Source organism: Mycobacterium ostraviense (assembly GCF_002705925.1).
Lineage (GTDB): Bacteria > Actinomycetota > Actinomycetes > Mycobacteriales > Mycobacteriaceae > Mycobacterium > Mycobacterium ostraviense.
On the sequence record NZ_NKRE01000001.1, the window covers coordinates 2,559,282 to 2,674,624 of the forward strand.

A 115,343-nucleotide genomic window follows, 5' to 3' on the forward strand; every position below is an offset into this window, starting at 1 on the left:
CGGCGGCACCGGCGGGGCCGGCGCAACCGGCAGCGTCCTCGCTGGCACCGGCGGGGCTGGCGGGGCCGGCGGAGCCGGTGGGTTGTTCGGTGCCGGTGGTACCGGTGGCCCCGGCGGGGCGGCCAGCGCAGGTGGCGCCGGCGGGAACGGCGGCAACGCCGGCATGCTCGCGATCGGAGCCGCCGGCGGAGCCGGTGGCTCCGGCGGACAAGGCTTCGTGACCGGCGGCGGGGACGGCGGGACCGGCGGCAACGCCGGCACGTTCTTTGGCTCCGGCGGCGCCGGTGGCGCCGCCGGGGCGGGCTTCACCAAGGGCGGAGCCGGGGGGGCCGGCGGTAACGCCGGCATGCTCAATGGCTCCGGCGGGGCCGGCGGCACCGGCGGCGCTGGCAACACCGGCCCCGGTGGGGCCGGTGGGGGCGGCGGCAAGCCCGGGGTGATCGGCAATGGTGGTAACGGCGGTGATGGCGGCGCCAGCGCGGCCGCCGCCGGCGGCAACGGCGGCACCGGCGGCAACGGCGTGCTGATCGGCAACGGCGGTAACGGCGGCAGCGGAGGCACCGGCGCAACCCCGGGCAAGGCCGGTCTCGGCGGCCTCGGCGGGGTGCTGTTGGGTGCGGACGGAATACCCGCTCCCCCCAGCCCCAACCCGCTGCACACCCTGCAGCAGGACGTGCTCAATGTGGTTAACCAGCCCGTCCAGGCACTGACCGGGCGGCCGCTGATCGGCAACGGCGCCAACGGAACTCCGGGGACGGGCGCTGCCGGCGGCGACGGCGGCTGGTTGTTCGGTAACGGCGGCAACGGCGGGCACGGTAATACCAACACCGCCCTCAACGGTACGGGCGGGTCCGGCGGGACCGGCGGGGCCGGCGGGATCCTGTTCGGCAGCGGCGGCACCGGCGGAAGCGGCGGGATAGCCACCGGCGTCGGCGGGAAAGGTGGCGCTGGCGGCGCTGGCGGTTCCGCCTTGCTGATCGGCTCCGGCGGGAACGGCGGCAGCGGCGGGTTCGGCAACTCCACCGGTGGCGGCACCGGCGGGGCCGGCGGGCGCGGCGGCAACGCCGGCTTCTTCTTCGGCGCCGCCGGAACCGGTGGCGCCGGCGCCGCCCCCGGTAACCCGACCGGCGTCGGCGGCACCGGCGGCACCGGCGGGCTGTTCGCCGACGGCGGGGCCGGGGGAGCCGGCGGGTTCGGCGCGGCCGGCGGGAAAGGCGGGGACGGCTTGCTCTTCGGCGCCGGTGGCACCGGAGGGGCCGGCATGTTTAGCGGGAACGGCGGGGCCGGCGGCAACGGCGGGCTGTTCGGTGCCGGCGGTACCGGCGGCTCGGGCGGCGGGTCCACCGGCAACGACGGCGGGGCCGGTGGGGCCGGCGGCAACGCCGGCATGTTCGCCCTCGGTCCTTCCGGCGGTGCCGGCGGCAGCGGTGGCGTCTCCAATGATCTCGGCGGGAAAGGTGGGGCCGGCGGGTCCGGCGGCTTGCTCTTCGGCTCCGGCGGCGCCGGCGGTAACGGCGGCTGGGGCGGGGCCGGCGGCAACGCCGGCACCGGCGGTGCCGGTGGCGCCGGCGGCAAAGCCGGCTTCCTCATCGGCTCCGGCGGCGCCGGCGGCGCCGGTGGAGCCGCCGGCGGCGGTGCTACCCCCGCCGGCACCGGCGGTAACGGCGGGGTAGGCGGCGCGGCCGGGTTGTTCGGCAGCGGCGGTAATGGCGGCGCCGGCGGTGACGCCGGACCGACCACCGGCACCGGCGGCAATGGCGGTAACGGCGGCAACGCCATCCTGGTCGGCGATGGCGGCAACGGCGGTAACGGCGGGAAGGCTGCGGCCAATGGCAAGGCCGGTACCGGCGGCACCGGCGGGCTGCTCGGCGCGGACGGGTTGAACGGGTTGCCGTAGTCGGAAACCCCGCGCCGAGTTGCTGTCAGGCGTGATGCGCCAACACGTCAACGCATATCCGCGGTGACGGGCGGCATCTCCGGGGCAGCTTGGCGCCCGCTACACCAACGGGCGCCCCGTCTTGATCCGCCGGTCCAAGTCCCAGAGCATCAGGTTGAACGGGAACTGCCGGACGGCCCGCGGCATCATGGCGTTCACCGTCCCTATCACCGCCATCAACCGATCGAAAAGCTGTTGTTTGCCGGCGTCCCAGGGCAACCGCATCTCGTCGCGAAACCGTTGCGGCAGAAAGCCAGTGGTGATCAGCAGCGCGATACTTTCCGGAACCTTGCGCAGCACGGCTGGCAAGGGCACACCCGGTATCCGGGCCGCGGCAATCGGATACAGGTAGTCGCGAACGGCGTCGTCGATATGCACCTTCTTCAGCGACTCCTGCCAATACCGGTCGAAGGCAGCCCGATCGGGCGGCCACATCTCCGCGGGTACCTGCAGCGTGGTGGCCAGCGCCATGGTCTCGCGGTAATGACGCTCGGCCTCGGCGTCGTCCAATTCGCCGACGAAGATGCGGCGCACATCAGCCGCGCCCTTGCACATACATGCCGCCACCCACAGCTGCAACTCGGGGTCAAATGCGTTGTACTGCAGCGGACTCTCGGATGTCGAGTACACCTGAGCGTGCGCCCGGTTCACCGCGCGGCGGTAAGCGGCCTGCTGCTCGTCGCTGCCGGCCATCGCCACCGCAAGATAGGTAAAGGTGGTGCGCGTCCGCTTGATCGGGTGCAGGTCCAACCGGCCGCTCTCGACCCGGCTCTCCACCACGCCATGTCCGACTTCGGGTCGCGCCAGCTGCATGATCACGTTGGCCGGACCGGCGAGCAGCGCGATCCCCATCAAGGTGTCGTCGGTAGCGGCCGGCCGCCCGCGCCGGGCCCGTACCGCCCGGGGCGGGTCGGCCACCGGACGCTCGACATGGGGAACGGGCTGGCGAACCGCACCGGGAATTGCCACCGTACGTCCTCCTGCCGAGCCGAGCCGACCCGCTAATTGTGATAACGCCTGTTTCCCGATATTGCTCGGGTCCCTGCCCTGGTGTCAAGATGACGTTCGTGACCGAAGACTCCGGGTCAGGCGAACCCTCCGCACGCCCGTACCGCGGCGTCGATGCGGCCCAGCGGCTGGCCGCGCGGCGTCGGCAATTGCTGGACGCCGGCTTGGACCTGCTCGGCTGCGACGACAGCGACATCACCGAACTCACGGTCCGCGGCGTCTGCCGCCAGGCGGGCCTGTCGGCGCGGTATTTCTACGAAAGCTTCGCCGACAAGGACGAATTCGTCAGCGGCGTGTTCGACTGGGTGGTCGCCCAGCTGGCCGCCACCACCCAGGCCGCGGTAGCGGCGGTACCCCCACCCGAGCAGGCGCGCGCCGGGATGGCCAATGTGGTGCGGACCATCGCCGACGACGCGCGTATCGGACGCCTGCTGTTCAGCACCCAACTGGCCAACCCGGTGGTGGTGCGCAAACGCGCCGAATCCAGCGCGCTGTTCGCCATGTTGTCCGGTCAACATGCCGGCAACGCGCTGCGCATGCCGGCAAACGAGCACATCAAAGCGGGCGCGCACTTCGTCGTCGGCGGAGTCGGCCAGACCATCAGCGCCTGGCTGGCCGGGGACGTCGCGCTCGAGCCGGACCAGCTCGTCGAACAGCTCGCGTCGTTGCTCGACGAACTCGCCGACCCGAAGCTATACCACCTCACGGGAACAGCGGCAGGTGCCACAACCGCGTCCCCGGTCGGATCAGCCACAGCCGCGCCAGGTTAAGCCGCATGATGCGCTGCGCGCTGGTGATCATCACGACGGCAACCGGCAGCTCCAGGAACAGCGCGGTCAGCACCGACCACCAGCGCTCGTCGGGTCCCGCTGTCATCAGGTCGAACCACGCGTCACAGATCAGCAGCACCCCAGTGGTGAACGCGGTGAGCAACAACAGCTGACGGCGCAGGTAGCCCAGCACAGCCGTGGCTGCCATGAACCCGACCAGCAAAAGGTCGAAGCCGACCCAGGTGGCCGGCCAATTGTGCGCGACGTAGTTGGCCGGCAGTGTCAGCCCGAGAAATGCCGTCCACGGGATCAGCACCAGCGCGCAGCCGATGACCAGGCGCAGCCGGACCCGCCGAGTCCGCGCGAGGGTCGTCGGGTCCACCACCTCGCCCAGCGGACGCTCCAGCCGGGAAATCAGCTCACGGCGTTGTTCTGGACTCAGTGCCGCGATCTGCTCGTCGGTCAGAATACCGTCCGTCACGTCTGGCCGGCCACCGCCGCGGGTCGCCGGTCGGCCGCCGTCCTGGGGACGGCAGACGTGTCGTTCCCAGTGAATTCCTTTATCCAGCAGGCGAATTCAAGGGTGATACCATCGGGGTCCTGGAAATAGAACGAGCGCACGTACACCCCGGGATGCACCGTCGCTGACACCTGCATCTGGCTCTCGTCATGATTGAGGACCGGGCCGACCCGCACCCCTTTGTCCTTGAGCCGCTGCCGGTATGCATCGAACTTTTCGGCCGGGACATGGAACGCCAGGTGGTTCATCGAGCTCACCGCGCTGGTGATATCGCCGATTCCCGGAATGGCGCCGGGTGAGGAGATGCCCGGCACCCGATCCGGTGCCCCGGCGAACCAGAAGAACGCGACGCAGTCGCCGTTGCCGGCGTCGAAGAAGAAGTGCTGCCCCTGGCCCCCGGGCAGGTCGAGCGACTTGATCAACGGCATGCCCAGGATGTTGCTGTAGAAATCGACGGTGCGCGCCATATCCGAACACACCAGCGCGACGTGATTGATTCCGCCGAGCTCGAACTCGGTGTTGGTGTTGTGCGGCTTGATCATCGTGCGGCTCCGATCGGCCCCTGCCCTGGCTTGCCCCTGCCCTGGCTAAGCCTTGAATCTGAATCTAACATCAGGTTCAGTTTTGCTCCAGAGGAGGTGCGCCAGATGTCTGCGTTTCCGACACACCGCGGTCGGCGGACCCAGGCCGCGATCGACACCGCCGCCCGAACAGTCATCGCGCGCAAAGGGATTCTGGCCACCACCATCGCCGACATCACCGCCGAGGCCGGCCGTTCGGCGGCGTCCTTCTACAACTACTACGACTCCAAGGAAGCGATGGTGCGTCAGTGGGCGCTGCGCTTCCGCGACGAAGCCAACGAGCGGGCCCAGTCGGTGACCCGGCACGGCCTGTCCAACCGCGAACGCGCCCACGAGGCCGCCGCCGCGCACTGGCACACCTACCGCAACCGACTCGCGGAGATGATCAGCGTGTCGCAGCTGGCCATGGTCAACGACGACTTCGCCCAGTATTGGGCCGAGATATGTGCGATTCCAATCTCTTTCATCACCGACACGGTCAAACACGCCCAGTCGCAGGGGTATTGCCCAAGCGACGACCCCCAGCTGGTCGCCGAGGCGATCGTGGCCATGTTCAACCAGTTCTGCTACATCCAGCTCAGCGGAGCCCGTTCGAGAGAACCCAACGACCGGGCCTGCATCCAGACCCTGGCCAACATCTACTACCGAGCGATCTACGGTGAGGAGGTTCACTGAATTGCCCGATGTCGTCCGCGAGTTCGTCGGCCTGCCGTCCCCGACCGCGGGACGCGCCGGTGCCGGCGGGCACCCATGCCAGGGGCTCTACCACCAGGTCGCCGGAAGCAAACCCACGGTGGCGATGATCGCCACGCACTACCAAATCGACTTCTCCGAACACTATCTCGCCGAATACCTGGCCACCCGCGGGATCGGCTTCCTGGGCTGGAACACCAGGTTCCGCGGCTTCGAAAGCAACTTCTTGCTCGACCACGCACTGGTCGACATTGGTGTCGGAATGCGCTGGCTGCGCGACGTCAAGGGCGTGGAAACGGTGATATTACTGGGTAATTCGGGGGGCGGTTCGTTGATGGCCGCATACCAGTCACAGGCGGTCGACCCGAACGTCACCCCGCTGGAAGGGATGCGCCCCGCGGCCGGGCTGACCGAGTTGCCCGTCGCCGACGGCTACGTCGCCACCGCCGCCCACCCCGGCCGCCCGGATGTGCTGACCGCCTGGATGGACGCCGCCGTCGTCGACGAAAATGACCCGGTGGCGACGGATTCCGATCTGGACCTGTTCAACGACGACAACGGGCCGCCCTACTCCCCCGAGTTTCTCGCCCGATATCGCACCGCTCAGGTAGCGCGCAACAACCGCATTACCGAGTGGGCCGAGGCCGAGCTGAAACGGGTACGCGCCGCGGGTTTTTCGGATCGGCCGTTTGCCGTGATGCGAACCTGGGCCGATCCGCGCATGGTCGACGCCACCATCGAACCGACCAAACGTCAGCCCAATCTGTGCTACGCGGGGGCGCCGCTGAAAGCCAACCGCTCTGCGCACGGCATCGCCGCGGCCTGCACGCTGCGCAACTGGCTGGGCATGTGGAGCCTGCGGGTGGCCCAGACCCGCGCCGAGCCGCACTTGGCCCGGATCACCTGTCCGGCGCTGGTGATCAACGCCGACGCCGACACCGGAGTGTTTCCCTCTGATGCCCAACGCATCTACGATGCGCTCGCGAGCACCGACAAAACCCGAACCTCGATCGACACCGACCACTACTTCACCACACCGGGTGCCCGCGACGAGCAGGCCGACACCATCGCCAACTGGATCGCCGAGCGGTGGCGCTAAGAGTTCTCGCCCACTTCGCACCCGGCGACAAGGTACCTGATCTCGTTGCGGCCGAACGCGATTGACTCGACGTCCGTTGGTGTTCCGAAGATGACGACGCGTGCTTCTACCGGGAATTGCCCGAAGCGGAAGTGATTTGGCATGTGCTTCGTCCGCTGTCGGGCACCGACTTGGAACAAGGCGCCCGGCTGCGGCTGGTCCACAAATTCGGCGCCGGGGTGAACACCATCGACATGGCGACAGCGACAAACCGCGGTATCGCGGTGGCCAACATGCCGGGCGCCACCGCGCCCTCGGTTGCCGAGGGCACGGTGCTGTTGATGCTGGCCGCGCTGCGCCGGCTACCGACGCTGGATACCGCGATCCGTCAGGGCCGGGGCTGGCCGGCGGACCCGCGACTGGGCGAGACGGTGCGCGACATCGGCGGTTGCACGGTCGGTCTGATCGGCTATGGCAACATCGCCAACCGGGTCGCGGCCATCGTCGCCGCGATGGGGGCCAGCGTGCTGCACACCAGTACCCGCGACGACGGACGCCCCGGCTGGCGGCCGCTGCCGCAACTGTTGGCCGCCAGCGACATCGTCTCGCTGCACGTACCGCTGACCAGCGACACCCACCAGCTGATCGACGCCGCCGCGCTGGCCCGGATGAAGCCGTTCGGTGCTGGTCAACACGTCTCGGGGAGCCGTGATCGACGAAGACGCCCTGGTGAGGCGCTGCGCGGCGGGCGGCTGGCGGCAGCGGGTCTGGACGTTTTCGCCGTCGAGCCGGTAACGCCCGACAACCCGCTGCTGACCCTGGACAACGTGGTGCTGACGCCGCATGTCACCTGGTACACCGCCGACACCATGCGGCGTTATCTGGGCGAGGCCGTCGAGAATTGCCGGCGGCTGCGCGACGGACGGCCGCTGGCCAACCTGGTCAACCAACCCACCGGTTGTTAGCTTGGAAGGAACTCGCTCAAGGGAAGGCGAACAATGCCGATCGCAATAACCCCTGAACATCAAGACCTCGCCGATTCGGTGCGATCCCTGGTGGCGCGGGTGGCGCCATCGGAGGTCCTGCATGGGGCTCTGGAGACCCCGATCCAGAACCCGCCGCCGTACTGGCAGGCAGCCGCCGAACAAGGGCTGCAGGGGGTGCACCTGGCCGAGGCCGTGGGCGGGCAGGGGTTCGGCATCCTCGAGCTGGCCGTGGTGCTGGCCGAGTTCGGCTACGGGGCGGTGCCCGGGCCGTTCGTCCCGTCGGCCATTGCCAGCGCGCTGATTGCGGCGCACGACCCCGAGGCCAAGGTGCTTTCCGAGCTGGCCACCGGGGCGGCCATTGCCGCGTACGCGCTGGATTCCGGGCTGACCGCCACCCGCCAAGGTGACATCCTGGTGATCCGCGGTGAAGTCCGCGCGGTCGCCGCGGCGGCTCAGGCCGCCGTTCTGGTGCTGCCGGTGGCCATCGATAGCGGCGAGGAGTGGGTGGTGCTGCGGGCCGAGCAGCTCGATATCGAGCCGGTCCGCAGCCTGGACCCGCTGCGGCCTATCGCACACATCAGGGCCAACGCCGTCGAGGTCACTGACGACGTCGTGCTGAGCAATCTGAGCATGAGCACCGCCCACGCACTGATGTCCACGCTGCTGTCGGCGGAGGCCGTGGGTGTGGCCCGGTGGGCCACCGACACCGCGGCAAGCTACGCCAAGATTCGCGAACAGTTCGGCAGGCCGATCGGCCAGTTCCAGGCGATCAAGCACAAGTGCGCCGAGATGATCGCCGACACCGAACGAGCCACCGCCGCGGTGTGGGACGCGGCCCGCGCCTTAGACGAGGCGAGCCCGCACATCGAGTTCGCCGCGGCGGTAGCGGCAACCTTGGCGCCGACGGCGGCCCAACGCTGCACCCAGGACTGCATCCAAGTCCACGGCGGCATCGGCTTCACCTGGGAGCACGACACGAACGTGTACTACCGCCGCGCGCTGATGCTGGCCGCCTGCTTCGGCCGCCACACCACCTACCCGCAACGGGTGGTGGACACCGCGACCACCACGGGGATACGGTCGGTGGACATCGACTTGGACCCCGACACCGAGAAACTGCGCTCCGAGATCCGGGCCGAGGTTGCCGCCTTGAAGGCGATGCCGCGCGAGCAACGCAAGGTCGCCATCGCCGAAGGCGGCTGGGTGTTGCCCTATCTGCCCAAGCCGTGGGGGCGGGCGTCCAGCCCGGTCGAGCAGGTCATCATCGCCCAGGAGTTCACCGGCGGACGGGTCAAACGGCCGCAGGTCGGCATCGCGGCCTGGATCATCCCGTCGATCGTCGCGTTCGGCACCGAAGAGCAGAAGCAGCGCTTTCTGCCGCCGACCTTCCGCGCCGACATGATCTGGTGCCAGCTGTTTTCCGAGCCCGGCGCCGGCTCGGATCTGGCGGGGCTGACGACGAAAGCGACCCGGGTCGACGGCGGCTGGCGGATCACCGGCCAGAAGATCTGGACGACGGCCGCCCAGTTCGCGCACTACGGCGCACTACTGGCCAGGACGGACCCGAACGCGCCGAAACACAACGGCATCACCTATTTCCTGCTGGACATGAAAAGCCAAGGCGTGCAAGTAAAGCCGCTGCGTGAACTGACGGGTCACGCGATGTTCAACACCGTCTACCTCGACGGCGTGTTCGTTCCCGACGAGTTCGTGCTCGGCGAGGTGAATCGGGGCTGGGAGGTCAGCCGCAACACGTTGACGGCCGAACGCGTGTCGATCGGCAGCAGCGACGCCAACTTCCTGGCCACCCTGCCGCAGTTCGTCGAGTTCGTCCGCGACGGACATTTCGACCAGGTCGCCCACCACCGCGCCGGTCAACTGATCGCCGAGGGTCATGCGGTCAAGGTGCTCAACCTGCGCTCCACGCTGTTGACCATCGCCGGGGGTGACCCCATGCCGTCGGCGGCGATTTCCAAGCTGTTGTCGATGCGCACCGGGCAGGGCTACGCCGAATTCGCGGTGTCAACGTTCGGCACCGACGCCGCGATCGGCGACCCGGACCAATTGCCGGGCAAGTGGGGCGAGTACCTGCTGGCCAGCCGGGCCACCACCATCTACGGCGGCACGTCGGAAGTGCAGCTGAATATCATCGCCGAGCGGCTACTGGGTCTTCCCCGCGACCCGTAAACCCGGCAACCGCGGTGCCAACGGGTGAATCGGCTGGGCAAGCCGTTGAGCCCGCCCGTGCCCAGCAGGAGTCCGCCCTGTCCGCCAGTCCCCGAGCCGCCCGTGATGATGCCGGTCCCGCCGTTGCCGCCGTTGCCGATCAACACGGCGTTGCCGCCGGCCCACCGGAACCGCCGCCACCGTCTCCGAATCCCGGTGGCGGTACCGAGACTTCGCAGGGGTCCCCGTTGCGGGGATAGCTGCTACTCGACCTCCATCTCGCGCAGTTCACGCTTGAGGATCTTGCCGGTGGGATTGCGCGGCAGCTCGTCGAGGAAGATCACCTCGCGCGGCACCTTGTAACGCGCAAGGTGGTCGCGAACGTAGTGTTTGACGGTGTCCTCATCGAGGTCGGCGTCGGGCTTCTTCACCACGAATGCGCGCAGCCGCGCGCCCCACTCCTTGTCCTCGACACCGATCGCGGTGGCCTCCACCACGTCGGGATGCCCGCTGATCAGATCCTCCACCTCGGCGGGGAACACGTTTTCACCACCGGAGACGATCATCTCGTCGTCGCGGCCGCTGACGTAGAGCAGTCCGTGCTCGTCGAAATAGCCGACGTCACCCGAGGACATCAGCCCGTCGATGATCTGCTTGTGGCCGCCGCCGGTGTAGCCCTCGAACGGGAAGGCGTTGCCGACGAAGATCCGCCCGACCTCGCCTTGTGGCAGCTCGTTGCCGTTCTCGTCGAGGATCTTGACCTTCACGCCCTTGACGACCGGTCCCACCGTCGCGGGGTTGCGCTCCAAGTCCTTGGGTCCGGCGATGGTGGCGAACGCGATCTCGGTCGAGCCGTACATGTTGTAGATGACCGGCCCGAGGTCCTTGAGCGCGCGCGAGGCCAACTCGGCGCCCAGCTGCGACCCGGAAACGAAGACGATCTTCAGGCTGGACAGATCGGGCTTCTTGTGCATCTTCTCGATCGCGTCGAGGATGCGCGACAGCATCACCGGCACCACCACCATGGCGGTCACCTTGTGCTTCTCGATGTCTTGCAGCACCAGCGGCGGCTTGAACTTCCGTCGCAGCACCAGCGTCGAACCGAGGAACATCGCGATGGTGGCGTGCAGGTAGCCCAGCGCGTGGAACATCGGCGCCGGCAGCGATGTCACCTCGTTGGCCTTGAAAGGAACATGCGACAGGATGCCGCCGACCGGCGCCAGCGTCGGTGGGGTGCTGCGGTTTGCCCCCTTCGGGGTGCCGGTTGTTCCGCTGGTCAGGATGATGATCGACGCGTGCTTGCCAGCCTTGGGGGCGGGCGCCGTGCTGCTGCGCGCGATCAGGTCGGCCAGGGTCTCGTCAGTGCTGCCCGACGGCTCGTGAGCTGGGTCTTTATCGGGATTCGTGCCCAGGGCCCGGAGCTTGCCCAGCGGCGGCTCGGCCTTGCTGACTGCCTTGGTGTACTCGTCGTCGTAGATGATCAGCTTGGCGCCTTCGCGCTCGGACACCTCTTTGATCTGAGGCCCGGAGAACTCGCTGTTGAGCAAGATGATGCGGGCGCCCACCCGGGCGGCGCCGTAGTTGGCGATGAGGAACCAGCGGTGGTTGCGCGCGAGCAGGGCCACCCCGTCACCGGCCCGAACCCCCTTGGCGAGTAGGGCGTTGGCCACGGCGTGGGCGGCTTCATCGAGTTGCTTGTAGGTGAACTCGCCGTCTTCGTCGATGCAGGCTGCCCGGTCCGGGTGGCGTCGGGCGTTCAGCGACGGCAGCATGCCGAACTCGCCCCACTTCACGATTTCGTTTGCCATCGCGGCATAGTTCAGCGGCGACTCCAACCGGAACGCGCCCGATTCGACGATCTTGCGCACGTAATGCAGTTCGGAGGTACCGCGGTCGAGGTATTGCTGGATCTTTCCGAGCCCGGGCAAGTCACTGAGGTTAGGCATAACCTCACAATATGTGACGGGGGTCGCAAAGCGACCAGAAGGTATTCCGGAATTAGCATGGACTCCCATGACCGGTCCGGCATCCCTGGACGTCGCCGGACACCGCGTCACCATCAGCCATCCGGACCGGGTGGTGTTTCCCGGCCGGGACGGCCGATCCGGACACACCAAACTCGACCTGGTGCGTTACTACCTCTCGGTGGCCGATGGTGCGCTGCGCGGCGTGGCCGGCCGGCCGATGATCCTGAAGCGCTTCGTCAAGGGCATCTGCGAAGAAGCGGTGTTCCAGAAGCGCGCACCTGCCAACCGCCCGGACTGGGTCGACGTCGCCGAACTCCGCTACGCGTCGGGCACGTCCGCCAAGGAAGCCGTCATCCACGACGCGGCGGGACTGGCGTGGGTGGTCAACCTGGGCTGCATCGACCTCAATCCGCATCCGGTGCTGACCGGTGACCTCGACCATCCCGACGAGCTGCGGATCGACCTGGACCCGATGCCGGGCGTCGAGTGGCGGCACATCATCGACGTCGCCCTGGTGGTGCGTGCGGTGCTCGAGGACTACGGCCTGACCGGCTGGCCCAAGACGTCCGGGTCGCGCGGCTTCCATGTGTATGCCCGGATCGCGCCGCACTGGCCGTTCTCGAAGGTCCGGCTGGCTGCCCAGACCGTTGCGCGCGAAGTCGAACGGCGCGTACCCGATGCCGCAACCAGCCGCTGGTGGAAGGAGGAACGCGAGGGCGTGTTCGTCGACTTCAATCAGAACGCCAAGGACCGTACGGTCGCGTCGGCTTATTCGGTGCGGGCCACTCCCGACGCCCGGGTATCGACCCCGCTGTGCTGGGACGAGGTGCCCGACTGCTATCCGGAGGACTTCACCCTGGGTACCGTTCCGGACCGGTTCGCCGAGCTGGGTGACCCGTGGGCCGGGATGGACGATGCCGTGGGCGATCTGGACCGGCTGCTCATGCTGGCCGAGGAATTGGGGCCGCCGGAAAAGGCGCCTCAAGGCGCCGGCCCACGGGCCGGCGGCCGGCGCCGGTCCTCCAAGCCGCTCATCGAGGTCGCCCGCACCAAGACCAGGGACGAGGCGATGGCCGCGCTGGACACCTGGCGCCACCGCCACCGCGCCGCGGCCGACCGGCTGCAGCCCGCCGACGTGCTGGTCGACGGGATGCGCGGGCCCAGTTCCATCTGGTACCGGATCCGGATCAACCTGCAGCACGTGCCGCCCGAGCAACGTCCGCCGCAGGAGGAGCTGATCGCCGACTACAGCCCGTGGCCGGGCTATCCGCCCAAGCCGAAACCCGCGGACACCTGATCACACCGGACTCGTCGCGGCTCCCCTACGCAGGTAGCGATACCACGTCACGATCAGCAAGCCCAGGAAGAAGACCACGTAGCAGCGCAGCGCCGGTTCGATGCTGCCGAACTGCGCCTTGGACCACGCATACGCCAGCGGCACCAGAAACCCGCCGACGGCACCGACCGCGGAGATGACGCCCAACGCGCCCGCGGCCTGGCGGCGCATCTGGACCATGGTGTCCGGGTCACCGCCCGCCAGCTCACCTGTGACGGTGAAAATCCGGGAGATCATCCGGTAGGTCGATCCGTTGCCGATACCGGTGGCCACGAACAAGAACCACGGCCAACGGGACCAGCAGCAATCCGGCACGTGCCAGCGCCACCCCGCCACCGGCGACCACGACGGAATGACCTTCTGCACCACCGCAACTCCGATGTTGCCCCCGGCCGCGTTGAGACCCAGCGCCCAGCCCTTGTCGCGCTCCGGGAAGAAGAACGAGATGTTGGCCATCGAGGAGCCACCCCTACCCCGGCGGTCGTGGCGATCGCGACCAAGAGCACGAACGGTATGCCGGGATGGCTTACCGCCCAGGACAGCAGCAGACAGGGGATGACCAACAACGTTGCCGAGATGATCGTCCTGTTGCGGCCACCGAAGATCGGGACGGCAAACGTGTAAGGCAACCGCAGCAACGCACCGACCCCGCTGGGCACCGCGACCAGACATAGCGCCTGGCTGGGCGACAGCGCCCAGCCAGAGGGCGCAGGGTGGCCATCGACGGCCGTCATGTGCACCACCACGATGCTCCACAGCATCCACACGCTGAACCCGATGTGCTCGGCGAAGATGGAGAAAACGAGGTTACGATGGGCGATCGGTCTGCCGGTGCGCTCCCAGAACTCGGGGTCTTCCGGGCGCCAGTCGTCAATCCAGGGACCTTCGACATAGGGCGCGCGCGGTGGCGCCTGCTGGATTTCCGGGGCAATCGTCATGGCTCGACGCTAAAGGCGCGCTGTTCCCGGCTCCGGCGCCCGCAGTTACGCGGCCGAAAAGCAAACATCACAACGGTCTTGCGAGGCCTGTCAGAAAAATGCGGCGGCGGTGGGGGCGCACCGGCATTACGCGGCGGTGAGCCGACTCGGGCACGCGATAGTCTCACGCGGTGCAACAGGGATGGAGTCGGCGCGGATTCCTGCAGGTCGCTGGAGCAACAGGGCTCGTCGCCGCGGGGATGTCGGGGTGTTCGTCACGCGAACCGAAACCGGGCACACCCGGCGGTGGGGCGGTGACCATCACTCACCTATTCGGCAAGACCGTCGTCAAAGAGCCGCCGAAGCGCGTGGTCAGTGCGGGCTTCACCGAACAGGACGACTTGCTGGCCGTGGGTGTGGTGCCGATCGCGGTGACCAACTGGTTCGGCGACCAACCGTTCGCCGTATGGCCGTGGGCCCAACCCAAGCTCGGAGCGGCGCAGCCGGTGGTGTTGAACCTCGACAACGGAATTGCGGTCGAGCAGATTGCCGGCCTGAAGCCCGACCTGATCGTGGCCATCAACGCCGGCGTCGACGCCGACACCTATCAGAAACTGTCGGCGATCGCCCCGACCATCCCGCAGTCCGGCGGCGACGCGTTCTTCGAGCCGTGGAAGGACCAGGCGACCACCATCGGCCAGGCGGTTTTCCAGGCCGAGCAGATGAAGTCGCTGATCGACGACGTCGACCGCAGGTTCGCCGAGGTCGCCGAGAAGAATCCGAAATGGAAGGGCAAGAAGGCACTGCTGCTGCAGGGCAGGTTGCGACAGGGCAACGTGATCGCCACCATGGCCGGCTGGCGGACCGATTTCCTCAACCAGATGGGTCTGGTCGTCTCCGACGCCATCAAGTCCTACGCCGCCGACCACGTTGCGGTCATCCCCCCCGAGCACATCAAAGAGGTGCTCGATTCCGCCGATGTGCTGATCTGGTCCACCGAAAGCCCGGAGGAGCAGCAGGCGTTGCTGGCCGACCCCGCGATAGCGGCTTCCGGGGCGACTGCCCAGAAGCGCCACATCTTCACCACCAAAGACCTGGCCGGAGCGATCGCGTTCGCATCGCCGCTGAGTTATCCTCTGGTGGCCGATCAGCTGCCCCCGCAGATCGGCGCAATCCTGGGCTGAATTCCCGGTTGGCAATGCCGCTGACCGCATCCGCATGAGCGTTTGCTAAGGCACCTCTGGCAGTGCTCCAAGATCCCTCGCCCGAGCGCCGATAACGGGGCTACCGTCGAAAGATGAGTGTGACGAACCTCTCCAGCGACCCCGCAACCGACGCGGCGACGCGCACCGTTCTGGACTACGGCGACCAGGCGCTGATGGTGGAATGCGACAGTACCGCTGAGGTTTTGGCGTGGACCGACGCGCTGCGCGTGGCGGCCCTGCCGGGAGTGGTCGACATCGTTCCCGCGTTGCGGACGGTGTTGATCAAACTGGCTGCACCCCGCTTCCAAGGGGTTACCCGCCAGCGGCTGCGCCGGTTGCCGATCGAGTCTCCGGCTGCACCGCCGGATCACCGGGGTGATCACCCCGTCATCGACGTCGTCTACGACGGCCCGGATCTCGCCGAGGTCGCCGGCCACACCGGCCTGACGGCCGCACAGATCATCAACGCCCACACCGCAACCCCGTGGCGGGTGGGATTCAACGGGTTCTCGCCCGGTTTCGCCTATCTCATCGGCGGCGACCCACGGCTGCGGGTCCCTCGCAAGTCCGAACCGCGAACCGTGGTGCCGGCCGGATCGGTCGCTCTCGCAGGCGAATTCAGCGCGATATATCCTCGGCAGTCGCCGGGCGGGTGGCAGATTATCGGCCACACTGAAGCCGTCTTGTGGGACGTCACCAGACCCACCCCCGCGCTGCTCATGCAGGGCATGTGGGTGCGGTTCCGGGCCGCGTAGCAAGGAGCAGCTGCCATGGCGATCCTGGAAGTTCTGCGCACCGGCCCGCTGGCCATCGTCGAAGATCTCGGCCGCGCCGGCCTTGCCCATCTCGGTGTCGGCCGCTCCGGAGCCGCCGACCGCCGCTCCCACACGCTGGCCAACCGGCTGGTCGCCAACCCCGACGATCGGGCCACCGTCGAGGTCACGTTCGGCGGGTTCTCGGCGCGGGTTCGCGGCGGCGACGTGGACATCGCTGTGACGGGTGCTGACACCGATCCGACTGTCAACGGAATCATGTTCGGCACCAACAGCATTCACCACGTCCGTGATGGCGAGGTGATTTCGTTGGGCACGCCCCGCGCCGGGCTTCGGACGTATCTGGCGGTGCGCGGCGGCATCTGCGTCACCCCGGTGCTGGGTTCGCGGAGCTACGACGTGATGTCGGCGATCGGTCCCGCGCCGCTGCAAGCCGGCGACCTGCTGCCGGTCGGCGAACACACCGCGGACTATCCCGAACTCGACCAGGCCCCGGTGGCCGCCTTCACCGGCGCCGCGGTCGAACTGCTGGCGATACCGGGTCCGCGTGACGACTGGTTGGTCGATCCCGACGCTCTGGTCCACTCCGACTGGGTGGTCTCCGACCACAGCGACCGGGTCGGGACGCGTCTGGTCGGGAGTCCGCTGCAGCACCGCGACCCGGACCGGCAGCTGCCCAGTGAGGGCACCACCCGCGGCGCGATCCAGGCGCCGCCCAACGGATTACCGGTAATCCTGGGGCCCGACCACCCGCTTACCGGCGGCTACCCGGTGGTGGGCGTGCTGATCGACGAGGACATCGACAAGGTCGCCCAGGTGCGGCCGGGCCAGCACGTGCGGCTGCAATGGGCAAGGCCCCGCACGCAGGTCCGTTAGCCGGCCCGTGCACGCCCAGGTACACACCGCACGGTTGGTGCACACCTCCGATCTGGACGGCGAGACACGCCAGCGCATCCATCAGATGGTGACCGACGCCTTCGCCGGTGACTTCACCGAAAATGACTGGGAGCACGCCCTGGGCGGGATGCATGCCCTGATCTGGCACCACGGTGCGATCATCGCGCATGCCGCCGTGGTGCAGCGACGGCTGATATACCAGGGCACCGCGTTGCGCTGCGGTTACGTCGAAGGCGTTGCGGTACGCGAAGGTTGGCGCGGCCAGGGACTGGTGCGCGCATTGTTGGACGCTGGCGAGCAGGTGATACGTGGCGCCTATCAACTGGGCGCGCTCAGCTCCTCGGCACGGGCCCGCATGCTGTACGCGTCGCGTGGCTGGTTGCCTTGGCACGGCCCGACGTCGGTGCTGGCGCCCACCGGCCCGGTGCGCACTCCCGACGACGACGGCACCGTGTTCGTCCTGCCGGTCGAGGTCACTCTGGACACCTCGGCGGGACTGATGTGCGATTGGCGCGCGGGCGACGTCTGGTAATCGATTCCGTTGGGCGCCAAAGACTTGTGCCCGATCCACATCGTGAACATCGGTGATCTGCCACACATTAGCCGCGCGACTCGCGGCGCCTGCCAGGAAGCTGCCAGATAACTGGGATTCAACTTTCAGGCGATATCGACCGAACCAGGTTGACTCACTTCGATACTCGATGTGAGCATCGAAAGGACTGCGACACATGCCTGGTGGCCGCGGGCTGCCCTGCATCCGCCGATGGCCGAATAAGTTGCGGTGGGATCGCTCGACGGGGGACCTGAGTGCACGCCGTTAAGGGCGCTGCGCTGGTGACGTTTGTTCGGGACAGAACACCATGCACGAAAGGTGAAGACCATATGGGCCGCAACCATCGCATCCCGGACTGGAATCCGGAAGACATCGCGGCCTGGGAAGCCGGTAACAAAAAGATCGCGCGGCGCAATTTGCTGTGCACGATGGCCGGCGACCATGTGGCCTTCTCGATATGGTCGCTGTGGTCGGTGATGGTGTTGTTCATGCCCGCGTCGGTCTACGGGTTTTCTGCCGGCGACAAGCTGCTGCTGGGCGCGGTCGCCACGCTGGTCGGCGGCTGCGTGCGCATCCCTTACACCCTGGGTGTCGCGAAGTTCGGCGGCCGCAACTGGACGACGTTCTCGGCATTCGTGCTGCTGATTCCGACGGCCGGCACGATCCTGTTGCTCGCCAACCCCGGCCTGCCGCTGTGGCCCTATGCGGTGTGCGCGGCGCTGACCGGGCTGGGCGGCGGCAACTACGCGGCCTCGTTGGCCAACGTCAATGCGTTCTACCCGCAACGGCTCAAGGGCGCAGCGCTAGCGGTCAATGCCGGTGTCGGCAACCTCGGCGTCGCAGTGATCCAACTGGTCGGCCTGTTGGTACTGGCTTCAGCTGGCCACGAGGCACCGTACTGGGTCTGTGCGACGTATCTGGTGCTGTTGGCGGCCGTGGGCGTCGCGGCGGCGGTGTTCATGGACAATCTCGAGCACCGCATCGAGATCAACCACATGCGGTCAATTCTGTTCGACCGCGATACCTGGGTGATTTCACTGCTCTACGTCTGCACGTTCGGCTCCTGGATCGGGTTTTCGTTCGCCTTCGGGCAGGTACTGGAGGTCAATTTCGCGGCCAACGGCGAAACTGCCAAGCACGCGTCGCTGCACGCCGCCCAAATCGCCTTCGTCGGACCATTATTGGGTTCCCTCGCCCGGATATACGGCGGACGCTTGGCCGATCGCATCAGCGGCAGCCGCGTCACGCTCGGCGTGCTGGCCGGCATGATCATGGCCGCCGGGATGCTGGTCGGCATCAGCACTTACACCGACCATGCCGCGGCGACAACAACCACCGCCATGGTGGGCTACGTCGTGGGGGTCGTCGGGATCATCGGATTCCTGGCGCTGTTCATCTTGTCCGGAATGGGCAATGGGTCAGTGTTCAAACTGATTCCGTCGGTGTTCGAGGCGCGCAGCAGGTCGCTGCTGGTCACCGACGCCGAACGCCGCCACTGGGCGCGTGCCATGTCGGGATCGCTGATCGGAATCTGTTCGGCAGTCGGCGCACTCGGCGGCGCGGGCATCAACCTGGCGCTGCGTGAGTCCTACCTCAGGAGCGGCACCGAGACGTCCGCGTACTGGGCGTTCCTGGTGTCCTATGTCGTTGCCGCCGTCCTTACCTGGATGATGTATGTGCGCCGGCCGGTTTCAGAAACCAAGGTCCACGACGCGAAGGCCCGACCCGAACTCGCCCGGGTGTGAGCACCACCTCAGCCAAGGGCAATGCCCAGGCAATTGCCCGGTAACGCCACCGAAATTTCCAGGGCTTAGACAGTTGATATGGCCCAGTTGAACTCTGAGCCACTGCGGGGCTACCGCATTGCAGTGACCTCGGCTCGCCGCGCCGACGAGCTGTGCGCGCTGCTGCGCCGCCAGGGCGCGGAGGTATGCAGTGCCCCGGCAATCTCCATGATCGCCCTGCCCGACGACGACGAACTCCACCACAATACGCAGGCGTTGATCGCCGATCCGCCGGACATACTGGTGGCGCACACCGGCATCGGCGTTCGGGGCTGGATAGCCGCCGCCGAGGGGTGGGGGTTGGCCGGCGGGTTGATCGGGGCGCTGTCTACGGCCCGGGTCATATCTCGCGGGCCGAAAGCCACCGGGGAGTTGCGCGCCGCCGGGTTACGCGAGGAATGGTCCCCGGATTCGGAGTCGTCGCTGGAGGTCTTGGACTACCTGCTGCGATCCGGCGTATCCGGGAGGCGGATCGCCGTTCAACTGCACGGCGCCACCGACGGTTGGGACCCGTTCCCGGAGTTTGTCGGCGGGTTGCGCTCGGCGGGTGCCGAAGTGCTGCCCATCCGGGTATACCGCTGGAAGCCAACACCATTGGGCGGCGAATTCGACCAGTTGGTCGCCGGCATTGCCCGAAGACAATTCGACGCGGTCAGTTTCACGTCGGCACCAGCCGCGGCGGCGGTACTGGAACGCGGCCGCCAGTTGGGTATCGAGGAGCAGCTATTGGCGGCGCTGCGCAACGATGTGCACGCGATGTGCGTGGGCCCGGTCACCTCGCGCCCCTTGACCCGAAACGGCGTCCCCACGTCGGCTCCGGAGCGAATGCGGTTGGGGGCCCTGGCCCGGCATATCGCCGAAGAATTGCCACGGCTCGGATCGTGCACCCTAACCGCCGCAGGGCACGTCGTCGATATCCGCAGGGCCTGCGTGCTGGTCGACGATTCCATCAAGACGCTGCCGGCGTCGGGAATGGCGATTCTGCGTGCGTTGGCCCGACGCCCCGGCGACGTCGTCGGGCGCGACGAACTGCTCGCCGTGTTACCCGGCAACGGCGACGACACCCACGCCGTCGACACCGCCGTACTGCGGCTGCGAACGGCGTTGGGCGACAAGAACATCATTGCGACGGTGGTCAAACGCGGCTACCGGCTGGCCGTCGACACGCAGGACGACGTATGAGTCTGATCCTGACGGCACACGGCACCCGCAGACCGACCGGTGTCACAATGATCGGTGACCTTGCCGCGCGGGTGAGCGCACTGGTGGACCAGACTGTGCACGTTGCGTTCGTCGACGTGCTGGGACCCACGCCCAGCGAAGTGCTCTCCGGATTGTCCCCGGCAACGGTATCGGCAAAACCCGCAATCCTGGTGCCCGCCTTCCTGTCTCGCGGATACCACGTCCGAACCGACCTGCCGGCTCATGTCACCGCCAGCGGCCATCCGGACGTCACCGTCACCCCGGCATTGGGGCCCAGTCGGGAGATCACCAGAATTCTCGCCCACCAACTGGTGAAATCCGGTTGGCGTCCAGATGATTCGGTGATCTTGGCGGCGGCGGGAACCTCGGACCGCCGGGCACACACCGACCTGCACACCGCTCGGACGTTCCTTTCGACGCTTACCGGGACCCACGTAGAGCTGGCGTTCGCGGCCACCGGCGGTCCGGACGTGTGCACGGCGGTTGCCGGCGCTCGCCGAAGCGGTGCGCGCCGCGTCGTGGTGGTCTCTTATCTGCTGGCCGAAGGTCTGTTTCAAGAACGACTACGCGCCTGCGGCGCCGATCTGGTGACGCCGCCGCTGGGCGAGCATCCAGGATTGGCCCGGTTGATCGCCGGCCGATTCCGCAGTGCCATCCGGTGCCGATTGGGCAGCCGCCGAATGCAACGCATGCCGAATTAGATGGAAGACAAGTTCTTTGCCCGCGCGGCTCTGCCGGAATGGCACGCCGACGTCAAGACGCTTGATCTTTGATCACATCCGCGTAATCCTGGCACCATGGCCCATCACCAGGAGCCCTCACGCGGGCTCCTCGACCCGGTAGCCAAGATGCTGCGGCTGCCGTTCAGCACACCGGAATTCATCGACAAAATCGTCACCGGAAGCGTCAACCAGGTCGGCCGCCGAACGCTTTACATGCTGATTACCACCTGGGACGCCGCGGGCGGCGGTCCCTTTGCGGCCAGCGCCATCGCGTCCACGGGCCTGGCCAAGACCGCCGAAATCGTTCAGGCGATGTTTATCGGGCCGGTCTTCAACCCGCTGCTGAAGATGCTGGGAGTCGACAAGATCGCCGTCCGGGCCTCGTTATGCGCTTCGCAGCTGGTCGGCCTGGGCATCATGCGCTACGGGGTGCGCTCGGAACCACTGCATTCCATGTCGGTGGAGGCCCTTGTCGACGCAATTGGCCCGACGATGCAGCGCTACCTCGTCGGCGATATCAGCCGCGGCTAGGGGCTAGGCCATCCGGTAGGCCTCGCCAGGTCTGATAGGCCGGCAGTCGGCCCTGTCAGGCGGCGATCCGCGCGACCTGGATGTGGCCTTCGGGTGTGACGCGCGCCGGGTAAACCGGTACCGAGACCCGTGGATCGTCCAGGCAGCTACCGTCGTCGAGCGCGAAAGCCTGCTTCAGAATCGGTGATTGGACCGTGACCCGTCCGCCGCGATCGCCGACGATCCCACGGGACAGCACGGCCGCGCCGGAGAACGGGTCCACGTTACCGACCGCGCGCACCGAGCCGTCGTCGAGCCGGAACAGCGCCGCCTGGCTACCGTCGTCGAGCAGCACACCGACACCACGGCCGGGAATGAGGTGGTCGTAGGAGCACGCGGTGGTCCAGACCTGAATGTCGTTGACAAGTGTCATGATTCCCTCCCTGACTATGAGCGCATCCGCGGCATGCCAATGGGCACAGGCACTTTACGGCCGGCACGCTCGGTGAACGTCACGGTCGAATCGACCGCATCCGGGGCGTTGACGAAGGAGACGAACCGTGACAGCTTGTCCGGATCCTCCAGCACGCCCTTCCATTCGCACGTGTAGTTGGCAACGTGCCGCTCCATCGCGGCCTCGAATTCCTGGGCCAGGCCGAGCGAGTCTTCGCAGACGACCTCGCGCACGTGGTCCAGCCCCAGCGATTCCACCCACGGCGCGGTGCGTTGCAGCCGCTCGGCTGTGCGGATGTAATACATGAGGAACCGGTCGATGTAGCGGACCAGTGTCTCGGTGTCCAGGTCGCTGACCAGCAGCTGGGCATGCTTGGGAGTCATGCCGCCATTGCCGCCCACATAGAGGTTCCAGCCCTTTTCGGTGGCGATGACGCCCACGTCCTTGCCGCGCGCCTCGGCACACTCGCGCGCACAGCCTGAAACGCCGAGCTTGATCTTGTGCGGTGCGCGCAGGCCGCGGTAGCGCAATTCGAGATCAATGGCCAGCTGCACCGAATCTTGCTGCCCGTAGCGGCACCAGTCGCTGCCCACACAGCTCTTTACCGTGCGCAGCGCCTTGCCATAGGCGTGGCCGGACTCCATGCCGGCGTCGACCAGCCGCTTCCAGATCAGCGGCAGCTGATCCACCCGGGCGCCGAACATGTCGATCCGCTGACCACCGGTGATCTTGGTGTACAGCCCGAATTCCTGGGCGATCTGGCCGATCAGAATCAGGTGCTCGGGCTTGATGTCACCACCGGGAACCCGCGGGACCACCGAGTAGCTGCCGTTCTTCTGAATGTTGGCCAGGAAGTGGTCGTTGGAATCCTGCAGCGCGGCTTGCTCGCCGTCCAGAATGTGGTCGGAGCCGGTGGAGGCCAAGATCGACGCGACCACGGGTTTGCAGATGTCGCAACCCTTTCCGCGGCCGAAACGCTCCAGCAGACCGGAGAAGGTCCGGATCTCGGTGGCTGAAATGATCTCGAACAGCTCCGCCCGCGACTGGCTGAAGTGCTCGCACAGCGCCTTGGACTGCTCCACCCCCTCCGCTTCCAGCAGTTGCTTCAGCAACGGCACGCAGGACCCGCACGAGGTGCCGGCCGCGGTGCATGCCTTGAGGGCGGGCACATCGGCGCAACCATCGGCGATCGCGCACTTCAGGTCGCCCTTGGTGACGTTGTTGCAGGAGCAGATCTGCGCCGAATCCGGCAGCGCCCCAACGCCCAACGCGCCACCGCCGTCGCCGGATCCGGCGGGCGCGATCAGCGCCAGCGGATCCCCGGGCAACTCGCTGCCGACCATGGGCCGCAGCACTCCGTACGACGAGGCGTCACCCACCAGCACACCGCCCAGCAGCGTCTTGGCGTCGTCGGAGAGCACCAGCTTGGCGTAGGTGCGCTTCACCGCGTCGTTGATGACGACCTCGAGGCAGTTCTCGGTCGCGCCCGTCGCATCGCCGAAGCTGGCGACATCGACGCCCAGCAGCTTGAGCTTTGTCGACAGATCCGCCTCCGGGAACTCGGCAGCGCCGCCCAACAGCCGGTCCGCAACCACCTCGGCGCTGGTATATCCCGGTCCGACCAGGCCGTAGCAGCACCCCTCGATAGCCGCCACCTCGCCGACCGCATAGATATCGGGATCACTTGTCCGGCAGGACAAATCGGTGAGCACGCCGCCACGTTCGGCGATCGACAGGCCCGCCGCCTTCGCCAATTCGTCGCGCGGCCGGATGCCGGCGGCGAAGATCACCACGCCGGCATCGATGGTGTCACCGTCGGTAAGTCGCACCCGAACCGACGCTGAGCCATCTGAGTGTTCGACGGGCTCAATGGATTCGGTGCCCGTGCCAACGTGGACGGCGATTCCGAGGTCAGTGATCATGCGAGCGAGCAGAGCGCCGCCGGCCTCGTCGATCTGCTGGGCCATCAACCGGGGCATCATCTCGACGACGTGCGGCTGCAACCCGAACTGGCGCAGTGCATTGGCGGCTTCGAGTCCCAGCAGACCGCCACCGATGACCACTCCGGTGTCGGTGTGAGCCGAGTTCAGCGTGTGTTGGGCGCCGGCGCGGATCGCGTCGAGGTCGTCCAGCGTGCGGTAAACATGGCATTCGGGCAGGTCGTGCCCGGGCACCGGGGGAACGAATGCGTAGGAGCCGGTGGCCAGCACCAAGGCGTCGTAGCCGTGCCGCTGCCCGTCGGCGGTGACGACCGAGTTGGTCGCGCGGTCGATCTCGGTCACCCGGGTGTTGAGCAGCACCCGCACCCTGTCGTCACCGGCATAGTCGTTGCCCGGCAATGCCAGTTGGCCGCGGTCCCAGGTTTCGGTGTAGGAAGTCAGCCCGACCCGGTCGTAGGCAGCGTCGGCCTCCTCGGCCAGCACCGTGATCCGCCACAAGCCGCTGGTGTCGCGGGCACGCAGTGCCTCCACCAGCCGGTGGCCCACCATGCCGTGCCCCACCACGATCACGTGCCACCGGCAGGGCGAATCCCCGTCGCGCGCGCGAGTAGTTCCGGCTGAAGCCATGCCATGAAGGTTAAAGGCGGAAAATTGCCGGAAAATCGCCCAATGTGACAGCCCGATGACATGGCGCTCACAGCTGGGAACAGCCTGTGTGACTGCGTTCACTATCGGCGAAAGCCCAGGTGGAACTTTAGCGGAGTCGACTCATGTTCTACGAGATAGCCAACCCGGCACGGCGCCGGACACAGCTAACTCACAAGGAAGAATCAGGAGATATCCATGAGCACTCTCGCATTGTGGCCGCGTCCGGCCCGGGGTATCTGGGACCCCGACCGCTTGTTGCGTGACTTCTTCGGTCCTGCGGCGGTGACGGACTGGTACAAGCCGGCGACCAGCGGTTTCAGCCCGGCCGCGGAGATCCTCAGAGACGGCGACGACGCCCTGGTCCGCCTGGAGCTGCCGGGTGTCGACGTCGACAACGACGTCAACGTCGAGGTCGACTCTAGGAACGGGGTGAGCCGCCTGGTCATCCATGGTGAACATCGGGACGAACACGCGGAGAACACCGACGGTCGCGTCCTGAAGGAGATCCGTTACGGATCATTCCGCCGCTCGTTCCGGCTGCCCGCCCACGTCTCCAGCGAGGCCATCACCGCTTCGTATGACGCCGGCGTCCTGACGGTGCGGGTCAGCGGCGCCTACGCCGCAAATCAGGCCGGAAAACAGGTACAGCGCATCGCTATCACGAAGTAACCGGTTAGAAGGCTTCGGGTGCTGAGTAGTAGGCACCGGCCGTCATAAGGTCAAGGCCAATCACACGCGGAGGCGCGAAAGCGAATCCGGTGCCTACGCTCCAAGCCGTCCCAGCACCAACCAAGCTTCCGGCAGTGGCGTAGGTGGCGGCCCCGGCAAAGTCACCAGAGCCGAGAGCGTAGAATGCCGCGCTGAAATCACTCACCACGATGGCTCCCTGGCGGCCGAGCGCGGTCTGGCTAGCGGAACCCAGCTCACCTAAGTAGGTTTGGTTGGTTGACGCCAGCTGTCCGAAAAGATCGGAGCTGGCCGCAGCCGGCAAGACCGTACTGATGTTGCCAGCAGTCGTGGGGGCAAGGAGACGGCCGGCCGTCGTGGCATCAAGGCCGATCAAGGTCGGAACCGCGGCAGCCACATTGGTGGCCACAAGCGTATTCGCGCCACCCTCATACAGTGCCCCGGCAGCGCCATAGCGAACGGCCCTGGTCAGGTCACCCGAGCGCAGCGCCGATCCCGCCGCAGCGTAGTTGCGACCGGACACTTCTTGTGCCCTGCGGAGAAGCGCCGCGTTAGCGGAGTTCGTCTGAGCCAAGAAGGCCCGGTTTGTTTCACCCAGCTTGGCGGGGATTGAGGTGTCGGCGGCGGCGGCGCTGGCCATCTGGCCCGGCAAGGATTGCAACGCCTGCCGCCACGGCGACAAATTGGCAGCCACCGCCGACACCGCGCTGTGATACCCCGCCATCGCCGCCACGTTCTTGGCCCACATCGCCTCGTATTCGCACTCGTTGGCCGCGATCGCCGGGGCGTTGAACCCGAACAGGTTAGAAATCGCCAGCAGTCGCAACTGCAGGCGGTTGGCCGCGACGGCAAGCGGATGCGTTATCGCCCCGCGGACCGCCTCAAAGCTGGAGACCACCGCTTTGGCCTGCGTGGCCGCACCCCCGGCCTCGGCCGCCGCACCTTGAAGCCACTGTGAATACTGGGTTGCCACGGCCGCCATTGCCTTGGCCGCAGGACCTTGCCAGGGCCCGTCTGCCAGCCCGGAGATCACCGAAGTAAACGTGGATGCCGCCGAACCCAGCTCGCTGCCCAGCCCATCCCAGGCCACCGCGGCGGCCAACATCGGCTCTGAGCCGGGACCGGAATGGATTTGCGCCGAAGTCACCTCGGGCGCCGACACGCAGAAACTCATTACAGCCATCCCTTCGTAGCTGGCCTGCCGTGGAATCCGGGCAAAACACTACGACAAATCGCGCCCCCAGAAGGGCGTTTTGACTCAGCGCTGAATCCAATCGCAGAAGTAAACGACTCGTCACGATTCGATAACGAAATGGTCGTTCGTCTGGTCCTAGCACGTGAGCTCAACACCATGGTCAAGGATTGCTGGACGCGTCGTCTGATGGTCACCGGAATTGCGGCGGGGATCAGCCGGTTACGGGCCCGGTCCGCGCCGAAGGTCGACCGCTCCGGTGGGCTCGGCCGGCGCCGAGATGTCCTGTGCATCGCCGCGGAGTGGGGATACCATCGGGTGACGTATTGTGATCTATAGCACCCGTCAGCCCAGGGAGTTACGTTGTCCGCCTCTGCTGAAATCGCCGAACTGCACGACCTCATCGGCGGTCTGCGGCGGTGCATGACCTCGCTGAAGTCGCGATACGGCGACGACCCGGCCATGCGCCGCATCGTCATCGACGCCGACCGGATCCTCACCGACGTCGAATTGCTCGACACCGATGTCTCTGAGTTGGACCTGGATCGCGCCGATGCCCAGTATTCCGGCGAGAAGATCGCCATCCCCGACACCGATTACGACCGCGATTTCTGGCGCGACGTCGACGACGAAGGTGTCGGCGGTCACAGTAGATACTGACAACCAAACCCCGCCGTAAAGAGGGCCCTCTATCTGTGTACCCTTCGACGAGATACCACTCGAAGAGGATCACACCAGATGAGCGCACCCACGGCGAACCGTCCTGATAGCGGCGTTTTCTCACCCACCCGGGCGCAAATCCCCGAACGGACCCTGCGCACCGACACCTGGTGGTGGGCACCGCTGGTCACCAACATCGGGTTCCTGGCGTTCATCGTCTATGCGACCACTCGGGCTTTTTGGGGCAGCGGCTACTGGGTCGAGAAATACCGCTACCTGACACCGTTCTACTCACCGTGCGTCAGCGCGTCCTGCGAGCCTGGCGCAAGTCACCTCGGCGTCTGGTTTGGACACTTCCCGTGGTGGATTCCGTTGGGAATGCTGGTATTACCGTTTCTGCTCGGTTTCCGGCTGACCTGCTACTACTACCGCAAGGCCTATTACCGGTCGGTGTGGCAGTCACCGACCGGTTGCGCGGTACCTGAGCCGCGGGCCCATTACACCGGCGAAACCCGGCTTCCGCTGATCATCCAGAACAGCCACCGGTACTTCTTCTACATTGCCGTGGTGGTGTCGGTGATCAACACCTACGACGCGGTCATGGCCTTCCATTCACCATCCGGTTTCGGCTTCGGTTTGGGCAACGTCATTTTGGTGACCAACGTGCTGCTGCTGTGGGCCTATACGGTCTCCTGCCATTCATGCCGGCACGTGACCGGCGGCCGCCTCAAGCATTTCTCCAAACACCCAGTCCGGTATTGGATCTGGACGCAGGTCAGCAAGCTCAACACCCGGCACATGCTCTTCGCGTGGATTACCCTGGGCACGCTGTCGCTGACCGACTTCTACATCATGCTGGTGGCCACCGGAACCATTACTGACTTGAGATTTGTTGGCTGACGAGCCATTTCAGTAACACCCCAAAGATAAGGCTGAGCGAGGTTTCATGGTTGAGGTCGAACGGCACTCTTACGACGTGGTCGTCATTGGTGCCGGCGGCGCAGGGTTGCGGGCGGTCATCGAGGCACGCGAACGCGGCTTGAAGGTCGCGGTGGTGTGTAAGTCGCTGTTCGGCAAGGCCCACACGGTGATGGCCGAGGGCGGCTGCGCGGCTGCGATGGGCAACACCAACCCGAAAGACAACTGGAAGACCCATTTTGGCGACACCATGCGCGGCGGCAAGTTCCTGAACAACTGGCGCATGGCCGAACTGCACGCCAAGGAAGCCCCCGACCGCGTCTGGGAGCTGGAGACCTACGGCGCCCTGTTCGATCGCCTCAAAGACGGCAAGATCAGTCAGCGCAACTTCGGCGGCCACACCTACCCACGGCTGGCCCACGTCGGCGACCGCACCGGCTTGGAGTTGATCCGCACCATGCAGCAGAAGATCGTCTCGCTGCAGCAGGAGGATTACGCCGAACTCGGCGACTACGAGGCCCGGATCAGGGTGTTCGCCGAATGCACGATCACCGAGTTGCTCAAAGATCAGGACCGGATCGCCGGGGCATTTGGCTACTGGCGTGAAAGCGGCCGGTTCATCCTGTTCGAGGCCCCAGCGGTGGTGCTGGCCACCGGCGGGATCGGCAAGTCGTTCAAGGTGACGTCCAACTCCTGGGAGTACACCGGCGACGGGCACGCGCTGGCGCTGCGGGCCGGCGCGTCCCTGATCAACATGGAGTTCGTCCAGTTCCACCCGACCGGCATGGTGTGGCCGCCCAGCGTGAAGGGGATCCTGGTCACCGAGGGGGTGCGCGGCGACGGCGGGGTGTTAAAGAACAGCGAAAACTCTCGTTTCATGTTCGACTACATCCCGCCGGTGTTCAAAGGCCAGTACGCCGAGAGCGAGCAAGAAGCCGACCAGTGGCTCAAGGACAACGACTCGGCCCGGCGTACCCCTGACCTGCTGCCCCGCGATGAGGTCGCGCGGGCGATCAACTCCGAAGTCAAAGCCGGTCGGGGCACTCCACACGGCGGCGTCTACCTGGACATCGCATCCCGGCTGGCGCCCGAGGAGATCAAACGGCGGCTGCCGTCGATGTATCACCAGTTCATGGAGCTGGCCGGGGTGGACATCACCAAGGAGCCGATGGAAGTCGGGCCCACCTGTCACTACGTGATGGGCGGCGTCGAGGTCGACGCCGATACCGGCGCGGCCACAGTTCCCGGGCTGTTCGCCGCCGGCGAGTGCTCCGGCGGCATGCACGGCTCCAACCGGCTGGGCGGGAACTCGCTGTCGGATCTGCTGGTTTTCGGCCGGCGGGCCGGCTTGGGTGCCGCCGACTACGTGCGGGCGCTGAGCAGCCGCCCGTCGGTATCGCAGGATGCTGTCGACGCCGCCGCCAAGCAGGCGCTCAAGCCGTTCGAGGGGCCGACGGACGGCTCGGCGGCGGAGAACCCGTATGCGCTGCAGATGGATTTGCAGCACGTGATGAACGACCTGGTCGGCATCATCCGCAAAGCAGACGAGATCACCAGGGCATTGACACTGCTGGACGAGCTCTGGAAGCGATACCAGAAGGTGCAGGTGGAAGGGCATCGTCAATACAACCCGGCCTGGAACCTGGCCATCGATCTGCGCAATATGCTGCTGGTCAGCGAGTGCGTGGCCCGGGCCGCACTGGAACGCACCGAAAGCCGGGGCGGTCATACCCGTGACGATCATCCCGGCATGGACGCCAACTGGCGCAACACCTTGCTGGTCTGCCACGCCGCCGGCGATGGGGACACCGGCGACGGTTCCCACGTCGCCATCACCCGGGAGTCACAGGTGCCGATGCGACCGGACTTGCTGGAACTCTTCGACATTTCCGAGCTGGAGAAGTACTACACCGACGAAGAGTTGGCCGACCATCCAGGACGGAGATCGTAATGGGTTACAACGCTAGCTTGCGAGTGTGGCGGGGCGACGACAGCGGCGGCGAACTCCGCGACTTCACCGTCGAGGTCAACGAGGGCGAGGTGGTACTCGACGTCATCCACCGTCTACAGCAGACCCAAACGCCCGACCTGGCGGTGCGATGGAACTGCAAGGCCGGCAAGTGCGGATCGTGCTCGGCGGAGATCAACGGCAGGCCGCGGTTGATGTGTATGACCCGGATGTCGACATTCGCCGAGGACGAGGTGGTCACCGTCACGCCGCTGCGCACCTTCCCGGTGATTCGCGATCTCGTCACCGACGTGTCGTTCAACTACGAAAAGGCCCGCGAGATACCGTCTTTCGCGCCGCCGAAGGATTTGCAGCCGGGCGAGTACCGGATGGCTCAGGCCGACGTCCAGCGCTCGCAGGAGTTCCGCAAGTGCATTGAGTGCTTCCTGTGCCAGAACGTCTGCCACGTCATCCGCGACCATGAGGAAAACAAGCAGGCATTCGCCGGGCCGCGGTTCTTGATGCGGATCGCCGAACTCGAGATGCATCCGCTGGACACCCGCGACCGGCGCAAAGACGCCCAGGACGCCCACGGCCTGGGATATTGCAATATCACGAAATGTTGCACCGAGGTGTGCCCGGAAAACATCAAGATCACCGACAACGCGCTGATCCCGATGAAGGAACGCGTGGTCGACCGCAAATACGACCCCGTCGTGTGGCTGGGTAACAAGCTGTTCCGGCGCTAGCGGTTCGGAGAGTGATCGCCGGCCGTTAGGCGGACAGCGGCATCGGGTACCCCTTCCCTATGCGTGGCTCGGGTCAAGCCTGCCCGCAGCCGGAAAGGCAGGAGTAATGATACGCGAAACCAAAAGCATCAACGACATTCGCACCGCGATCAGGGAGTTGTCGGTCCGCGCGGAACTCGCGCACAAAGAAGGGCGACATGAAGACGCGGCCGAAATCGAGGGCCGCATCCAGGGCTTCCGGGACGAGTTGGCCAAGCGCCCCTAGCGGCCAGCTGGGGGGGCTGTCGCGCCGCAGGGAAATGTATACGGGCGCGGGCAGTTGCCGTTGCAAGTGAGTGATCTTTAGTGGTCACGCGACTTGCACCCCGTCTCGGGGTTGTTCGGCAGCCTTGTGGCTGCGTCCCTTCCGCGCTTCATAGCCACCAGCCCGGCCAGGCCGGGTCTTATGGTCGGCTCCACGCTTGACGGCGGCCCCAACTGGGCCGACGACGCTAACGGGTTCCTGGTAGCGTGCGAGGTTGATGGCAGCGCAGTCGTCACGCTGATGGACGGCCACGCATTGGTCGCACTGCCAGGTTTCGTCCCATCCGATGTCTTGAACATGCCCGCAGGCGTGGCAGGTTTTCGACGATGGGAACCAGCGGTCGGCGACCACCAGTTGCGACCCGTACCAGCGGGTCTTGTAGGCCAGGTGCCGCCGCGTTGCACCCAGGGCGGCGTCGGATAGTCCGCGCCGTCGGGCGCGGGCACCCGGCAGCCCTTTTTGCCGCAGCATCGCTGCAGCGTCCAAACCTTCAACAACGATGCGTCCGTGGGTTTTGGCCAATCGTGTGGTCAGGACGTGCAGGTGATGGGTGCGGACATCGTTGACCCGGCGATGCAGCCGGGACATCTCGGTGGCGCGCTCACGGTATCGGCGTGAGCCTTTCGTGCAGCGCGACCGGGCACGACTGACGTGCCGCAACTCTTTGAGCGCCGCATCAAGGGGGCGTGGATTCGACACCTGCTCGATGACATTCCCGGCGGCATCCGCGACGGTGGCCAACCGGCGCACACCCACGATCGACACCGACCCGTGAATCAGGACGGGCCACACGAGGTTGTTGGGGGCGCTGCACCAGCACCCGCACACTGGCGTCGAACCGAGTTCCGTTGCGGCGAACGCCGATGGCAAGCACCCGCGCCCGGCCCGCACGGATCAGGCGTTCAACCCGGCGGGTGTTCTCGTGGGTCCGGACGGTGCCAATGACCGGCAGGGTCAGGTGCCGGCGATCGGGCTCTACACGCATCGCGCCCGTCGTAAAGCGCACGCGATCGGCGTCGTGGCCCTTCTTCTGTCGGGTTGAACCGCGGGAATCCGACGCGCCTACCGGCACGCGTGCCAGCACGGCTCTGCTGCCAGTTCCAGTACGCGTCTACAGCACCCGCAATCCCGTCGGCATAGGCCTCCTTGGAGCACTCGCGCCACCACGGCTGCCCGGTCTCAGCGTTGACACACACCTCGTCTTTGACCGTGTTCCAACGCTTCCGCAGCACCGGCAGCGATGGCTTGTCTGTCCCGACACCAGTGGCCTGCCACGCCTCGATGTCGGTTTTCAAGGTGGCGACGGTCCAGTTGTACGCCTTGCGGCGAGCGCCGAAATGGCGTGCCAACGCGCTGGTCTGGTCCTCGGTCGGGTCCAGCGAGAACCGGAATGCCTGCACACACCAGCCGTCTGGCACCTCGAATCTGGCCATTAGGCTGCCTCCGCGTCGTCGGCGGCAGCAGCCAGTGCACGCTTGGCTCGGTTCTGTGCTGCGCGTTTGCCGTAGAGTCGCGCACACATCGAGGTCAGGATCTCGGTCATATCCCGCATCAGATCGTCATCAACCTCAGCCGAATCGACCACCACCAGCTCCCGGCCCTGTGCGGCGAGTGCGGCTTCGACGTACTCAGAGCCGAACCGGCAGAACCGGTCCCGGTGTTCCACCACGATCCGGTGCACCGACGGATCACGCAGCAAGGAAATAAACTTGCGGCGGTACCCGTTCAACGCGGAACCAACCTCCATAACAACCTTGTCGACCGGGATCTGCTGAGCCGTGGCCCATGCCGTCACCCGCGCCACCTGACGATCCAGATCCGCTTTCTGATCTGCCGACGACACCCGCGCATACACCGCCGTCCGCCGGCGCCGCGACGTCTCGGTTGCCGAATCGTTCACCACAATGAGCCGCCCTACTCGTTGCGCCGGGACCGGCAACAGCCCAGCCCGAAATCAGCGATACGCGGTGATCCACGCAACACCATTGCGCTCAGCCCACACCGCGAGACTCATACACCTGTTCCTACAGCACACCACCGACTAACGACCACTCAAACCGCAACAGCTGGCACCCCCATGACCGCGGGCTCGATCACCAACCCTAGCCGAGTGGCGCTCAGACGCCGAGCCGACGAAAGACGCTGCGGTGGAAGACGATCGGTGCGACGTCGGCATCCACGGTGACCTGATTGACCCGTAGGACGACGATGGTGTGATCCCCGGCCGGGATCAGTTGCTCGATCGCGCTCTCCAGCCACAGGCTGGTGCCCTTGACGAAGACCGCGCCGCTGTCGCTGGACACCGTCTCGAGCCCGGCGAACCGATCCCCGGTCTTGGCCGCCAGGGTGCGCGCAGCCTCGTCATGGGTTTCGCCCAGCACGCTGATGCCCAGCATCGGGGCAACCTTGAGTCTGGGCCACGTCGTCGAAATGTTCTGCACACAGAACGACACCAGCGGCGGGTCCAGCGAGACGGGAACGAAGGTGCTGGCAGCCAGGCCTTCCCGGATCCCGTCGATTTCGGCGGCGATAGCCACCACCCCGGACGGGAAGTGTCCGAAAGCCTCACGCAGGGAGGACGGTGTCAGGTTGCTGTGTGAATTCACCGGACTTCATTCGCCCCTCGAGCCGAGGACGGATTTCTCGCAGCCGACACTACCCGGCGCGATATCGGGGCCCTATCCGTACCAGGATGCCGCATACGGGTCGTTGTCCGCCTGCGGCAGTGCGAACAGCCGCCGCGCCGCCTCGAGCATCCTGCTCACGAGCTCTCGGACACGCCGTGACCGGTCACATAGGTCACATAGGTCACATAGAAGATCCCCCTGATGGGCGGCCTCGCGCTGGGTGCGGTGCAGGTGACCGGTCGGGGTCTGCAGATCCACTACCGGTAACCCCGTGACACCCGTTCGCCACAGTGAGCATCATCGTCGCAGGTTGCAGGGCCTGCCGAGGACGACGACAGGCGGAATCCAACCGGTTGGTTAGTTCGCACGTGAAATGTAGCTCACAGTAACTTGCGTACAACTACGTCGCCGATATATTTTAGCGGTGTTACTGGTGGGTAACTTAGACCTAGTACCCAACCGCAAGTGGCATTCTCAACGAGGAGGACCGTAGTGAGCCACTACAAGAGCAACGTCCGCGACCAGGTTTTCACCCTGTTCGAGATGCTGGGCGTTGACAAGGCTTTGGGCAAGGGCGAGTTCAGCGACCTGGACGTCGACACTGCAAAGGAGATGCTGGTCGAGGTCAGCCGATTGGCTGAGGGACCGGTTGCCGCATCGTTCGTCGAGGGCGACCGCAACCCGCCGGTATTCGACCCGAAGACGCACTCGGTGACGCTGCCGGAGGCGTTCAAGGAATCCGTCCGCGCGGTTATGGACGGCGGCTGGGACAAGGCCGGTATCGAGGAGGTCCTGGGCGGGATGCCGATGCCCAAGGCGCTGGTCTGGGCGCTGCACGAGCACGTCCTGGGTGCCAACCCGGCGGTGTGGATGTATGCCAGCGGCGGCGGCTTCTCCAGCATCCTCTACCACCTCGGCACCGACGAGCAGAAGAAGTGGGCCGTGCTGGCCGCCGAGCGCGGCTGGGGATCGACGATGGTGCTCACCGAGCCGGACGCGGGTTCGGACGTGGGTGCCGGACGCACCAAGGCCGTCCAGCAGGAGGACGGCTCCTGGCACATCGACGGCGTCAAGCGGTTCATCACCTCCGGGGACTCCGGCGACCTGTTCGAGAACATCTTCCACCTGGTGCTGGCTCGTCCCGAGGGTGCGGGCCCGGGCACCAAGGGGCTGTCTCTGTTTTTCGTGCCGAAGTTCCTGTTCGACTTCGAGACCGGCGAGCTGGGTGCCCGTAATGGCGTCTTCGTCACCAATGTCGAGCACAAGATGGGTCTCAAGGTGTCGGCGACCTGTGAACTGTCGCTGGGCCAGCACGGTGTGCCCGCCAAGGGCTGGCTGGTCGGCGAGGTACACAACGGCATTGCGCAGATGTTCGAGGTCATCGAGCAGGCCCGGATGATGGTCGGCACCAAGGCCATCGCAACGCTGTCCACCGGCTACCTCAACGCGCTGGAATATGCCAAGTCGCGCGTGCAGGGCGCCGACCTGACTCAGATGACCGACAAGACCGCGCCTCGGGTAACCATCACGCATCACCCCGACGTGCGCCGGTCCCTGATGACCCAAAAGGCCTACGCCGAGGGTCTTCGTGCGCTCTACCTCTACACCGCGACATTCCAGGACGCGGCGGTTGCCGAGGTGGTGCACGGCGTGGACGCCAAGCTGGCCGCCAAGGTCAACGACCTCATGCTGCCGATCGTCAAGGGTGTGGGTTCCGAGCAGGCCTACGCCAAGCTCACCGAGAGCCTGCAGACCCTCGGTGGCTCCGGCTTCCTGCAGGACTACCCGATCGAGCAGTACATCCGGGACGCCAAGATCGACTCCCTGTACGAAGGCACCACCGCCATTCAGGCGCAGGACTTCTTCTTCCGCAAGATCATCCGGGACAAGGGTGTGGCGCTGGCCCATGTATCGGGCCAGATCCAGGAGTTCGTCGACAGCGAGTCCGGTAACGGCCGGCTGAAGACCGAGCGGGCGCTGCTGGCCAAGGCGCTTGCCGACGTTCAGGCCATGGCAGCCGCGCTGACCGGCTATCTGATGGCCGCTCAGCAGGACGTCACCAGCCTCTACAAGGTGGGCCTCGGTTCGGTGCGCTTCCTGATGAGCGTCGGTGATCTGATCATCGGGTGGTTGCTGCAGCGTCAGGCCGCGGTGGCGGTGGCGGCTCTCGACGCGGGTGCCACCGGCGACGAGCGCGCCTACTACGAAGGCAAGGTCGCGGTGGCGTCGTTCTTCGCCAAGAACTTCCTGCCGCTGTTGACCAGCACCCGCGAGGTGATCGAGACCCTGGACAACGACATCATGGAACTCGACGAGGCTGCTTTCTAAACCACCCATCCGACAGCCAGATCCCCCGTTTCCTCGTTGAAACGGGGGATCTGCGTCTGTGGGGCATCCGGAAAAGACCGCCGCTGGATCCCCTCGCTCCAGCGGCGGCCCTTTTCGTACGCCCGTCGTTAAGGACTGCCGACCGGCGGTCGACCAGCGGATTGCCCCGCGCTGCGGCCGGGGTCGGGGGGTCAGACCACAACGCGGGGCTACCCGAACTAACAATTACCCATCGACTCCGGGTAATAAACCCGCTGGCAAATCTTTTCGTTTCGCGGACTTTGGCTCGACTTGTTCAGGCTGGCGTCAGGCCTCCAGGATCGCGGCGACGCCCTGGCCGCCGGCCGCGCAGATCGAGATCAGCGCACGAAGGGGCTTACTCGAGCCACCTTTGCCCGCCGCCTTCTTCTCACTCAGTTGCTTGGCTGCCTGAGCCAGGATCCGCCCGCCCGTCGCGGCGAACGGGTGACCGGCGGCCAATGACGAACCGTTGACGTTGAGCTTGGAGCGATCGATCGTGCCCAGCGCGGCGTCAAGGCCCAACCGCTGCTTGCAGTACTCCTCGGATTCCCACGCCTGCAGGTGTGCCAGCACTACCGAAGCAAACGCCTCATGGATCTCGTAGAAGTCGAAATCCTGCAGCGTCAGCCCGTTTCGGGCCAGAAGGCGCGGCACGGCGTAGGTTGGCGCCATCAGCAGACCGTCGCTGCCGTTGACATAGTCGACGGCAGCGGCCTCAGCGTCCACGAGGTAGGCCAGCGGTGGCAGCGAATGGTCAGCCGCCCACTGCTCGCTGGACAGCAACACCACCGACGCACCATCGGTCAGCGGAGTCGAATTACCCGCGGTCATCGTCGCATCGCCGGCCTTCACCCCGAAAACCGGGCGCAAGGTGGCCAGTTTCTCGGCGCTGGAGTCGGGCCGCATGTTGTCGTCGCGGTACAGCCCCAGGAAGGGCGTGACCAGGTCGTCGAAGAATCCGCGGTCGTAGGCGTTAGCCATATTGCGATGGCTGGCCGCGGCCAGTTCGTCCTGGTCGACACGTTTGATGCCCATGTGCTTGGCGGTGATGGCCGCATGCTCTCCCATGGACAGCCCGGTACGCGGCTCGCTGTTGGCCGGGATCTCCACACCGAGGTTGGCCGGCAGGGTGCCCAGCAGCTTCAATCGCTGCACATTGGACTTGGACCGGCGCAGCTTCAGCAGGTTCCGGCGCAGGTCGTCACCCAGGCCGATCGGCGGGTCGGACGTGGTGTCCACGCCGCCGGCGGCAGCCACCTCATAACGACCGGCCGCGATCCCGTCGGCGGCGACGATCGCGGCCTGCAGGCCGGTGCCGCAGGCCTGTTGCAGGTCGACGGCCGGTGTGTGCGGCGACAACTCCGAGCCCAGCACACACTCGCGCATCAGGTTGAAGTCGCGGCTGTGCTTGAGCACCGCGCCGCCGGCCACCAAACCCAGGCGTTCGCCGCCCAGGTTGAACCGGTCTACCAGTCCACCCAGCGCCGCGGTGAACATGTCCTGGTTGGATGCGTCGGCGTAAGCGCCGTCGGACCTGGCGAAGGGGATGCGATTGCCGCCCAGGACGGCGACTCGACGCTTGGACTCAAAATTCTGTTGAGCAGCTGCGGGCACTTTGCGTTCTCCGGGTATCTATTTTGGGCATCAGCCGTTGCAGGCCATACTACCCACTGTTCTTACTCTCAAGTAAGTTCATCCTCGATACGGTTGCTGATAGCAACACATACCCGACACGGAAGGCAGCTCAGTGGCTCCCAAGCTCTCGTCCGATCTGTTCTCGCAGGTTGTCAGCTCCCGACCCGGGTCGTTCGTGGCCAAGCAACTCGGTGTCCCGCAACCCGAGACGCTGCGCCGGTATCGACCGGGGGATCCGCCCTTGGTTGGATCGCTGCTGATCGGAGGGGACGGCAGGGTGGTCGAGCCGCTGCGCACCGCCCTGGACGACGACTACGACGTGGTGAGCAACAACCTCGGCGGCCGCTGGGCCGACTCGTTCGGCGGGCTGGTCTTCGACGCCACCGGCATCACCGACCCGGCCGGGCTCAGGAAACTGCACGAATTCTTCACGCCGCTGCTGCGCAATCTGGGCGCCTGCGCGCGAGTGGCGGTAGTGGGCACCACTCCCGAGGCGATCGCCGACACCCACGAGCGGATTGCGCAGCGCGCGCTGGAGGGCTTCGCCCGGTCCCTGGCCAAGGAGTTGCGGCGCGGCAGCACGGTCGCGCTGGTGTACCTGTCGCCCGACGCCAAGCCGGCGGCCACCGGGCTCGAATCGACCATGCGGTTCATCCTGTCGGCCAAGTCGGCCTACGTCGACGGTCAGGTGTTCTATGTCGGAGCAGCCGATTCCACCCCGCCGGCCGACTGGGACCGCCCGCTCGACGGCACGGTGGCGATCGTCACCGGCGCTGCCCGCGGCATCGGCAAGACGATCGCCGAGGTGTTCGCCCGCGACGGCGCCCGGGTGGTGGCGATCGACGTGGAGTCCGCCGAGGAGGCTTTGGCCGAGACCGCCAGCAGCGTGGGCGGCACCCCGCTGTGGCTGGACGTCACCGCCGACGACGCCGTCGACAAGATCACCGAGCACCTGCGCGACCACCACGGCGGCAAGGCCGACATCCTGGTCAACAACGCCGGTATCACTCGGGACAAGCTGCTGGCCAATATGGACGACGCCCGCTGGGACTCGGTGATCGCCGTCAATCTGCTTGCCCCGCTTCGGCTGGTCGAGGGTCTGGTCGGAAACGGCAGCATCGGAGAGGGCGGACGAATCGTCGGGTTGTCGTCGATCGCCGGAATCGCGGGCAACCGCGGGCAGACCAATTACGGCGCCACCAAGGCCGGCATGATCGGCATCACCCAGGCGCTGGCGCCGCAGCTGGCCGGCAAGGGCATCACCATCAACGCCGTCGCACCGGGATTCATCGAAACTCAGATGACGGCGGCCATCCCGCTGGCCACCCGCGAGGTGGGCCGGCGGCTGAACTCGCTGATGCAGGGCGGGCAGCCCGTCGACGTGGCCGAGACCATCGCCTATTTCGCCAGCCCGGCGTCAAATGCGGTGACCGGCAACGTTATTCGGGTCTGCGGCCAAGCCATGATCGGCGCTTGAGCGGCTAGGAGGATTCGGTGAACCAGCCAAGCGGCCTGAGAAACATGCTCCGCGCGGCGGCGGGAGCGTTGCCTATGGTGCCGCGCGGCGGCCAGCTGCCCACCCGGGCGGTGACCGTCGAGGAGCTTCGGATCGACCACGCCAACGTGGCCGACTATGCGGCGGTCACCGGTCTGCGCTACGGCAACGACGTTCCGTTGACTTACCCGTTCGCGTTGGCGTTTCCCTCGGTGATGGCATTGGTCACAGGTTTCGATTTCCCGTTCGCCGCAATGGGATCGGTACACACCGAGAACCACATCACCCGGTACCGGCCGATCGCGGTGACCGACACGGTCGGCGTGCGGGCGCACGCCGAAAACCTGCGAGAGCACCGCAAGGGCTTGCTGGTGGACCTGGTGACCGAGATCCGCGTCGGCAACGAGCTCGCCTGGCAGCAGGTGACGACATTCCTGCATCAGCAACGCACCAGCTTGTCCGGCGAACCGAAACCACCGCCGCGCAAGCAGCCCAAGCTGCCCCCGCCGTCTGCGTTGCTGCGGATCACGCCGGCCCGAATCCGCCGCTATGCGGCCGTCGGCGGAGATCACAACCCCATCCACACCAATCCGATCGCGGCGCGGCTGTTCGGCTTCCCCACCGTCATCGCACACGGGATGTTCAGCGCCGCAGCGGTGTTGGCGAACATCGAGGCCCGGCTGCCGGACGCGGTGCGGTATTCGGCGCGGTTCGGCAAACCGGTGCTGCTGCCGGCCAGCGTCGGCGTCTACATCGACGAAGCCGATAACGGCTGGGACCTGACGTTGCGCAACATGTCGAAGGGGTATCCGCATCTGACCGCGACGTTGCGGCCGCTGTAGCGATCAGCCCGCGCGATGGTCGAGGTGCGGGAGCCGGCGGCCGACGGCGAGCCTCTTCAGTGCTTCCGCACCGACCGCGGTGACCACGAAGACCACCAGCATCCAAATCGGTGGCCGCGCCAGCTCCCAGACGAAGATCGCCGCCCAGGTGGGCGAGCCCTGGGTGACCGCAAGCACGCCGGCGGCACCGGCCAGCGAGATCACCGGTCCGTGCAGGTGCGTCCCGGTCGCCTCGTTGAGCGTCAGCACCAGCAGCGACCCCGCCGCAGCGCCGGTGGCCAACGATGGTGTCAGCAGCCCGCCGGCTCCGCCGGCGCGCAGGAACAGCGCGGTCAGTAACGGCTTCAACAGCAAGATCACGGCCGCCGACGACAGCGTCATCCCGCTGGCCAGACTGACCGTCAGGATGCTCTCGCCGTTTCCGGGAAGCTGGGGCCACCAATGCGAACAGATTCCGGTCAGCAATCCCGCGGCCGCCAGCGTGGGGATCAGGATCCAGGACCGCAGCAGGGTGCGCGGCCGCGCCGCGGCCATGATCCGGTTGAACGTCAAACCCACCACCAGCGCGAAGGGCGCCAGCAACAATCCGTGCGCGCTGAGCAGATAGGTCGATTCGGCACGGGGCCAGTCGAGTTCGGGACGATCGTGGGTGACGGCCGAACCGATCGCGACGGCGAGGCTGGATGTGATCAGCGCCGCACCCACCGCCCGCAACCGCCAGGTGTTGAGCATGATCCGCAGGGCGAACAGCGCCCCGGCCAGCGGGACGGCGTAGACCGCCGCCAGCCCGGCCCCGGCGGCACATGCCAGTAGGATCTCCCGATCGCCGGGTGACAGCCGCCGCAACCATCGGCATCCCACGTCGGTGAGGGCAGCGGCGAATTGGCGTGGCGCGCCTTCGCGGCCGAGCGAGGCGCCGGAGCCCACCAGCATGATCTGCAGCGCGGCGTCGATGCTCCACGACACCGGCGGTATCGGATCATGCCGGGCGATGGTTCCGGCCAGCGGCGGCACCTTGGTGCTGCGGCGCAAGATCCACCAGCCCAGCCCCGCCAGTGCGGCGCCGACCATCGGCCCCGCCGCGCGCCGGACCGGACTGCTGCCGGTGATCCCGTCGAGCAGCGAGCCGAAAGTGTAGTGGTAGGTGAGATGTTCGACGAAGCGCAGCACCACCGTCGTCGACAAACCGGCGAGCCCGGCCAGCAGACCGGCGACGATCACCGCGCAGAAAAAGTCGAGGTTGGGGCGGGCCGGCCGGTTAGGCACCGCACGAATCTAGCCCGCGGCGACGTTGGGACCCAGGTTCGGGCCGGTGTCACGCTCCGCGGGCGCGCCCTTGAGGCCGTGCCAGAACAAGTCGATCATCATCTCGGCCGCCTCGTCGACGTCGATGTCGCCGACGCTGAGCCGGGTCCCCACCGCCTCGCCCGCCCCTACCAGCGCAACCGCCATCATGTCGATTTCGGCGTCAGACCGCGGGCTGCGGGTCCCGGCGTGCAGCATCCCGGCGACCAGGTCGATGATCTGCTCACGTCCCTCGCGCACCGTCTGGGCGAACGCTTGCGAGCTGGTGGCCTGCGTGTACATCACGATCCACGACGCCCGGTTGGTGTCGATGTAGCGCAGGAACGACACGATGGCGTTGCGCAGCAAGTCTTTTGGACTCACGGTCAGGTCGATGTCGGCGCGCAGCGCGTCGATGAACCGGTTCATCTCACGGTTCAGGCAGGCGCCGAACAGATCCTCCTTGGAGCCGTAGTACAGGTACAGCATCGGCTTGGAGATTTGCGCCGCGGCGGCGATCGTGTCCATCGAGGTCTCGTGATAGCCGTTTTCCGAGAACATCTGTACGGCGGCATCCAGCATCTGCTGCTCACGGACAGCACGCGGTAGCCTCTTCGTACCACCTGCCATTGCCGTGCACCCCTCCAGCCGGTCAATCCGACTCTAGGGTAAGCAATGCCGGGTCAAGCTAATGACCACAGTTCGGGGAGACGTTCTTCATCGCGGCCACCCGCACCACCGATTCGTCGATCGCGGGCATCTGCAATTCGCCCGCAGCCAACGCGTGTTCCAACCGGTCCAGGACGGCGGGCACCTCTTTGGTCGTGACCCACAACGCGATATCGGTGCCGGCCTGCAAGGTGCGTAACACCGCCTCGGCCACCCCGTACCGGTCCGAGATCGCGGCCATGCTGGACAGGTCGTCGCTGAACACCGGGCCGCCGAAAGCAGGCCCGCCATATCCGGTGCCGGTGCGCAGCAGGTCCACCGCGGCCTTGCTCAGGCTGGCCGGTTCGCTGCCGGTCAACCCGGGAACCTGCAGATGGCCCACCATCACTGCGACCGGGGTCTGGGTCAGCAGGGTGCGGTAGGGCACCAGGTCGCTGGCCACCAGCTCCCTCAGCGGCGGCGTGGTCACCCCGCCGGAGTGCGAATCGCCCGAGCCGCGCCCGTGGCCCGGGAAGTGCTTGAGCACCGGCAGCAGCTCGGCATCGCGCAGCCCCTGCGCGTAGGCGCCGGCGTAGGCGGTGACCTTATCCGGATCCGAACCGAACGAACGGTCCCCGATCACCGTGTCGTCGGGCGCGTCGGTGACGTCGACCACCGGCGCGAAGTCGACGGTGATACCCAGTTTCTTCATCTGCCGGCCCCGCTCCAGCGCCACATCGTGGACCTGGGCGACGGTTTGGGTCTGGGCCAGCTCCCGGGCCGACGGACCCCGGCCACCGAGCAGCGAGTGCAACCGCGACACCCGGCCGCCTTCCTCGTCGACGCCGACGGCCAGCGGCAGCGGGCCGGCGCCGGCGGCGATCTCGGCCAGCGGGCCGTTCACCATGGACAGGTCGGTGTCACTGCCGATCAGGATGCCGCCGACGCGATAGCTGCTCACCACCGCCTTGGCGTCGGCCGCGTCGCGCACCCCCACCATCAGCAGCTGGGCCAGCTTATCCCGGGTGGACAACGACGCCGGCACCGCCGTCGGGTCGGCACACACCCGCGGTGCCGGAGCGGCGACCGGGGGCGGGCCGGGCGGTGTGCTCGACGCCGTCGTCGACGACGATCCGGTCCGGCTGCCGCCGTGGCCGCAGCCGGCCACCAGCGCCGAGACCGCCGCAAGCACCGTCAGGGTGCGCGGAAAAGCCATCCGGACATGCTGTCACGGTGGTGTTTCGGCGCCGGGTTCGGGGGCAACCACTGTTACGTTGTCGACCGGCCCCGTAAGACGACCCCGACAGCCATGAGACCGCGTTCTGCTAGGTTGGCGGCTAGGTTTTTCCCGTCAGGACCGCACGCCTCAAGGAGCCAACGATGAACCGGATCGTCGCGCCCGCCGCCGCGAGCGTGGTGGTTGGTCTGTTGCTGGGCGCGGCCGCAATCTTCGGTATCACCCTGATGGTGCAGCAGGACACGAAGCCGCCACTGCCCGGGGGCGATCCGTCGTCGTCAGTGCTCAACCGGGTCGAGTACGGCAACCGTAGCTAATCCGGCGGCGTCGGCTTCGAAGCTCAGCGCGGCGGCGCTAGCGGCAGACCCGCCGGTGACGCCGCTGTCCCGCCAGTGGCTGCTGTTGGTCGGGGCGGTGTCGCTGACGCTGACGTTCGCCCAGTCACCCGGCCGGGTCTCCCCCGACACCAAACTCGATCTCACCGCCAACCCGCTGCGGTTCCTGGCGCGCGCGACGAACCTGTGGAACAGCGAGCTGCCCTTCGGCCAATCGCAGAACCAGGCATATGGCTACCTGTTTCCGCACGGGACGTTCTTCCTGACCGGCCATCTGCTGGGCATCCCGGGCTGGATCACCCAGCGGCTGTGGTGGGCGGTGCTGCTCACGGTCGGCTTCTGGGGTTTGCTGCGGGTCGCCGAGGCGCTGGGCATCGGCAGCCCGCCATCGCGGGTGATCGCGGCGGCGGCGTATGCGCTGTCGCCGAGGGCGCTGACCACGCTGGGGTCGATCTCGTCGGAAACGCTGCCGATGATGCTGGCGCCGTGGGTGCTGCTGCCGGCGATCCTGGCCCTGCGGGGCGCGTCGGGCCGATCGGTACGAGCGCTGGCGGCCCAGGCCGGTGTGGCGGTGGCGCTGATGGGCGCGGTGAACGCCATCGCGACGGTGGCCGGTTGTCTGCCCGCGGTGATCTGGCTGGCCTGTCACCGGCCCAACCGACTGTGGTGGCGCTATACTGCGTGGTTGCTGGTGGCGCTGGTGTTGGCGACGCTGTGGTGGGTGGTGGCGCTGCGTCAGCTGCGCGGGGTCAGTCCGCCGTTTCTGGACTTCATCGAATCCTCCGGCGTGACGACGCAGTGGTCGTCGCTGGTGGAGGTGTTGCGCGGCACCGACAGCTGGACGCCGTTCGTGGCGCCCGACGCGACCGCCGGGGCGCCGCTGGTGACCGGGTCGGTCGCAACCCTGGCTACGTGTCTGGTGGCGGCGGCCGGGCTGGCCGGGCTGGCCAGCCCGGCGATGCCGGCCCGCGGCCGGCAGGTGACGATGCTGTTGGTCGGGGTGGTGTTGCTGGCCGTCGGCTACAGCGGTGGGCTGGGTTCGCCGCTGGCCCACCAGGTCCAGGTGTTTCTGGACGCCGGCGGCACGCCGTTGCGTAACGTGCATAAGTTGGGGCCGGTGATCCGGCTGCCGCTGGTGCTGGGCATCGCGGGGTTGCTGGGCCGGATTCCGCTCCCGGGTAGTGCGCCGAAGGCGTTGTGGCTGAGTGCTTTTGCCCATCCGGAACGCGACAAACGGATCGCGGCGGGAGTCGTCGTGCTGACCGCGCTGGCGGTCAGCACCTCGCTGGCCTGGACCGGGCGGCTCACCCCGCCCGGCACCTTCAGTGCGATACCGCGGTACTGGCATGAGGCCGCCGACTGGCTCAACGCGCATAACGCCGGGACACCGACGCCCGGGCGGGTGCTGGTGGTGCCCGGAGCGCCGTTCGCCACCCAGGTATGGGGCACTAGCCACGACGAGCCGCTACAGGTGCTGGGCAGCAGCCCGTGGGGGGTACGCGACTCCATCCCGCTGACCCCGCCGCAGACCATCCGGGCGCTGGACTCGGTGCAGCGCTTGTTCGCGGCCGGACGCCCATCGGCCGGCCTGGCCGATACCCTTGCGCGCCAAGGCATTTCATATCTGGTGCTGCGTAACGATCTGGACCCCGAGACGTCGCGCTCGGCACGCCCGATCCTGGTGCACCGCGCCATCGCCGGCTCACCCGGGCTGGCGAAGGTGGCGGAGTTCGGCGCGCCGGTGGGCCCCGGCTCGCTGGCCGGGTTCGTCAGCGACAGCGGACTGCGGCCGCGCTATCCCGCTTTAGAGATATACCGGGTCGGCGAGTCGCTTTCGGCTGGGGCGCCCTACTTCGTCGACACCGACCGGCTGCCCCGCGTCGACGGCGGGCCTGAGGTGCTGCTGCGTCTTGACGAGCGGCGGCGGCTGTCGGGCCAACCGGGGCTGGGTCCGGTGCTGCTTACGGCCGACGCCCGTGCGGCCGGCCTGCCGGCACCCCTGGTGACACTCACCGACACTCCGGTGGCCCGTGAAACCGACTACGGCCGGGTGGACCAGCACTCCTCGGCGATCCGGGCCCCCGGGGACACCCGGCACACCTACAACCGGGTGCCCGACTATCCGGTCCCCGGCGCCGACCTGGTGTACGGGGGATGGACCGGTGGCCGCGTCACGGTGTCGAGCTCGTCGGCGGATTCCACCGCCATGCCCGACGTGGCCCCGGCTACCTCGGCGGCGGCCGCGATCGACGGCGACTCGGCGACCGCCTGGGTGTCCAACGCCCTGCAGGCCGCCGTCGGGCAATGGCTGCAGGTGGACTTCGATCATCCGGTGGCCAACGCCGTCATCACCCTGACGCCGAGTGCGACCGCCGTCGGCGCGCAGATCCGGCGCATCCTGGTCGAGACCGCCACCGGCAGCACCACCCTGCGGTTCGACGAGGCGGGCAAGCCGCTCACCGCGGCGCTGCCCTACGGCGAAACGCCCTTGGTGCGGGTCACCGCGGCCGCCACCGACGACGGGTCCGCCGGGGTGCAGTTCGGCGTCACCGACCTGGCGATCACCCAATACGACGCGTCCGGGTTCGCCCACCCGGTCCAGCTGCACCACACCGTGGCGGTACCCGGGCCGCCGGCGGAGTCGACGATCGCGCGCTGGGACCTGGGATCCGAACTGCTGGGCCGGCCGGGTTGCGCGCCGGCGCCCGACAGTGTGCGCTGCGCCGCGTCGATGGCCCTGGCGCCCGAGGAGCCGGTCAACTTCAGCCGCACACTCACCGTGCCGCACCCGACGACGGTGACCCCGACGGTGTGGGTGCGGCCCAGGCAGGGGCCCAAACTTGCCGATCTGATCGCCGAGCCGGACACCACCCGCGCGCACGGCGACTCCGATGTGCTCGACGTCCTGGGCTCGGCCTACGCCGCCACCGACGGCGACCCCGCCACCGCGTGGACCGCGCCGCAGCGGGTGGTGCAGTACAAGTCGCCGCCGACCCTGACCCTCACCCTGCCCCGGCCCACTGAGGTGGCCGGACTGCGCCTGCTGCCCAGCCGGTCGGCGTTGCCCGCCCATCCGACGATGGTGGCCGTCGACCTGGGCGACGGGCCCCAGGTGCGTGCCGTCGATCGCGACGGCACGCCGCAGACGCTGTCGTTACACCCCCGGGTCACCGACACCGTCACCATCAGCCTGCTCGACTGGGAAGACATCATCGACCGCAACGCGTTGGGCTTCGACCAACTCAAGCCTCCCGGTCTAACCGAGGTGACCGCGCTCGGCGCCGACGGCAGCCCGATCGCGGCCGCGGACGCCGTGCGGAACCGATCCCGAGAGATCACCGTCGACTGTGAGCACGGCCCGGTCATCGCGGTGGCCGGCCGCTTCGTGCACACCTCGATTCGGACCACGGTGGGCGCGCTGCTGGACGGCGAACCGGTTGCGGCGCTGCCCTGCGAACGCGAGCCCATCTCGCTGCCGGCCGGCCAACAGGAGCTGTTGATCGGTCCGGGAGCGGAATTCGTCGTCGACGGTGCCCAGCTGACAGCTCCGGAAGCAGCCGAATTACCCACCGCCACAACGGTTCCCGCGTCAACCGGGGTGTGGGGGCCGGGCCGTCGGGAAGTGCGGACGCCCGCCTCGGCCACCTCGCGGGTGCTGGTCATTCCGGAAAGCATCAACCCCGGCTGGGTGGCGCGTACCAGTAGCGGCGCCAGGCTGACTGCGGTCGCGGTCAATGGCTGGCAGCAGGGCTGGGTGGTGCCCGCCGGCGATCCCGGCACCATAACCCTCTCCTTCGCGCCCAACTCGGTGTATCGATCGGGCCTGGCTTTCGGGCTTACGCTGCTGCCGGTGCTAGCCCTGCTCGCGTTCTGGCGGCGGCGAGGGAAAGACCTCGGCCATGCGGCCGTACGCCCTTGGGTACCCGGGCCGTTGGCGGCGGTCGCGGTGCTGGCGGCCGGCGCGGCGATTGCCGGGGCGGCGGGAGTGGCCGTGGTAGGCGCCGCCCTCGGGCTGCGGTATGTATTGCGCGACCGAGAACGGTTGCTCGGCTGGATCACCGTCGGCTTGAGCGCGGGTGGTCTGATTCTGGCCGGGGCAGTATTGTCTCGTCATCCGTGGCGCTCGGTGGACGGCTACGCCGGCCATTCAGCGAGTGTCCAACTGCTGGCCCTGATTTCGCTCGCGGTGTTGGCCGCATCGGTGTCGATGCGGGCTAGAGATGGGAGTCCCGGACAGGGCCCCGAACAGGAGACTTGACGTGGAGTTCTTTCGAAGCACCGGGCCAATTGCCATGGCGCACCGGGGGTTTACCTCGTTCAGGCTGCCCAAGAACAGCATGGCGGCGTTTCACGAGGCGGTGAAGGTCGGGTTTCGCTACCTCGAGACCGACGTTCGCGCCACCCGCGACGGCGTCGCGGTGATCCTGCATGACCGCCGGCTCCCGGTTGCGTCCGGAGTGCCGGGCGCGATCGACCAGTTGTCCTGGCGGCAGGCCAGTGCGGCGGATCTGGGCTCCGGAGAACCGATTCCGACGCTCGAAGAACTCCTTGTCACCTTCCCGGACGCGCGGGTCAATATCGACATCAAAGCCGAGTCGGCCATCGAACCGACCGTCGCGGTCATCGAGCGGTTGAAGGTGCACGACCGGGTGCTGATCGCGTCGTTTTCCGACCGGCGTCGCCAGCGGGCGGTGCGTCTGCTCACCCAGCGGGTCGCCAGTGCGGCGGGTACGGGTGCGTTCATGGCGTTCATGGCGGCCCGGTCGGCGGGCCGCCGGGCGTATGCGCAGCGGCTGCTGCGCGACAGCGACTGCGTGCAGTTGCCGCCGCGGCTGGGTGGCGTGCCGGTGATCACGCCGGCGTTGCTGCGGGCCATGCATGCTTCCGGACGTCAGGTGCACGCCTGGACGATCGACGACCCCGCGACAATGCATGCGCTTCTCGACATCGGTGTGGACGGCATCATCACCGATCGCGCGGACCTGCTCCGTGAGGTGCTGACGTCACGGGGAGAGTGGTAGCGGCGCGGAAACTGTTGGCTACCGGTTTGCCGACTGGTTAACTGGATACGCGGTCACCGTCCGAGGAGTACTGCCATGGGATGGTTTTCGGCGCCCGAATACTGGCTGGGCAGAATGCTGCTCGAGCGGGGCGCCGCGGTCATCTACCTGACGGCGTTCGTCGCCGCCGCGCGGCAGTTCCGGGCACTCATCGGAGAGCAGGGAATGCTGCCGGTGCCACGATATGTGGCCGACAGATCCTTCTGGCGAACACCGAGCCTCTTTCACCTTCGCTATTCCGACCGAATATTCGCCGGCGGGTGCTGGTTCGGCGCCCTGCTGTCGGCGGCCGTCGTCGCCGGTGTGGCCGACCTTGTCCCGTTGTGGGCCGCCATGCTGATGTGGCTCACACTGTGGGTGCTGTATCTGTCGATCGTCAACGTGGGCCAGGTGTGGTACGGATTCGGTTGGGAATCATTGCTACTCGAAACCGGATTCCTGATGATCTTCCTGGGCAACGCCCGGGTGGCACCGCCGATTCTGACGCTGTGGCTGGTGCGCTGGCTGCTGTTTCGGGTCGAGTTCGGCGCGGGTCTGATCAAGATGCGCGGTGACCCGTGCTGGCGCAACCTCACGTGCCTGTACTACCACCATGAGACGCAACCCATGCCGGGGCCGCTGAGCTGGTTCTTCCATCACCTGCCCAAGCCGCTGCACCGGATCGAGGTGGCGGGCAACCATTTTGCGCAACTCGTCGTGCCGTTCGGATTGTTCGCCCCGCAACCGGTCGCCAGCATTGCCGCGGCCGTCATCATCGCCACCCAGCTGTGGTTGGTGCTGTCGGGAAACTTCTCCTGGCTCAACTGGCTGACGATCCTGCTGGCGTGCAGCGCGGTCGACCACTCGTCGCTGGCGACGGTGCTGCCGGTACCTGCTCAACCCGCGCTGGCCGGGCCGCCGCTGTGGTTCACCGCCCTGGTCTTCGTGTTCGCCGCGGCGGTATTGATTCTGAGCTACTGGCCGGCACGCAACATGCTGTCCACCCGGCAGCGGATGAACATGTCGTTCAACCCCTTTCATTTGGTGAACACCTACGGCGCATTCGGCAGCATCAGCCGCACCCGCCACGAGGTGGTGATCGAAGGAACCGCCGAGGACGAGATCACCGGCGACACGGTGTGGAAAGAGTACGAATTCAAGGGCAAGCCCGGCTCGGTACGCCGATTGCCGCGGCAATGGGCGCCCTACCACCTTCGCCTGGACTGGCTGATGTGGTTTGCCGCGATATCTCCGGGCTACGCGCTGCCCTGGATGACACCGTTGCTGACGCGGCTGTTGCGCAACGATCGGCCGACGCTGAAGCTGTTGCGGTGCAACCCGTTTCCGGATGCACCACCGCGATACGTGCGTGCTCAGCTTTATCGGTACCGCTTCACCACTTTTGAGGAGCTGCGGCGCGACCACGCCTGGTGGCATCGCACATTGGTGGGTAGCTACGTGCGGCCGATGTCGCTCGGGAGAGTGACATCCCCGCCCGGGTGAGGGGTCGAATGACATCATGGTGAATGTGACCATCTGGTTAGTCACCTGGGCCACACCTGTTTCTCCGTCGGTGGACATCCATTGTGCCCACCTATCCGCGACAACGAGGCATCGCGCTGCTCCCCGGCTTGCGACGTCGTCACGGGATTATCGATACGGTCGACGGATGACCTTCGTCGTGTCGCTGCACATCCGGCCACGTCTAGGGTTGTCGGCGACGTCCCGAACCGCCGAGCCAGCGAGGTCCGTTTCCTCCTTGGCGGACAACTGCATATCGGTTGCCCGGCCGTCGCGGGGCAGCTCCGCGGTAGCGTCGCTACTACAAGCCCTGGATGTTTGTGTCATCGGAAATGCCGCACCAACCGACCGGATAGAGGGGACATGACAGAACCGACCGTCACCAACGCCACCCAAAGCAAGCGTTACGAGATCAGCGCCGACGGCGAACGGGCCGGGCTGACCGCCTATGTCGACACTGCCGACACCGGCGGCCAGCGCATCTTCTACCACACCGAGGTCGACGAGAAATTCGCCGGCCGCGGCCTGGCCAGCACGCTCATCGCCGCGGCGCTGGCGGACACCCGCGCCGCGGGAAAGCGCATCGTGGCGATCTGCCCGTTCGTCGCCGCCTACGTCGACAAACACGACGATTACGACGACATCCTCGACCCGATCACTCCGCAGGCGCACGCGGCGGTGCGAGCTCGGGCTTGAATTCTTCAGCCGAGTCCCGCGTCCGTAAGCAGCCCCGACAGTCCCTGTTCGCGGCAGCGCGCGACGACCGCGGGCGCCAGGGCGTTGGCGTCGTCGGTTCTCCCTGTGGCCCTGAGCGTTTCGACCAGCAGCAGCTGCGCACCCAATGCCGCCCAGGGCCGTCGTGCGCCGTCGATTCCGGCTAGCAGCTCAGTGGCACGCCGGCATGCCTGCTCCTGATCGTCTGCCGAGGCGCTCCCCGACAACAGCCGAATAGCGGAGTCCTCGTCGAGTTCGGCGATGATCGTGGCGATTCCGTCGCCCCGGGGAGCCTGACGAATGGTGCGGGTGGCGCGCAACCGGACGGCGACCTCCTGCGGGATCTCGATGCCCAGCCGGATTCGCTCGTTGTTGACGGCCGCCGCCAGCCGCGGCAGCCGCAGCCGCTCCGCAGCCGCCATGCCATCGGTGAGGCGATCGATCGCGGTGCCGCGATCCCCTTGCACTGCCTTGACTCGTGCGCCCGTCACGTACCTGGCGATCATGGTGTCGACACCGGCTCCCACGGATTCCAACTGGTAGCCCTCGTCCAGCAGACGGGTGGCCTCCGCCAATTCGCCAGTCTGGTAGAGCAATTCGCCCAGAAGAGCGCAGGCGAGCCGCACGGCGTAGGAGTGCTGTCCCGCCGTCGCGCCCATCTCGTAGGCTTCCCGGAAATTCCTCAGGGCGCCGGGAATGTCGAGCGCATACCTGGCCACGATGCCGCCGAAGCAATGTGCGTAGACGCCGGCGAAGGGGCCCATCATCTCCTGGTAGGGCTCCGCCCACGCGAGCAGTCGATTCGCGGCGTCGAACTCGAAACGGTGGACTGCGGCGAACGCTGCCAGGCTTCCCGCCACGCCGCCCACCCGCGGATGGAAGCTGTCCGGCCGTGCCAGTGCCTCGGCTACCAGATGATCGATGGCGTCCACCCTGTCGGCGAAGACCTCGCCGACTGCGCGCAGCACGTCGGCCTCCACCCGCAGATCTGCCCGCGTCACGTCGCTGAGGTCCGCGCGATCCAGGGCCGTCTCGAATGACTTCAGCGCCGCGGCGGCTGGCGCCAACCGTTGCAGCAGAACGTTCGTCCACGCCAGGGTCAGCTGCAGCCGCGCTCTCGAAACCACCAATCGCGGCGGCAGTTTCTTGACGATTTCCAGCAGCGTCGTCATCTTCGACTGCTCGAGCAGGTTGGTCTCGTCCTGCTCGACCAGGTCGACCGCGCGGGCGGGGTCGCCCGAGGCCAGCGCGTGGTCGACGGCTTCGTTGAGGTGGCCGTGTTCGGCGAACCAGTCCGAAGCCGCGCGATGGAGTTGACCGACCCGGTCGGGGTGATCACGTTCGAGCCGGTGGCGCAGGAACTCGGCGAACAGGTGATGGTAGCGAAACCAGCTCGGGTCCTTGTCGATTCGCTGCAGGAACAGGCCGCGCTGCTCGATGTCTTCCAGCATCGCCTGCCCACGCGGCACCTCGGCCAGCGCGGACGCCAGCCCACCACAGGTGCGCTCGGTGATCGATGTCGCCAGCAAGAACTCGAGCAACTCTGGTTCCAGGCTGTCCAGCACGTTCTCGGCGAGGAAATCGCCGATCATCTCGCTCGCACCGGACATCCGGCTCACCAGGCTGCCGGCGTCGGCGCCGCCGCGCAGCGACAACGCCGCCAATTGCAGCGCGGCCACCCATCCGTCGGTCGAGGTGGTCAGTGCCCGCACGTCGCCATCCGGCAGCCGCAGGCCATCGACATCGTTGAGCAGCGATCGGGCCTCGTCTACGTCGAACCGCAATGCATCACCGTCGATTTCGACTAGTTCATCGCGTATCCGCAACTTGCTCACCGGTAGTCCGGCGCGCGACCAGCTGGTCACGATGACTTGCAGATGATTGCAGCCGCGCTCGAGCAGAAAACCGAGCGCGCCGATGGTCTTGGTATCCGATACCCGGTGCCAGTCGTCGATGACCACCACCAGCCGGTCGTCATTCTGGTGTATCTCGTCGATGAGCGCGGTGAGCACATATCGGGCGGCGTCGTCGCCGTGCTCGTCGAGCACCTGCCCCAGCGACGCGGCAAGCGCCGGGCGAACCTGCCGGATCGACTCGAGTAGGTGCGCCAGAAACCACACCACGTTGTTGTCGTCGTCGTCGATGGTCAGCCAGCCCACCCCAACCGGGGGCCGCGAAAGCTCCTCGCGCCACTGGGCCGCCAGCGTGCTCTTGCCGAAACCGGAGGGCGCGTGGATGAGGACCAGCCGTCGCCGCCCACCCGCCCGCAACACGTCGAGCAGCCGGTTACGGACAACCAGCGATCGGGTCGGAACCGGCGGTCGGTACTTCGTCGTCGGGGTCGGCGGTGTCGGCGTGGCTCCGGTGTCCCGCCGCACCGCCGAGGGGGCCACCGGCGACGTCCGGCGCTCCACGCCCAGGTCGACGGGTAGGGCCATCTCGTCGACCGCGACACCGCTGGCGCGCTGAACCCCGCGCAGCTCGTCACCGAACGCCGCCGCACCCGGTGGGCGCGCCGCGGGATCGCGCGCCATCGCCCGTTCGATGACCGCGGCCACCTCATCCGGCAGTCCCTGCTCCCGCAGATCCGGTACCGGCTGCGACGTGATGCGCAGGAACTGAGCGATGACCTTCTCACCGCTGCGGCGCTCGAATGCGGCGTGCCCGGTTAGCGCGCAAAACAGCGTAGCGCCAAGGGAATACAGATCCGATGCCGGTGTGGGCGTCTTGCCTTCGAGCACTTCGGGCGCGGTGAACGCCGGCGAGCCGGTGATGATCCCGGTGGCGGTCTGGAAGCCGCCGGACATCCTGGCGATGCCGAAGTCGGTCAGCTCCGGTTCGCCGTACTCGGTCAGCAGGATGTTCGCCGGCTTGACGTCACGGTGCAGGATGCCGGCGCGATGGGCGGCCTCGAGTGCACCGGCCAGCTTCACGCCGACGCGCAGCGTCTCACCCCAATCCAGCGGCCCGTGCCTACGGATCAGCGATTCCAGCGAATTCTTGGCGTGGTAGGGCATGACGATGAACGGTCGGCCGCTCACCGTGGTGCCGACCTGCAGGATGGTCACGATGTTCGGATGGCCGGAAAGCTTGCCCATCGCATGCTGCTCACGCAGGAAGCGATCGAGGTTCTCCGGGTCCAGGTCGGTGGTCAGCACTTTGACCGCGACCGTACGGTCCAGCAGCGGCTGAGCGCACCGGTAGACGACGCCGAAACCGCCCCGCCCGATCTCGGCGACGTCGTCGAATCCCGCCTCGCGCAATTCCGCGGGGATGTCGGGGACCAGGCCCCGCTGCGTCGGGTGCGAATCGACGTCGACCATCGCCGGTGACTATCCTCCCCAGGGAGCCTGTTGAGCTCCGCTGACACTGACACCCTAGCGCCGATTGCGGTCAGCGAAAACGGGATGGGAGCCAACGCAAAAACGCGCTGCGGTGCCCGCCAGGTGCTTGATACGGCAATCCGTGCGCCATCATCTGCCGGGCTCAGGACCGACTGGCTCAGCCGAGTGCTGCCGCTTAGCGGCAACCGCTCCTCGCGCGGGCTGCCCGAAGTTGAGGCAAACGCCCCACGCGACCGCGGCGGCTGCGGACCGATGATCAGGGCAGCGCGGCCGGGGTGGCCGTAACCACTGCATAAGAGGTACGCGGTGAACACGATCTCGACGATGAGGACGGGCCATCATCGACTGGCGGACGGATCGTTGCTCAGGGTGGACATCGAGTTAGGCCGCTGGGTGGGCAGTCTCTACACACCCGACATGCAGGTCATCAGATTATCGGCACCGACCTAGAGGTTCACGCGTGGGCCGTTCGGACGATAGCGCAATAGCCGACCCGCGGCGCGAGCATAACCGCTATCCAGCAAGAGAGGTCGGATTGGCCGTCGAGGCGGGCGAGTTCCCGCAGTGCGTCGACCTCCGGCCGCATTGCCCGGTCGAATCGCATGAAGATTCTCGCGCAGCTCCATCAGATCCCATCGATAGCTCGCGATCCGCTCTGCGAGGTCCTTCTGTGACTGGGCGACCAGCGCCCTGATCTCGTCGGCCGTGGCGTCAGCGTCGATCCGGTAGGTCACCTTGATACCGCTGAAACCATTGCGGACGGTGGGATCCGCCCCGAGGATACCGAGAAGGTCTTCCCCGGCCTCGACGGTGGCGCGCACCGAGCGTAACTGGATCCCACGCCGCTGAGCGATCGAGGCGATGCCGGCGGTCAGGCAGCCGCCGAGCGCAACCAGTACGTATCGACGGGGGCGGCGCCGTTGTCATGCCCGGCAAACGCCAACGGATGATCGATGTCGTAGGTGAACGGCGTCTTGTGGTGCTGCTCCTCTCCCAAGCCGCAAAACGTGTCGATGGTGGCTCGACTGTGGGTTCCGTTGACCCAGTGATGATTTGCACGCCACTCAAATTGTGCCAATTGTGGTTTCCCGGCCAATGTGGTGTGGGCTCCGAGCAGGGCGTCGACGTTGACGCCGTTGTCGATGGAAGCGTTCGTGGTGGTCATGGCTTTCCTTGCTGTGTTCCAGCCGGTTTCATGTTGAGTTGCGACGACTCCGGCCTGCAATTCCGCCGCGGATGAGAGTCGGTGCCCGTCGGCTAGCGCAGCTAGTCATGCATATGATGGTCCTGGCGCCAATAATGTCCGCGCATGAGGCATCTGCCCCAACTTCCGCAGAGCTTGCGAGCCTTAGGGTAGGACCTGTCGGCGAACACCGATACCCCTTGTCGCCGACGATATCTCGGCTGATGAAGCCGGACAGATTGGGGCGATGCCGCCAGGCCAGCGATGGAGTCGGGTGTTTGGAAGCCCGCCTAGCCCGTAGTTCCCCCTGGTTTGGTGACGGGTTGGGGTGTGACCTGCAGTTTTGCGGTCTGGCTGTGGGGTGTACTGCCTACGTGTAGCCGAAGCGGTGGGACTCCAATACATGTCTACGTAATCGGCAGCCATCGGACGCGAAACACCTGCTCATAACGATGCAGACCCCTCAGGACCGCCCCGCAGGGGGGAACTTCGGCCTAGCCGGGAAGGGCCGGCCGCCGCCTGAAGCTACAGTGTGCCGTCCAACTGTCCAAGTCGGTCCGTCAGGCGCAGGTTCTCAGAGTAGTCGACCGGACAGGAGATCAGCGAGACGCCGTCGTCGTCGAGCGCGGCTTTCAGTGTCGGCAGCAATTCTTCGGCGCTCGTGATTCGATATCCCCTGGCGCCAAAGCTGTTCGCGTAGCTCACCACATCGGGATTGCCGAACTTGACGTAATAGTGTTCGCCGAGTTCGAGGTCCATCTTCCACTCGATGAGCCCGTACCCGCCGTCTTCCCAGATCAGCACCACCAGCGGTATCCGCTCCCGGACGGCGGTCTCGATGTCCTGCGAGTTCATCAGAAACGCGCCGTCGCCGACGACGGCCAGCACCTTGGCCTCCGGCCGGGCCAGCCGGACACCGATGGCCCCCGGAAGGGCAAAACCCATGGTGGACAAGCCATTTGATATCAGACAGGTGTTGCGCTCATACGTCGGGTACAGCCGGGCCATCCACATCTTGGTGGCCCCGGTGTCCACCAGCACCACGTCGCTGCGGCCCAACGCCGCCCGGGTGTCGGCGACCACCCGCTGCGGTGCCAGCGGATAACGCGAATCATGTTGTCCCCGAGCGAATTCCTCTTCGAGCAAGCCGGAGCCGGGTACGTCGGTTCCGCAGTCGAAGCGGTGGCCGGACAGCGCGTCCGTCAGCGCATCCAGGGACGCGCTGATGTCGCCGATGATCCCGACGTCAACCGGATAGTGCGCGTCGACCTCGGCCGGGAATCGGTGGATATGAATGATCTTCTTGTCGGCGCCCGGATTGATCTGGACGGGGTCGAACTCCTGCAGCTCGTAACCGACGGCGATCACGACGTCGGCGTCGTCGAACCCGAAGTTGACGTAGTCATGCCGCATGAACCCCATGGTGCCGATGCTGTTGGGGTGGTCGTCGGGCATCACGCCCTTGCCGTGGAAGGTGTTGGCCACCGGCACGCCGAGCCCGTCGGAGAAGCGGACCAGCGCCGCGGTCGCGTCGCCCCGTGCGGCGCCATGTCCGGCCAGCACCACGGGCCGGCGCGCCGCGCGCAGGATCTCGACGGCGCGTGCCACCTGACCGGCCGCCGGCGCCTCGGCGCGCACCACATTGCGGGGCAGCGGGGCCAGGTCGGAGTAGTCGGCGACGTCGGCATCGAGTTGCTCGGGCACCGCCAGGTACACCGCCGCCGGGCGTTCTGTCTCGGCGACCTTGAACGCCTTGCGGAACATCTCCGGTATGGCGCGCGCGGTGGGGACGCCGGCGGCCCAGCGGGTGATCGGGGCGAACATCGACACCAGGTCGACGTACTGGTGCGACTCCTTGAACTCCCGGTCCTGACCCACCTGCGCGGAGATCGCGACCATCGGGGTGCTGTTGGTGGTCGCGTCCGCGACGCCGAGCTGCATGTTGATCGCGCCCGGCCCCAGCGTCGTCGACACCACCGCGGCGCGGCCGGTGACCCGCCCGTACATCTCGGCCATGAACGCCGCCGCCTGCTCGTGCCGGGTGAGCACATAACGGATGTCCGATGCGGCCAACGCCTGTACGAAGCGGATGTTCTCCTCGCCCGGTATCCCGAAGACGACGGAAACCCCCTCGCTTTCCAGGCACTTCACCATGAGCTGGGCGGCGGTAGTCACACTGGCCACGATAGTGGCAGGCTGGGCGGGGAACCTTCCGCTAGACCACCAGCAGAGGATGTCACCGTGCCCATCGCCACGATCAACCCCGCCACCGGAGAGACCGTCAAGACCTTCACACCGGCGACCCGCGAAGAAGTCGACGCCGCCATCGCGCGCGCCTATGAGCGATTCGCCGACTATCGCCACACCAGCTACGCGCAACGCGCCCAGTGGGCCAACGCCACCGCCGACCTGCTCGAGGCCGAGGCCGACCAGACCGCGGCGGTGATGACGCTCGAGATGGGCAAGACGCTGGCCTCGGCGAAGGCTGAGGTGCTCAAGTGCGCCAAGGGATTTCGCTATTACGCCGAGAACACCGAAGCGCTGCTCGCCGACGAGCCGGCCGACGCGACGAAGGTGGGGGCCGCCAAGGCCTACACCCGCTATCAACCGCTGGGGGTGGTGCTGGCCGTGATGCCGTGGAACTTCCCGCTGTGGCAGGCGGTCCGGTTCGCCGCGCCCGCCCTGATGGCCGGCAACGTGGGTCTGTTGAAGCACGCGTCGAATGTGCCGCAGTGCGCGTTGTACCTTGCCGACGTCATCGCCCGCGGCGGGTTTCCGGACGGTTGCTTCCAGACGTTGCTGGTCCCGTCCAGCGCGGTGGAAGACATCTTGCGGGATTCGCGGGTGGCCGCGGCCACGTTGACCGGCAGCGAACCGGCCGGCCAGTCGGTGGGCGCGATCGCCGGTGACGAGATCAAGCCCACCGTGCTCGAGCTCGGCGGCAGCGACCCGTTCATCGTGATGCCGTCGGCCGACCTGGACGAGGCGGTCAAGACGGCCGTCACCGCCCGGGTGCAGAACAACGGCCAATCCTGCATCGCCGCAAAGCGGTTCATCGCGCACGCCGACATCTACGACGCCTTCGTCGACAAGTTCGTCGAGCGGATGTCCGCTTTGCGGGTCGGTGACCCGACCGACTCGGACACCGACGTGGGTCCGCTGGCCACCGAGTCGGGCCGCGACGAGATCGCCAAACAGGTCGACGACGCCGCGGCGGCCGGCGCGGTGATCCGCTGCGGCGGTAAGTCCCCGGACCGGCCGGGCTGGTTCTATCCCCCGACGGTGATCACCGACATCACCAAGGACATGGCGCTCTACACCGAGGAAGTCTTCGGGCCCGTCGCCTCGGTGTACCGGGCCGCCGACATCGACGAAGCCATCGAGATCGCCAACGCCACGACCTTCGGGCTGGGGTCCAACGCCTGGACCCGCGACGAGGCCGAGCAACAGCGCTTCGTCGACGAGATCGAGGCCGGGCAGGTCTTCATCAACGGCATGACGGTGTCCTACCCGGAATTGCCGTTCGGCGGCATCAAGCGGTCCGGCTACGGCCGGGAACTTTCCGGACACGGGATCCGCGAGTTCTGCAACGCCAAAGCCGTCTGGGTCGGCTAATTTTCGGCTGGCGAGCAGCCGCAGAATCGCATCAGCACCGCGGCATTTGTGCGATTCTGCGTCTGCTCGCGGGGGCTACTAGGCCGAAGCCGCGGCCAGGGCCCGCTGATCCTCCTCGGCGAAGGTGTCCTCGAGCTGCACCGGCGTGTAGTCGAGGTCGATTTCGCCGACCGGGCGGCCGCGGGCGCTGCTGATCGTCCCGAAGCGCCGCATGCCCTTGTCGCTGGAATACGTCATGAACTCCTCCACCGACAGATCGAACGGCATCGGGTCCCCATAGAGGGCGAAGCCGTCCTGGGTGAGTTGCAATGCCAGCGGAATGAGCTCGTTCATCCGCTCCTCGAACACCGTCCAGTTGGCGTCGTTCGCGGCGACATGGCGCCGGCAGGTAAAGGTGCCCCACGCCATGTGGCGGCGCTCGTCGTCGCTGATGTGCCGTACCAGCCGCTGCATGCCGGGAAGAATCCCGCGCTCCACACAGATCTTGTGCCACGCGTAGTAACCGGTGAGCGCGAGCATGCCCTCGACGATGTGGTTGTAGGTCACCGACGCCCGGACCTGAGCGGCCGGCGACGGATCGGTGGTCAACGCGCTGAGGCATTCCGGCAGCTCGTCGTAGAACATCTGCCGGTAGGACGGCAGGTCGTCGAGATAGCCATGCAGGTCCCCGGTGACGCCGACGGAGTCCAGCCACATGCGGAACACCTGGGTGTGCTTGGCCTCCTCGAACGCGAACTGGGTCAGATACATCTCGTCGGCGAGTCGCCCCTCGGCCCGCATGGCGGCCATGAACGGCTGAATGTCCTCGGTCACGGCTTCCTCACCGGCGACGAACTGGGCACACAGCCGGATGGCATAGTCTCGTTCGGTGTCGGTCAACCGATCCCAGTCCTCGCGCTCGCGGGAGAAGTCGATGTCGGCCGGATCCCAGAATTTGGCGTTGCCGCCGGCGAACAACTTCAACGGCAGGCTGTTCCAGTTGAGGCCGCCGGCGGCCAGCGAGCCTGATCGTGTCCGTGTCATGTGACCTCCTGAATGTCCGAGGCGTGTTCCGGGGAGAGTTTTTGGGAGAAGGCCGCCGCCAGTACGGCTACCAGCCTGCGCACGGCCAGCGCCGGCTGCTCGGGCGTGGGTTCGTCGAGCCCCAGCACCGGGTCCAGACCGCGCATGTAGGGCGCGAGCGCCAAGTGCGGAAAGATCAGCAGCAGCAGCGACAACAACACGTCGATGTCGGCATCGGCCCGCAAGTCACCACGGTTCTGTGCATCGCGCACCAACGGCCGCAGCACTTCCAGGTAATGCCGATGAATGACGCTGCGGACGCTGATCCGGGCGTCGGTGTCGACCTCCAGCGTCGCCGCGGCGTGAAGGGCACGTTCGCGGGGATGTTCGGCGTAGTAGGCGACCCAGCCGTCGAGCAGGTCGGTGAGAAATTCGAAGAACGGCCGGCTGGGATCGAGCTCGCGGATGAGGTTCTCCATGTAGGAACGCACCCGCTGGCTGCCGATATCGGCGATGAACGCATAGAGGTCCCGCTTGTCGGCAAAGTATTGGAACAGGCTTCCCTTGGCGACCCGCGCGCGCCGTGCGATGACGTTCAGGCTGCCGTTGGAAAACCCGTGCGCCCCGAACTCGGCCTCGGCGGCCTCGATGATGGCCGCCCGGCGAGCCGGGTCGACCCGCGCCCATGTCACCGTCGGCATACGCCTCCTCGCGTTGATGACCACTGGTCATTTTACGGTGAGCTACTTCACAGTCAAGGCTGCGGCGCTCTGTTGCGGGCTTGTCCGGCGAAAGTCAGCGGTCGATCCCCAGGATCAGTTCCAGGGCGTGTTCGATTTGGCGCATCGTGTCGGGCGCCAGCGTGCCCAGTCGCCGCAGTAGCCGGGTGCGGGAGATGGCGCGGATGCTGCGGCAGACGGCGACACTGGCGGCCTCGACGCCTTCAGCGGGTGAGATGTCTGGCCGCAATGGGCTTCGGGCAAGTGAACTCGACACCGGTACTACGACAATGAGCTCGTCGTCGATTCCGGTGAGTATTTCATCGACAGACACAACAACGGCGGGGCGATGCTTGCCGGGCTCAGCAGCGCGAGCCGCGCCAAGGGCCACAAGCCAGAGTTCGCCACGTCGCGGCTCAGCCAAGGCCGTCGCTGACCGTGATGTCCCAGTCGCGGTGCTCGTCGTGTACGGCTTGCGATGTCGCCTCGGCACGAGTGGCCTCGCGTTCGGCACGGAATATCGCCTCGCGCTCGAGACGAGCGGCCAATTCGGCGAGCAGAGCAGAAATCGACAGGCCTCGTTCCCGGGCCTGGGTTGCCAGGCGGTCACGAGTCTGTACCGAAACCCTGATCGTGGTCCTCGATGTAGACACAGTTTGTAGTCTATATTAGTAGACAAATAAAGCGCCTGCCGCATCGCCATGGGTTGAGCTCGCCATGAAACCCAGCCCTCGCTCATGGGCGCATCTGGTAGGCGCCGTTGAGCGGCGAGAAATGGTTCTTCCAAATCTGGTCGTAACGCCAGCGCCACCGGTGCCCCCGATACCGCCATCACCCCCGTGGGCGTCACCTCCAGCATTCGTGGCGGCACCGCCGGCGCCGCCCGCACCACCGGGCGTGCCCGCCCCGCCGGCCACCCCAGCGGCACCGTCACCACCGGCACCACCATGGCCGCCGGTGGTCGTTTGGGAAGTGGATGAAGCCGGTCTCGCCGGCACCACCAGTGCCGCCACTCGTATTCGGCAAGCTGCCAGGGCCGCCGGGACCGCCGTCGCCCCACAACCCGACATTGCCACCATGACCACCGGCCTGGCCGGCCCCGCCGGCGGCACCATTACCACCGTTGTCATACAACAAACCACCATCACCACCGTTGCCGCCCGGCGTCGTGGCATTGGCCCCATTACCAATCAGCGGGCGCCCCAACAACATCGCCCCAACAACATCTGTGTAGGGGCATTGATCACGCCAAGGACGTCCTGCTGCAAAGTCTGCGCCGCGTTCGCGGCCTCAGCGCTGGCGTACGAGGCGGCACCCGCGCTCAACGTCTGCACAAACTGGTTATGAAATGCCGCCGCCTGGGTGCTGAGCGCTTGATACGCCTGGGCGTGTGCGCCTCCCGAACGAGCACCAAGCAATCTACGCCGATACCGCCTCGTTGCCGGGTGTTCCGGGATATTCGTCGCGGGGCTGACCTGCCTACGGCCGCATCTCGTACGCGCTGTTGAGCGGTAGCACGTGTTCCTTCCAGTTCCGGTCGTAACGCGCCGGGTCATGGACGGGACGGCGGATCATCCGCATGGCGAACTGCGCCTGCTCGTCCGTGGTGGCCGACTTGTCGTGCAGCTCAACGGCGTAGCTGTTGAAGTCGCGTACCAGCAAGCCGAAGATCTCGTCGATCAGCGCCTCGTCCACACCCGAAAGCGGGGCCTCCTCCAGGATGAGCTGGGCGTAGGGCACCGTCGCGAACAACTGCCCCACACCGAAGGCGAAGTCAATGTCCTTCTGCTGCAACGCATCCGGAGTAGCGCTGGCCAGCATCTCGGCAAGCACGTCGATCTGGTCGCGCAGCAGCGCGACATTGGGTAGGTGGGCGTAGCTGTCGAAGGACGCGCGCCAATCGTGGAAGCGCACCTTGCCCAGGCCACCGGTCGGACCCTGGTTGAACAGGAAGGTGTCGTCGGCGGCGTCGTCTCGGCGGGCAATCAGCGGCAGCGCGGCGTCGGGGGCGAACAGGTAGTTGGGCATGAACTTGCCGAGCAGCCCGATGTTGATGTGGACGGTGCCCTCCAGCCGCGGCAGCAGCCCGATCTCGCGGGCCACGGTCTCGAAGAAGGTGTCCTTCTCCACGCCCTTGGCGGCGATGACGTCCCACAGCGCGGTGATGACGCGCTCGCCCTCGCTGGTGACCTTGGCCTTGGTGAGCGGGCTGTAGAGCAGGTAACGACGGTCGTGTGCCGAGGCGCTGCGCATGTAGTCGCTGGCCCGGGTCGCGACCAACCGCATCGCGACCAGCCGCGCGTAGGCGTCGGTGAGCAGCCGGCGCACGTGGCTGAAGTCGGTGACGACGGTGCCGTAGAGGTGCCGGTTGGCGGCGTGGGTGATCGCCTCGTACATGGCGTGGGTGCACATGCCGACCGCACCCCAGCCCAGGTTGTACTTGCACACGTTGACGGTGTTGAGCGCGGCGTGGAAGGCCCCCATGCCGCGGTGCAGCAGGTCGGCCTCGGTGACCGGGTAGTCGTGCAGTGCGTAGTTCGCCACGTAGTTCTGCGAGTTGACCACGTTCTTCTTCAGCTCGTACCGGTCGTGCCGCGAGTCGGCGGCGAAGAAGACGTATTCGTCAGGGTTACCCGAGGACCCCGCGATCTTGCCGAAGGTGGAGACCATCCGGGCGACGTTGGCGTTGCCGATGTAGTACTTCTCGCCGTTGGCGACCCAGCCGTGTCCAACATCTTTTGCGGGGGTCAGGATCATGTCGGTCTGGTAGACGTCGGCGCCATGGGACTGCTCCGACAACCCGAAAGCGAACACCTCGCCCTGCTCCAGCTGGGCGGCAGCCTTGCGCTTGGCGTCCTCGTTATCGCTCATCCAGATCGGGCCCAGCCCCAGCGCCGTCACCTGGAACGGGTACCAGTAGCTCAGCCCGTAGAAGCCGACGATCTCGGCGAACTCGCTGATTCGGTAGGTGTCCCAGCGACAATCGTCAGCGCCGTATTCGGACGGGGTCAGCAGTGAAGCGAAGATCCGTTCCCGCCCAATGTGGTCCAGAAAGTCCGAATACCACACCCGGTCGTGGTCGTCGCGCTTGAGGCGCGCCTTTCCCCGGGACTCGAAGAAGTCCACGGTGGCCTGCATGATCTCCGCTGAACGCTGGTCGGGATATTTGCGTTGCAGGCGGTTGGGATTGAGCAGCATGACGGTGGCTCCCGGGCGATTCGAATGTGTTCGGAAATGGACGCGGGTAGACCGTACTGCAATACCGCCGTCGTTGTTACAGGTGCCGACAAATCGGCCCTGTCGGCTGACCCGCGTCGCGACCTAGCATCAGCTACGTGTCAGAACTCAATACCGCCCGCGGGCCGATCGATACCGCTGATCTCGGCGTCACGCTCATGCACGAGCACGTGTTCATCATGACCACCGAAGTCGTGCAGAACTATCCCGACGCCTGGGGGGACGAGGACAAGCGGGTGGCAGATGCGGTCGCCCGGCTGGGCGAGTTGAAGTCCCGGGGCGTGGACACCATCGTCGACCTGACGGTGATCGGCCTGGGCCGCTATATCCCGCGCATCGCGCGGGTAGCCGCGCAGACCGAGCTGAACATCGTCGTCGCCACCGGCTTGTACACCTACAACGATGTGCCGTTCTGTTTCCACTATCTCGGACCGGGCACGCAGCTCGACGGCCCCGAGACCATGACCGACCTGTTCATCCGCGACATCGAGCAGGGCATCGCCGACACCGGTATCAAGGCCGGCATTCTCAAGTGCGCCACCGACGAACCCGGCATCACCCCCGGCGTCGAGCGGGTGTTGCGCGCCGTCGCGCAGGCGCACAAGCGCACCGGGGTGCCGATTTCCACCCACACGCACGCCGGGTTGCGCCGCGGGCTGGAGCAGCAGCGCATTTTCGAAGAGGAGGGCGTCGACCTGAGCCGGGTGGTCATCGGACACTCGGGCGACAGCACCGACGTCGGCTACCTGGAAGAGCTCATCGCCGCCGGCTCCTACCTGGGGATGGACCGGTTCGGCCTCGACGTCATCCTGCCGTTCGAGGAGCGGGTGAACATCGTGGCGCGGATGTGCGAGCGCGGGCACGCCGACAAGATGGTGCTCTCCCACGACGCGAACTGCTACTTCGACGCGCTGCCGGAGGCGCTGCTGCCGGTCGCCGCGCCCAACTGGCATTACCTGCACATCCACAATGACGTGATCCCGGCGCTAAAGCAGCGCGGTGTCACCGACGAGCAGCTGCACACCATGCTCGTGGACAACCCGCGCCGCATTTTCGAGCGGCAGGGCGGCTACGACTAGCCCGCGAGTAGCCCGGGGGCTCAGGGCGCGATCGCGTCCGCTTCCCGGTCGACGTCCTGCGGCTCGATGTGCTTGGCGCGTTTTTCCCAGCGGCGCAACGCTTCCCGGCACGGCGACTCGACCAGCGCGTAGCTGACCGCGGCGATGGCGAAACCGAAGACCAGCGTCAACACCAGTACCGCCGGCAGGTGGCCGGTGAACGGAAAGATGCCGAGCACCGGAAACACCATCTCTAGGGCGGCCAAGTGCCAGATGAACAGGCCATAGGACCAGCGCCCCAGCGTGACCATGGCGGTGCTGCCGAGCAGCCGGTGCGACGTGTCGGGGCGGTCCAGTACCAGGGGCGCGACCAACGTCAACGCCACCAGTGCGCCCATTGCGGTCTTGACCGCGAATTGGGTCGACGTGCCCTGGACCAAGCCCGCCGGACCCGCCAGTGGTGACGCCGCAACCAGATAGGCCAGTACCGCGACCACGGCCATGAGTACCCGGCGGCGCGCCAACCGGTGCGGCAACCCGATGCGGCTGTGGACCCACTCGGCCAGCAGCATTCCCGCGGCGAACCACGAGAAAAACGCCGGTGGCCAGTTCAGCGGGTTGAGCCCGGAATCGGTGTGCACGGGTATCCAGGCCCAGGCCCAGCTGACCACCCCGAGGGCGGCGATCGCCGGCACCCGCGCGCCGACCGGTATCCGGCGGGCCAGCCAGGCGAGCACGGGCAGCGCCAGGTAGAAGGCGACCTCGACCGACAGGCTCCACATCTGGGTCAGGCCGCCGGTCAGGGTGAGCGGCACATAGATTTGGGTGAGCGTCAGGTTGGCCAGCCACACCGTCGGGCTGGCGTGGTCGGCGTCGGGCAGCAGGGACAGGATGACGACCACGGCAACCACGTAGGCCGGCATGATGCGGACCGCCCGCGATCTTAGATAGTGACCCGTGCGCGGGCGTGGTCCGGCGTCTCGCGCCGCTGCCGCGTGCCCGCGCCACAGCAGGTAGCCCGACAGCGCGAAAAACACCGCCACGGCCAGATCGAACCGGCCGAACAGCCGGCCGGCGACACCGCTCGAATGCCCGGTCTGGAATGCGGCATGGGTGACGACCACGCCCATGGCCGCGCAGGCGCGCATCCCCTCGACGGCGGGCAGGAAGCTGCGCGTCCCGCCCACCTGCTGGCTATCGGTCACCACCACAGTGTGCCCGTGTGCCGAGGCGGGAATGGGGTACACCGGGTACACCGGCGAAGTGGGGACAGGTAGGCAGCCCGGGGCAATACATGCTGCTGTTAGGGTCAAACGGGTTTTGCCTCGCTGCATGGTCAGGTCGGAGCGGATCGCGACTGACGAGTCCATGGTCTGAGAAGGAGGTCACGGCAACGTGAACCGAGCAGTCATGTTGCGGATGGCCGCATTAGGGACGATCGGGCTCGGAGCCGCTCTGCTGATGGCCGCACTGCTGCTGTCCACCTACACCAGCAGCAGGATCGCAAAGATCCCGCTGGATATCGATGCCACGCTGATCAGGCAGGGCACCGGATCGGCGCTCGACTCGGCATCCTTGTCCGGTGACCACGTGGTGGTCAACCAGAACGTGCCACTGGTGTCCCAACAGCAGGTCACCGTCGAGTCTCCAGCCAATGCCGATGTGGTCACCCTGCAGGTCGGCACCTCGGTGCGGCGTACCGACAAGCAGAAGGACACCGGTCTACTGCTGGCGATCGTCGACACCGTCACCCTCAACCGCAAGACGGCGATGGCCGTCTCCGACGACACCCACACCGGCGGCGCGGTCCAGAAGCCGCGCGGTCTCAACGACGAGAGCCCGCCGACCGCCATCCCGCTGCGCCACGAAGGGCTGGCCTACCGCTTCCCGTTTCACACCGAGAAGAAGTCCTATCCCTACTTCGATCCGATCGCGCAGAAGGCGTTCGACGCCAACTACGACAGCCAAGAGGACGTCAACGGCTTAACCACCTACCGCTTCACGCAGAACGTCGGCTACGGCTCCGACGGGAAGCTGGTCGCACCGATCAAGTACCCGTCGCTGTACGCCGGTGACGAGGACGGCAAGATCACCACGACCGCGGCAATGTGGGGCGTTCCGGGCGAACCGGGCGAGCAGATCACGATGAACCGCTACTACGCCGCGCAGCGGACCTTCTGGGTGGACCCGGTGACCGGCACCATCGTCAAGGAAACCGAACGCGCCTATCACTACTACGCCCGCGAGGCGATGAAGCCCGAGGTGACGCTGGCCGACTACAAGGTCACCTCCACCGAGGAGACCGTCGAGTCCCAGGTCAACACCGCCCGCGACGAGCGCGACCGGCTGGCGCTGTGGTCGCGGGTGTTGCCGATCACCTTCACTGCCGTCGGCCTGATCGCGCTGGTCGGTGGTGGTCTGCTCGCATCCTTCAGCCTGCGTACCGAAAGCGCCCTGACGGAGCCCGGCCTCGACCGCGACGACACCGACTACTTCCGGCGCGCCGGGCTGGAGGAACCTGTGCCCGGAGCCGAAGCCGAGACCGAGAAACTGCCCACCCAGCGTCCCGAATTGCCGGCACACCCGGAGTCGCCCCCGCCCCCGTCCCCGCCGGCGTCGTCCTCGGTCGAACCGCCACCGGGATCCGGACCGCCTGAGCCTCCCCCCGCGGAACGGACGTAACGCGCCGACGTGCGCTGGTTGCGACCGGGCTATGCGTTGGCTCTGGCGTTACTGGTGGTGCTGCCGGTGCTGCGACCCGGATATCTGCTATTGCGCGACGCGGTGTCCACCCCGCGGTCGTACCTGTCCGACACCGCCCTCGGGTTGACCGCGGCGCCCCGGGCGACGCCGCAGGATTTCGCGGTGGCGCTGGCGTCGCATCTGGTCGACGGCGGCATCGTGGTGAAGGCATTGCTGGTGCTGGGCCTCTGGTTCGCGGGCTGGGGTGCGGCCCACCTGGTGGCGACGGTGCTGCCGGCTGCCGGAGCCGGTGGCCAGTTGGTCGCGATCACCATCGCAATCTGGAATCCCTATGTCGCCGAACGGCTCTTGCAGGGACATTGGAGCCTGCTTCTCGGCTACGGCTGCCTGCCGTGGGTCGCCACGGCGATGCTGGGGCTGCGCTGCGGTGCGGGGCGGTCCGGTTTTTTCGCCCTGGCGTTCTGGATCACACTGGCCGGGCTGACCCCGACCGGGCTGCTGCTGGCCGCGACGGTTGCCCTGACCTGTGTGGCCGCTCCCGGTGCCGTCCGGCCCCGTTGGCTTTGCGCCGCAACGGGATTGGGTTTTACGGTGGTCGGCGCGCTGCCGTGGCTGACGGCCTCGGCCCTTGGGTCGTCGTTGGCCAGCCACACCGCGGCCAACGGGCCCGGCGTCAGCGCGTTCGCGCCGCGCGCCGAACCCGGCCTGGGCACGCTGGCCAGTCTGGCCAGTCTGGGTGGGATCTGGAATGGCGAGGCCGTGCCCGGCTCGCGCACAACGCTTTTCGCGTTGCTCTCGGCCGCGGTGCTGCTTGCGGTGGTAGCGGTCGGACTTCCCGCGGCGCTGCGTCGGGCGACAGCGGCGCCGCTGTTGGTGCTGGCGGCGGTATCGGTGCTGGTGCCCGCGGGATTGGCGACCGGCCCGGGGCTGCATGTGCTGACCGCGGTGGTTGACGCGGTACCCGGGCTGGGTGTGCTGCGGGATGGGCAGAAGTGGGTGGCCCTGGCGGTGCCGGGTTATACGGTGTGCGGCGCTGGGGCGGTGGTGACGCTGGCACGTTGGTGGCGGCCTGCGGTGGCGGCGTTGGTCTGCTGTGTGGCACTCGTCTTGGCGGTGCCGGACCTGGCGTGGGGCGTGTGGGGCAGGGTCGCACCCGTGCACTACCCGTCGGGGTGGGCGGCCGTCGCGGCGGCGATCGACCGCGAGCCGGGACCCGTGGTGGTCTTGCCCGCCGGCACGATGCGGCGCTTTTCCTGGTCGGGTTCGGCTCCGGTGCTCGATCCGCTGCCCCGCTGGGTTCGCGCCGATGTGCTGACGACGGGTGATCTGGTCATTTCCGGGGTGACGGTTCCCGGGGACGGCACTCACGCCCGGGCGGTGCAGGAGTTGCTGCTGGCCGGGCCCGATCCCGCGGCGTTAGCGCGGGCCGGGGTGGGGTGGGTGGTCGTCGAGTCGGACAGCGCCGGCGAGATGGGTGCGGCCGCGCGCACGCTCGACCGGCTGACACCGACGTATCGTGACTGCGACTTGGCTCTTTACCGGATTGGCGGCCAAGCCGACGGTGTCGCTGCTGCGCGCCTCCGAGCGACGATGCTGGCGCATTGGGCATGGCTCTGCCTGCTGCTGGTGGGCGGGGCAGGCATGGCCGGCTGCTGGCTGCGCCGGCACCTAACCAGAGGCGACGAGAGGCCGCTGATCGCAACGGGTTAGGTTTCGCGGTTTACACCACGCCGCTGAGGCGGTCACCGGCCAGCACTGTTTCGAGCAGCGTGCGCATGGCTTCGGCGCTTTGTTGCCAAGAGAATTCGCCGCTACGCACCTGCGCCTTGGCGCCGAGTTGATCGCGCAATATCGGATCGCGGAGCAGTTCTTCGAGCCGGTCCACCAGTTCGCGGTGGCTGTCCACCAAGATGCCGGTCACCCCGTCGATGATCGAGTCGGACAGACCGCCGGAAGACCGATACCCGACCGTGGGCACGCTGTGCTGAGCCGCCTCGACCACGGCCAGACCCCACCCCTCCTTGCGCGACGGCAGCAGGTGCACCCAAGAGCTTTGCAGCACATGGTGTTTGGTGAGGTCATCGACGTGACCATGGAAGGTCACCGCGTCGGACATGCCGAGCCGGTGCACGTGGTCGACCAGTCGCTGCCGCCACCAGCCGCCACCGACCACGTCGAGGTGCAGACCCGGTATTCCCGGGTTTCGTCGCCGTAGCTCCGCCACGGCTTCCAGCGCATCCTCGATCCGCTTGTGCGGTACCAGCCGCGACAGCACCACCACCCGCGGCGTGGCCGCGCGCGGGACGGACATCGTCTGCGCCGGCGCCTCGTCGAGTCCGTTGCGGACCACCGCGATTCGCGCGTTATCCACACCGAGGGCGACCAGATCACGCGCCGACGGCAACGACACCGTCACGTACTGGTTGCGCCGGTTGAGCCGTGGCGACAACGTCGACTCGACGAACCAGCCCAGCCGACCGAGCACCGGGCCGGCCACCGGCCACTGCTCTCGATGGCAGTGGTGGACCAGCACCACCGTTCGACGCCCGTACAGGAGCCGGGCAAGAAAGGGCAGACCGTTTTGGGTGTCGACGACCACGTCCGGCCGCACTCGGCGCAGCGGCCCCAACCGCAATCGCGCCAGTGCCATCGCAACCAGCGCCCACACGTACACCGAATAGCGGCCGCCGGCGCGGCTGATCCGCACCCCGTCGATGACTTGGTGTCGTGACGCCCCCGGATAGCGGGCGGTACGCAAGGTGACCTCGATACCGGATGCGACCAGCTGCGCGCCGATGCGCTGCAAATAGGTTTCGCTGCCGCCGCCCTGGGGATGCCCGGTATCGCGCCAGCACAGCAGCAACACCGAGCGCAGTCCAGACATCAATCGCCAGCCTAGCCTGGCGACGATGCGCGCCGCCGCGCGGCGGAAGGTGGGGGCATCCCCAGCCGTGCAGCGGCGAGGGGCGAGCCAGGCAATCAGACCTAGCCTGGCGACGATGCGCGCCGCCCAGCGGCGGGAGCACTCCGTCCGCGCCGAGTGCGCGGATGCGTAGGGTATGGCCGGTGGCCGTCGCGTCCCATGTCACCGATGTCGTTGCGCGCCGGGCGACACTGAGCCGCTCGCTGCGGCTGCTGGCACAGTTCCGCTACGAGCAAACCGATCCGGCTCGCTTCTACCGCGCCCTGGCAGCCGACACCGCGAGGATGGTCGGTGATCTGTGGCTGGCCGGCCACGCGGAGCCGGCGGCCGGCCGCACGCTGCTCGACGTGGGCGGTGGTCCCGGATACTTCGCCTCCGCGTTCGCCGATGCCGGAGTCCGCTACATCGGCGTCGAACCGGACCCTGGCAAAATGCACGCCGCGGGCCCAGCGACCGCCGATGCGCCGGGCACATTTGTCCGGGCCTCGGGCATGGCACTGCCATTCGCCGACGACTCCGTGGATATCTGCCTGTCTTCCAATGTCGCCGAGCACGTGCCCCGGCCGTGGCAGCTCGGCGCCGAGATGCTGCGGGTGACCAGGCCGGGAGGGCTGGTCGTGCTCTCCTACACCGTCTGGCTCGGCCCGTTCGGCGGACACGAGATGGGTCTGACCCATTACCTCGGCGGCGCCCGGGCCGCCGCGCGCTATGCCCGAAAACACGGCCATCCGGCGAAAAACGACTACGGGTCGTCGTTGTTTGCGGTCTCGGTGGCCGATGGTCTGAAATGGGCCGCCAGCACCGGCGCCGCGGTCGCCGCATTTCCCCGTTACCACCCGCGATGGGCGTGGTGGCTGACGTCCGTGCCGCTGCTGCGGGAGTTCTTGGTGAGCAACCTGGTGCTGGTCCTGCAGCCGCGGTAATGGAACGTGTTCTCGTTTTGGGTCGGCTTGGGTAGGGTGGCGCCATGAGCGAGAGCCACACGACCGAATACGACAAACTTTTCATCGGCGGCAAGTGGACGCAACCGTCGACCTCCGAAGTCATTGAAGTGCACTGCCCGGCCACCGGCGAGTACGTGGGCAAGGTGCCGCTGGCGGCCGGCGCCGACGTCGACGCCGCGGTTGCGGCGGCCCGGGCGGCATTCGACAACGGACCGTGGCCCGCGACCCCACCAAAGGAGCGGGCGGCGGTGCTGGCCGCCGCGGCCAAGCTGTTGGAAGAGCGCAAAGAGCTGTTCACCAAACTGCTCGCCGACGAGACCGGTCAGCCCCCGACGATCATCGAGACGATGCACTGGATGGGTTCGATGGGGGCGCTGAATTTCTTCGCCACTCAGGCCGTCGACCAGGTCAAGTGGCGGGAGGTCCGCAGCGGCTCCTACGGCCAGACCATCGTCCATCGTGAGCCGGCCGGTGTGGTGGGCGCGATCGTGGCGTGGAACGTGCCGCTTTTCCTGGCCATCAACAAGCTGGGCCCGGCGCTGCTGGCCGGCTGCACCGTGGTGCTCAAGCCGGCTGCCGAAACCCCTTTGACGGCAAATGCTTTAGCGGAATTGCTGACCGAGGCAGGCCTGCCTGAGGGGGTGCTGTCGGTGGTGCCCGGCGGTATCGAGACCGGCCAGGCGCTGACCGCCAACCCCGACGTCGATATGTTCACCTTCACCGGCAGCTCGGCCGTCGGCAAGGAGGTGGGCAAGCGTGCCGCCGAGCTGCTCAAGCCGTGCACGCTGGAACTGGGCGGCAAATCGGCGGCCATCATGCTCGAAGACGTCGATCTGGCCAGCGCTGTCCCGATGATGGTGTTCTCCGGCGTGATGAACGCCGGGCAGGGCTGTGTGAACCAGACGCGGATTCTGGCGCCGCGCTCCCGGTATGACGAAATCGTAGAGGCGGTAAGCACTTTCGTGCAAGCGCTGCCGGTGGGCCCGCCGTCGAACCCGGCCGTGCAAGTGGGGCCGCTGATCTCGGAGAAGCAGCGAGCCCGGGTGGAGGGATATATCGCCAAGGGCATCGAGGAGGGCGCGCGGCTGGTGTGCGGCGGCGGCCGTCCCGAAGGCCTGGACAACGGATTCTTTGTTCAGCCAACGGTTTTCGCTGACGTCGATAACAAGATGACGATCGCTCAGGAGGAGATCTTCGGGCCGGTGTTGGCGATCATCCCCTACGACACCGAAGAGGATGCGATCAAGATCGCCAACGACTCGGTGTACGGGCTGGCCGGCAGCGTCTGGACCACCAATATCCCGCACGGTATTGAGATCTCGGAGAAGATCCGCACCGGCACGTACGGAATCAACTGGTACGCCTTCGATCCGGGATGTCCGTTCGGCGGCTACAAGAACTCCGGGATCGGCCGCGAGAACGGGCCGGAAGGCGTCGAACACTTCACCCAGCAGAAGAGCGTGCTGATGCCGATGGGCTACACCGTCGAGTAGCAACACTAATTTAGTCGGCAACGGCGGCAACGGCGGCAACGGCCGCTTCATCGGAAGTGGCGGCAGCGGAGGGATTGTGCTGGGTGTTCCGGGAGCTGACGGGCAAACGCAGCTCTAGCTCGTCGGTGGCCGGCCGGCAACGGCTTGACCGTGGCCCCGCGGCCGCGTAATCGTGCAATGTAGGGAAACTGTTTCGGCTCGACCAGGTGCCTTGGACGACCGCGCTACGGTTTGAATCCATGCGCACAGCTCGACGATCACCAAGCGGCTGATCGACCGCCGAGAACTGGTTCACGGTGGGAGGCGGGCAATGTCATACATATTCGCAATGCCGGACGTATTCTCAGCGACAGCAACCGGTTTGGCGGCGGGCGATGGTGCCCCAGAGCAACCGGCGTAGCGGGCCACCTTCACCAGCTTCGGTCTTGCTGCAAAAGCGCCTAACGCCGATGCCCGAAATGGATTGCCGCCAGATGCTTTTGATGTCTGGCAGCGGCGTGCTGGCAGCTGCGCTCCGTGTCCTAACGCGAACAGGCCGGACGGCCGACGACGAGGTCGACTTACCCGCGGCGGCCGGCGCTATCGTGAACCGCTGGTGCGCCGCACTGACCCGGGCGTTTGTCGCCGACGGTTTCGACGAGCCGGAGGCGGCTGCACTGGCAGTGACCGCCGTCGCCGCGCAGGACGGCGCCATCCTGCTGTGCCGCTCGACGGGCAATGCCGAACCGCTGCGCCAGGCCAGCGACCAAATGTGCGTGCCGCAACGCAGCGGCCGGCAATTCGCAACACTCCTTGCCCAAGCTCACGGACCCGCCCGCTGAATTTGGTGAAAGTCGTGATCTTCTGTCGGGCATTGCACTAGCCTCGGGTAGCACCGATTCGTCGACAGTCGGCTAATCGGTGGCACCTACTATTTCGAACCCGACCGAGAGGCCACGCATGTCGCACCTCATCGCAGTGCCAGAGATAGTCGCGGCTGCTGCGTCAGATCTGGAGAACATCGGTTCCAGTATCAGCGTGGCGAATGCGGCCGCGCAGTGGCCGACGACGGCGGTACTTGCGGCGGGCGCCGATGATGTGTCAGCCGCCATTGCAGCGCTGTTCAGCACGCACGCCCAGGCCTATCAGACCCTCAGCGCTCAAGCCGCAGCGTTTCACGCTCAGTTCGTGCGGACCCTGAACGCGGGTGCGGGCTCCTACGCGGCCGCCGAGGCCGCCAACGCGTCGCCGTTGCAGCCGGTGGTCGACGCGATCAATGCGCCTACCCAGGCGTTGCTGGGGCGTCCGCTGATCGGCGACGGCGCCGAGGGGACGGCGGTGAGTCCGAACGGCGGGGACGGTGGGCTGCTCTTCGGCAACGGGGGCCACGGGTACAGCCAACCGGCGGGCAGCGGGCTGGCGGGCGGCAGCGGCGGTGCTGCTGGATTGATCGGCAACGGCGGCCACGGCGGGGCCGGGGGCAGTAGCGCCACCGGGGCCGGCGGTGCTGGCGGCAATGCCGGCGCCGGCGGATGGCTCTTGGGCAGCGGCGGAACCGGCGGTCAGGGCGGTGCGACCACCGCGGCGGGCAGCAGCGGCGGTAACGGCGGGTTCGGTGGCAACGCCGGGCTGTTCGGCAGCGCCGGTTCCGGCGGCGGCGGCGGAAGCGCCACCACCGGCACTGGCGGAAACGGTGGGCTCGCCGGCAACGCCGGGCTGTTCGGCAGCGGCGGTACCGGCGGCACCGGCGGGAGCGCCACCAGCGGCAACGGCGGTGCGGGTGCCGCTGGGGGAACCGGCGGCTGGCTGCACGGCTACGGCGGGGATGGCGGGTGGGGCGGGGACTCCGCCACCGGCACCGGCGGCCGCGGCGCCACCGGTGGCGACGCCGGACTGTTTGGCTACGGCGGTGTCGGCGGAAGCGGTGGGAACTGGACCACCGGCGTCCTGGGCGGCGATGGTGGAGCCGGCGGCCGCGGCGGGTGGCTGCTGGGCCAAGGCGGGATTGGCGGCGTCAGCGCTGCCCTCGGCGGAAACGGCGGCAACGCCGTCCTGATCGGCAGCGGCGGGCCGGCCGGACCCGGAGGTCGCGGCGGCTACGGCGGCAACGGCGGGTGGCTGTACGGCGACGGCGGCGCCGGCGGCGCCGGCAACGGCTTCGTCCCCAACAGCAGCGGCGGCGGCGGCGGCAATGCCGGGTGGCTCTTCGGCAGCGGTGGCGACGGTGGCGGCACCGTGACCGGCGGCCAGGGCGGCACACCCGGCCGGGCGGGGCTGCTGATCGGCAACGGTGGCAGCGCCGGCACTGGGTCGCAAAATGGCATCATGGTGGCCGGCGCTGACGGCGGGTGGTTGTTCGGCAATGGAGGCGACGGCGCAACCAGCCTTAACTCGGCGGGAGCGAACGGCGGGAATGGCGGGCTAATCGGCAACGGCGGCGACGGCGGGGGCGGCGGCACAACCGGGACGGGATTCGGCTTCAGCGGATTCAACGGCGGCAACGGTGGCAACGGCGGGTGGCTGATCGGCAACGGTGGGCACGGTGGAGCAGGTGCCAGCGCCGACCAAGCCAATATCAGCACCAATCCGGCGGGTCACGGCGGAAACGGCGGCAACGGCGGGGCCGGCGGCCTGTTGTACGGCGACGGCGGGGCTGGCGGGGCCGGCGGACTGGGTGGAGTCGGATCCTCAGTGCCCGGGGGTAACGGCGGTACCGGCGGCAACGGCGGCAACGCGAAGCTCATCGGTGACGGTGGGGCCGGCGGTAACGGCGGTGACGGCGGGTTCTCTTCAGTGGGCCCGAACGGGTCAGGTGGCGGCGGCGGTAAGGGCGGCAACGGTGGGTCGTTGGTCGGCGTCGACGGAACACCCGGTTCGGCCGGCTCCTGACCTATCGTGCGTGCACGTCAGTCGCTGGCGGGCAGCGGCTTGACCTCTTTGAGGTGCAGCTTGGTGTCACCGACGCTCAGCGACCCGGCGCCTGGTTTGGTCACCAGCACCTCGGCCCCGTTGTCGTCGACGTAACGCTTACCCAGCACCGAGCCGTCGGCGAAGGCCGGGTCGAGCTGGCCGGACCGCTCGGCACCGATCGGCACCATCGGTACGCCACCGCAGCGCAGGTCGTCCAAGCTGTCGGCACTTCTGACGACGATGACCTGGGTGTCACACACCTGGCTGGCGAGACGGGTTCCGTTCTTGATCATGATGTCGTTCCTGCCAGTTCTTCGATGATCTGTCGGCGAAGTACCTTGCCGGTGGCGGTGGTTGGCAACTCGTCGCGAAACACTACCCGGTCCGGGGTGCGTGACCCGCGCAAACTGCTACGCACATGGTCGCGCAATTCCTCCGGGTCCAGGTCGGCGCCGGCCGACGGCACCACCACCGCGACGATCGCCTGACCCCAATGCGGGTCCTCGACACCGACCACGGCGACGTCACGGACCTGCGGGTGCTCGATCAGCACCTCCTCCAGTTCGGCGGGCGCGATGTTCTCACCGCCGCGAATGATGGTGTCGTCGCTGCGGCCGCCGATGAACAGGTAGCCGTCGTCGTCGAGCACCGCGATGTCCTTCGTGGGAAACCAGCCGTTGTCGTCGAGCACCGAACCGATTCCGGTGTAACGCCCGGACACTTGCTCGCCACGGACGAACAACTCGCCGCTTTCGCCGGGCCCCAGCACGGTGCCGTCCTCGCCGCGGATCTGCACCTCGATGCCGGGCACCGGCCGGCCGACCGATCCCAATCGCCGGGCGAGCGCGCCGTCGGGCGCCGACAGTGCGGTGCGGTGGTCATCGGGGGTCAGGACCGCGATCGTCGAGCTGGTCTCGGTCAGGCCGTAGGCGTTGACAAAGCCGACATCCGGCAGCAGTTCCAGGGCACGGCGGACCAGCGGCAGGCCCACCCTCGAGCCGCCGTAGGCCAGGTTGCGCAAGGTGGGCAGCTTGTGTTCGCCGGTCTCCAGCACCGAGACGATACGGTCCAGCATGGTCGGCACCAGGGTCGCGGTGGTGACCTGCTCGGCGTTGGCCAGCCGCACCCAGTCGTGCGCGTCAAAGTCGGTCAGATACACCATCTTTCGGCCGGCGTACAGGTTCGACAACGCCGCTCCGATCCCGGCGATGTGGTAGGGCGGCACACAGATCAGTGCGGCGTCGCCGCTGTCGGCCGAGTCGAATTCGACGGTGCCGGTGACGTAGCTGGTGAGGTTGTTGTGGGTGAGCTCGACGGCTTTGGGCTGCGACGTCGTTCCCGAGGTGAACAGCACGATCGCCACCGAGTCCGGATCGGGAAAGACCGAAATGTCCGCGACCGGATCGGCGCTGCCAGCCAGCGCCAGGAACTGGTCCGAACTCATCGACGGCGCATCACCGAGCATCGCCCGGTAGCGATCGTCGGCGATCACCAGGGGTTCGGGCAGCCGGCGGATCAGCGCCTGGATGCCGTCGGCGGGCAGCCGATAGTTGATCGGGGTGAAGGGCAGCCCGGCGCGCGCCGCGGCGAAGATCAGCAGCGACAGCATCGCCCCGCCGGTGCCGACGTACACCACGTGCCGGGCGTTCGACGCCGCGAGTACCCCGGCGCCGCCGTCGGCGAGATCGCTGAGCTGCTGAGTCGTCAGCTGCAGGTCGCCCGAGACAACAGCCGTGCGGTCGGGGTTGCTCGACGCCGCCATCTCGAGAAGCAGCGAAACGCTCATCGGCGACCCTTCTCCGATCCCCCGGGACTTTACAAATCTAGCTTTCAGTGTAACCCATGAGGGTCTGCGCTGAAGGGCCTCGGCGGCGACAGCGGAAACCAGGTCTCGGGCTTGTGAAAGGCCCAGCGCCAGGCGGAGATTCGCGGAATCCACCCGGGAACGTTGCGGCGATACTCGACGTATTCGGCGCCGTAGCGCTGTCGCAGATGCGGCTCTCCCCAAAATCGGATGGCAACCACCTGGACCGCCCAGAAGGTGGCAAACCACCGCAGCAACCAACCCGACGCGGCCAGAGCCGCCTCACCGAGCAGGATGCACAGCACGCTGCTGATCATCGGGTTGCGCACGTGCCGATACGGGCCGCCCACCACCAGCTTCACCGGCCCCCCGAGCGTGTTGCCCACCCGGTCGAAAAGGGCCACCGTCCAGACCACTAGGCCGATGCCGACGGCGATCAACAGGACACCGACCGTCGCCAGCCCGGCGGCCACCGGCGACTGGAGATCCGGTGCCCGTACCCCCAACCCGACCACGATCAGCGCCGGTATCACCAGGGTCATGGTCACCGGAGCGATCAGGATCGAAATCAGGTGCCGCCACCAAGGTTTTCTTTCGCACGTAGTCGTCACGATACTTCAACCTCCGTTCAAGAATGCGCGTACGCCGCGGCCTCGGGATCATCAACGGGTGTTGAAGTATGCTCGCCGGCATGGCAGAAGCCCGGCGCAGCGGCCGGTGGCGCACTGGCCAGCAGAGCAAGCAGCGCATCATTGCCGCCGCCCGCGAACGTTTCATGCGCGACGGCTACGAGCGGGCCACCGTCCGGGCGATTGCCGGCGACGCCGGGGTGGACGTCGCAATGGTCTACTACTTCTTCGGCAACAAGGAAGGGTTGTTCACCGTGTCGGCGCTGACCGGTCCCGAGCACCCACTGCACCAACTGGGCACTCTGCTGGACGAGCGGATCGACGAGATCGGCCCGCGGCTGGTCCGCCACTTCCTGGAGCACTGGGACGAAGGTGCGGAGTTCGAGCCGCTGCTGACGCTGTGGCGTTCGGCCGCGATCCAGCCTCAGGCGCGAAAGATCTTGCACGACAGCCTCGCCGGCCCGATCGCCGAGCGGCTCGCGGCCGAGTTCGGCGTCACCGACGCCCAGTTGCGGGTCGAGCTGGTGGCCAGCCATCTGGCGGAGTTGGCGTTCGCGCGCTACCAGCTGCGGATCGAACCGATCGCGTCGACCGGCGTCGAGGAACTGGTCGCCTGGCTGGGACCGACCGTGCAGCGCTACCTTACCGATGAGGCCCCGTAAGTACCCCGAGCAGACGCAAAATCCCCCGACACGCCGAGCGTGCGGGCGATTTTGCGTCTGCTGGCGGGCTCAGGTGCCGGTCCAGCGCGGCGGGCGTTTCTCGGCGAACGCGACCGCGCCTTCCCTGGCGTCGTTGGACATGAAGACCGGACCCAAGATCTTCATCTGCTCGGCGAATCGATTGTCCAGGCTCCAGCCGCGCGATTCGGTGATGATCCGCTTGGTGGCGGCCACCGCGAGCGGCCCGTTGGCGGTGATCTTCTCGGCCAGCGCAATAGCCGCCTCGAGCGCATGACCCGGCTCGGCCAAGACGTTGACCAGACCCAGCTCGTGGGCGCGTACGGCGGGCAGGTTGTCACCGGTGAGCGCCAGCTCCATGGCGATCGCGTACGGAATGCGCTCCGGCAGCCGCAGCAGCCCCCCGCCGCCGGCAACCAGACCACGTTTGACCTCCGGAATGCCGAACGCCGAATCCCGGGCGGCCACAATAAGATCGGTGGCCAGTGCCAGCTCGGTGCCGCCGGCCAACGCGTAGCCCTCCACCGCAGCGATGAGTGGCTTGGCGGGCGGACGTTCGGTGAAGCCCAAGCCGCGGCCTGCAACGACGACGTTCTCGCCGCGGGCGAACGCCTTGAGATCCATTCCCGCGCAGAACGAACCGTCCGCACCCGTGAGAATGCCCACCGAGAGACCGGCGTCGGAATCGAGGCGATCCGTCGCGTCGGCCAGACCCCGACTGACCGCGGCGTTGACAGCGTTCTTCGCCTTGGGCCGGTTGATCGTGATGATCAAGATCCGATCGCGCTGTTCGACAAGGACTTCGGGTTCGGTGGTGCCGGGTTCTTCGCTCACAGTGGTTCGCAGCTCCTTCTGATGTGGATCACGCTGTGCCCGATCACGCCTGGGCCAGCGCCAACTCGACGACCGTCAACTCTGCGGAAAGACCAGCAGCTCTTCGTATTTCAATGAAATCCGCGATCATGGCCTCAGTCACCTCGTGCGGGTCCTTGAGGGTGGCGCCGTCGGTCAGCACCGAGATGTTCAGCTGGTCGACATAGCTCCACACGGTGATGTTCAGGCCGCTGCCCGCGGTCAACGGACCCACCGAGTAGATCTCGGTCACCAGCGCGCCGCCCACCCTGCCGCGTTCCCGCGGGCCGGGAACGTTCGAGATATTCAGGTTGAGGATCTTGTTCTGCCCGTCGCGACCGGACATCCACCGGAACATCGCCTCGGCACCGGCCGGTGGAAAGTAGGCCGCCCAGCGGCTGATCAGCTCCGGTCCCAGCAGCTGGTGACTTTCCTTGGCGGACAGCGCATTATCGTGGCAGCCCTGCACCCTTTCCAGCGGGTCGTCACAGTCGGTCGGCAGCGCCACCAACATGCCGCTGAAGTGATTTCCCGAGATCCGCTCCGGTGAGAAGTCGTAGCTCACCGGGACCGAAGCCAGCAAGGGTTCGGCCGTGCCGTCGTAGCGCAGCAGCAGCCTGCGCAGCGCTCCGGTGGACATCGCCAGCACCATGTCGTTGATCGTCGCCCCCAGCTTCTTACCCGTCGCCTTCACATCGACCAGCGCCAGGGTGGCGGTGGCGAACCTGCGCTCCGGGGTGAGCTTGTGGTTCATAAAGGTCGGCGGCGGGGTGAACGGCCGGGTCAGTTCGGGAGAGAGCTTGCGCGCGCTGCGCCGCACCCGGGCCAGACCCTGCGCGGTATACCGCATGGTCGCGGGGATCCGCCCCAGGTGGCGCAGGTGGTCGACGAACGCCGAACTCATCAACTCCGGCTTGCTGGGGGCCGGGTCCGACAGATACGGGTTACCTTCCGGTCCCGGCAGCAGATCCATGCCGCGCGCCATCAGGTTGGCCGAGGCGACCCCGTCGGCCAGCGCGTGGTGGATCTTGGCGACCACCGCCACCCGGTGATTGGCAAGGCCCTCAACGAAATACATCTCCCACAGCGGGTAGCTGCGGTCCAGCGGGGTGCTGGCGATCTGGCCGATCGCCTCGTCCAATTCGCGCCGACCGCCCGGCGCGGGCAACTTCCAAGGCCGGATGTGGTAGTTGAGATCGACCTCGCAGTGCTCACGCCACATCGGATGGTGGAACTTGAGCGGAACGTCGACCAGCTGATAGCCCAACGGCTCCAGCTTGCCCATGCGCCCGCCGATGACTTCGCGAAAGGCGTCGATACCGAACGGGCGACTGTCCGGGTCGAGCTCGATCACCGCGACCTTGATGGTGTGCATGTGCACATTCGGTGTTTCGCTGTAGAGCAGTACCGCGTCCCAGCCGCTGAGCCGTTTCACCGCAGCCCCCTGGTCATAGCGCGACTTTACAACCGGCGCAATCGGCCGGTGCCTAGATGACCTCTTTTGCGAACTGATTCCGGGTGCGGTGAACGTGGTTGAGGAACAGCGAGATCGCGTGCGTGGTCGGGCCGGTGCGAGCGCCGTCGAGCAGGTCGAAACCGTGGCCGGCCCCGGGCAACTCCACGTAGGCCACCAGCGACCGCGACGCCGCGCGTAGCCGCTCGACGAAGCTGCGCGCCTGCGCCACCGGGATGACCCCGTCGCGGCTGCCGTGAATCACCAGGAACGGTGGCGCATTGGTGTGCACCCGGGCTATCGGCGATGCGTCCCGGAATACGTGCGGGTGGCGGGTGATTCTGCGCTTGACCACGACCCGCTCCAAGAAGTCGACGAACCGCACCCGCTCCGGGGTGGAGCGGTCCTGCCAGTCGTAGCGACCGTAGATCCCGACCGCGGCGTCGACCGAGGTGTCGGAGCCGTCCGGCAACTCGCCCTGGTAGCCGGGGTCGTTGGCGGTGAGCCCGGCCAACGCGGACAGGTGCCCGCCGGCCGAGCAGCCCGCTATCGCGATGAAGTCGCGGTCGCCGCCGAATTTGTCGACGTTGGCCCGCGCCCAGGCAATGGCGGCCTTGACGTCTTGGATGTGGCGCGGCCAGCGGTGGTGCGGTGCAACGCGGTAGTCGATGGACAGGCACACCCAGCCCCGTTCCGCCATGCGCGACAACAGCGCATACCCCTGGATGGTGCGGCTGCCGTGTATCCAGGCGCCGCCCGGGACGAACAGCAGCACCGGCGCGGGATGGGTGGGCAGTTCCTTGCGGCGCCACACGTCGAGCAACTGCGCCGGGCTGTCGCCGTAATGGACGCCACGGCGGTGCAGGTAGCGTCGGTGCCGCAGGACTTCGCAGACCGGCGGGGTGCGCTGCGGCGCCGGCCATTCGAGGTCCAGGTCGGCGGCCGCCACGATGCCGCGCAGCGCCGCGGCCGAAACCTCGTTCGTGCTGGCGCGGTCGCGACGGCGGAGGCCGCTGGTTCCCAGGGTGAGCCAGTCCCTGGCCCTGGTGGACACGAATTCCGGTGCATGACGGGCACCCCAGACGCTCATCGCGGTGACACTGCCCAGCGGCTCGAGGTGCTTGCCGACCACCGGAAGCGAAGCGCCGGCGACGCTCAATGCCAGCAGATAGTCGCCCGGGCGGGCCCGCAGCAACCATTTGACCTGGGACATCATTGTCGGGATTGTCGGGCCGCTCGCCGTCATGGGGGGAGCGTACCCCGCCAGGTTCGCGCTAACCACGATCACGTCGCGGTGGTTTTGCGCCGTGCTGTGGGCTGCTTATGCGCCACGGCACGGCGGACGGCGTAGACGACGGCACTGACACCGAACATCCCCGCGGTCAGCAACAGCCACCTGCCGAGAAACGGCTGCTGTGTCTGTCCGGTCGCCGCCAGGTAGGTCGGTGCACCCTGTTCGATGATGCCGGGCAGGAAGATCAGCAGGGTCAGCCCGGCTCCCAGCGCCGGGATGCGAATGTGGTTGCGCGCGCTGATTTCTGGCTGCGAGCGGCCGGGCCGACGCCCAGGCGCCGGCAGGACGCGGTCGGCCAGCGCGCATAGCGGGAAGAGCAGCAGGTCGTGCCCGATCACCGCGGCGGCGAACCAGACGGCAATCGACTGCCACCAGGTGTCGGGGTTCCACAGCGTGGCGGGCTTGAAGGTGGCCAGAAGGTAGCCGAGCAGCGCGAAGCCGGACAGCATCGTCAGCAGGTGCAGCGGATGCGCACCGTAGTAGCGAACGAACCGCGTTGCCGTTCTTAGCATTTCAGCTCGGCTCGAATTCGATGGCGGCGACCCATTTGGTGTTGTGCACACCCGGCAGCGCGGGAACGATGATGCGGGCCGGATAGCCGTGGTCGAGTGGCAACTCTGCGCCGTTGACCCGCAGCGCCAGCAGCGCATCAGGATCGGAGATCTGGTTGGCCTGCAGGCGCGCCACGCCGAATGCGCCGCCGCGCTGCAGCGATACCACTCGCGCCGAGCGTGGTGCCGCTACCCCGGCCATTCGGGCCAGGTCGGCCAGCCGAACCCCGGTCCAGGTCTGCACGGTCGACCAGCCTTCCACGCAGGCGATCGGCAGCCTGGCGGTGCGCTGCGGCAGTCCGGCCAGGGCGGCACGATCCAGCACCACCTCCGCCGGACCGCCGCGCAGCACCAGCCGCCAGCTTTCGCCGACGGTGTCGGGCGAGATCCCGGCGGCTGCGGCGGTCTTGTTGACCGGGAAATCTCGACCCCGCCCGCGCGGCAAGAGCAGTGCGACGCTGCGCGCGGGCCCGCCAAGGGTCTGCCCGACGGTCAGCACCGCGATCAGCAGCACCCCGGAACCGACCAGGACCAGGGCGCCGCGCCTGCTCACCGTCGGCTCGGCCGGGTCGGCGGCCACCAGCCCGTCGGGATCCGGCGGTTCGGGCCGGGTGTCGGTTACGTTGGTGCGCAGCACTTCTCGCATCGACAGCGACCGTAGCCCGGTGATCATGCGTGGAGTCTTGAGCGCGATGTGCATCAGGAAGCCGGCGATGAAAACCCAGGCCCCAAAATAGTGTCCGGTGTAGAAGCTGAATCCGAAGATGTAGTCGTACTGGATGTTGAGCACCCCGGTGACGATCTCGAACAACACCCCGCCGACCAGCATCAACAACGACACCCGTTCCAGCAGTTGGGCCATCGATCGCGCGGGCGGCCACACGAATAGTTTCGGGATCACCGACCACAGCTTGGCCAACACCACCGGGATGATCAGCAGACCCAGCCCGACATGGACACCCTGGGTCAGCCGGTACAGCCACGACGGACGGGTGGGCCAGGCGAACCCGGGCAGCCGCAGCCAGCCGACGTCGCCGGGGATCGCCTGACCGAACTGCGGTGCATAGGCGATATAGGACAGCAGCCCGGTGATGACCACGATCGGCAACGTCACCAACAGCACCAGTCCGAATACCGAGGTCAGCCACGGTCCGCGCAACGGGCTCCGAAAACGGTTCAACCGTTGCACACCCGGTGGTGGATGACGCTGCAGGGCGCGCCACAGGCCGGCGGGAAAGCCGACGGCACCGCTTACCGGGCCGCCAAGGTGGCGATCACCCGCCCACCGATCAGCCGCACGCCGGTCAGGGTGAGACCCACCCGCGCGGCCAGTGTGGCGGCGCTGTCCACGCCAACCGATGCCCATCGAAACCACGGCCCGACCTCCCGCGCTGACTCTAGGCGAACCCAGCGTGCGACGATACCGATGGCCTGCGCGTCAAACTCGGCCACGCAGCACCCGTCGTGGCACAACAATTCGGCGGCCCGGCCCAGGATCCGCAGCGGGTCCCCGCCGAGGCCGACATTTCCATCCACCAGCAGGACCGTCTGCCAGCAGCCCATGCCGGGCAGCGGCTCGAACACATCGCCCACGATGGCCGGAGCGCCTCCCTGACCGGCCAGCCGGATCGCCGTCGCGGATCGGTCGATGCCAAGCGCGGGTATGCCCCGCTGCACCAGCCTTGCCACCAGGCGCGCGGGTCCGCAGCCCAATTCGATGGTGGGCCCACTGCACAACTGCGCCACCGCCTCGTCGAAGGCCTCGTCGCAGGACTCGTCGCCGGGGGTGATCCGCCCGGCTGAATGACCGGTCAACCACCGGTGGGTCGGCAGCAGACGCAGCTCGCCGTCGTCGTGACGGATCCAGCACGGTTCGCCGTCGAGCGCACGGTCGTACAGCTGCCCCAGCATTTCCACGCCTCCCGCACGGGCCCAATCGGGCCGAGCCGCAACGACCGCATCACGCGCCGGCAGGAACCACATGCGCCAGCACCTCCATCGGTACCCGGTTCCTCGGTCGGCTACACCAGAGAATGCCAAGAGCGACGGCTTGCCGGTCCGAACGGTCAACAAGAACTCAGCGTTTGGTAGAAACTGCGCCGCCACGTCGCGCCCGGCGACCGGGCACATACTGGGTGGGTGCGCGCCAACGTTGACGTCGTCCATCCGGATCTGCGCCGAACCGCCCGCTTCGCACCACGACGACTAGTCGGTCCCAGGACATTGCCGGTAATCCGGGCGCTGATCGCCCTGACCAGCCGCGGGACGTCCAGCGATGTCGAGGTGATCACGCTGGGTTCGGGTGCCGGTGTACGGCTCTACCAGGGCGTCGGCGTTACTGAGCCGCGACCGGCACTGCTGTGGATTCACGGTGGCGGATATGTGCTGGGCAAGGCCGCGCAGGATGACCGGCTGTGCCGCCGGTTCACCCGGGCGCTGGGCATCACGGTCGCCTCGGTGGAATACCGGCTGGCACCTGAGCACCCCTACCCAGCGCCGCTGGAAGACTGCTACTCGGCGCTATGCTGGCTGGCCGCGCTGCCCGCGGTGGACCCGGACCGGATCGCTATCGGCGGCGCCAGCGCGGGCGGCGGTCTTGCCGCGGCGCTGGCCCTACTGGCGCGCGACCGCGGCGAAATCGCGCCGGCATTTCAGCTGTTGAGCTACCCGATGCTCGATGACCGCAGTTCTGCGACAGCCGCCAACCCGCGCTATCGGTTGTGGGATGCCCGCGCCAATCGGTTCGGTTGGGCGGCGTATCTCGGCGATGCAGACCCCCGGGTGGCCGTCCCGGGCAGACGTGCGGACCTGCGCGGCCTGGCGCCGGCGTGGATCGGCGTCGGCACCCACGACCTGTTTCACGATGAGGATCTCGGCTATGCCCGACGGTTGGAAGACGCCGGGGTGCCCTGCCAGGTCGACCTGGTGCCGGGCGCGTTCCACGGCTTCGACCTGGTAGCACCGAAAGCCCCGGTGTCACAGCGATTCTTCACCACGCAGTGCGATGTGCTACGGGCGGCGGTGACGGCGGCGGGTTGATCCGCGAACGTTGCGTTACGCTCGCGGGCGATCGGGGCCGCTGGTGTAGGCGATCTCGCCGCCGATGATGGTTGCGGTCACCAGGGCGGCGTCCAGTGCAGTCAACACCACCGCGGGCGGCTGCGAAAGCACACACAGGTCCCCGGGTTGCCCCGCCGCAACCGTACGCACCCGCCCGGGCTCATCTGGGTGGCCCAGAAACATCGTCAAGGCCGTTCGCGCCGAGACGCATTCATCGGGGTTGAGCACCGCCCCGCCTGATGTGGCGCGATGCACCGCGGCGCGGATGGCCGCCCACGGGTCACCGTGACCGAACGGCATATCGGTCGACAGTGCCACCGGCACTTGTGCTTTCAGCAGCGACACGACTCGCCAGAGCTGATGATGGTCGACGGCCGGGATCTCGGCAAGGTACTGATCACCGCGCTCGGCAACGAAATTGGGCTGCGTCACCACGGTCACCCCGAGATCGCACAGGTCACCCACATTGTCGTCGGGCACCACGGCGGCGTGCTCGATCCGATCGAGCGGATGGCTGCCAGCGGCGCGCAACGCCGCGATGGTCACCACCAGCTGAGCCGCGGTCACGCAGTGCACGGCCACCGGGCGGCCGGCCTGGTGGCGGCCGGCGATCCAGGCTGTCAGGGCGTCCAGATCCAGCCGGTCGTCGTGCAGGATCTTCTTGCCCGGCGCCAAAAATCGCAGCCGGGGCCGGAATTCGCCGCGGCGATGCGCCAGTAGCAACGACTCCAGGTCGTCGGCACCGAGATCCGGGGTAGCGTCGGTGACTCCGGTGACGCCCATCGAGGTGAGCCGGTCGCTCAGCCGCGCAAGGTCGGGTTCGCGCCGTGGCAACCCGTCAGACCAGCCGGAATCGGCGCTGGGCAGCCGACCATCGGGGTGGCCGGCCAGGCCGACGCGGGCCAGTGCCGCGGAGTTGAGGATCCACAGGGCCCCACTGCGATGCTGGATGCGCAGCGGAATATCGGGCACCAGCGCATCGAGCACGTCACGGTCCAACCGCCCGGCGACGGACTCGTGATAGCCGATCGCGCGGATCCACCCGTCGGAGCTCGGCCTGGCCCGCGAAAGATACTGGGCCAGAGCATCTTTGGTGTAAACAGCGGGCGGCCCGACGAGTAGCGAATCCAGAGCCGCGGCCGCCGAGCGCAGGTGCACATGGTGGTCGTGCAGGCCGGGCAGCACCGTCCCGCCGGCTGCGTCGAGAACCCGTTCGCCCGGCGCCGGGACCAAGCCGTCGCCGACCTCGTCGATCACAGCGCCCACCCGGATGTCGGCTCTCCTCCCGTCCAGTAATGTGGCCCGCCGAATCAGCATGGCAGCGAGCGTCTTTGCCCGACGAGGCGGCGGACGGCGTCGTTGTCGGCGCCGAGTTCGGCGGCAGCTCCGCACGGCGGCGGCGGCGACGGTGGCAGCGCCGGGTATATCGATGTCGATGCCGTCAGTGGTAGTGCCGCATAGCTGGCGGCGACGGCTGCCAGGGATACGTCGATGAGTTCGCCGCCGCCGCGGCCCAGCGATTCGGTGATCGCCTGGCTCGCCTCGACCCCGGCCAGCGGGTCGGCGATGGCGTCGCCGCAGAACACCGGCCCGGCTGCGGCGGATCCGACCAGGCCACCGGCCACGGCGGCGTCGTCACCGAACGCCGGCCGTCCGGACTGGTCGCCATAGCCGGTGATGCGCAACCAGATTCGCCCGGGCTGCGGCGCAATGTGGTCGGGCCCGAGCCGGCGTCGTGCCAACGCGGCTGGCCGCGAACCCTCGATCACGATGTCCGCGACGGTCAACAGCTGCCGCAACTCGTCGGCCTGTTCGTCGAAATCGAGGCAATACGAAAGCTTTTCACCGTTGATCCAGTCGAAGAAGGAGCGGTCGCCGGCGCGGGTGCCGTCGGGGCGGCGGGGGCTTTCGATTTTCACGACGGTCGCGCCCGCTCGGGCCAGCAGGTGCCCGCAGAGCGGACCGGCCCACATCGACGACAGGTCGACGACGAGCAGGCCGGCCGGCTCACGCACCGCTGCGCGCGGCCCGATGCGACGAATCCGCGGCGGTGCGGGCGCCACCTCGCCGAGTGCCGCGGCGGGGATGTCGAGGAGCTGGGTCCGCTCGAGGATCGTGGACACGCACGACGTCGCGGCCCACCGCTGGATGGCGGGCCAGGGGTCTTCGGGCAGCCGATCGACCTGCAGCAGCGCGGGAACGGCGGCGGCGTCGTCGGGGCGCGATACAGTGATCGCGAGCCAGCCGTCGGCGGCCGCGAGCAACCGGGTGGCTCCGCCGGCCGACACCCGGCCCCGGCGGATCAGACCCAGCAACCCGGCCCGCCCGGTCAGCAGCGTGGCCGCATCGGCGGTGATCGTCTCGGCGCGGCTCAGCACGTTGGCGCGGGAGAAGTCGGGCGGCCCGCCGGGCAAACCGGTCAAATAGGCCAGCCCGCTCCTCCCCCACCTGGCCAGGGTGCAGCTCACCCAGCCGAGCGTAACGCTCGCGCGGCGGCTCAGAACTGCAGCGCGGTGAACCGCCAGTCCAGCACCTGCCGGTCCGGCTCGGCTGCGTCGCTGACGGCGTAGACCAGCGACCGCAGCCCCAGCACGCCGCCGTTCCCGGTGGCCTGGGCGGACTCGACGTGCAGCTCGCTGTAGAGGGTGTCACCCTCGCGCACCGGCCCGGTGTGGTCGCAGTGTTCCCAGCCGAGCACCGTCACCAGGTTCGGCAGCAATCGGCAGGCCTGCGCGAACGCCAGCCCGATGGTGTGCCCACCGTAGACCAGACGTTGTCCACCTACCCGCGAATCATGGTGTGTTGCAGCGATATTCAGGGTGAGCCGGGCCAGCTCGGGGGCGCTGCTGACCAAATCGGCGGTGCTGTGCAGGACCGAACCCGCAATGCCGGCGTCGAAGTGCGGACCGGGCACCCGCCGCCGGAACACCTCGGCGTCCCAGCCGCTGGCGGGGTCGACGGCCGGTCCGGTCACGCCGGCGCCGATGCTGGACAAGTCATTGTCGGGGGTGCCGTCAGGCCGCCAATCCGGGCCGGCCGGCAGCATGGCGCACCGGTAGAAGTCGAGTACCAACCGATCGGCCTGGTCGACGGTCGTCATCCGCAGCGCCGCCAGTCCCGTTGGGGCACGGCCCGGTTTGGCCGTGTTGGCGCGCAACCCGACCACTTCGGTGCGGGTGTAGACGGTGTCGCCGATCACCGGGAATCGGTGAAACGTCAGCCCACGGTAGAACAGGTTGGCTTTGACCCGCTGGGTCACCAGGGTCGACTGCCCGATCGCCACGTTGCAGACCAGGCCCGGGTGCGCCAGCGGGCCTGGCTCGCCGGTCACCGCCGCGCACAGCTCCGCATCCAGGGCCAGCCGCAGCCGGTCGCTCACGATCGCCTGATGGGCCGCGGCCAGCCCCGGCGACAGCGTCATCGCCGGCGCCCAGTCGAATGTCTGGCCCACCGAGAGGTCGTCGAAGAAGGGCCCGCCCTGGCGGATGTCCGCGTATGTCACAACGCCACATGCTGGCAGCCGGTCGAAGCGAGGGTCAATATGACACGGGTGAGCAATGAGCTGAATCACGAAGAAGCGATGCTGGTCGACACCGTGCGGGCCTTCATCGACCGGGACGTGAAACCGAACGTCCGCGAGGTGGAGCACGCCAACGCCTACCCCGAGGCGTGGATCGAGCAGATGAAGCGGATCGGCATCTTCGGGCTGGCCGTTCCCGAAGAGTACGGGGGGTCGCCGGTGTCGATGCCGTGCTATGTGCAGGTCACCCAGGAGCTGGCCCGCGGCTGGATGAGCCTCGCCGGGGCGATGGGCGGGCATACCGTGGTGGCCAAGCTGCTGACGCTGTTCGGCACCGAAGATCAGCAGCGGACATATCTGCCGCCGATGGCCACCGGCGAGCTGCGGGCAACCATGGCGCTCACCGAGCCCAGCGGCGGCTCCGACCTGCAGAACATGTCGACCACCGCGCTGCCGGATCCCGCCCAGGGCTCCGGCGGCTTGCGGATCAACGGCGCCAAGACCTGGATCACCAACGCGCGCCGCTCCGGGCTGATCGCGTTGCTGTGCAAGACCGATCCCAATGCCCTACCGCGCCATAAGGGAATCTCGATCGTGCTGGTCGAGCCCGGACCGGGCCTGACGGTGTCCCGGGACCTGCCCAAGCTGGGCTACAAGGGCGTCGAGTCCTGCGAGCTGTCCTTCGACGACTACCAGGTGCCGGTGTCGGCAGTTCTGGGAAGCCGTATGGGAGAAGGCTTTTCGCAGATGATGAAGGGCCTCGAAACGGGCCGCATCCAAGTGGCGGCCCGTGCCCTGGGGGTGGCGACCGCGGCGCTGGAGGACGCGCTCGCCTATGCCCAGCAGCGGGAGAGCTTCGGTCAGCCGATTTGGAAGCATCAGGCCGTCGGCAACTATCTGGCCGACATGGCAACCAAACTCACCGCCGCGCGCCAACTGACCCGCTACGCCGCCGAGCGCTACGACAGCGGACAGCGCTGTGACATGGAGGCCGGAATGGCCAAGCTGTTCGCCTCCGAGGTGGCGATGGAGATCACCCTGAACGCGGTCCGCATCCACGGCGGCTACGGCTACTCAACCGAATACGACGTCGAGCGCTATTTCCGCGATGCGCCGCTGATGATCGTCGGCGAAGGCACCAACGAGATCCAGCGCAATGTGATCGCCGGACAACTGGTGGCCCGAGGCGGCATCTAGCCCGTACCCGGCCGGCCGGTGCTGTATATTTGCCTGACTTCGCCCAGGGAACCCAAGGGTAGGCACCAAAGGAGGGCAGCCATGAGTTATCCGCCAGGGCCGTACGGAGGTTCCCCCGAGTGGCAAGGCCAGCAGCCGGGCTGGCAGGGTCAACAGCCGCAACCCGGTTGGCCGGCCCCGCAACCCGGCTACGCACCAGAGCCGGACAACTACCTCGTCTGGGCGATTCTGGCCACAATCTTGTGCTGCCTCCCGTTCGGGATCGTGTCGATCGTGTACTCCACCAAGGTCTCCGGGCTGTGGGCCCAAGGCCGCTACGCCGAGGCGCAGGCCGCATCCGCCAACGCCAAGAAATGGGCCATCATCAGTGCGATCGCCGGGGCAGTCGTCGGCGTGATCGTCGGGGTGATTTACGTGATCCTGATTGCTGTGGCCGTGTCGGTCGACCACAACATGCCCTCCACTGTCACCACCTATTCCGGTTACTGACCGAGGCGTTCCAACGTTGCGCGCCAGCAGGTCTGGGCCTAGCCGGCGGCGGCCGAGATGGCATCCACCAGGCCCCAGGCCAGTGCGGTCTCGGCGTCGATAGTTCGGCCGGAGAGCACCAGATATGCCGTGCGCCAGCGTCCGATCCGTCGGGTGATGCTGACGGTGCCGCCGGCCCCGGGGATCAGTCCCAGGCTCAGTTCCGGCAGCCCGAACACCGAGTCGGGCCGGGCCACGACCCATCCGCAGAACGCCGCCATCTCCAGCCCGCTGCCCAGCACCCGCCCGTGCACCTCGGCGCGGCACGCCCGGCCAAGCCTGGCTCTGATTTCGTCGAGGACCAGCGCTGGACTATGCCGGGTGCGGGCAAAGTGCGCGCTTACCGGATCGGCAAAGGTGCCGAACTCGGCAAGGTCTCCACCACTGCAAAACGATGGACCGTTGCCGCTCAACACGATTCCAGTAACCGACGGGTCGAGCTGAGCGACGGTCAGCGCTTCCAGCAGTGCGCCGCGCACATCGGTGGAAAACGCATTGTGGCGGTGTGGGCGATTGAACCGGATCTGCAGGGTGTCCTGGTCGCGTTCCACGAGCACCGCGTCGGCCGTGCCCGCAGCGGCAGCCGGGCCGCGGTCTTCGAGCCAGCTAGCGAACTCGGGTCCGGCCTGCAGGGTCGAATAGGCCAGTGATTCGGTGACCACGCCGGCCAGTGTCGTACCGGCGGGATCCAGGGCCCGTAGCACGTCGTCGCACATGGCGCTGGCCTGGGGCCAGCGTCGGCAGCGCCGCGTCACCTCGGCCAGTGCGTCGGGCACTGACGCCACGGTGACCACCCGGCGATCGCCACACGGCTCGTCAGCCAGCGTGAAAGTCGCTGTATCGAGCCAGAATTCATCGGTAGGCGGGCCGTGAGCGACGATCACGCCCGGCGGCGAGGCCACACCGGCGTCCCGCTCGTCCGCGGGATCCGACAGGTCAACCACACGCAGCATCGGTCAGGCCGAATACTTCTCGATCAGCCCGTCCTTGTAGAGCTTGCCGGTGTCGGTGCGCGGCAACTGCGCCTCGAAAGCGATGGCCTTCGGACATTTGAAGTGCGACAGCCGATCACGCAACCACGCCAGCAGTTCAGCAGCGAATTCCTCGGTGGCGTCAGCCGGGTCGACGGTCTGCACCGACGCCATCACCCGCTGTCCCATCTCGTCGTCGGGAACACCGAAAACCGCGGCGTCGAGCACTTTCGGGTGCGTCACCAACACGTTTTCGGTTTCCTGCGGGTAGATGTTGACGCCGCCGGAAATGATCATGTGATGGCGGCGGTCGGTCAGATACAGGTAGCCCTCGTCGTCGAGATAGCCGATGTCGCCCACCGTCACCCAACCGTGCTTGTCGCGCGACGCAGCGGTTTTCGACGGATCGTTGAGGTATTCGAAGGAGTATCCACCCTCGAAATAGATCTCACCCGGCTGGCCAGGCGGGAGTTCGTTGCCGTCGGGGTCCAGGATATGAACCGCGCCCTGCATCGGCTTGCCGACCGAACCGGGGTGCGCCAGCCAATCCCCGGCGGTGATCAGCGTGGACCCGATGGCTTCGGAAGACGCGTAGTACTCGTCGACGATCGGTCCCCACCAGTCCATCATCTGCTTCTTGATCTCGACCGGACACGGCGCCGCAGCGTGCATCACCCGCTTCAGGCTGGACATATCGTACGAATTACGCACCGAATCAGGAAGTTTCAGCATCCTGGTGAACATCGCCGGCACGAACTGGCCGTGCGTCACCCGGTAGCGCTGGATGGCGTCGAGCGCCGACTCGGCATCGAACTTCTCCATCACCACGGTGGTGATACCGCCGGCCTGGGCGCTCATCGACCATACCGACGGGGCGGTGTGGTATAGCGGCGCCGGGCTCAGGTACACCGAATCGCGGTCTATCCAATACTCGATCAGCGCCGACATCATCCCGGGCGCCTGATCCGGTGGGACATGCGGTAATTCGCGTTTGATTCCCTTGGGCCGGCCGGTGGTTCCCGACGAGTACTGCAGCAGGTCGCCTTCCAGTTCGTCCTCGATCGGTGTACCGGGTTGGCCGGCAACGCATTCCGGGTATCGCTCCCAGCCCGGCAGGTCGCCGTCGGCGATGATCAGCAGCTCCGGCAGCCCTCGGGGAAGATGGCCGGCCAGGGCCGCGCAGGTGTCGCGCAGCGCCGCGGACCCGACAATCGCCCTGGCGCTGCTGTTGTCGACGACGTAGGCTGCCTCGGCGGCGCTCAGGTGGGTGTTGATCGGTACGTAGTACAAGCCGCTGCGACGTGCCGCCCACATGACCGCGTGGATGTGCTCGTTGTTCTCCATCAGAATGGCGACGACGTCGCCTTCCCGTAGCCCGGCCTGACGGAATCGGTGCGCCAGTCGATTGGCTCGGGTTTCGAGCTCTCCGAACGTGACGACCGTCCCGGACGGGTGCAGGATAACAGCGGGTTTGTTGGCACTTTTCTCATCGCCCGAGTGCTGGCGGATCTGCATGAGCCGACTGTACGTCGCATCCTGGTTACTGGGGCAAGAGGGCGCGGTCCGCGGTGCCAGCCGCCCGAGTTGGGCTACCGAGCGATCATCGATGTCAACCAACCGGCTCCAACGATCCGGCCCCAGCCCCCGAGCCATATGGATGACCGTGCCGCGCTATGTATTTCAGCGTGGACGCGACTGGCAAACCGTCGATCGTCAGGTGCCCGGCCCTAGCGCGGCGCCGATGAGGGCTAGGTGAGCGACGGCCAAACTCATCGGCAGGGCTGCATCTTCAGCCGCTAACCGGGCAACGGTTGAGGCGTCATAACTTACAGCCGCCGCGACGTGGTTAGCGGCCTTCATGGGGTCACCCGCTGCCAAATCTGCTTGCGCTGCCCACAACTCGTTCCCGGTGACAGTTGCCGCCTTCCCCAGCTCGGCTACGTTGTCGTCGACGACGTGATGTATCAAGGTCTCGTCAGCCCGGAGGATCTCGCCGGGGACCGCTGCGATCCGGGCAGCCTTCACCGCCAAATAGTGTTCAAGACTGCTCGGATCAGCGAGCGAGGTTGGCAGTGCCGACGCCTCGGGTGGCAGCCCGGCGAGCATACGGAGGTCAGTACTGACCAGTTGCGCGGGTAGGGCAGCGTCTTCGGCGACCAAGCGGGCCGCGGTCCGGACGTCGTAATCGACGGCCCTGGCGACCTCGCCCACAGCCGGGACCAACTTGCCCGCGCTGACGTCGGCGGCGGCCGCCGCGAGGGCGGTCTGGGTCACGGCTGCCGCACTAGAGAGCTGGCTGACGTTGTCGGCCCACACGGCAGCCACCATGGCCTCGTCAGTGGTCACTATCTCCCCGAGGACCCCGATAACGTCACGGGTCGCAGCAGCGGGGTTGCCCAGCGGGCTCACTAGGCCGGCGAGATTTCCCAGCGCCTGCTGCCACGGCACCATTTGGGCGGCCGCAGCCGATGCTCCGCCGTGATAGCCCACCAGCGCAGTGACATTACGGGCCCACAGCTCGTCGTACGCGCCCTCGATGGCGGCGATCAAGGGGCCGTTGAGGCCCAACAGGTTTGACCGCACCGCCGATACGAACTGCATGCGGTTGGCCGTGACCTCCATGGGATGCGCCACCGCAGCCTTCGCGGCCTCGAAAATGCCGGCCACCGTTTTGGCCTGCGTGGCCGCAGTCACGGCGTGGGACGCCGCCCTGCGCAGCCACCCCGCATACCGGGTGGCTACGGCCGTCATCGCGATCGATGCCGGCCCTTGCCAGGGTCCCCCCGCCAGCCCGGCGGTCACCGACCCGAAACATTCCGCAGCCGAACCCAGCTCGTCGCCCAAACCAGCCCATGACGCCGCGGCGCCCAACATCGGTTCCGAGCCTGCGCCACAATACATTTGCGCCGAAGTGATCTCCGGGCACAGCACCGCAAAATTCATCACCAACATCCCTTCTTCAGCAGGCTTTGCCTCGGCTGGCCGCCACGGCAGCGCTGTACAGGTGAACCGCTAACCTGGCGACCTGGAACTTGGCGTGCAAGGCGTACGGCGCAAACGTCCGCAACGGCAACCACCGTGGGCGCAAAGTCGCGCGGGTTGTCGCATGAACCGTCATCCCCATGTCGCGGCCCCTGTCACATGCTCGGCATATCGTCGAATCGGTTGCGAGGCATCCTATGACAGCGTGTGTCGGGAATTCCGGGATTTCGCCGATCCGCAGTGACGAATCGGTATCGGCTAGGGTTGGCGCTATCGGCTGCGACCGGACAGCTGCCGCGTTGGACGCACCCGGCCGTCACCAGGCGGTTCGCCGAAGCCGCGTCTGCCCGGCCGGATTCGGAACCCAACCGAGGCAGACCAGTAAAGCCGGTGGTGTCAAAGGTGGCCAGCGATACGAAAGCTGGTCGGCCCCTACTCGGCCAGCCGTTCCTTGAGCGCGTCGAACTCGTCCTTGACGCCGGTGGGCAATTTCTCACCGACGAACTCCAGCCACTCCTCGATAAGCGGCAGCTCCGCGCGCCACTCATCGGGGTCAACCTTTAGCGCCTCGGCGACATCGGCCGCATCGACGTCTAACCCGTCCAGATCCAAGTCCTCGACGGCGGGAACGGTGCCGATCGGGGTGGTTCGGCCGCCGGCCCGGTGCTCGATGCGCTCCACAATCCACTTCAATACCCGGCTGTTCTCGCCGAAGCCGGGCCACAGGAAGTGCCCGTCGTGGCCGCGGCGGAACCAGTTGACGAAGAACACCTTCGGCAGCTTGGACTCGTCGGCGTTCTTGCCCAGGTTGATCCAGTGCTGGAAGTAGTCCCCGACGTGGTAGCCGAGGAACGGCAGCATGGCCATCGGGTCGCGACGTACGTTGCCGACCTTGCCCTCGGCGGCGGCGGTCTGCTCGCTGCCCAGGGTCGCACCGATGAACACCCCGTGCTGCCAGTCACGCGCCTCGGTGACCAGCGGAATCGTGGTCTTGCGGCGACCACCGAACAGGATTCCGGAAATCGGCACGCCCTGCGGGTCGTCCCACTCGGGTGCCAGGATGGGGCACTGCGACATCGGGGTGCAATACCGTGAATTCGGGTGTGCCGCTTTGGTTTCCGTTTCGCGGATATACCAGTCGTTGCCCTTCCAGTCGATCAGGTGGTCGGGCTCGCCCTCCAGGCCTTCCCACCACACCTCGCCGTCATCGGTCAGCGCGACGTTGGTGAACACCGTGTTGCCCGCGGCGATGGTGCGCATGGCGTTGGGATTGGACTTCCAGTTGGTGCCCGGCGCCACCCCGAAGAACCCGAACTCGGGATTGACCGCGTATAGCCGGCCGTCCTTGCCGAACCGCATCCACGCGATGTCGTCGCCGAGCGTCTCGGCGCGCCAACCCGGGATTGTCGGCTGCAGCATCGCCAGGTTGGTCTTGCCACACGCCGACGGAAACGCCGCCGCGAAGTAGTAGGCCTTGTTCTCCGGGGAGATCAGCTTGAGGATCAGCATGTGCTCGGCCAGCCAGCCCTCGTCGCGGGCCATGGCCGAGGCGATCCGCAGTGAGTAGCACTTCTTGCCCAGCAGCGCGTTGCCGCCGTAGCCCGAGCCGTAGCTCCAGATCTCGCGGGTTTCGGGGAAGTGGGTGATGTACTTGGTGTCGTTGCAGGGCCACGGCACGTCCTTCTGACCTGCTTCTAACGGCGCGCCCACCGAGTGCAGCGCCTTGACGAAGAACCCGTCGTCGCCGATCTTCTCCAGGGCGGCCTTGCCCATGCGGGTCATGGTGCGCATCGAGACGACGACGTATTCGGAGTCGGTGATCTCCACGCCGAGCTTGGGGTCTTCGGCACCGAGCGGGCCCATGCAGAACGGCACCACGTACATGGTGCGCCCCCGCATGCAGCCGCGGTACAGGTCTTTCATGATGGACCGCATTTCGTCCGGGTCCATCCAGTTGTTGGTGGGGCCGGCGTCGACCTCGCGCTCGGAGCAGATGAAGGTGCGTGACTCCACCCGCGCCACATCCGACGGGTCGGACAGCGCCAGGAAGGAGTTCGGGTACTTCTCCGGGTTGAGCCGGGTGAATGTGCCGGCATCGACCAACTGATCGGCGAGCCGCTGGAACTCCTCCGCTGATCCGTCGGCGAAGACAACCCGGTCAGGCTCAGTGAGCTCGGCGACCTCCTCCACCCAAGACAGCAGCCCCTGATGATTAGTCGGCGCAGTGTCTAAACCGGGAATGGTCGCTGAGGTCATCGAACTCTCCTGAGATTCTGCTGCGTATCTGCGGCTAGTTGTCGGCTGGTATCGGCGTCGAGGATCTATCTGGGGTCGGTTTATGCGTTCGCTAGCACGACTGTTGACCCGGTGTGCTTATCAATACAGGTTATCGTGCATCACTTGTCGCGGAAGGCCAGGGCGGGTATAAGCCTCCTCACAAGACCGATTCAGAAGGATCAATATCCTTCACCTTTTGCTGTTTTTGCTGCCTCTGGCTGCTGGCGCGCCAACGACAGTGCCGACGCCCTCGGATTGGGTGCCAACCGTGGGTGTACCCGGTTCGCCCAGTTGGTTACGCACCGCGTCAAGCGCGGCTTGAATCGCGGGCAGCTCCCGATCCCGCAGTGCGGCGGCTCGCGCCGCGGCGATGGTGTGTTCGCGCAGTTCGGCGTCAATCACGCTGACCTGGTGGGCCACCCGGGCGTGCTCGGCCTCGTCGCGTGCGCTCAGCACGGTGCTCAGCAGCGACTCGGCGACCAGCACCCGGCCGGCAACCAGTTCATCCAGCACGGAGCGCAGCGCCGACATCACGTCGCCCGTCCAGCGATCCAGCACGGCGCGGTCGCTCAGCACAGCGCGGGTGTGGACCACCCACAGCGTCAGCGCCAACCCGAGCGCCACACATCCGACGATCCCGGCCCCCGTCAGCCAGGGGTTCAGCCAGGGGTTGAGCCGGGGCTCCAGTCCGGCCAGCAACCGGCTCAGCGTCAGTGCCACACCCAGTCCGAAGCCGGCACCCAACACCACCATGAGCCGGGCCTCCAACCTCCGCGACTTCAACGGCGGGCCCGCAATGGCGACCGTCGGGAGCGTTTCGGCGGGCGGAAGCCCGATGGGCACGCTCAGCGCCTGCGCCACGTCGGCGAGCCTCCGGTGGACGGCCTCGCTCACCTCGGCGAGCGCCCCGGCGATCCGGCTGCGGGCGTGCTGTTCGAACTCGGCAATCTTGCGCCGGGGCAGGGCCGCGATGTCCTCCTGCAGCTCGACACGCATCGATGAACAACGGTTGCGGGCAAAGTAGGACAACTGGACCCGCGCCTGCTGGACCTGACCGCGCAGCGCAATTGCGTGCTCTGTTCTCGACCGACGCCGCTGCCGCAGGGCCGCACTGCGTTCCTCACGCAAGGCATCCACTCGTGCCTTGCGGCCGGCGCCTTCGGCGTCGCGCCGGAACCGCTGCGCGACCGTCTGCAGCCGCGATTCCCAGGCACGCAACCTGTTGCGCCGGGCGATGTCCGGATCGACGAGCTGACTGAGCAGTACGACGACCAGGTCGTCCATCCGCGCCTGCCCCAGCTGCGGCGCGGCGGCCGCGCCCACCCATGGCACGTCGGCGTAACGAGGCGCATGCGCCGCCAGCGTGGCCCGGTCCGCGGCCAGCACCTCGCGCCAGCTGCGGTGCACGTCGACTTTGGACGCCACCCCGATCACCACGTCGGTGTGCTCGGCGGCGGCATCCAGCAGCACGCAGTCGGATTCGGTCAGCGGGGCCGCCGCGGAGACCACGAACACCACCGCGGTCGGCGCGTCGCCGGGTGCCAGCTCCGGCGATTCGACGAACTCGCGTTGCGGCGCCCGTTGCCGGAGGGCAGCTACCACACTGCTCACGCCGGCCAGCCAAGGGCCGGTCACCAGGACCACGTCGCGGCGACGGATCACCGTCGGACCCACCTTGGGTCCGATCGCCGCCACCAGTGCGTCAACCCGGGCGGCCGGGTCGTCGCGGGCCGCGCCGATCACCCGCATTCCCCTGACTCGGCTAACCCGCCCGCCCGCGACCAGAGCCGAAGCGAGCCCCTGGCGATATCGGTGCCGCAGGCACGCTGCAGGCCGCTCGGGCCGGCCCGGCCGTAACGCAGCCAATGCAACGCCCGCCGCAAGTGGGCGTCCGGATCGTCGGAGGGCAGGCCCGCCGACCCGGCTGGCTCGCTCCCGGACGCCGCAACCGTGTCCAGCGCGACGGCCATCCGGGCCAGCACCGTGCCGTCGCAGGACAAGAATTCGCTGATTCGCTCGTCGGTCACGGCCACCGCCTCGAGTGCCGTGACGGCGTCGAGTATCCGCTGGTAACGCGCCTCGGCTCCGGCGGCAATCACCCTGGCCACGACGACGTCGACACCGCTGACCCTGCGCAGCAGGACGCGGACTTGCGCTGGCGTGCCGCCGCGGCGCAAGGCGGCGACGGCAAGCGCGATGCCGAACAGGTCGAGGGCCTCCAGCAGCCGCAGCCGCATCGGGATCGGCACCGTGAGCTCCGCCGCCAGGAAGCCGTCGAACGATCCGTCTAGGGCGGGCAAGCCGTCAGGATGGGCGGCCAGCGCTCGCAGCGCCAGCCAGAATGCCTCGTCGAGATCATCGAGCGCGGCGACCGCGAGTAGCCCGACCATGGGCTCGACGGGTAGGCCGACCAGCACCGCAAAGCAAGCGCACCGGGTTTGCGCCGCGGCCAGCGGTCCGGCTCCGCCAAACCCGGTCAGATCCGCCTTGTTCAGCACCACCACCACCGGTTGCCTGGCATCTTGCAGGCTCGTGAGGGCATCGCGGTCTTCGGGTTTAAGCACCTCCGCAACGACGTACACCTGGACGTCGGCTACGTCCGGCGACGTAGCCACAGTCAATCCTGCCTGGCCCAAGGCGCGCGTCACGGTGCTACAGCCCGGCCCGCGTCGTCCGCAGACCGCCACCTTCAACGGTTGGGCGACTTGCTCGGCGATCGCCTGAAGCCGCTGGTCAGCGCAGCTGGCAGCGAGTCCAGCCAGCCCGCTGATGAAGATCTGATGACCCTGCCCCGTCATGTCCCCCGTCTAAGTCCGCCGACGTGGTTGAATATTTCGCCCACCGAATGGTGGCAGCTGGTCGGCCGCCCCGCTAGCCAGCCCCGACCAGCTTTGCCTAGCCCGCTAGCAGTGCACGGGTTCCGCAGCTAACGCCCTCACGGAACCTACGGCGGATGCTGCACCCTGCGCGGCGCCCAGCCTGCCGCACCGCCAGTTCGCGAACAACCGGCTGCCGATCCAACCGGACGTAGATTCCGCTCGCCACAAGTCAAGAGCGGGTTACCGCGGCCTGGTGGTGTCTTCGCCCCGAGCGGCGGCGAGGTGTTTGGCGGTGTCCACATAGTGCCGCATAGCGCAAATTTTCCCGGCGCGTCGAACGTCCACAGGTGAAGCTCTTCGTCGTGGAAGTGACCGCCGCCAGGGACAGCGGCCTCCATCACGATTTCGGCCACAACCTGTTTCTGGTTCGCCATCATCGAACGGACCGTAAATTCCCTGACCTCGAATGTGCCGACCATACGGAAGAATTCGGCGACACCGTCCTTATCGCTTCGCGGCTGCAGCCAAGGAGCGCTGGCTCGTTCAGACGGAGTGGTCCAATGTTCCCTGCGCACATCGTCGGCGAGCACCATCGAGGATGGCCGCGACATCTCCCGTGCCGAACGCCTCGTAGACATGTTGGACAGTGGCAAGGTGGTCAGCTGCCAGATCCGAGTCTGTCATTCGCCAAGTGTGCACTCGGGCTCCGGCCAACGCCCGAGGCGACGCGCCGGCCGGTCGAGAATGCCGCGGCGATCACGGCCACGTCTACCGGCGCCCACGAGGCCGAGATGTGCGGGGTATCCGAGGCCCGTACCAGCCAAAGGCAACTGTTGGGTATCAATCTGGCCCAGGAGCGGCTACACCTGCATTTGATGAGCCACCATGGACCAATGCATGCGCAACCCGAGGTTGGGTTACGTCCCGACTCGCCGGCCCTGCCCAGACCGGAGTCCGGCGAGCAACACCGGGGCAGCGCGTGGGGCCAGCTGCCGGCCACCAGTCTTCGCTCGCGCCATTCGGCGTTGTCGAGCACCCAGCGCCAGACCTGGGACCGGCTGTGGCCGGAGCTGGGCATCGACGCGCTCGCCGGGTCATCTCGCCGGGGACCCGTGGACACCCGGGCGTGGTTCGGCCGCGACGCGCCCCTGGTGCTGGAGATCGGCTGCGGCAGCGGGACCTCGACGCTGACAATGGCGCAGGCCGAGCCTCATCTCGACGTGATCGCGGTCGAAATTTACCGCCGGGGCCTGGCGCAGCTGCTGTGCGCGATCGACAGTGAGAGCGCGACCAATATCCGGTTGATCCGCGGCAACGGGATCGACGTGTTGAAAGACCTGATCACCTCGAATTCGCTGTCCGGGGTCCGGGTGTTCTTCCCCGATCCCTGGCCCAAGGCGCGACATCACAAGCGGCGGCTGCTGCAGCCTGCCACCATCGCCCTGATCGCCGACCGGCTAATCGCCGGAGGTGTGCTGCACGCCGCGACCGACCACCCCGGCTACGCCGAGCACATCGCCGCCGCCGGCGACGCCGAACCGCGGTTGGCCCGCGCTGATCCGCGCACCGAGACCCTGCCGATCTCGATCGTTCGCCCCACGACCAAATACGAAACCAAAGCCCACGATGCCGGCAGCGCCGTCAGCGAGCTGGTCTGGAGAAAACCGAAATCAGATGACTAAATGAGCCTGACTGAAGACGTCACCACACAAGCGTCAGAACCCGTCGCCGGGGCCGCGGTATCACCGCTGCCGTCGGTGCTGGCCGGCGATTTGTCCAAGGTCGGCGTGACCGGCCTGGCCCCGCCGATGGGTCGGGTCCTGTTGGTTTGGGACGCTCCCAACCTCGACATGGGGCTGGGCTCGATCCTCGGGCGCCGCCCCACCGCACTGGAACGACCTCGTTTCGACGCGCTGGGCCGCTGGCTGCTGGCCCGCACCGCGGCGGTCGCCGCCAGGGCGGCCGGCGGCCCGGCCATCCGAGTCGAACCGGAGGCCACCGTCTTCACCAATATCGCGCCCGGCAGCGCCGACGTGGTACGCCCGTGGGTGGACGCACTGCGCAACGTCGGGTTCGCCGTCTTCGCCAAACCCAAGATCGACGAGGACAGCGACGTCGACCGCGACATGCTCGAGCACATCGACAAGCGCTACCGGGAAGGGCTGGCAGGGCTGGTCGTGGCCTCGGCGGACGGTCAGGCATTCCGGCAGCCGTTGGAGGAGATCGCCCGGGGCGGAATCCCAGTTCAAGTGCTTGGATTTCGTGAACACGCCAGTTGGGCGCTAGCGTCGGATACCTTGGAGTTCGTCGACCTGGAGGACATTGCCGGTGTTTTCCGGGAGCCGCTCCCCCGAATCGGCCTCGATTCGCTACCTGAGCAGGGAGCTTGGCTGCAGCCGTTCCGGCCGCTGACCTCGCTGTTGACCTCGCGGATGTGACAGGCCTCGCGTCTGAGACAACCGAGCGTCTGACAACCGAAGAGCAATGCGCGGGTCGCTAACGATCCAGTAAGGAGATTACGTGTTCGCCTGGTGGGGTCGAATTGTGTACCGCTACCGGTTCATCGTAATCGGCGTCACGGTGGCGTTGTGCCTCGGCGGCGGGGTCTTCGGGCTGAGCCTGGGTAAGCACGTCACGCAGAGCGGCTTCTACGACGACGGCAGCCAGTCGGTCAAGGCGTCGATACTGGGCGACCAGGTCTACGGCCGGGACCGGACCGGTCACATCGTCGCGATCTTCAAAGCCCCTGACGGCAAGACGGTCAACGACCCGGCGTGGTCGAAGAACATCACCGACGAGCTCAACCGATTCGTGCAGGACCACCCCGACCAGGTGATGGGCTGGGCCGGCTATCTCCGGGCACCGGACACCACCAGCACGGTCGTCAAGGGCATGGCCACCGAGGACAAGAAGTACACGTTCGTGTCCATCCCGCTCAAGGGCGACGACGACGACACCATCCTGACCAATTACAAGGACATTGCGCCGTCGCTGCAGAAGCTCGACGGCGGCACGGTTCAACTCGCCGGCCTCGAGCCGGTGGCCGAGGCGCTGACCGGCACCATCGCCACCGACCAGCGACGGATGGAAGTGCTGGCCCTGCCGTTGGTGGCCGTGGTGCTGTTCCTGGTGTTCGGCGGCGCGGTCGCCGCGTGCCTTCCGGTGATGGTCGGCGGTCTGAGCATCGCGGGCGCGCTGGGCATCCTGCGGTTGGTGGCGGTGTTCGGGCCGGTGCACTTCTTTGCCCAGCCCGTGGTCTCGCTGATCGGCCTCGGCATCGCGGTGGACTACGGACTCTTCGTGGTGAGCCGTTTCCGGGAGGAGATCGCCGAAGGCTACGACACCGAAGCCGCGGTCAGACGCACCGTGATGACCGCCGGCCGAACCGTCGCTTTCTCGGCGGTGCTGATCATCGCCTCCGGGATCAGCCTGCTGATGCTGCCGCAGGGCTTCGTGAAATCGCTGACCTATGCGCTGATCGCCGCGGTCGGGTTGGCCGCCCTGCTCTCGATCACCCTGCTGCCGGCTGTTCTGGGCGTCCTTGGCCGCCATGTCGACGCGCTCGGTGTCCGCACCGCATTCCGGGTGCCCTTCCTGCGCAACTGGAAGGTTTCGCGGGCCTACCTGAACTGGCTCGCCGACCGACTGCAGAAGACCAAGACCCGCGAAGAGGTCGAGGCCGGCTTCTGGGGCAAGCTCGTCAACTGGGTGATGCGGCGACCTCTGATCTTCGCCATCCCGATCGTCGTCGGCATGTTCGCCCTGGTTCTTCCGCTATTCAACCTGTCACTGGGCGGCATGAGCGAGAAGTACCTGCCGCCCAACAACTCGGTGCGCCAGTCCCAGGAGCACTTCGACCAGCTCTTCCCCGGATACCGCACCAATCCGCTGACCCTGGTGATCCAGTCGACCAACCACCAGCCCGTCACCGACCAGCAGGTTGCCGACATCCGCAGTAAGGCGATGTCGATCAGCGGATTCATCGAACCGGACAACGACCCGGCGAACATGTGGCAGGAGCGCAGCGTCGCGCCCGGCGCGTCGAAGGATCCCTCGGTACGGGTGCTGCAGAACGGGCTGATCAACCCGGGCGACGCGGCGAAGAAGCTGCAAGAGCTGCGCGCGATCACGCCACCCAAGGGACTCGAGGTCTACGTCGGCGGCACTCCGGCGCTGGAGCAGGACTCCATCCACAGCCTGTTCGACAATATGCCGGCGATGCTCGTCATCCTGCTCACCGCCACCACGCTGCTGATGTTCCTGGCCTTCGGGTCGGTGGTGCTGCCGATCAAGGCCGCGGTGATGAGCGCGCTGACGCTTGGGTCCACCATGGGCATCCTGACGTGGATATTCGTCGACGGACACGGCTCGGGGTTGCTGAACTTCACCGCAACGCCGTTAACCGCGCCGGTGATCGCGCTCGTGGTGGCGGTGGGCTACGGCTTGGCGACCGACTACGAGGTGTTCCTGGTCTCCCGCATGGTCGAGGCCCGGGAAAGCGGCATGTCCACCCAGGAGGCCATCCGCATCGGCACGGCCACCACCGGGCGCCTGATCACCGCGGCCGCGTTGGTGCTGGCCGTGGTCGCCGGGTCGTTCGTGTTCTCCGACCTGGTGATGATGAAGTACTTGGCGTTCGGCCTGATGGCGGCGCTGCTGCTGGACGCGACCGTGGTGCGGATGTTCCTGGTGCCGTCGGTGATGAAGCTGCTCGGCGACGACTGCTGGTGGGCTCCACGATGGATGCGACGAGTGCAGACCCGCATCGGCCTCGGCGAGATCCAGCTACCCGACGAACGCAAGCGGCCGGTGACCGACGGTCGCGTCGCCCGGCCTCCGGTCACCGCCGGCCTGGTCGCCGCCGGTCCGCGGCCCCCGCACGATCCCACCCACCCGTCGACGCCGGAGTCATCGCAACGCGGGTCCGCCCGGCCGGAGATCGGGCCTGCGCACAGCGGGCCGTCCAGCGCGGGCACCAAGCAGATCCCGATCAAGGCAAGCCAGCGGAGCGAACCGCCGACAACTCGGCTGGCCGCGCCCGGCAAACCGGGCGCGCCGGGTCGCGGATCGAGCAGCCCCGCGCCCGCGGCGCCGTCGTCGGCCCGGCCGCCGGCCCCATCGGCAGGTCAGACTCGCGCCATGCCGATTCCGGGGAGCCGTTCCGGCGATACCGACTCGGCCGATGCCACCGCCAAGCTGCCGGTCCAACGGCCGGAAGACAGCGACTCCGACGCGGCCACTGAGCAGCTCAACGCGCAGGGCGACAACGGCGCCGACGGCACCCGGCGCCGGCGCGGGGCCGGCGGCCTGTCCGCCCAGGACCTGCTGCGCCGCGAGGGACGGCTTTAGGTTTCCTGCGGCTGTCCTTCGTCGGCCGCGTCGGGATTGTCCGGTTCGGCCTGCAGGATTGTCGACGGCTCCTCGGGCTGCTCGGCGGCGCCGGCCGCGGTCGACGGGTCGGTGGCCAGCAACACCTGCATCGCGTTGTTGAGGAACGCGACCGTGGGGACGGCCAGCAGGGCTCCCACAATTCCGGCAAGGACCCCGCCGGTCGAAATCGCCAGCACCACCGCCAGCGGGTGAATCGAGACCGCACGACCCATCACCAGCGGCTGCAGCAAATGGGCCTCGAGCTGATTGACCGCGATGAGCAAACCAAGAGTGATCAGCGCGTAAACCAGTCCCTTAGCCAACAGGGCCACCACCACGGCCAGCAAACCGGAGATCAACGCACCCAGCAGCGGGATGAAGGCACCCAGGAACACCAGCGAGGCCAGCGGCAGCGCGAGCGGCACCCCCATGATCGCCAACCCGGTGCCGACACCGATCGCGTCGGTCAGGGCGACCAGGAACGTGGCCCGCACATAGCCGATCAGCGAGGAGTATCCGGCGCGGCCGGCCTGCAGCACCCGGTCACGGGCCGGGGCGGGCACGATCTTGACCACGTACTGCCAGATGTTGCGGCCGCCGTACAGGAAGAAGATCAGTGTGAACAGCACCAACACCGCACCGGTGAGCAATTCGGTGATGGTGGCGGCGGTGGAAATCGCGCCGCTGGTCAACTTGGCCTGATTGTTGCGCAGTGCCTCGATCGCGGCGTTACCGGCGTTGTCGATCTGTTCGCGGCGCAGCTGCGGCGGCCCTTCGATCAGCCACCTGCGGCTCGAGTCGATGCTGCGTTCGACATGCTTGACCAGATCGGGCAGGCCCACAATGAACTGGCTGATGACGAAGGCCAGGATGCCGCCAAGGATCGCAAAACCGCCCAGCAACACCAGCGACACCGCGGCACCGCGCGGCACGCTGCGCAGGTCCAGCCAGTCCACGACCGGCACCAACAACGCGCTCAAGATCAACGCCAGCAACACCGGAACGACGATGATTTCCAGCTTGCTGATGACCCAGATCGCCGCGAGTGCTGCAGCGAAAATGACCAACAAGCGCCACGACCATGCCGCGGTCTTGCGGACCAGGGGGGTTACCGAAGCATCGTCGAGGCTTGTCGACATCCGGCAAGCCTAACCGGGCTGCGGCGCCGGCCTCCCGCAACGCCTCGAACGCCTCCCTACCCGATCCTGCATGGTGGCGGTCGCTTCCCGCCGCCCCCGCCGCCACGATCCGGTCACGACCCCAGAACGACCCTGACACAGTCGATGACGTGCGGAGATCGCGGCGCCACCTGCACGGCTACCCTTATCCGGTGTCGCACGACGCCCCCGTCCGCAAGCTCGTCGACCGGCGCGAAGAGGCGCCGCGCGGCAAGTACTGGTGGCTGCGCTGGGTGGTCCTCGGCATCGTCGCAATCGTGCTTGCCGTCGAGGTGGCGCTGGTGTGGGACCAGCTGGCCAAAGCGTGGATGAGTATCTACCAGGCCAATTGGTGGTGGCTGGTGGCTGCCCTGGGGGCAGCGGCCGCGTCGATGCACAGCTTCGCGCAGATCCAGCGCACGCTGCTGAGATCGGCCGGTGTGCACGTCAAGCAATTGCGGTCCGAAGCCGCGTTCTATGCGGCGAACTCGCTGAGTACCACCCTCCCTGGCGGCCCGGTGCTGTCGGCGACCTTTCTGCTTCGTCAGCAACGCATTTGGGGCGCCTCGACCGTGGTGGCGTCGTGGCAGCTGGTGATGTCGGGGGTGTTGCAGGCCGTCGGGCTGGCCCTGCTGGGGCTGGGTGGCGCCTTCTTCCTGGGCGCCAAGAACAACCCGTTCTCCCTGCTGTTCACCCTCGGCGGTTTCGTTGCGTTGCTGCTGCTGGCCCAGGCGGTGGCGTCCCGGCCGGAACTGATCGAAGGGATCGGCAACCGGGTGCTGTCGTGGGTCAACTCGATTCGCGGTAAGCCGGCCGACACCGGCGTCGCGAAGTGGCGCGAAACGCTCATGCAGCTCGAGTCGGTCAGCCTGAGCCGGCGCGACCTCGCAGTGGCGTTCAGTTGGTCGCTGTTCAACTGGGTCGCCGACGTGGCCTGCCTGGGCTTCGCCGCGTACGCCGCCGGAGACCACGCCTCGGTCGCCGGGCTGACGGTCGCTTACGCGGCCGCCCGGGCGGTCGGCACCATCCCGCTGATGCCGGGAGGTCTGCTGGTGGTGGAGGCGGTGCTGGTGCCGGGCCTGGTGTCCAGCGGCATGGCCTTGCCCAACGCCATCTCGGCGATGCTGATCTACCGGCTGATCAGCTGGCTGTTCATCGCCGCTATCGGCTGGGTGGTGTTCTTCTTCATGTTCCGCACCGAGAACGTCGCCGATTCGGATGCCGACGACCCGCCGACCGACCCCGAGCTGGGACGCATCATCGGGGTCCAGCGCAGCGTTGCCAACGACCCGGCCGAAACCGCCCTGCAGGGCCCGTTGCCGCCGCCCGATCGCGACTCAGCAGATGGCCGGTGAGGCAGCCGCAGTGATTTCGGTGTCGCCGGTTCAACGGCCCCGGACCGGACCGCCGGCTGCGGGCGGCTGGGTGCCGGCCGGCGGCTGGGTGCCTGCGGGCGCCCCGGCTGCCGGCGGCAAACCCGGCAACCCAGCTGCGCCCTGCGCGGCCTGCGCGGCCTGCGCCAGGTTCAGCGCCTGCGGAAACGTGACCGGCAGCTTGCACTGCGTCGAAAGATTGGTCAGCGGATGCGCAAGCGACTGCAGGTCGCCGGCAGCCTTGGGATTCCGCTCGAAGTAACCCTTCAGTGATGCCAGGGATCCCAATGATTCCGGTCCCGCCGGCTGCTGCAGTGCCGCGGTCACCGCCTGGTTGGTCTCCGGATGCGAATCCAGGTAGTCGCCGGTTTGCTTGGCGACCAAGCCGATGGTCCTGGCCACTTCACTGGCCGCGCAGGGATCGGTCGCCCCGGTTGCCGAGGGTCCGGCCGGCATGACCAGCGCGGCCGCCGGCAACCCAACGGCGATCAAGGCGACGGATAACCCGCGCCGCGCAGCAGTACCTGTCCTGGCGAACGCCTGCTTAGCAGCGTCGGATCCGCGCCCTGCGCCCGGCAGGCCACTACGTTCATGTGTCGACATCAGTTCCCCCGTCTAACCCGAGTTGCGGACTCCGAATGCGCCGCACGCCCACGGACATCCTGCCACCTCCGGCGCCGGCGCCGTCAAGGCCGACGACCCGGGTCGGGGTTCGCCGCAGCCTCGCGGTGCCGACATCGTTGCAGCTCAGCAACCAATAAGCCGACATAATTGAGACATGCTCTGCGGTAGGCTCGCGAGCACGCATTGCGAGAAAAATACCGGGAGAACAACATCCAGCAGTTCATGATGCGCCTGAGCCGCAACCTGCGCAGATTCCGGTGGTTGGTGTTCACAGGCTGGTTTCTCGCTTTGGTGCCGGCAATTTATCTGGCCATGACGCAGTCGGGGAATCTCACCGGCGGCGGCTTCGAGGTAGCCGAGTCGCAGTCGTTGCTGGTCCACGATGTCCTCGACGCTCAGTATCCCGACCAGGAAGCGCCGTCGCTGGCGCTGGTGGCCACCCCCCGCCCGGACGCCAGCTTCTCAGACATCAACGACGCGGTCACCCGGTTGCGGAGCATCGCCGCCGAATTCCCCGGGGTGACCGAGGTGCCCTACCCCACGCAGCGGCCCCCGCAGCCCGACCGGCCATATGTGGTGTCGTTGCGGCTGGACGCCCGCAACGCCGGGACCAGCGACGTCGCCAAGAAGCTGCGTCAGAAAGTCGGCGTGAAAGGCGACAAGCCCGGGCAATCGGCGGACGGCCGGGTGCGGCTCTATGTCATCGGGCAAGGTGCGCTCAGCGCCGCCGCAGCGGCCAACACCAAACACGACATCGCCGACGCCGAACGCTGGAACCTGCCGATCATCCTGATCGTCCTGCTCGCCGTCTTCGGCTCGCTTGCCGCCGCGGCGATCCCGCTGGCCCTCGGCATCTGCACCGTCGTCGTCACCATGGGCCTGGTCTATCTGCTGTCGATGCACACCACCATGTCGGTGTTCGTGACCTCGACCGTGTCGATGTTCGGTATCGCGCTGGCCGTCGACTACTCCCTGTTCATCCTGATGCGCTTCCGCGAGGAACTGCGTACCGGCCGCCGGCCGCAAGAAGCCGTCGACGCCGCCATGGCCACCTCCGGGCTCGCGGTGGTGCTGTCCGGCATGACCGTGATCGCCTCACTCACCGGCATCTACTTGATCAACACCCCCGCGCTGCGGTCGATGGCCACCGGGGCGATCCTCGCCGTCGCGGTCGCGATGCTGACGTCGGCCACGCTGACACCGGCCCTGCTGGCCTCCTTCGCCAGGGCGGCCGCCAAGCGATCGGCCCTGTTGCACTGGTCCCGACGGCCGGAAAGCACGCAGTCCCGGTTCTGGACCCGCTGGGTCGGATGGGTGATGCGCCGGCCCTGGATAACGGCGTTGTCGGCATCGCTGGTGCTGCTGCTCATGGCGGCGCCGGCGACACAGATGGTGCTGGGCAACAGCCTGCTGCGACAGTTCGACTCGTCGCACGAGATCCGGGCCGGGGTGTCGGCGGCCGCCCAAGCGCTCGGCCCGGGTGCGCTGGGCCCCGCTCAGGTCCTGGTCACATTCCCCGACGGCGGCGCGTCCACCGCGGCGCACAGCCAAACCATCGCGGCGGTCCGTCAACAGATGACGCAGGCTCCCGACGTTGCGTCCGTGGCGCCGCCGAAGTTCGCCGCCGACAACCGCAGTGCGCTGCTGAGCGCGGTGTTGTCGGTCGACCCCGAGGACATGGGCGCCCGGCACACCGTCGACTGGATGCGGACCCAGCTGCCCAAAGCGGCCGACGGTGCCCGCATCGACGTCGGCGGACCGACCGCGCTGATCAAGGATTTCGACGACCGAGTCTCGGCGACCCAACCGGTGGTGCTTGCCTTCGTGGCCCTGATCGCGTTCGTGATGCTGCTGGTCTCGGTGCGCTCGGTGTTCCTGGCGCTCAAGGGCGTGCTGATGACGTTGCTGTCGGTGGCCGCCGCGTACGGCAGCCTGGTCATGGTCTTCCAGTGGGGCTGGGCGGAGAAACTGGGCTTTCCACACTTGAGTTCCATCGACAGCACCGTGCCTCCGCTGGTGCTGGCGATGACGTTCGGGTTGTCGATGGACTACGAGATCTTCCTGCTGACCCGGATCCGGGAACGCTTCCTGCACACCGGCCAGACCCGGGACGCGGTCGCGTACGGGGTGAGCACCAGCGCGCGCACCATCACCAGCGCCGCGCTGATCATGATCGCGGTGTTCTGCGGATTCGCCTTCGCCGGCATGCCGCTGGTGGCCGAGATCGGCGTCGCCTGCGCGGTCGCCATCGCGGTGGACGCCACCATCGTGCGCCTGATTCTGGTACCGGCGCTGATGGCGATGTTCTCGCAATGGAACTGGTGGCTGCCGCGGTGGCTGGCCCGCATGCTGCCGTCGGTCGACTTCGACCGGCCGCTACCCGAGGTCGACCTTGCCGATGTCGTGGTGATTCCCGACGACATCGCCGCCGCAATCGCCCCCAGCGGCGACCTGCGGGTGCTGCTCAAGTCCGCGGCGAGGTTCAAACACCTTGCCCCCGAAGCGATTTGCGTGGCCGACCCGCTTGCCTTCACCGGCTGTGGACGCAGCGCCAAGGGACCCGAACACGTTCCGGAACTGGTCCGGGACGGCGCCGACGTCGCCGTGCCCGCTACCGCCCCGACCGCCATCGCCGCCTCGGCCTCCGTGTCCGCCGCCTCTGCGGCCTCTGCTAAGACCGGTGGCCAGTCGGCGGCCAGCAAGGTCGGCCAGGCCTACCGCAACAGCCTCGCCCGGGCGATGTCGTGGGCCGAGCGTCCGGTTCATCCGGTCACCGTGTGGCGCGGGCGACTCGCGATCGCCCTCGACGCCCTGGAAACCGACGCCGCCGAGCGCGCGGCCGCGAAAAGCGGCACCGACCGGCCCCGGTTCGAGCGGCGCAGCCCGGTCGAGACCACCAACGTTCAGTTGCCCACCGGCGACCGGCTGCTGATCCCGACCGGGGCGGAAACGTTGCGACTCAAGGGCTACCTGATGATGAGCCGTAACAGCAGCCGCGATTATGCCGAATTTGCTGACATGGTCGAAGCAATGGAGCCCGAAACCGCGGCCGTGGTGCTGGCGGGAATGGACAGGTATTACTGTTGTCAGCCACTGGGTTCGTATTCGAGGCGACAATGGATGGCCACCCAGCTGGTCCGCCGGCTCGCTGATCCGCACCCGTCTGATGTCGACGACGAGTGGCCCGACCCTGATGCCAGGGCAAACTGGGAGGAGGTCAGGCAGCGCTGCCTGGCAGTGGCCGTAGCGATGTTGGAGGAGGCGAGGTGACGTTGGCCGCCGACCAGCGGAAACCGGTGCCCGCTTCGCCACCGCAACGGCCCGGGCGGGCAACCAGCGAACCCGGCACCGACCAGCCGGTGGAATTTTGGTCTACCGCAGCGATCCGCGCGGCGCTGGAGGGCGGCGACATCGTCACCTGGAAGCGCATCGCCGCCGCGCTCAAGCGCGACCCGTACGGGCGCACCGCCCGTCAGGTTGAAGAGGTCCTCGGAGGAGTTCGGCCGTACGGCATTTCCAAGGCGCTGTCGGAGGTGCTGGACCGGGCCCGCATCCAACTGGAGGCCAACGAGCGTGCCGAGGTGGCCCGTCACGTGAAGCTGCTGATGGATCGATCGGGTCTGGGGCAGCAGGAGTTCGCGTCGCGGATCGGTGTGCAAGTCGAGGACCTGACCTCCTATCTCGACGGCAGCGTCAGCCCGTCCGCCTCGCTGATGATTCGGATGCGACGGTTGTCCGACCGATTCGTCCGGGTGCGCAACACGCGCGCGGCGGACACCAACTGAGGGCCCGGCCTATCGGGAATTGATCGGCGTCACGTCGAGCACCAGCCAGTCGTTGCCGCGCTTGGTCAGCGTTACCCGGACCGCCGGCGCCGCCTGACTCGGGGGTTGACCGGGCGAGTTCTGGGTGACCCGCAGAATCACCGCCACGCTGGCGTCCGCGGGCCCGAGCGCCTCCACTCCGGCCGACAGCGTGGCGGCCTGTGCGGTGACCTTGCGTTGCGCCAGGTCGGCGCTGGACTTGGCGTATTGCTCTTTGAACGCTTGCGCCCGATCCGGGACCATCATGGCCGCGGCCCGGTCCACGGAGGCGTTCGGCGCCGTCGGCGAGAATGACGCCACCGCCTCGGCCATCCCGGTGGCGACCTGCACCACCGTTCGGGAGTCGCGGTCGAATTCGCGATCCGGCGTGGTCCAGTGGGTGTATCCGGTCAGCACCGCGGCCACCAGTGCGGCCGTGCACAAGAACACCACGGCCAACCGCAGCCCTGGCGCGTCGTCGTCGGTGCCTACGGTGACGGCGTCACGGCGAAACAGCCAGAAATTGACCGCCACTCCCTCGGCGATCAGCAGCACCAACACCGAGCACGCCGAAATCCACCACCACGGCCAGCCGAGCACGAATCCGATCGTCAGCAGCGCCATGGCGGCCACCAGCGGCACCGCGACGTCGAATACGGCCAGCCGCCACGCGTTTCTCGTCGGGAGTCTCATCGGATCGACTCCAGCCCGGAGATCATCAGCTTGCCGTCCACCTCGGAGACGTCGATCCGCAAGTTCCAGTGCACCGTCTGGGGCTTGACTCCGGCATTCTCGGCGACCGACGTCGCCACCAACAGCACCGAGTCGGTCCGGGTGGCGAAGGGCGGCAATGTGGTGGTCACCACCGGCCGGGCGCTGCCGGGCTGGGTATCCAGGTCGTGGTGCACCGTTTCGATCGCCACCGCCTCGATCCGGCCGTTGCTGCGCGTCTGCAACTTCTCCACCACCTGCCGGTAGGGCTGCACGGCGGCGTCGAAGTCGGTGTTGAGCTGTCCGACCGTTCCGTCGTGCAGCCGCTGCAGGCTGGAGTCGACATTGCCGGCGTTCATGTTGATCAGCACATCGGTCCATTCGGCGGCCGCGCGCATGACCCGACTCAGGTACCCGCGCTCGGCGACCTCGTCACGATGTGACGACCAGATGAGTGCGCCGAGCACGACCGCGGCCACCGACAGTACACCGAGAACGGTCGAGGCGATGCCGTAGTTGGAGTACATCGCGGCCTGCGCCGACTCCGGTTCGTCGGGCTCCGGGGTTGCTTCCCCGGAGTCGTCGGCCTCATCGACATCAGCATCCTCGTCGGGCATGGCCCGATCGTCGCACCCGATATGGGGTGAAAGGATGGCGGGGTGACAGTAGAGGCCATCCGCTCCGGTATCGACCTGAGCTACGTCGACGCCGATGCCCGCCCGCAAGACGACCTGTTCGGCCATGTCAACGGCCGCTGGCTCAAGGAACACGAGATACCCGCGGACCGGGCGATCGACGGCGCCTTCCGGCAGCTGTTCGACCGCGCCGAAGAGCAGGTGCGCGATCTGATCGTCGAAGCAAGCCAAGCCCGTGAAAAAGGTGCCGCGACCGATGGCGACGAGCAACGCATCGGCGATCTGTACGCCAGCTTCATCGACGAGGACGCCGTCGAACGCCGCGGTCTGCGACCGCTGCACGACGAGCTGGCCACCATCGACGGCGCCACCGACCGTGCCTCCTTGGCCGCTGTCATCGGGTCGCTGCAACGCACGGGCATGGGCGGTGGCATCGGATTCTATGTGGACACCGATTCCAAGGACTCGACCCGTTATCTGGTGCACTTCTCCCAGTCCGGCATCGGGCTGCCCGACGAGTCCTACTACCGCGACGAACAGCACGCCGCGGTGCTGGCCGCCTACCCCGGCCACATCGCGCGGATGTACGGCTTGGTCTACGGCGCCGAGAACGACCGCGACTACGCAGATGTCGCGGCCCGCATCGTGGCGCTGGAGAGCAAGCTTGCCGCCGCCCATTGGGATGTGGTCAAGCGCCGTGACGCCGAGCTCACCTACAACATGCGCACCTTCGCCGATCTGCAGGTCGAGGGCGCCGGCTTCGACTGGGCGGGCTGGGTCACCGCGCTGGGCAGCACGCCGCAGGCTCTCCCGGAATTGGTGGTGCGCCAGCCCGATTATCTGCACGCCTTCGCGGCGCTGTGGAACAGTGAAGATCTTGAAGACTGGAAGTGTTGGGCGCGTTGGCGTTTGATCCGTTCCCGGGCCCCGTGGCTAACCGGCGACCTGGTCGATCAGGACTTCGAGTTCTACGGCCACAAGCTGACCGGCGCACAACAGATCCGCGACCGCTGGAAGCGAGGCGTGGCCCTGGTGGAGACGTTGATGGGCGATGCGGTCGGAAAGCTATATGTGCAAAGGTATTTCCCGCCGGGCGCCAAGGCCCGTATCGA

General features: G+C 67.2%; 94 protein-coding genes and 6 pseudogenes (1 of these 100 only partly in view). 50 read left to right on the forward strand and 50 right to left on the reverse strand.

The genetic code is table 11. From position 1 onward, the window contains the following. Positions 1-682: 682 nt before the first annotated feature. Both CDN38_RS32985 and CDN38_RS32990 read left to right on the forward strand, forming a co-directional pair. Positions 683-781, forward strand: a pseudogene (locus tag CDN38_RS32985) (PE family protein); the annotation flags it as partial. Between the two features lie 3 nt (positions 782-784). After that, positions 785-1,897 (forward strand): hypothetical protein, encoded by a 1,113-nt coding sequence (locus tag CDN38_RS32990; RefSeq protein WP_408633071.1) that lies wholly within the window; start codon positions 785-787, stop codon positions 1,895-1,897. Between the two features lie 99 nt (positions 1,898-1,996). Here the strand turns inward: CDN38_RS32990 and CDN38_RS11700 are convergent, their stop codons facing one another. Next, complete coding sequence (locus CDN38_RS11700; RefSeq protein ID WP_075509622.1) at positions 1,997-2,905, reverse strand: oxygenase MpaB family protein; 909 nt, start codon at positions 2,903-2,905, stop codon at positions 1,997-1,999. An 89-nt stretch (positions 2,906-2,994) separates the two neighbouring features. Between CDN38_RS11700 and CDN38_RS11705 the strand changes: the two genes are divergently transcribed. Next, a complete protein-coding gene (locus CDN38_RS11705) occupies positions 2,995-3,714 on the forward strand; it encodes a TetR/AcrR family transcriptional regulator (protein WP_075509623.1) in 720 nt (239 codons plus the stop codon). Here the strand turns inward: CDN38_RS11705 and CDN38_RS11710 are convergent. Together CDN38_RS11710 and CDN38_RS11715 are read right to left on the reverse strand one after the other, a co-directional pair. Further along, the gene (locus tag CDN38_RS11710; RefSeq protein ID WP_075509624.1) at positions 3,647-4,195 is read right to left on the reverse strand and encodes a hypothetical protein; all 549 of its coding nucleotides are present in this window, start codon (positions 4,193-4,195) and stop codon (positions 3,647-3,649) included. The genes CDN38_RS11705 and CDN38_RS11710 overlap by 68 nt on opposite strands. Further along, positions 4,192-4,776 carry a VOC family protein gene (locus CDN38_RS11715; protein WP_075509625.1) on the reverse strand — a complete coding sequence of 195 codons (585 nt, stop codon included), beginning with the start codon at positions 4,774-4,776 and terminating at the stop codon, positions 4,192-4,194. The genes CDN38_RS11710 and CDN38_RS11715 overlap by 4 nt, the downstream gene beginning before the upstream one ends. A gap of 105 nt (positions 4,777-4,881) precedes the next feature. On the opposite strand from CDN38_RS11715, the gene CDN38_RS11720 reads away from it, so the two are divergent. From CDN38_RS11720 to CDN38_RS11735, 4 genes are all read left to right on the forward strand, one after another. Next, entirely contained in the window at positions 4,882-5,490 is a 609-nt protein-coding gene (locus CDN38_RS11720) for a TetR/AcrR family transcriptional regulator (protein ID WP_075509626.1), read from the forward strand. A gap of 1 nt (position 5,491) precedes the next feature. Beyond that, complete coding sequence (locus tag CDN38_RS11725) at positions 5,492-6,607, forward strand: alpha/beta hydrolase (RefSeq protein WP_075509627.1); 1,116 nt, start codon at positions 5,492-5,494, stop codon at positions 6,605-6,607. A 116-nt stretch (positions 6,608-6,723) separates the two neighbouring features. Further along, on the forward strand, positions 6,724-7,551 hold the full coding sequence (locus CDN38_RS11730; RefSeq protein WP_082276997.1) for an NAD(P)-dependent oxidoreductase: 828 nt from the start codon (positions 6,724-6,726) through the stop codon (positions 7,549-7,551). A gap of 33 nt (positions 7,552-7,584) precedes the next feature. Beyond that, a complete protein-coding gene (locus CDN38_RS11735) occupies positions 7,585-9,759 on the forward strand; it encodes an acyl-CoA dehydrogenase family protein (protein WP_075509628.1) in 2,175 nt (724 codons plus the stop codon). 242 nt (positions 9,760-10,001) lie between these two features. On the opposite strand, the gene fadD2 is transcribed toward CDN38_RS11735, so the two are convergent. After that, positions 10,002-11,684, reverse strand: a complete 1,683-nt coding sequence (gene fadD2 / locus CDN38_RS11745) for a long-chain-fatty-acid--CoA ligase FadD2 (RefSeq protein WP_075509629.1) — start codon at positions 11,682-11,684, stop codon at positions 10,002-10,004. 67 nt (positions 11,685-11,751) lie between these two features. Between fadD2 and CDN38_RS11750 the strand changes: the two genes are divergently transcribed. Further along, on the forward strand, positions 11,752-13,002 hold the full coding sequence (locus tag CDN38_RS11750) for a DNA polymerase domain-containing protein (protein ID WP_075509630.1): 1,251 nt from the start codon (positions 11,752-11,754) through the stop codon (positions 13,000-13,002). Here CDN38_RS11750 and CDN38_RS11755 read toward each other — a convergent pair. Further along, positions 13,003-13,979, reverse strand: a pseudogene (locus CDN38_RS11755) (MFS transporter). 170 nt (positions 13,980-14,149) lie between these two features. On the opposite strand from CDN38_RS11755, the gene CDN38_RS11760 reads away from it, so the two are divergent. The 8 genes from CDN38_RS11760 (at position 14,150) to CDN38_RS11795 (ending at position 21,626) form a co-directional block, all read left to right on the forward strand. Continuing rightward, the gene (locus CDN38_RS11760) at positions 14,150-15,142 is read left to right on the forward strand and encodes an ABC transporter substrate-binding protein (RefSeq protein WP_075509631.1); all 993 of its coding nucleotides are present in this window, start codon (positions 14,150-14,152) and stop codon (positions 15,140-15,142) included. A 113-nt stretch (positions 15,143-15,255) separates the two neighbouring features. Then, positions 15,256-15,918 carry a 5-oxoprolinase subunit B family protein gene (locus CDN38_RS11765; RefSeq protein WP_075509632.1) on the forward strand — a complete coding sequence of 221 codons (663 nt, stop codon included), beginning with the start codon at positions 15,256-15,258 and terminating at the stop codon, positions 15,916-15,918. A 15-nt stretch (positions 15,919-15,933) separates the two neighbouring features. Continuing rightward, positions 15,934-16,812 carry a 5-oxoprolinase/urea amidolyase family protein gene (locus CDN38_RS11770; protein ID WP_075509633.1) on the forward strand — a complete coding sequence of 293 codons (879 nt, stop codon included), beginning with the start codon at positions 15,934-15,936 and terminating at the stop codon, positions 16,810-16,812. Between the two features lie 7 nt (positions 16,813-16,819). Next, a complete protein-coding gene (locus tag CDN38_RS11775) occupies positions 16,820-17,365 on the forward strand; it encodes a GNAT family N-acetyltransferase (RefSeq protein WP_075509634.1) in 546 nt (181 codons plus the stop codon). 350 nt (positions 17,366-17,715) lie between these two features. Next, positions 17,716-19,131 carry an MFS transporter gene (locus tag CDN38_RS11780; RefSeq protein ID WP_075509635.1) on the forward strand — a complete coding sequence of 472 codons (1,416 nt, stop codon included), beginning with the start codon at positions 17,716-17,718 and terminating at the stop codon, positions 19,129-19,131. Positions 19,132-19,209: 78 nt separating this feature from the next. Then, positions 19,210-20,352 (forward strand): uroporphyrinogen-III synthase, encoded by a 1,143-nt coding sequence (locus CDN38_RS11785; protein WP_075509636.1) that lies wholly within the window; start codon positions 19,210-19,212, stop codon positions 20,350-20,352. After that, positions 20,349-21,074 (forward strand): sirohydrochlorin chelatase, encoded by a 726-nt coding sequence (locus CDN38_RS11790; RefSeq protein WP_075509637.1) that lies wholly within the window; start codon positions 20,349-20,351, stop codon positions 21,072-21,074. The genes CDN38_RS11785 and CDN38_RS11790 overlap by 4 nt, the downstream gene beginning before the upstream one ends. A gap of 96 nt (positions 21,075-21,170) precedes the next feature. Further along, positions 21,171-21,626 (forward strand): TetR/AcrR family transcriptional regulator, encoded by a 456-nt coding sequence (locus CDN38_RS11795; RefSeq protein ID WP_023369818.1) that lies wholly within the window; start codon positions 21,171-21,173, stop codon positions 21,624-21,626. Between the two features lie 55 nt (positions 21,627-21,681). Here CDN38_RS11795 and nirD read toward each other — a convergent pair whose 3' ends face one another. Both nirD and nirB read right to left on the reverse strand, forming a co-directional pair. Then, positions 21,682-22,038 (reverse strand): nitrite reductase small subunit NirD, encoded by a 357-nt coding sequence (gene nirD / locus CDN38_RS11800; protein ID WP_075509638.1) that lies wholly within the window; start codon positions 22,036-22,038, stop codon positions 21,682-21,684. Positions 22,039-22,052: 14 nt separating this feature from the next. Continuing rightward, positions 22,053-24,626 (reverse strand): nitrite reductase large subunit NirB, encoded by a 2,574-nt coding sequence (gene nirB / locus CDN38_RS11805; RefSeq protein WP_082276999.1) that lies wholly within the window; start codon positions 24,624-24,626, stop codon positions 22,053-22,055. A 216-nt stretch (positions 24,627-24,842) separates the two neighbouring features. On the opposite strand from nirB, the gene CDN38_RS11810 reads away from it, so the two are divergent. Next, positions 24,843-25,316: an Hsp20/alpha crystallin family protein gene (locus tag CDN38_RS11810; RefSeq protein WP_075509639.1), complete on the forward strand. Its 474-nt coding sequence runs from the start codon at positions 24,843-24,845 to the stop codon at positions 25,314-25,316. 4 nt (positions 25,317-25,320) lie between these two features. Here the strand turns inward: CDN38_RS11810 and CDN38_RS11815 are convergent, their stop codons facing one another. Further along, the gene (locus CDN38_RS11815) at positions 25,321-26,508 is read right to left on the reverse strand and encodes a PPE family protein (protein WP_082277000.1); all 1,188 of its coding nucleotides are present in this window, start codon (positions 26,506-26,508) and stop codon (positions 25,321-25,323) included. Positions 26,509-26,646: 138 nt separating this feature from the next. Between CDN38_RS11815 and CDN38_RS11820 the strand changes: the two genes are divergently transcribed. The 6 genes from CDN38_RS11820 (at position 26,647) to CDN38_RS29400 (ending at position 31,066) form a co-directional block, all read left to right on the forward strand. Beyond that, a complete protein-coding gene (locus tag CDN38_RS11820) occupies positions 26,647-26,865 on the forward strand; it encodes a hypothetical protein (protein WP_075509641.1) in 219 nt (72 codons plus the stop codon). A 24-nt stretch (positions 26,866-26,889) separates the two neighbouring features. Next, positions 26,890-27,186 carry an Rv0250c family protein gene (locus CDN38_RS11825; RefSeq protein WP_075509642.1) on the forward strand — a complete coding sequence of 99 codons (297 nt, stop codon included), beginning with the start codon at positions 26,890-26,892 and terminating at the stop codon, positions 27,184-27,186. A gap of 78 nt (positions 27,187-27,264) precedes the next feature. After that, positions 27,265-28,086, forward strand: coding sequence for a succinate dehydrogenase subunit SdhC (gene sdhC, locus CDN38_RS11830; protein WP_075509643.1), 822 nt, complete (start codon positions 27,265-27,267; stop codon positions 28,084-28,086). Between the two features lie 46 nt (positions 28,087-28,132). Beyond that, on the forward strand, positions 28,133-30,055 hold the full coding sequence (locus CDN38_RS11835) for a fumarate reductase/succinate dehydrogenase flavoprotein subunit (protein ID WP_075509644.1): 1,923 nt from the start codon (positions 28,133-28,135) through the stop codon (positions 30,053-30,055). Next, complete coding sequence (locus tag CDN38_RS11840) at positions 30,055-30,801, forward strand: succinate dehydrogenase/fumarate reductase iron-sulfur subunit (RefSeq protein WP_075509645.1); 747 nt, start codon at positions 30,055-30,057, stop codon at positions 30,799-30,801. Before CDN38_RS11835 ends, CDN38_RS11840 begins: the two co-directional genes overlap by 1 nt. A 106-nt stretch (positions 30,802-30,907) precedes the next feature. Beyond that, a complete protein-coding gene (locus CDN38_RS29400) occupies positions 30,908-31,066 on the forward strand; it encodes a hypothetical protein (protein WP_099318972.1) in 159 nt (52 codons plus the stop codon). 84 nt (positions 31,067-31,150) lie between these two features. Here CDN38_RS29400 and tnpB read toward each other — a convergent pair. From tnpB to CDN38_RS11860, 3 genes and pseudogenes are all read right to left on the reverse strand, one after another. Next, positions 31,151-32,538, reverse strand: a pseudogene (tnpB, locus tag CDN38_RS11850) (IS607 family element RNA-guided endonuclease TnpB). Then, positions 32,538-33,119: pseudogene (locus CDN38_RS11855) on the reverse strand (IS607 family transposase). The pseudogenes tnpB and CDN38_RS11855 overlap by 1 nt, the downstream one beginning before the upstream one ends. Positions 33,120-33,222: 103 nt before the next feature. Next, entirely contained in the window at positions 33,223-33,711 is a 489-nt protein-coding gene (locus tag CDN38_RS11860; RefSeq protein ID WP_075509646.1) for a flavin reductase family protein, read from the reverse strand. A 513-nt stretch (positions 33,712-34,224) separates the two neighbouring features. Here CDN38_RS11860 and CDN38_RS11870 point away from each other — a divergent pair. Further along, positions 34,225-36,060, forward strand: coding sequence for an acyl-CoA dehydrogenase (locus CDN38_RS11870; protein WP_075509647.1), 1,836 nt, complete (start codon positions 34,225-34,227; stop codon positions 36,058-36,060). Between the two features lie 306 nt (positions 36,061-36,366). Here CDN38_RS11870 and CDN38_RS11875 read toward each other — a convergent pair whose 3' ends face one another. Continuing rightward, a complete protein-coding gene (locus CDN38_RS11875; protein WP_075509648.1) occupies positions 36,367-37,695 on the reverse strand; it encodes an acetyl-CoA C-acetyltransferase in 1,329 nt (442 codons plus the stop codon). 133 nt (positions 37,696-37,828) lie between these two features. Here CDN38_RS11875 and CDN38_RS11880 point away from each other — a divergent pair, with 133 nt between their 5' ends. Together CDN38_RS11880 and CDN38_RS11885 are read left to right on the forward strand one after the other, a co-directional pair. After that, positions 37,829-39,193 (forward strand): 3-oxoacyl-ACP reductase, encoded by a 1,365-nt coding sequence (locus tag CDN38_RS11880; RefSeq protein ID WP_075509649.1) that lies wholly within the window; start codon positions 37,829-37,831, stop codon positions 39,191-39,193. A 17-nt stretch (positions 39,194-39,210) separates the two neighbouring features. Continuing rightward, entirely contained in the window at positions 39,211-40,053 is an 843-nt protein-coding gene (locus CDN38_RS11885; RefSeq protein WP_075509650.1) for a MaoC/PaaZ C-terminal domain-containing protein, read from the forward strand. Positions 40,054-40,056: 3 nt separating this feature from the next. On the opposite strand, the gene CDN38_RS11890 is transcribed toward CDN38_RS11885, so the two are convergent. Genes CDN38_RS11890 through CDN38_RS11900 form a run of 3 tightly spaced genes read right to left on the reverse strand, consistent with a single transcriptional unit; the run spans position 40,057 to position 43,201 of the window. Beyond that, positions 40,057-41,319 (reverse strand): chloride channel protein, encoded by a 1,263-nt coding sequence (locus tag CDN38_RS11890; RefSeq protein WP_075509651.1) that lies wholly within the window; start codon positions 41,317-41,319, stop codon positions 40,057-40,059. Positions 41,320-41,328: 9 nt separating this feature from the next. Further along, complete coding sequence (locus CDN38_RS11895; RefSeq protein ID WP_075509652.1) at positions 41,329-41,967, reverse strand: TetR/AcrR family transcriptional regulator; 639 nt, start codon at positions 41,965-41,967, stop codon at positions 41,329-41,331. Positions 41,968-42,025: 58 nt separating this feature from the next. Next, positions 42,026-43,201, reverse strand: a complete 1,176-nt coding sequence (locus CDN38_RS11900) for a glycoside hydrolase family 3 N-terminal domain-containing protein (RefSeq protein ID WP_099318973.1) — start codon at positions 43,199-43,201, stop codon at positions 42,026-42,028. 164 nt (positions 43,202-43,365) lie between these two features. On the opposite strand from CDN38_RS11900, the gene CDN38_RS11905 reads away from it, so the two are divergent. From CDN38_RS11905 to CDN38_RS11925, 5 genes are all read left to right on the forward strand, one after another. After that, entirely contained in the window at positions 43,366-43,539 is a 174-nt protein-coding gene (locus CDN38_RS11905) for a DUF2613 domain-containing protein (protein ID WP_023369784.1), read from the forward strand. A gap of 55 nt (positions 43,540-43,594) precedes the next feature. Continuing rightward, entirely contained in the window at positions 43,595-47,815 is a 4,221-nt protein-coding gene (locus tag CDN38_RS11910; RefSeq protein WP_099318974.1) for an alpha-(1->3)-arabinofuranosyltransferase, read from the forward strand. 1 nt (position 47,816) lies between these two features. Beyond that, positions 47,817-48,578, forward strand: a complete 762-nt coding sequence (locus CDN38_RS11915) for a glycerophosphodiester phosphodiesterase family protein (protein ID WP_201258253.1) — start codon at positions 47,817-47,819, stop codon at positions 48,576-48,578. Positions 48,579-48,653: 75 nt separating this feature from the next. Further along, complete coding sequence (locus CDN38_RS11920; RefSeq protein ID WP_075509655.1) at positions 48,654-50,099, forward strand: lipase maturation factor family protein; 1,446 nt, start codon at positions 48,654-48,656, stop codon at positions 50,097-50,099. A 381-nt stretch (positions 50,100-50,480) separates the two neighbouring features. Beyond that, entirely contained in the window at positions 50,481-50,813 is a 333-nt protein-coding gene (locus CDN38_RS11925; protein WP_075509656.1) for a GNAT family N-acetyltransferase, read from the forward strand. A gap of 5 nt (positions 50,814-50,818) precedes the next feature. On the opposite strand, the gene CDN38_RS11930 is transcribed toward CDN38_RS11925, so the two are convergent. From CDN38_RS11930 to CDN38_RS11940, 4 genes are all read right to left on the reverse strand, one after another. Beyond that, positions 50,819-54,154: a serine/threonine-protein kinase gene (locus CDN38_RS11930; protein ID WP_075509657.1), complete on the reverse strand. Its 3,336-nt coding sequence runs from the start codon at positions 54,152-54,154 to the stop codon at positions 50,819-50,821. A gap of 467 nt (positions 54,155-54,621) precedes the next feature. Beyond that, a complete protein-coding gene (locus tag CDN38_RS30695) occupies positions 54,622-55,071 on the reverse strand; it encodes an OsmC family protein (RefSeq protein ID WP_306316106.1) in 450 nt (149 codons plus the stop codon). Beyond that, positions 55,047-55,340, reverse strand: a complete 294-nt coding sequence (locus tag CDN38_RS30700; protein ID WP_075509659.1) for a hypothetical protein — start codon at positions 55,338-55,340, stop codon at positions 55,047-55,049. The genes CDN38_RS30695 and CDN38_RS30700 overlap by 25 nt, the downstream gene beginning before the upstream one ends. 543 nt (positions 55,341-55,883) lie before the next feature. Then, positions 55,884-57,533 carry an acetolactate synthase large subunit gene (locus CDN38_RS11940; protein WP_075512454.1) on the reverse strand — a complete coding sequence of 550 codons (1,650 nt, stop codon included), beginning with the start codon at positions 57,531-57,533 and terminating at the stop codon, positions 55,884-55,886. Between the two features lie 66 nt (positions 57,534-57,599). On the opposite strand from CDN38_RS11940, the gene CDN38_RS11945 reads away from it, so the two are divergent. Continuing rightward, positions 57,600-58,973, forward strand: coding sequence for an NADP-dependent succinic semialdehyde dehydrogenase (locus tag CDN38_RS11945; RefSeq protein WP_075512455.1), 1,374 nt, complete (start codon positions 57,600-57,602; stop codon positions 58,971-58,973). 78 nt (positions 58,974-59,051) lie between these two features. Here the strand turns inward: CDN38_RS11945 and CDN38_RS11950 are convergent, their stop codons facing one another. The 6 genes and pseudogenes from CDN38_RS11950 to CDN38_RS11975 all read right to left on the reverse strand — a co-directional run bounded on the left by CDN38_RS11950 (position 59,052) and on the right by CDN38_RS11975 (position 63,892). Next, the gene (locus tag CDN38_RS11950) at positions 59,052-59,996 is read right to left on the reverse strand and encodes a R2-like ligand-binding oxidase (protein ID WP_023369766.1); all 945 of its coding nucleotides are present in this window, start codon (positions 59,994-59,996) and stop codon (positions 59,052-59,054) included. After that, complete coding sequence (locus CDN38_RS11955; protein ID WP_075512456.1) at positions 59,993-60,676, reverse strand: TetR/AcrR family transcriptional regulator; 684 nt, start codon at positions 60,674-60,676, stop codon at positions 59,993-59,995. The genes CDN38_RS11950 and CDN38_RS11955 overlap by 4 nt, the downstream gene beginning before the upstream one ends. A 94-nt stretch (positions 60,677-60,770) precedes the next feature. Continuing rightward, positions 60,771-61,118: a type II toxin-antitoxin system PemK/MazF family toxin gene (locus tag CDN38_RS11960; protein ID WP_075512457.1), complete on the reverse strand. Its 348-nt coding sequence runs from the start codon at positions 61,116-61,118 to the stop codon at positions 60,771-60,773. Beyond that, complete coding sequence (locus CDN38_RS11965; RefSeq protein WP_075512458.1) at positions 61,111-61,347, reverse strand: antitoxin; 237 nt, start codon at positions 61,345-61,347, stop codon at positions 61,111-61,113. Before CDN38_RS11965 ends, CDN38_RS11960 begins: the two co-directional genes overlap by 8 nt. A gap of 147 nt (positions 61,348-61,494) precedes the next feature. Then, positions 61,495-62,091: pseudogene (locus CDN38_RS32995) on the reverse strand (PE family protein); the annotation flags it as partial. 82 nt (positions 62,092-62,173) lie between these two features. Then, the gene (locus CDN38_RS11975) at positions 62,174-63,892 is read right to left on the reverse strand and encodes an acyl-CoA dehydrogenase family protein (protein ID WP_075512460.1); all 1,719 of its coding nucleotides are present in this window, start codon (positions 63,890-63,892) and stop codon (positions 62,174-62,176) included. 137 nt (positions 63,893-64,029) lie between these two features. Here CDN38_RS11975 and CDN38_RS11980 point away from each other — a divergent pair, with 137 nt between their 5' ends. Then, a complete protein-coding gene (locus CDN38_RS11980; RefSeq protein WP_075512461.1) occupies positions 64,030-65,010 on the forward strand; it encodes a phosphotriesterase family protein in 981 nt (326 codons plus the stop codon). 20 nt (positions 65,011-65,030) lie between these two features. Here CDN38_RS11980 and CDN38_RS11985 read toward each other — a convergent pair whose 3' ends face one another. Next, entirely contained in the window at positions 65,031-66,200 is a 1,170-nt protein-coding gene (locus CDN38_RS11985; RefSeq protein ID WP_075512583.1) for an acyltransferase family protein, read from the reverse strand. A 184-nt stretch (positions 66,201-66,384) separates the two neighbouring features. Between CDN38_RS11985 and pgfA the strand changes: the two genes are divergently transcribed. Both pgfA and CDN38_RS11995 read left to right on the forward strand, forming a co-directional pair. Then, a complete protein-coding gene (gene pgfA / locus CDN38_RS11990; protein ID WP_075512462.1) occupies positions 66,385-67,671 on the forward strand; it encodes a cell envelope lipid trafficking protein PgfA in 1,287 nt (428 codons plus the stop codon). Positions 67,672-67,680: 9 nt separating this feature from the next. Further along, positions 67,681-69,402 (forward strand): MmpA family trehalose lipid delivery protein, encoded by a 1,722-nt coding sequence (locus CDN38_RS11995; protein WP_099318976.1) that lies wholly within the window; start codon positions 67,681-67,683, stop codon positions 69,400-69,402. 10 nt (positions 69,403-69,412) lie between these two features. Here the strand turns inward: CDN38_RS11995 and CDN38_RS12000 are convergent, their stop codons facing one another. Continuing rightward, entirely contained in the window at positions 69,413-70,576 is a 1,164-nt protein-coding gene (locus CDN38_RS12000; protein WP_075512464.1) for a glycosyltransferase family 4 protein, read from the reverse strand. Positions 70,577-70,740: 164 nt separating this feature from the next. On the opposite strand from CDN38_RS12000, the gene CDN38_RS12005 reads away from it, so the two are divergent. The 4 genes from CDN38_RS12005 to CDN38_RS12025 all read left to right on the forward strand — a co-directional run bounded on the left by CDN38_RS12005 (position 70,741) and on the right by CDN38_RS12025 (position 75,920). After that, the gene (locus CDN38_RS12005) at positions 70,741-71,538 is read left to right on the forward strand and encodes a class I SAM-dependent methyltransferase (protein ID WP_075512465.1); all 798 of its coding nucleotides are present in this window, start codon (positions 70,741-70,743) and stop codon (positions 71,536-71,538) included. A gap of 44 nt (positions 71,539-71,582) precedes the next feature. Then, complete coding sequence (locus tag CDN38_RS12010; RefSeq protein WP_099318977.1) at positions 71,583-73,052, forward strand: aldehyde dehydrogenase; 1,470 nt, start codon at positions 71,583-71,585, stop codon at positions 73,050-73,052. 482 nt (positions 73,053-73,534) lie between these two features. Beyond that, positions 73,535-73,873: an LmrA/YxaF family transcription factor gene (locus CDN38_RS12020; RefSeq protein ID WP_142361278.1), complete on the forward strand. Its 339-nt coding sequence runs from the start codon at positions 73,535-73,537 to the stop codon at positions 73,871-73,873. A gap of 118 nt (positions 73,874-73,991) precedes the next feature. Continuing rightward, a complete protein-coding gene (locus CDN38_RS12025; RefSeq protein WP_099318978.1) occupies positions 73,992-75,920 on the forward strand; it encodes a PE family protein in 1,929 nt (642 codons plus the stop codon). A 17-nt stretch (positions 75,921-75,937) separates the two neighbouring features. Here the strand turns inward: CDN38_RS12025 and CDN38_RS12030 are convergent, their stop codons facing one another. The 3 genes from CDN38_RS12030 to CDN38_RS12040 are packed head-to-tail and all read right to left on the reverse strand — an operon-like array spanning position 75,938 to position 78,356. Continuing rightward, positions 75,938-76,234 (reverse strand): hypothetical protein, encoded by a 297-nt coding sequence (locus CDN38_RS12030; RefSeq protein WP_075512469.1) that lies wholly within the window; start codon positions 76,232-76,234, stop codon positions 75,938-75,940. Continuing rightward, positions 76,231-77,727 carry a class I adenylate-forming enzyme family protein gene (locus CDN38_RS12035; protein WP_075512470.1) on the reverse strand — a complete coding sequence of 499 codons (1,497 nt, stop codon included), beginning with the start codon at positions 77,725-77,727 and terminating at the stop codon, positions 76,231-76,233. The genes CDN38_RS12030 and CDN38_RS12035 overlap by 4 nt, the downstream gene beginning before the upstream one ends. A 44-nt stretch (positions 77,728-77,771) precedes the next feature. Next, positions 77,772-78,356 (reverse strand): methyltransferase family protein, encoded by a 585-nt coding sequence (locus CDN38_RS12040; RefSeq protein ID WP_233026852.1) that lies wholly within the window; start codon positions 78,354-78,356, stop codon positions 77,772-77,774. An 80-nt stretch (positions 78,357-78,436) separates the two neighbouring features. On the opposite strand from CDN38_RS12040, the gene CDN38_RS12045 reads away from it, so the two are divergent. After that, entirely contained in the window at positions 78,437-79,036 is a 600-nt protein-coding gene (locus tag CDN38_RS12045) for a TetR/AcrR family transcriptional regulator (protein WP_075512584.1), read from the forward strand. Positions 79,037-79,105: 69 nt separating this feature from the next. Here the strand turns inward: CDN38_RS12045 and CDN38_RS12050 are convergent, their stop codons facing one another. From CDN38_RS12050 to CDN38_RS12075, 6 genes are read right to left on the reverse strand one after another with little or no spacing between them, the layout of a single operon-like run. After that, the gene (locus CDN38_RS12050; protein ID WP_075512472.1) at positions 79,106-79,888 is read right to left on the reverse strand and encodes a crotonase/enoyl-CoA hydratase family protein; all 783 of its coding nucleotides are present in this window, start codon (positions 79,886-79,888) and stop codon (positions 79,106-79,108) included. 43 nt (positions 79,889-79,931) lie between these two features. Beyond that, entirely contained in the window at positions 79,932-81,341 is a 1,410-nt protein-coding gene (locus tag CDN38_RS12055; protein WP_075512473.1) for a WS/DGAT/MGAT family O-acyltransferase, read from the reverse strand. A gap of 52 nt (positions 81,342-81,393) precedes the next feature. Next, entirely contained in the window at positions 81,394-82,605 is a 1,212-nt protein-coding gene (locus tag CDN38_RS12060; RefSeq protein WP_075512474.1) for an alpha/beta hydrolase, read from the reverse strand. A 38-nt stretch (positions 82,606-82,643) separates the two neighbouring features. Further along, positions 82,644-83,165: a hypothetical protein gene (locus tag CDN38_RS12065; protein ID WP_075512475.1), complete on the reverse strand. Its 522-nt coding sequence runs from the start codon at positions 83,163-83,165 to the stop codon at positions 82,644-82,646. A 1-nt stretch (position 83,166) separates the two neighbouring features. Further along, complete coding sequence (locus CDN38_RS12070) at positions 83,167-84,429, reverse strand: molybdopterin-dependent oxidoreductase (protein WP_075512585.1); 1,263 nt, start codon at positions 84,427-84,429, stop codon at positions 83,167-83,169. Between the two features lie 26 nt (positions 84,430-84,455). Continuing rightward, complete coding sequence (locus CDN38_RS12075) at positions 84,456-85,115, reverse strand: class I SAM-dependent methyltransferase (RefSeq protein WP_075512586.1); 660 nt, start codon at positions 85,113-85,115, stop codon at positions 84,456-84,458. A 228-nt stretch (positions 85,116-85,343) separates the two neighbouring features. Here CDN38_RS12075 and CDN38_RS12080 point away from each other — a divergent pair, with 228 nt between their 5' ends. Next, the gene (locus CDN38_RS12080; RefSeq protein ID WP_075512476.1) at positions 85,344-86,243 is read left to right on the forward strand and encodes an alpha/beta hydrolase; all 900 of its coding nucleotides are present in this window, start codon (positions 85,344-85,346) and stop codon (positions 86,241-86,243) included. A 15-nt stretch (positions 86,244-86,258) separates the two neighbouring features. On the opposite strand, the gene CDN38_RS12085 is transcribed toward CDN38_RS12080, so the two are convergent. The 3 genes from CDN38_RS12085 to CDN38_RS12095 are packed head-to-tail and all read right to left on the reverse strand — an operon-like array spanning position 86,259 to position 89,766. Further along, a complete protein-coding gene (locus CDN38_RS12085; protein ID WP_099318979.1) occupies positions 86,259-87,581 on the reverse strand; it encodes an amidohydrolase family protein in 1,323 nt (440 codons plus the stop codon). Then, positions 87,575-88,732 (reverse strand): CoA transferase, encoded by a 1,158-nt coding sequence (locus CDN38_RS12090; RefSeq protein WP_099318980.1) that lies wholly within the window; start codon positions 88,730-88,732, stop codon positions 87,575-87,577. Before CDN38_RS12090 ends, CDN38_RS12085 begins: the two co-directional genes overlap by 7 nt. A 29-nt stretch (positions 88,733-88,761) precedes the next feature. Continuing rightward, positions 88,762-89,766, reverse strand: a complete 1,005-nt coding sequence (locus CDN38_RS12095; protein WP_075512479.1) for a MaoC family dehydratase — start codon at positions 89,764-89,766, stop codon at positions 88,762-88,764. Positions 89,767-89,805: 39 nt separating this feature from the next. On the opposite strand from CDN38_RS12095, the gene CDN38_RS12100 reads away from it, so the two are divergent. Both CDN38_RS12100 and CDN38_RS12105 read left to right on the forward strand, forming a co-directional pair. Next, the gene (locus CDN38_RS12100) at positions 89,806-90,981 is read left to right on the forward strand and encodes an acyl-CoA dehydrogenase family protein (protein ID WP_075512480.1); all 1,176 of its coding nucleotides are present in this window, start codon (positions 89,806-89,808) and stop codon (positions 90,979-90,981) included. Between the two features lie 81 nt (positions 90,982-91,062). Next, positions 91,063-91,470 (forward strand): CD225/dispanin family protein, encoded by a 408-nt coding sequence (locus CDN38_RS12105; RefSeq protein ID WP_075512481.1) that lies wholly within the window; start codon positions 91,063-91,065, stop codon positions 91,468-91,470. A 38-nt stretch (positions 91,471-91,508) separates the two neighbouring features. On the opposite strand, the gene CDN38_RS12110 is transcribed toward CDN38_RS12105, so the two are convergent. From CDN38_RS12110 to CDN38_RS29405, 7 genes and pseudogenes are all read right to left on the reverse strand, one after another. After that, positions 91,509-92,462 carry an enoyl-CoA hydratase/isomerase family protein gene (locus tag CDN38_RS12110; RefSeq protein ID WP_075512482.1) on the reverse strand — a complete coding sequence of 318 codons (954 nt, stop codon included), beginning with the start codon at positions 92,460-92,462 and terminating at the stop codon, positions 91,509-91,511. A 3-nt stretch (positions 92,463-92,465) separates the two neighbouring features. Continuing rightward, complete coding sequence (gene fadD4, locus CDN38_RS12115) at positions 92,466-93,995, reverse strand: fatty-acid--CoA ligase FadD4 (RefSeq protein WP_075512483.1); 1,530 nt, start codon at positions 93,993-93,995, stop codon at positions 92,466-92,468. 876 nt (positions 93,996-94,871) lie between these two features. Beyond that, positions 94,872-95,423, reverse strand: a pseudogene (locus CDN38_RS30715) (PPE family protein); the annotation flags it as partial. A gap of 471 nt (positions 95,424-95,894) precedes the next feature. Further along, positions 95,895-97,718: a phosphoenolpyruvate carboxykinase (GTP) gene (locus tag CDN38_RS12125; protein ID WP_075512485.1), complete on the reverse strand. Its 1,824-nt coding sequence runs from the start codon at positions 97,716-97,718 to the stop codon at positions 95,895-95,897. A 210-nt stretch (positions 97,719-97,928) separates the two neighbouring features. Further along, positions 97,929-99,482, reverse strand: coding sequence for a hypothetical protein (locus CDN38_RS12130; protein WP_233027182.1), 1,554 nt, complete (start codon positions 99,480-99,482; stop codon positions 97,929-97,931). Beyond that, positions 99,479-100,537 carry a GTPase Era family protein gene (locus CDN38_RS12135; RefSeq protein ID WP_075512487.1) on the reverse strand — a complete coding sequence of 353 codons (1,059 nt, stop codon included), beginning with the start codon at positions 100,535-100,537 and terminating at the stop codon, positions 99,479-99,481. Before CDN38_RS12135 ends, CDN38_RS12130 begins: the two co-directional genes overlap by 4 nt. A gap of 564 nt (positions 100,538-101,101) precedes the next feature. Beyond that, the gene (locus tag CDN38_RS29405; protein ID WP_161951677.1) at positions 101,102-101,242 is read right to left on the reverse strand and encodes a hypothetical protein; all 141 of its coding nucleotides are present in this window, start codon (positions 101,240-101,242) and stop codon (positions 101,102-101,104) included. Between the two features lie 191 nt (positions 101,243-101,433). On the opposite strand from CDN38_RS29405, the gene trmB reads away from it, so the two are divergent. The 3 genes from trmB (at position 101,434) to mmpL3 (ending at position 105,907) form a co-directional block, all read left to right on the forward strand. Then, the gene (trmB, locus tag CDN38_RS12145) at positions 101,434-102,240 is read left to right on the forward strand and encodes a tRNA (guanosine(46)-N7)-methyltransferase TrmB (RefSeq protein ID WP_075512587.1); all 807 of its coding nucleotides are present in this window, start codon (positions 101,434-101,436) and stop codon (positions 102,238-102,240) included. Then, complete coding sequence (locus CDN38_RS12150) at positions 102,241-102,996, forward strand: NYN domain-containing protein (RefSeq protein ID WP_075512489.1); 756 nt, start codon at positions 102,241-102,243, stop codon at positions 102,994-102,996. Between the two features lie 82 nt (positions 102,997-103,078). Continuing rightward, positions 103,079-105,907, forward strand: coding sequence for a trehalose monomycolate exporter MmpL3 (gene mmpL3 / locus CDN38_RS12155; RefSeq protein WP_075512490.1), 2,829 nt, complete (start codon positions 103,079-103,081; stop codon positions 105,905-105,907). Here mmpL3 and CDN38_RS12160 read toward each other — a convergent pair. Next, positions 105,904-107,067 (reverse strand): AI-2E family transporter, encoded by a 1,164-nt coding sequence (locus tag CDN38_RS12160; RefSeq protein WP_075512491.1) that lies wholly within the window; start codon positions 107,065-107,067, stop codon positions 105,904-105,906. The two genes, mmpL3 and CDN38_RS12160, sit on opposite strands and share 4 nt — an antisense overlap. Before the next feature lie 191 nt (positions 107,068-107,258). Here CDN38_RS12160 and CDN38_RS12165 point away from each other — a divergent pair, with 191 nt between their 5' ends. Then, positions 107,259-108,440, forward strand: a complete 1,182-nt coding sequence (locus CDN38_RS12165) for a lysylphosphatidylglycerol synthase transmembrane domain-containing protein (RefSeq protein WP_099319380.1) — start codon at positions 107,259-107,261, stop codon at positions 108,438-108,440. Between the two features lie 30 nt (positions 108,441-108,470). On the opposite strand, the gene CDN38_RS12170 is transcribed toward CDN38_RS12165, so the two are convergent. Continuing rightward, positions 108,471-109,061: a hemophore gene (locus CDN38_RS12170; protein WP_075512492.1), complete on the reverse strand. Its 591-nt coding sequence runs from the start codon at positions 109,059-109,061 to the stop codon at positions 108,471-108,473. A 243-nt stretch (positions 109,062-109,304) separates the two neighbouring features. Between CDN38_RS12170 and CDN38_RS12175 the strand changes: the two genes are divergently transcribed. Then, entirely contained in the window at positions 109,305-112,352 is a 3,048-nt protein-coding gene (locus tag CDN38_RS12175; RefSeq protein ID WP_075512589.1) for an MMPL family transporter, read from the forward strand. Continuing rightward, a complete protein-coding gene (locus tag CDN38_RS12180) occupies positions 112,349-112,867 on the forward strand; it encodes a hypothetical protein (RefSeq protein WP_075512493.1) in 519 nt (172 codons plus the stop codon). The genes CDN38_RS12175 and CDN38_RS12180 overlap by 4 nt, the downstream gene beginning before the upstream one ends. A 9-nt stretch (positions 112,868-112,876) precedes the next feature. Here the strand turns inward: CDN38_RS12180 and CDN38_RS12185 are convergent, their stop codons facing one another. Further along, positions 112,877-113,578, reverse strand: coding sequence for a hypothetical protein (locus tag CDN38_RS12185; RefSeq protein ID WP_075512494.1), 702 nt, complete (start codon positions 113,576-113,578; stop codon positions 112,877-112,879). After that, positions 113,575-114,213 carry a hypothetical protein gene (locus CDN38_RS12190; protein ID WP_075512495.1) on the reverse strand — a complete coding sequence of 213 codons (639 nt, stop codon included), beginning with the start codon at positions 114,211-114,213 and terminating at the stop codon, positions 113,575-113,577. Before CDN38_RS12190 ends, CDN38_RS12185 begins: the two co-directional genes overlap by 4 nt. Before the next feature lie 42 nt (positions 114,214-114,255). On the opposite strand from CDN38_RS12190, the gene CDN38_RS12195 reads away from it, so the two are divergent. Continuing rightward, a protein-coding gene (locus CDN38_RS12195; RefSeq protein ID WP_075512496.1) for a M13 family metallopeptidase crosses the window boundary here: on the forward strand, positions 114,256-115,343 show its 5' portion. It continues 910 nt past the right edge of the window; only the first 1,088 of its 1,998 coding nucleotides appear in the window; the start codon lies at positions 114,256-114,258; the stop codon falls past the right edge of the window.

What these genes read in the sequence shown, in the direction of transcription:
- CDN38_RS12000 (WP_075512464.1), bottom strand. Translation starts at nt 70,576, where the DNA reads ATGTCTGGACTGCGCTCGGTGTTGCTGCTGTGCTGGCGCGATACCGGG.
- CDN38_RS12100 (WP_075512480.1), top strand. Translation starts at nt 89,806, where the DNA reads ATGACACGGGTGAGCAATGAGCTGAATCACGAAGAAGCGATGCTGGTC.
- CDN38_RS12160 (WP_075512491.1), bottom strand. Translation starts at nt 107,067, where the DNA reads ATGTCGACAAGCCTCGACGATGCTTCGGTAACCCCCCTGGTCCGCAAG.
- CDN38_RS11810 (WP_075509639.1), top strand. Translation starts at nt 24,843, where the DNA reads ATGAGCACTCTCGCATTGTGGCCGCGTCCGGCCCGGGGTATCTGGGAC.
- CDN38_RS12010 (WP_099318977.1), top strand. Translation starts at nt 71,583, where the DNA reads ATGAGCGAGAGCCACACGACCGAATACGACAAACTTTTCATCGGCGGC.
- CDN38_RS11835 (WP_075509644.1), top strand. Translation starts at nt 28,133, where the DNA reads ATGGTTGAGGTCGAACGGCACTCTTACGACGTGGTCGTCATTGGTGCC.
- CDN38_RS11790 (WP_075509637.1), top strand. Translation starts at nt 20,349, where the DNA reads ATGAGTCTGATCCTGACGGCACACGGCACCCGCAGACCGACCGGTGTC.
- CDN38_RS11905 (WP_023369784.1), top strand. Translation starts at nt 43,366, where the DNA reads ATGAACCGGATCGTCGCGCCCGCCGCCGCGAGCGTGGTGGTTGGTCTG.
- CDN38_RS12105 (WP_075512481.1), top strand. Translation starts at nt 91,063, where the DNA reads ATGAGTTATCCGCCAGGGCCGTACGGAGGTTCCCCCGAGTGGCAAGGC.
- CDN38_RS11750 (WP_075509630.1), top strand. Translation starts at nt 11,752, where the DNA reads ATGACCGGTCCGGCATCCCTGGACGTCGCCGGACACCGCGTCACCATC.
- trmB (WP_075512587.1), top strand. Translation starts at nt 101,434, where the DNA reads ATGAGCCACCATGGACCAATGCATGCGCAACCCGAGGTTGGGTTACGT.
- fadD4 (WP_075512483.1), bottom strand. Translation starts at nt 93,995, where the DNA reads ATGCAGATCCGCCAGCACTCGGGCGATGAGAAAAGTGCCAACAAACCC.
- CDN38_RS11785 (WP_075509636.1), top strand. Translation starts at nt 19,210, where the DNA reads ATGGCCCAGTTGAACTCTGAGCCACTGCGGGGCTACCGCATTGCAGTG.
- CDN38_RS12020 (WP_142361278.1), top strand. Translation starts at nt 73,535, where the DNA reads ATGTCTGGCAGCGGCGTGCTGGCAGCTGCGCTCCGTGTCCTAACGCGA.
- CDN38_RS12035 (WP_075512470.1), bottom strand. Translation starts at nt 77,727, where the DNA reads ATGAGCGTTTCGCTGCTTCTCGAGATGGCGGCGTCGAGCAACCCCGAC.
- CDN38_RS11780 (WP_075509635.1), top strand. Translation starts at nt 17,716, where the DNA reads ATGGGCCGCAACCATCGCATCCCGGACTGGAATCCGGAAGACATCGCG.
- CDN38_RS11950 (WP_023369766.1), bottom strand. Translation starts at nt 59,996, where the DNA reads ATGACACGGACACGATCAGGCTCGCTGGCCGCCGGCGGCCTCAACTGG.
- CDN38_RS12060 (WP_075512474.1), bottom strand. Translation starts at nt 82,605, where the DNA reads ATGACGGCGAGCGGCCCGACAATCCCGACAATGATGTCCCAGGTCAAA.
- sdhC (WP_075509643.1), top strand. Translation starts at nt 27,265, where the DNA reads ATGAGCGCACCCACGGCGAACCGTCCTGATAGCGGCGTTTTCTCACCC.
- CDN38_RS12175 (WP_075512589.1), top strand. Translation starts at nt 109,305, where the DNA reads ATGATGCGCCTGAGCCGCAACCTGCGCAGATTCCGGTGGTTGGTGTTC.
- CDN38_RS29405 (WP_161951677.1), bottom strand. Translation starts at nt 101,242, where the DNA reads ATGACAGACTCGGATCTGGCAGCTGACCACCTTGCCACTGTCCAACAT.
- CDN38_RS12025 (WP_099318978.1), top strand. Translation starts at nt 73,992, where the DNA reads ATGTCGCACCTCATCGCAGTGCCAGAGATAGTCGCGGCTGCTGCGTCA.
- CDN38_RS11955 (WP_075512456.1), bottom strand. Translation starts at nt 60,676, where the DNA reads ATGCCGACGGTGACATGGGCGCGGGTCGACCCGGCTCGCCGGGCGGCC.
- CDN38_RS29400 (WP_099318972.1), top strand. Translation starts at nt 30,908, where the DNA reads ATGATACGCGAAACCAAAAGCATCAACGACATTCGCACCGCGATCAGG.
- nirD (WP_075509638.1), bottom strand. Translation starts at nt 22,038, where the DNA reads ATGACACTTGTCAACGACATTCAGGTCTGGACCACCGCGTGCTCCTAC.
- CDN38_RS11765 (WP_075509632.1), top strand. Translation starts at nt 15,256, where the DNA reads ATGAGTGTGACGAACCTCTCCAGCGACCCCGCAACCGACGCGGCGACG.
- CDN38_RS12170 (WP_075512492.1), bottom strand. Translation starts at nt 109,061, where the DNA reads ATGTCGACACATGAACGTAGTGGCCTGCCGGGCGCAGGGCGCGGATCC.
- CDN38_RS12185 (WP_075512494.1), bottom strand. Translation starts at nt 113,578, where the DNA reads ATGAGACTCCCGACGAGAAACGCGTGGCGGCTGGCCGTATTCGACGTC.
- CDN38_RS11720 (WP_075509626.1), top strand. Translation starts at nt 4,882, where the DNA reads ATGTCTGCGTTTCCGACACACCGCGGTCGGCGGACCCAGGCCGCGATC.
- CDN38_RS11920 (WP_075509655.1), top strand. Translation starts at nt 48,654, where the DNA reads ATGGGATGGTTTTCGGCGCCCGAATACTGGCTGGGCAGAATGCTGCTC.
- CDN38_RS11795 (WP_023369818.1), top strand. Translation starts at nt 21,171, where the DNA reads ATGGCCCATCACCAGGAGCCCTCACGCGGGCTCCTCGACCCGGTAGCC.
- CDN38_RS11815 (WP_082277000.1), bottom strand. Translation starts at nt 26,508, where the DNA reads ATGAGTTTCTGCGTGTCGGCGCCCGAGGTGACTTCGGCGCAAATCCAT.
- CDN38_RS12150 (WP_075512489.1), top strand. Translation starts at nt 102,241, where the DNA reads ATGAGCCTGACTGAAGACGTCACCACACAAGCGTCAGAACCCGTCGCC.
- CDN38_RS12045 (WP_075512584.1), top strand. Translation starts at nt 78,437, where the DNA reads ATGGCAGAAGCCCGGCGCAGCGGCCGGTGGCGCACTGGCCAGCAGAGC.
- CDN38_RS12075 (WP_075512586.1), bottom strand. Translation starts at nt 85,115, where the DNA reads ATGCTGGGGCAGCTGTACGACCGTGCGCTCGACGGCGAACCGTGCTGG.
- CDN38_RS30700 (WP_075509659.1), bottom strand. Translation starts at nt 55,340, where the DNA reads ATGACCACCACGAACGCTTCCATCGACAACGGCGTCAACGTCGACGCC.
- CDN38_RS12125 (WP_075512485.1), bottom strand. Translation starts at nt 97,718, where the DNA reads ATGACCTCAGCGACCATTCCCGGTTTAGACACTGCGCCGACTAATCAT.
- CDN38_RS12135 (WP_075512487.1), bottom strand. Translation starts at nt 100,537, where the DNA reads ATGACGGGGCAGGGTCATCAGATCTTCATCAGCGGGCTGGCTGGACTC.
- CDN38_RS11975 (WP_075512460.1), bottom strand. Translation starts at nt 63,892, where the DNA reads ATGCTGCTCAATCCCAACCGCCTGCAACGCAAATATCCCGACCAGCGT.
- CDN38_RS11705 (WP_075509623.1), top strand. Translation starts at nt 2,995, where the DNA reads ATGACGTTCGTGACCGAAGACTCCGGGTCAGGCGAACCCTCCGCACGC.
- CDN38_RS11930 (WP_075509657.1), bottom strand. Translation starts at nt 54,154, where the DNA reads ATGGTCGACGTCGATTCGCACCCGACGCAGCGGGGCCTGGTCCCCGAC.
- CDN38_RS12190 (WP_075512495.1), bottom strand. Translation starts at nt 114,213, where the DNA reads ATGCCCGACGAGGATGCTGATGTCGATGAGGCCGACGACTCCGGGGAA.
- CDN38_RS12065 (WP_075512475.1), bottom strand. Translation starts at nt 83,165, where the DNA reads ATGCTAAGAACGGCAACGCGGTTCGTTCGCTACTACGGTGCGCATCCG.
- CDN38_RS12085 (WP_099318979.1), bottom strand. Translation starts at nt 87,581, where the DNA reads ATGCTGATTCGGCGGGCCACATTACTGGACGGGAGGAGAGCCGACATC.
- CDN38_RS12110 (WP_075512482.1), bottom strand. Translation starts at nt 92,462, where the DNA reads ATGCTGCGTGTGGTTGACCTGTCGGATCCCGCGGACGAGCGGGACGCC.
- CDN38_RS11715 (WP_075509625.1), bottom strand. Translation starts at nt 4,776, where the DNA reads ATGATCAAGCCGCACAACACCAACACCGAGTTCGAGCTCGGCGGAATC.
- CDN38_RS11900 (WP_099318973.1), bottom strand. Translation starts at nt 43,201, where the DNA reads ATGGCTTTTCCGCGCACCCTGACGGTGCTTGCGGCGGTCTCGGCGCTG.
- fadD2 (WP_075509629.1), bottom strand. Translation starts at nt 11,684, where the DNA reads ATGCCTAACCTCAGTGACTTGCCCGGGCTCGGAAAGATCCAGCAATAC.
- CDN38_RS11840 (WP_075509645.1), top strand. Translation starts at nt 30,055, where the DNA reads ATGGGTTACAACGCTAGCTTGCGAGTGTGGCGGGGCGACGACAGCGGC.
- CDN38_RS12005 (WP_075512465.1), top strand. Translation starts at nt 70,741, where the DNA reads ATGCGTAGGGTATGGCCGGTGGCCGTCGCGTCCCATGTCACCGATGTC.
- CDN38_RS11925 (WP_075509656.1), top strand. Translation starts at nt 50,481, where the DNA reads ATGACAGAACCGACCGTCACCAACGCCACCCAAAGCAAGCGTTACGAG.
- CDN38_RS11770 (WP_075509633.1), top strand. Translation starts at nt 15,934, where the DNA reads ATGGCGATCCTGGAAGTTCTGCGCACCGGCCCGCTGGCCATCGTCGAA.
- CDN38_RS11895 (WP_075509652.1), bottom strand. Translation starts at nt 41,967, where the DNA reads ATGGCAGGTGGTACGAAGAGGCTACCGCGTGCTGTCCGTGAGCAGCAG.
- CDN38_RS11820 (WP_075509641.1), top strand. Translation starts at nt 26,647, where the DNA reads ATGGTCGTTCGTCTGGTCCTAGCACGTGAGCTCAACACCATGGTCAAG.
- nirB (WP_082276999.1), bottom strand. Translation starts at nt 24,626, where the DNA reads ATGGCTTCAGCCGGAACTACTCGCGCGCGCGACGGGGATTCGCCCTGC.
- CDN38_RS12030 (WP_075512469.1), bottom strand. Translation starts at nt 76,234, where the DNA reads ATGATCAAGAACGGAACCCGTCTCGCCAGCCAGGTGTGTGACACCCAG.
- CDN38_RS11735 (WP_075509628.1), top strand. Translation starts at nt 7,585, where the DNA reads ATGCCGATCGCAATAACCCCTGAACATCAAGACCTCGCCGATTCGGTG.